Annotated in this window: 86 protein-coding genes and 2 pseudogenes; 57 read left to right on the plus strand and 31 right to left on the minus strand. The window is 58.7% G+C overall.

Annotation, left to right across the window (positions count from 1 at the left end; translation table 11 throughout):
* Window positions 1–3: 3 nt before the first annotated feature.
* Complete coding sequence (locus N5D53_RS14175; RefSeq protein ID WP_010952795.1) at window positions 4–1,398, minus strand: class II fumarate hydratase; 1,395 nt, start codon at window positions 1,396–1,398, stop codon at window positions 4–6.
* 154 nt (window positions 1,399–1,552) lie between these two features.
* Here N5D53_RS14175 and N5D53_RS14180 point away from each other — a divergent pair, with 154 nt between their 5' ends.
* The 7 genes from N5D53_RS14180 to N5D53_RS14210 all read left to right on the plus strand — a co-directional run bounded on the left by N5D53_RS14180 (window position 1,553) and on the right by N5D53_RS14210 (window position 9,464).
* The gene (locus N5D53_RS14180; RefSeq protein ID WP_010952796.1) at window positions 1,553–2,077 is read left to right on the plus strand and encodes a DUF2059 domain-containing protein; all 525 of its coding nucleotides are present in this window, start codon (window positions 1,553–1,555) and stop codon (window positions 2,075–2,077) included.
* A 10-nt stretch (window positions 2,078–2,087) separates the two neighbouring features.
* A complete protein-coding gene (locus N5D53_RS14185) occupies window positions 2,088–2,384 on the plus strand; it encodes a BolA family protein (RefSeq protein WP_010952797.1) in 297 nt (98 codons plus the stop codon).
* Between the two features lie 127 nt (window positions 2,385–2,511).
* Window positions 2,512–3,444 (plus strand): rhodanese-related sulfurtransferase, encoded by a 933-nt coding sequence (locus N5D53_RS14190; protein WP_121162045.1) that lies wholly within the window; start codon window positions 2,512–2,514, stop codon window positions 3,442–3,444.
* A 3-nt stretch (window positions 3,445–3,447) separates the two neighbouring features.
* On the plus strand, window positions 3,448–4,080 hold the full coding sequence (locus N5D53_RS14195; RefSeq protein WP_190870058.1) for a DsbA family protein: 633 nt from the start codon (window positions 3,448–3,450) through the stop codon (window positions 4,078–4,080).
* Window positions 4,073–5,905, plus strand: coding sequence for an ABC transporter ATP-binding protein (locus tag N5D53_RS14200; RefSeq protein WP_010952800.1), 1,833 nt, complete (start codon window positions 4,073–4,075; stop codon window positions 5,903–5,905). The genes N5D53_RS14195 and N5D53_RS14200 overlap by 8 nt, the downstream gene beginning before the upstream one ends.
* Window positions 5,906–6,191: 286 nt before the next feature.
* Window positions 6,192–8,648 carry an EAL domain-containing protein gene (locus N5D53_RS14205; protein ID WP_190870060.1) on the plus strand — a complete coding sequence of 819 codons (2,457 nt, stop codon included), beginning with the start codon at window positions 6,192–6,194 and terminating at the stop codon, window positions 8,646–8,648.
* 30 nt (window positions 8,649–8,678) lie between these two features.
* Entirely contained in the window at window positions 8,679–9,464 is a 786-nt protein-coding gene (locus N5D53_RS14210) for an iron-containing redox enzyme family protein (protein WP_104887175.1), read from the plus strand.
* Window positions 9,465–9,582: 118 nt separating this feature from the next.
* Here the strand turns inward: N5D53_RS14210 and N5D53_RS14215 are convergent, their stop codons facing one another.
* The 3 genes from N5D53_RS14215 to ubiG all read right to left on the minus strand — a co-directional run bounded on the left by N5D53_RS14215 (window position 9,583) and on the right by ubiG (window position 11,853).
* Window positions 9,583–10,323 (minus strand): YciK family oxidoreductase, encoded by a 741-nt coding sequence (locus tag N5D53_RS14215; RefSeq protein ID WP_003252656.1) that lies wholly within the window; start codon window positions 10,321–10,323, stop codon window positions 9,583–9,585.
* 157 nt (window positions 10,324–10,480) lie between these two features.
* A complete protein-coding gene (gene mupP, locus N5D53_RS14220) occupies window positions 10,481–11,152 on the minus strand; it encodes an N-acetylmuramic acid 6-phosphate phosphatase MupP (RefSeq protein ID WP_010952803.1) in 672 nt (223 codons plus the stop codon).
* Between the two features lie 2 nt (window positions 11,153–11,154).
* A complete protein-coding gene (gene ubiG, locus N5D53_RS14225) occupies window positions 11,155–11,853 on the minus strand; it encodes a bifunctional 2-polyprenyl-6-hydroxyphenol methylase/3-demethylubiquinol 3-O-methyltransferase UbiG (protein ID WP_003252662.1) in 699 nt (232 codons plus the stop codon).
* A gap of 110 nt (window positions 11,854–11,963) precedes the next feature.
* On the opposite strand from ubiG, the gene mtnA reads away from it, so the two are divergent.
* The 35 genes from mtnA (at window position 11,964) to N5D53_RS14400 (ending at window position 61,028) form a co-directional block, all read left to right on the plus strand.
* Window positions 11,964–13,040: an S-methyl-5-thioribose-1-phosphate isomerase gene (gene mtnA, locus N5D53_RS14230; RefSeq protein ID WP_104962367.1), complete on the plus strand. Its 1,077-nt coding sequence runs from the start codon at window positions 11,964–11,966 to the stop codon at window positions 13,038–13,040.
* A 365-nt stretch (window positions 13,041–13,405) separates the two neighbouring features.
* Complete coding sequence (gene gyrA, locus N5D53_RS14235; protein ID WP_104962366.1) at window positions 13,406–16,177, plus strand: DNA gyrase subunit A; 2,772 nt, start codon at window positions 13,406–13,408, stop codon at window positions 16,175–16,177.
* Between the two features lie 213 nt (window positions 16,178–16,390).
* Complete coding sequence (gene serC, locus N5D53_RS14240; RefSeq protein WP_010952806.1) at window positions 16,391–17,476, plus strand: 3-phosphoserine/phosphohydroxythreonine transaminase; 1,086 nt, start codon at window positions 16,391–16,393, stop codon at window positions 17,474–17,476.
* Complete coding sequence (pheA, locus tag N5D53_RS14245; RefSeq protein WP_010952807.1) at window positions 17,469–18,572, plus strand: prephenate dehydratase; 1,104 nt, start codon at window positions 17,469–17,471, stop codon at window positions 18,570–18,572. Before serC ends, pheA begins: the two co-directional genes overlap by 8 nt.
* A 197-nt stretch (window positions 18,573–18,769) precedes the next feature.
* A complete protein-coding gene (locus N5D53_RS14250; RefSeq protein WP_231114300.1) occupies window positions 18,770–20,977 on the plus strand; it encodes a bifunctional prephenate dehydrogenase/3-phosphoshikimate 1-carboxyvinyltransferase in 2,208 nt (735 codons plus the stop codon).
* The gene (gene cmk, locus N5D53_RS14255; protein WP_010952809.1) at window positions 20,974–21,660 is read left to right on the plus strand and encodes a (d)CMP kinase; all 687 of its coding nucleotides are present in this window, start codon (window positions 20,974–20,976) and stop codon (window positions 21,658–21,660) included. The genes N5D53_RS14250 and cmk overlap by 4 nt, the downstream gene beginning before the upstream one ends.
* A 124-nt stretch (window positions 21,661–21,784) precedes the next feature.
* On the plus strand, window positions 21,785–23,461 hold the full coding sequence (gene rpsA, locus N5D53_RS14260) for a 30S ribosomal protein S1 (RefSeq protein ID WP_003252673.1): 1,677 nt from the start codon (window positions 21,785–21,787) through the stop codon (window positions 23,459–23,461).
* Between the two features lie 428 nt (window positions 23,462–23,889).
* Window positions 23,890–24,192 carry an integration host factor subunit beta gene (ihfB, locus tag N5D53_RS14265; RefSeq protein WP_010952810.1) on the plus strand — a complete coding sequence of 101 codons (303 nt, stop codon included), beginning with the start codon at window positions 23,890–23,892 and terminating at the stop codon, window positions 24,190–24,192.
* Between the two features lie 19 nt (window positions 24,193–24,211).
* On the plus strand, window positions 24,212–24,475 hold the full coding sequence (locus tag N5D53_RS14270) for a lipopolysaccharide assembly protein LapA domain-containing protein (RefSeq protein ID WP_047595005.1): 264 nt from the start codon (window positions 24,212–24,214) through the stop codon (window positions 24,473–24,475).
* Window positions 24,476–24,577: 102 nt separating this feature from the next.
* The gene (locus tag N5D53_RS14275; RefSeq protein ID WP_190870061.1) at window positions 24,578–26,011 is read left to right on the plus strand and encodes an MBL fold metallo-hydrolase; all 1,434 of its coding nucleotides are present in this window, start codon (window positions 24,578–24,580) and stop codon (window positions 26,009–26,011) included.
* Window positions 26,012–26,267: 256 nt separating this feature from the next.
* Window positions 26,268–27,314 (plus strand): Wzz/FepE/Etk N-terminal domain-containing protein, encoded by a 1,047-nt coding sequence (locus N5D53_RS14280; RefSeq protein WP_104962363.1) that lies wholly within the window; start codon window positions 26,268–26,270, stop codon window positions 27,312–27,314.
* Between the two features lie 320 nt (window positions 27,315–27,634).
* Window positions 27,635–28,948, plus strand: coding sequence for a UDP-N-acetyl-D-glucosamine 6-dehydrogenase (wbpA, locus tag N5D53_RS14285; protein ID WP_104962362.1), 1,314 nt, complete (start codon window positions 27,635–27,637; stop codon window positions 28,946–28,948).
* Between the two features lie 72 nt (window positions 28,949–29,020).
* Window positions 29,021–29,971 (plus strand): UDP-N-acetyl-2-amino-2-deoxy-D-glucuronate oxidase, encoded by a 951-nt coding sequence (gene wbpB / locus N5D53_RS14290; protein WP_104962361.1) that lies wholly within the window; start codon window positions 29,021–29,023, stop codon window positions 29,969–29,971.
* A 72-nt stretch (window positions 29,972–30,043) separates the two neighbouring features.
* The gene (locus N5D53_RS14295; protein ID WP_279840477.1) at window positions 30,044–30,784 is read left to right on the plus strand and encodes an acyltransferase; all 741 of its coding nucleotides are present in this window, start codon (window positions 30,044–30,046) and stop codon (window positions 30,782–30,784) included.
* A 102-nt stretch (window positions 30,785–30,886) separates the two neighbouring features.
* Window positions 30,887–31,462, plus strand: a complete 576-nt coding sequence (gene wbpD / locus N5D53_RS14300) for a UDP-2-acetamido-3-amino-2,3-dideoxy-D-glucuronate N-acetyltransferase (protein WP_104962360.1) — start codon at window positions 30,887–30,889, stop codon at window positions 31,460–31,462.
* A gap of 2 nt (window positions 31,463–31,464) precedes the next feature.
* Window positions 31,465–32,562: a DegT/DnrJ/EryC1/StrS family aminotransferase gene (locus tag N5D53_RS14305; RefSeq protein WP_104962359.1), complete on the plus strand. Its 1,098-nt coding sequence runs from the start codon at window positions 31,465–31,467 to the stop codon at window positions 32,560–32,562.
* Complete coding sequence (locus N5D53_RS14310) at window positions 32,559–33,842, plus strand: oligosaccharide flippase family protein (protein WP_104962358.1); 1,284 nt, start codon at window positions 32,559–32,561, stop codon at window positions 33,840–33,842. The genes N5D53_RS14305 and N5D53_RS14310 overlap by 4 nt, the downstream gene beginning before the upstream one ends.
* 109 nt (window positions 33,843–33,951) lie before the next feature.
* Window positions 33,952–35,334 (plus strand): hypothetical protein, encoded by a 1,383-nt coding sequence (locus N5D53_RS14315; protein ID WP_104962357.1) that lies wholly within the window; start codon window positions 33,952–33,954, stop codon window positions 35,332–35,334.
* Window positions 35,331–35,939 carry a CatB-related O-acetyltransferase gene (locus N5D53_RS14320; protein WP_274140432.1) on the plus strand — a complete coding sequence of 203 codons (609 nt, stop codon included), beginning with the start codon at window positions 35,331–35,333 and terminating at the stop codon, window positions 35,937–35,939. Before N5D53_RS14315 ends, N5D53_RS14320 begins: the two co-directional genes overlap by 4 nt.
* Window positions 35,936–37,078, plus strand: coding sequence for a glycosyltransferase family 4 protein (locus N5D53_RS14325; RefSeq protein WP_104962355.1), 1,143 nt, complete (start codon window positions 35,936–35,938; stop codon window positions 37,076–37,078). Before N5D53_RS14320 ends, N5D53_RS14325 begins: the two co-directional genes overlap by 4 nt.
* 15 nt (window positions 37,079–37,093) lie before the next feature.
* On the plus strand, window positions 37,094–38,230 hold the full coding sequence (locus N5D53_RS14330) for an N-acetyl sugar amidotransferase (RefSeq protein ID WP_279840478.1): 1,137 nt from the start codon (window positions 37,094–37,096) through the stop codon (window positions 38,228–38,230).
* The gene (hisH, locus tag N5D53_RS14335) at window positions 38,227–38,841 is read left to right on the plus strand and encodes an imidazole glycerol phosphate synthase subunit HisH (protein WP_104962353.1); all 615 of its coding nucleotides are present in this window, start codon (window positions 38,227–38,229) and stop codon (window positions 38,839–38,841) included. Before N5D53_RS14330 ends, hisH begins: the two co-directional genes overlap by 4 nt.
* A gap of 14 nt (window positions 38,842–38,855) precedes the next feature.
* Complete coding sequence (locus tag N5D53_RS14340) at window positions 38,856–39,638, plus strand: AglZ/HisF2 family acetamidino modification protein (protein ID WP_104962352.1); 783 nt, start codon at window positions 38,856–38,858, stop codon at window positions 39,636–39,638.
* Between the two features lie 31 nt (window positions 39,639–39,669).
* On the plus strand, window positions 39,670–40,704 hold the full coding sequence (locus tag N5D53_RS14345; protein ID WP_104962351.1) for a polysaccharide biosynthesis protein: 1,035 nt from the start codon (window positions 39,670–39,672) through the stop codon (window positions 40,702–40,704).
* A gap of 3 nt (window positions 40,705–40,707) precedes the next feature.
* On the plus strand, window positions 40,708–41,820 hold the full coding sequence (locus N5D53_RS14350; RefSeq protein WP_104962350.1) for an NAD-dependent epimerase/dehydratase family protein: 1,113 nt from the start codon (window positions 40,708–40,710) through the stop codon (window positions 41,818–41,820).
* A 27-nt stretch (window positions 41,821–41,847) separates the two neighbouring features.
* The gene (gene wecB / locus N5D53_RS14355) at window positions 41,848–42,978 is read left to right on the plus strand and encodes a UDP-N-acetylglucosamine 2-epimerase (non-hydrolyzing) (RefSeq protein ID WP_104962349.1); all 1,131 of its coding nucleotides are present in this window, start codon (window positions 41,848–41,850) and stop codon (window positions 42,976–42,978) included.
* 13 nt (window positions 42,979–42,991) lie between these two features.
* Window positions 42,992–44,245: a glycosyltransferase family 4 protein gene (locus N5D53_RS14360; RefSeq protein WP_104962911.1), complete on the plus strand. Its 1,254-nt coding sequence runs from the start codon at window positions 42,992–42,994 to the stop codon at window positions 44,243–44,245.
* Complete coding sequence (locus N5D53_RS14365; RefSeq protein ID WP_104962348.1) at window positions 44,242–45,207, plus strand: SDR family oxidoreductase; 966 nt, start codon at window positions 44,242–44,244, stop codon at window positions 45,205–45,207. Before N5D53_RS14360 ends, N5D53_RS14365 begins: the two co-directional genes overlap by 4 nt.
* Complete coding sequence (locus tag N5D53_RS14370) at window positions 45,204–46,217, plus strand: glycosyltransferase family 4 protein (RefSeq protein WP_266024509.1); 1,014 nt, start codon at window positions 45,204–45,206, stop codon at window positions 46,215–46,217. The genes N5D53_RS14365 and N5D53_RS14370 overlap by 4 nt, the downstream gene beginning before the upstream one ends.
* Before the next feature lie 59 nt (window positions 46,218–46,276).
* Window positions 46,277–48,274: a nucleoside-diphosphate sugar epimerase/dehydratase gene (locus N5D53_RS14375; protein ID WP_104962346.1), complete on the plus strand. Its 1,998-nt coding sequence runs from the start codon at window positions 46,277–46,279 to the stop codon at window positions 48,272–48,274.
* Window positions 48,275–48,443: 169 nt separating this feature from the next.
* Entirely contained in the window at window positions 48,444–49,514 is a 1,071-nt protein-coding gene (rfbB, locus tag N5D53_RS14380; protein WP_104962345.1) for a dTDP-glucose 4,6-dehydratase, read from the plus strand.
* Entirely contained in the window at window positions 49,511–50,416 is a 906-nt protein-coding gene (gene rfbD / locus N5D53_RS14385) for a dTDP-4-dehydrorhamnose reductase (protein WP_198748386.1), read from the plus strand. The genes rfbB and rfbD overlap by 4 nt, the downstream gene beginning before the upstream one ends.
* Window positions 50,413–51,294 (plus strand): glucose-1-phosphate thymidylyltransferase RfbA, encoded by an 882-nt coding sequence (gene rfbA, locus N5D53_RS14390; RefSeq protein WP_014592009.1) that lies wholly within the window; start codon window positions 50,413–50,415, stop codon window positions 51,292–51,294. Before rfbD ends, rfbA begins: the two co-directional genes overlap by 4 nt.
* 872 nt (window positions 51,295–52,166) lie before the next feature.
* Window positions 52,167–59,666, plus strand: coding sequence for a type I polyketide synthase (locus tag N5D53_RS14395; protein WP_190870062.1), 7,500 nt, complete (start codon window positions 52,167–52,169; stop codon window positions 59,664–59,666).
* A gap of 9 nt (window positions 59,667–59,675) precedes the next feature.
* Window positions 59,676–61,028: an aminotransferase class I/II-fold pyridoxal phosphate-dependent enzyme gene (locus N5D53_RS14400; RefSeq protein ID WP_190870063.1), complete on the plus strand. Its 1,353-nt coding sequence runs from the start codon at window positions 59,676–59,678 to the stop codon at window positions 61,026–61,028.
* A 9-nt stretch (window positions 61,029–61,037) separates the two neighbouring features.
* Here N5D53_RS14400 and N5D53_RS14405 read toward each other — a convergent pair whose 3' ends face one another.
* From N5D53_RS14405 to N5D53_RS14450, 10 genes are all read right to left on the minus strand, one after another.
* Window positions 61,038–61,493, minus strand: a complete 456-nt coding sequence (locus tag N5D53_RS14405; RefSeq protein ID WP_190870064.1) for a transposase — start codon at window positions 61,491–61,493, stop codon at window positions 61,038–61,040.
* Between the two features lie 631 nt (window positions 61,494–62,124).
* The gene (locus N5D53_RS14410; protein WP_004577660.1) at window positions 62,125–63,168 is read right to left on the minus strand and encodes a phytanoyl-CoA dioxygenase family protein; all 1,044 of its coding nucleotides are present in this window, start codon (window positions 63,166–63,168) and stop codon (window positions 62,125–62,127) included.
* Between the two features lie 3 nt (window positions 63,169–63,171).
* Window positions 63,172–65,316 carry a capsular polysaccharide biosynthesis protein gene (locus N5D53_RS14415; protein ID WP_190870065.1) on the minus strand — a complete coding sequence of 715 codons (2,145 nt, stop codon included), beginning with the start codon at window positions 65,314–65,316 and terminating at the stop codon, window positions 63,172–63,174.
* Window positions 65,316–65,882, minus strand: a complete 567-nt coding sequence (locus N5D53_RS14420; RefSeq protein ID WP_121162019.1) for a GNAT family N-acetyltransferase — start codon at window positions 65,880–65,882, stop codon at window positions 65,316–65,318. Before N5D53_RS14420 ends, N5D53_RS14415 begins: the two co-directional genes overlap by 1 nt.
* 4 nt (window positions 65,883–65,886) lie before the next feature.
* Window positions 65,887–67,422: an LTA synthase family protein gene (locus tag N5D53_RS14425; RefSeq protein WP_279840486.1), complete on the minus strand. Its 1,536-nt coding sequence runs from the start codon at window positions 67,420–67,422 to the stop codon at window positions 65,887–65,889.
* Window positions 67,423–67,429: 7 nt separating this feature from the next.
* Window positions 67,430–68,206: an SDR family NAD(P)-dependent oxidoreductase gene (locus N5D53_RS14430; RefSeq protein WP_003252728.1), complete on the minus strand. Its 777-nt coding sequence runs from the start codon at window positions 68,204–68,206 to the stop codon at window positions 67,430–67,432.
* Window positions 68,203–69,522 carry a capsular biosynthesis protein gene (locus N5D53_RS14435; protein WP_064492482.1) on the minus strand — a complete coding sequence of 440 codons (1,320 nt, stop codon included), beginning with the start codon at window positions 69,520–69,522 and terminating at the stop codon, window positions 68,203–68,205. Before N5D53_RS14435 ends, N5D53_RS14430 begins: the two co-directional genes overlap by 4 nt.
* Window positions 69,462–71,483: a capsular polysaccharide biosynthesis protein gene (locus N5D53_RS14440; RefSeq protein ID WP_279840487.1), complete on the minus strand. Its 2,022-nt coding sequence runs from the start codon at window positions 71,481–71,483 to the stop codon at window positions 69,462–69,464. Before N5D53_RS14440 ends, N5D53_RS14435 begins: the two co-directional genes overlap by 61 nt.
* Before the next feature lie 303 nt (window positions 71,484–71,786).
* Window positions 71,787–72,761 carry a phosphotransferase gene (locus tag N5D53_RS14445; RefSeq protein WP_274094641.1) on the minus strand — a complete coding sequence of 325 codons (975 nt, stop codon included), beginning with the start codon at window positions 72,759–72,761 and terminating at the stop codon, window positions 71,787–71,789.
* A gap of 291 nt (window positions 72,762–73,052) precedes the next feature.
* Window positions 73,053–73,352, minus strand: a complete 300-nt coding sequence (locus N5D53_RS14450) for a hypothetical protein (protein ID WP_279840489.1) — start codon at window positions 73,350–73,352, stop codon at window positions 73,053–73,055.
* Window positions 73,353–73,423: 71 nt separating this feature from the next.
* Between N5D53_RS14450 and N5D53_RS14455 the strand changes: the two are divergent.
* The 8 genes and pseudogenes from N5D53_RS14455 to N5D53_RS14490 all read left to right on the plus strand — a co-directional run bounded on the left by N5D53_RS14455 (window position 73,424) and on the right by N5D53_RS14490 (window position 81,247).
* Window positions 73,424–74,407 (plus strand): annotated as a pseudogene (locus tag N5D53_RS14455) (IS5 family transposase).
* 274 nt (window positions 74,408–74,681) lie between these two features.
* Window positions 74,682–75,614, plus strand: a complete 933-nt coding sequence (locus N5D53_RS14460; RefSeq protein WP_279840490.1) for a KpsF/GutQ family sugar-phosphate isomerase — start codon at window positions 74,682–74,684, stop codon at window positions 75,612–75,614.
* 744 nt (window positions 75,615–76,358) lie between these two features.
* The gene (locus N5D53_RS14465; protein WP_279840491.1) at window positions 76,359–76,841 is read left to right on the plus strand and encodes a hypothetical protein; all 483 of its coding nucleotides are present in this window, start codon (window positions 76,359–76,361) and stop codon (window positions 76,839–76,841) included.
* A gap of 1 nt (window position 76,842) precedes the next feature.
* Window positions 76,843–77,958, plus strand: coding sequence for a glycosyltransferase family 61 protein (locus N5D53_RS14470; protein WP_279840492.1), 1,116 nt, complete (start codon window positions 76,843–76,845; stop codon window positions 77,956–77,958).
* Window positions 77,951–78,577: a CatB-related O-acetyltransferase gene (locus N5D53_RS14475; RefSeq protein ID WP_279840493.1), complete on the plus strand. Its 627-nt coding sequence runs from the start codon at window positions 77,951–77,953 to the stop codon at window positions 78,575–78,577. Before N5D53_RS14470 ends, N5D53_RS14475 begins: the two co-directional genes overlap by 8 nt.
* Window positions 78,574–79,308, plus strand: a complete 735-nt coding sequence (locus tag N5D53_RS14480) for a glycosyltransferase family 2 protein (protein ID WP_279840495.1) — start codon at window positions 78,574–78,576, stop codon at window positions 79,306–79,308. Before N5D53_RS14475 ends, N5D53_RS14480 begins: the two co-directional genes overlap by 4 nt.
* Window positions 79,308–79,676, plus strand: coding sequence for a capsular biosynthesis protein (locus N5D53_RS14485; RefSeq protein WP_279840496.1), 369 nt, complete (start codon window positions 79,308–79,310; stop codon window positions 79,674–79,676). The genes N5D53_RS14480 and N5D53_RS14485 overlap by 1 nt, the downstream gene beginning before the upstream one ends.
* 98 nt (window positions 79,677–79,774) lie before the next feature.
* A complete protein-coding gene (locus N5D53_RS14490; RefSeq protein ID WP_279840498.1) occupies window positions 79,775–81,247 on the plus strand; it encodes a hypothetical protein in 1,473 nt (490 codons plus the stop codon).
* A gap of 265 nt (window positions 81,248–81,512) precedes the next feature.
* Here N5D53_RS14490 and kdsB read toward each other — a convergent pair whose 3' ends face one another.
* From kdsB to N5D53_RS14545, 11 genes are all read right to left on the minus strand, one after another.
* Window positions 81,513–82,799 (minus strand): 3-deoxy-manno-octulosonate cytidylyltransferase, encoded by a 1,287-nt coding sequence (gene kdsB / locus N5D53_RS14495; protein ID WP_279840499.1) that lies wholly within the window; start codon window positions 82,797–82,799, stop codon window positions 81,513–81,515.
* A 31-nt stretch (window positions 82,800–82,830) separates the two neighbouring features.
* The gene (kdsA, locus tag N5D53_RS14500; RefSeq protein WP_274094648.1) at window positions 82,831–83,670 is read right to left on the minus strand and encodes a 3-deoxy-8-phosphooctulonate synthase; all 840 of its coding nucleotides are present in this window, start codon (window positions 83,668–83,670) and stop codon (window positions 82,831–82,833) included.
* A gap of 243 nt (window positions 83,671–83,913) precedes the next feature.
* Window positions 83,914–85,092, minus strand: coding sequence for a glycosyltransferase (locus tag N5D53_RS14505; protein WP_279840500.1), 1,179 nt, complete (start codon window positions 85,090–85,092; stop codon window positions 83,914–83,916).
* 53 nt (window positions 85,093–85,145) lie between these two features.
* Window positions 85,146–86,207 (minus strand): CDP-glycerol glycerophosphotransferase family protein, encoded by a 1,062-nt coding sequence (locus tag N5D53_RS14510; RefSeq protein ID WP_274094650.1) that lies wholly within the window; start codon window positions 86,205–86,207, stop codon window positions 85,146–85,148.
* Between the two features lie 28 nt (window positions 86,208–86,235).
* Window positions 86,236–87,666, minus strand: coding sequence for a mannose-1-phosphate guanylyltransferase/mannose-6-phosphate isomerase (locus N5D53_RS14515; protein ID WP_274094651.1), 1,431 nt, complete (start codon window positions 87,664–87,666; stop codon window positions 86,236–86,238).
* A gap of 27 nt (window positions 87,667–87,693) precedes the next feature.
* A complete protein-coding gene (locus N5D53_RS14520; protein WP_274094652.1) occupies window positions 87,694–88,785 on the minus strand; it encodes a polysaccharide biosynthesis/export family protein in 1,092 nt (363 codons plus the stop codon).
* Complete coding sequence (locus tag N5D53_RS14525) at window positions 88,778–89,884, minus strand: ABC transporter permease (RefSeq protein ID WP_279840501.1); 1,107 nt, start codon at window positions 89,882–89,884, stop codon at window positions 88,778–88,780. Before N5D53_RS14525 ends, N5D53_RS14520 begins: the two co-directional genes overlap by 8 nt.
* A 57-nt stretch (window positions 89,885–89,941) precedes the next feature.
* Window positions 89,942–90,595 carry an ABC transporter ATP-binding protein gene (locus N5D53_RS14530; protein WP_274094654.1) on the minus strand — a complete coding sequence of 218 codons (654 nt, stop codon included), beginning with the start codon at window positions 90,593–90,595 and terminating at the stop codon, window positions 89,942–89,944.
* A 13-nt stretch (window positions 90,596–90,608) separates the two neighbouring features.
* Entirely contained in the window at window positions 90,609–91,400 is a 792-nt protein-coding gene (locus tag N5D53_RS14535; protein ID WP_274094655.1) for an ABC transporter permease, read from the minus strand.
* 522 nt (window positions 91,401–91,922) lie between these two features.
* Window positions 91,923–93,284, minus strand: coding sequence for a phosphomannomutase (locus N5D53_RS14540; protein WP_098089204.1), 1,362 nt, complete (start codon window positions 93,282–93,284; stop codon window positions 91,923–91,925).
* Window positions 93,285–93,644: 360 nt separating this feature from the next.
* Window positions 93,645–93,938, minus strand: coding sequence for a hypothetical protein (locus N5D53_RS14545; RefSeq protein WP_274147167.1), 294 nt, complete (start codon window positions 93,936–93,938; stop codon window positions 93,645–93,647).
* Between the two features lie 684 nt (window positions 93,939–94,622).
* Here N5D53_RS14545 and N5D53_RS14550 point away from each other — a divergent pair.
* The gene (locus N5D53_RS14550; protein ID WP_347881666.1) at window positions 94,623–95,453 is read left to right on the plus strand and encodes a hypothetical protein; all 831 of its coding nucleotides are present in this window, start codon (window positions 94,623–94,625) and stop codon (window positions 95,451–95,453) included.
* Between the two features lie 200 nt (window positions 95,454–95,653).
* Here N5D53_RS14550 and N5D53_RS14555 read toward each other — a convergent pair whose 3' ends face one another.
* Window positions 95,654–95,929 carry a DUF3077 domain-containing protein gene (locus N5D53_RS14555; RefSeq protein WP_104962323.1) on the minus strand — a complete coding sequence of 92 codons (276 nt, stop codon included), beginning with the start codon at window positions 95,927–95,929 and terminating at the stop codon, window positions 95,654–95,656.
* A gap of 458 nt (window positions 95,930–96,387) precedes the next feature.
* Entirely contained in the window at window positions 96,388–97,530 is a 1,143-nt protein-coding gene (wecB, locus tag N5D53_RS14560) for a UDP-N-acetylglucosamine 2-epimerase (non-hydrolyzing) (RefSeq protein ID WP_104962322.1), read from the minus strand.
* Window positions 97,531–97,959: 429 nt separating this feature from the next.
* Here wecB (N5D53_RS14560) and N5D53_RS14565 point away from each other — a divergent pair, with 429 nt between their 5' ends.
* Window positions 97,960–98,295 carry a helix-hairpin-helix domain-containing protein gene (locus N5D53_RS14565; protein ID WP_104962321.1) on the plus strand — a complete coding sequence of 112 codons (336 nt, stop codon included), beginning with the start codon at window positions 97,960–97,962 and terminating at the stop codon, window positions 98,293–98,295.
* Between the two features lie 36 nt (window positions 98,296–98,331).
* On the opposite strand, the gene N5D53_RS14570 is transcribed toward N5D53_RS14565, so the two are convergent.
* Entirely contained in the window at window positions 98,332–98,499 is a 168-nt protein-coding gene (locus tag N5D53_RS14570; protein WP_010952850.1) for a DUF2897 family protein, read from the minus strand.
* 183 nt (window positions 98,500–98,682) lie between these two features.
* Here N5D53_RS14570 and pyrF point away from each other — a divergent pair, with 183 nt between their 5' ends.
* Complete coding sequence (pyrF, locus tag N5D53_RS14575; protein ID WP_010952851.1) at window positions 98,683–99,384, plus strand: orotidine-5'-phosphate decarboxylase; 702 nt, start codon at window positions 98,683–98,685, stop codon at window positions 99,382–99,384.
* Window positions 99,385–100,350: 966 nt separating this feature from the next.
* Here pyrF and N5D53_RS14580 read toward each other — a convergent pair.
* Complete coding sequence (locus N5D53_RS14580; RefSeq protein WP_014591984.1) at window positions 100,351–101,352, minus strand: NADP-dependent oxidoreductase; 1,002 nt, start codon at window positions 101,350–101,352, stop codon at window positions 100,351–100,353.
* A gap of 177 nt (window positions 101,353–101,529) precedes the next feature.
* Here N5D53_RS14580 and N5D53_RS14585 point away from each other — a divergent pair, with 177 nt between their 5' ends.
* Entirely contained in the window at window positions 101,530–102,291 is a 762-nt protein-coding gene (locus N5D53_RS14585) for an SDR family oxidoreductase (protein WP_064491201.1), read from the plus strand.
* A gap of 143 nt (window positions 102,292–102,434) precedes the next feature.
* On the opposite strand, the gene N5D53_RS14590 is transcribed toward N5D53_RS14585, so the two are convergent.
* Window positions 102,435–103,178, minus strand: a complete 744-nt coding sequence (locus N5D53_RS14590; protein WP_104962318.1) for an outer membrane beta-barrel protein — start codon at window positions 103,176–103,178, stop codon at window positions 102,435–102,437.
* Between the two features lie 405 nt (window positions 103,179–103,583).
* Here N5D53_RS14590 and N5D53_RS14595 point away from each other — a divergent pair, with 405 nt between their 5' ends.
* Entirely contained in the window at window positions 103,584–105,524 is a 1,941-nt protein-coding gene (locus N5D53_RS14595; RefSeq protein ID WP_010952854.1) for a methyl-accepting chemotaxis protein, read from the plus strand.
* A 96-nt stretch (window positions 105,525–105,620) separates the two neighbouring features.
* Here N5D53_RS14595 and N5D53_RS14600 read toward each other — a convergent pair whose 3' ends face one another.
* Entirely contained in the window at window positions 105,621–106,811 is a 1,191-nt protein-coding gene (locus tag N5D53_RS14600; RefSeq protein WP_104887196.1) for a benzoate/H(+) symporter BenE family transporter, read from the minus strand.
* 144 nt (window positions 106,812–106,955) lie between these two features.
* On the opposite strand from N5D53_RS14600, the gene N5D53_RS14605 reads away from it, so the two are divergent.
* Both N5D53_RS14605 and N5D53_RS14610 read left to right on the plus strand, forming a co-directional pair.
* Window positions 106,956–107,558: a glutathione S-transferase family protein gene (locus tag N5D53_RS14605; RefSeq protein ID WP_104887197.1), complete on the plus strand. Its 603-nt coding sequence runs from the start codon at window positions 106,956–106,958 to the stop codon at window positions 107,556–107,558.
* A 390-nt stretch (window positions 107,559–107,948) separates the two neighbouring features.
* Window positions 107,949–108,014, plus strand: a pseudogene (locus N5D53_RS14610) (glutathione S-transferase family protein); the annotation flags it as partial.
* Window positions 108,015–108,040: the final 26 nt, after the last annotated feature.

A 108,040-nucleotide genomic window follows, 5' to 3' on the forward strand; every position in this document is an offset into this window, starting at 1 on the left:
CAGTCAGCCCTTGCCGCCCGGCGCCAGCATGTTCTCCGGCCGCACCCACTGGTCGAACTGCTCATTGGTCAGGTACTTCAACGCCAAGGCCGCCTCGCGCAAGGTCGTGCCCTCGCTGTAAGCCTTCTTGGCAATTTCTGCCGCCTTGTCATAGCCAATATGCGGGTTCAGCGCCGTCACCAGCATCAACCCGCGCTCCAGGTGCGCGGCCATCTGCTCGGCATCCGGCTCGATACCCGCCACGCAATGCTGCTGGAAGTTGCGGCAACCATCGGCCAGCAACTCGATGGATTGCAGCAGGTTATGGATGATCACCGGCTTGAACACATTCAACTGCAAATGCCCCTGGCTGGCGGCAAAGCCGATGGCTGCGTCGTTGCCCAGTACCTGGCAGGCCAGCATCGACAGCGCCTCGCACTGGGTGGGGTTGACCTTGCCCGGCATGATCGAGCTGCCCGGCTCGTTGGCTGGCAGGCGCACCTCGGCAAGCCCGGCGCGAGGGCCGGACCCCAGCAGGCGCAGGTCGTTGGCGATTTTCATCAGGGCCACGGCCAGGGTCTTCAGGGCCCCCGCCAGGCTGGTCAGCGGTTCGTGGCCGGCGAGGGCGGCGAACTTGTTGGGTGCAGTGATGAACGGCAGGCCGGACAGCGCCGCCAGCTCGGCCGCGATGGCCTCGGCAAAACCCTGCGGGGCGTTGAGCCCGGTACCCACGGCAGTGCCGCCCTGGGCCAGTTCGCACACCGCCGGCAGGGTGGCGCGGATAGCGCGCTGGGCGTAATCGAGCTGGGCGACGAAGGCTGACACTTCCTGGCCGAAGGTAATCGGCGTGGCGTCCATCATGTGCGTGCGGCCGGTTTTTACCAGCTTGTGGTGACGCATCGACAGCTCGGCCAGCCCCGAAGACAGTTCGGTGACGGCCGGCAGCAGCTTTTCATGCACCGCCTGGGCTGCCGCAATGTGCATGGCGGTGGGGAAGCAGTCGTTGGAGCTCTGCGAGCGGTTGACGTGGTCATTGGGGTGTACTGGCGCCTTGCCGCCACGGCCTTTGCCGGCCAGTTCGTTGGCGCGTCCGGCGATCACCTCGTTGACGTTCATGTTGCTCTGGGTGCCACTGCCCGTCTGCCAGACGACGAGCGGGAACTGATCGTCGTGCTGGCCATCCAGCACTTCATCGGCGGCCTGTTCGATCAACCGGGCGATGTCGGCCGGCAGGTCGCCATTGCGGTCGTTGACGCGCGCCGCGGCCTTCTTGATCAGTGCCAGGGCGTGCAATACCGCGAGGGGCATGCGTTCCTTGCCAATGGCGAAGTTGATCAGCGAACGCTGGGTCTGCGCACCCCAGTAGGCGTCCTCCGGAACTTCGACCGGGCCCAGGCTGTCTGTCTCGATACGGCTCATTCTGTACTCACTCCTGTGTAGTTCGAAATCGCAGTTTAGGCCCTGATTCGACCGAGCGGTTCCGTCGCTCGTCGTGCCACTTGAGCACATCGCCACCACGGCGCAGAATGCTCTACTCTGAGGTGCCCGCCTCCCCCTCTTTGAAGGAAATGCAATGACCCGTCTCCGTGTCCTTTGTGCCGCCGTTGCCCTGGTTTGCGCCAGCGGCCAGGTACTCGCTGCCACCGCCAGCCACAACGCTGCTGCCGAGAAATTCCTGACCCTGGCCAACGCCGACAAGCTGGGCACCCCGGTGTACATGCAAGTGCAGCAGATGTTCGCCCAGCGTTTCGCCCAGACCAAGGCCCCGGCCGCCAAGCAGCCCGTGCTGGAAAGCTACCAGGCCAAGGCCAATGCCGCGCTGGACAACGCCATCGGCTGGAACAAGCTGAAGCCGAAGATGGTCGACCTGTACACCCGGACCTTCACCGAGCAGGAGCTGAAGGACCTGGTCAAGTTCTACGAATCGCCGCTGGGCAAGAAAGTGCTGCGTGAAATGCCTAAGGTCACCCAGCAGTCGGCACAGTTGACCCAGCAGAGCCTGGAGCCAGCAGTACCGGTGGTGAACAAGCTGCTGGAAGACATGACCAAAGAGCTGGACCCGAACGCAGGCAAGGCCGCCGCCCCAGCGAAGAAGTGAGTACGCCGCAATGACCATGCAACAACGTATCGAACAGCAACTGGCCGCGCTGGCGCCGCAACACCTGGAAGTGCTCAACGAAAGTCACATGCACAGTCGTGGTCAGGAGACCCACTACAAGGCGGTGATCGTCAGCGAGCAGTTCGCCGGGTTGAACAGCGTCAAGCGCCACCAGAAGGTGTACGCCACCATGGGTGAGCTGATGGGCGAGATCCATGCCCTGGCCATCCACACCTACACCGCCGAAGAGTGGGCCAAGGTCGGCGTTGCACCGGCCTCGCCCGTGTGTGCGGGCGGCGGGCACTGAAACCGTTTTGTTGTTCTGGTAGAATCTGCATCACCCAAAGGGGGCCGCTTAGCGGCCCCCTGCTTTTTATGCAACTGTCAAACCCGGTCCGCCCCTTACGAGGGCAACCACCTGGAGATTCCGTTACATGTCTCAAGCCATCGTCGTCGCGGCGCTGTACAAGTTCGTCACCCTGGAAGACTACGTCGAGCTGCGCGAGCCGCTGCTCAAGACCATGCTCGACAACAACGTCAAAGGCACCCTGCTGCTGGCCCAGGAGGGCATCAACGGCACCGTGTCGGGCACCCGGGAAGGCATTGATGGCCTGCTGGCCTGGTTGCGCAGCGACCCGCGTCTGGTCGATATCGACCACAAAGAATCGTACTGCGACGAACAGCCGTTCTACCGCACCAAGGTCAAGCTCAAGAAAGAGATCGTCACCCTCGGCGTGCCGGGCGTAGACCCCAACCAGGCCGTTGGCACCTATGTCGAGCCCAAGGACTGGAACGCCCTGATCAGCGACCCGGAAGTGCTGTTGATCGACACCCGCAACGACTACGAAGTGGCCATCGGTACCTTCAAGGGCGCCATCGACCCGAAGACCGAAACCTTCCGTGAGTTCCCGGAGTACATCAAGGCCAACTTCGACCCGAGCAAGCACAAGAAGGTCGCCATGTTCTGCACCGGCGGCATCCGTTGCGAAAAAGCCTCCAGCTACATGCTCGGTGAAGGCTTCGAGTCGGTCTATCATCTTAAGGGCGGCATCCTGAAATACTTCGAGGAAGTGCCTCAGGAAGAAAGCCTGTGGGACGGCGACTGCTTCGTCTTCGACAACCGGGTCACGGTGCGTCATGACCTGAGCGAGGGCGAGTACGACCAGTGCCACGCCTGCCGCCATCCGATCAATGCAGAGGAGCGCGCGTCCGAGCACTATTCGCCAGGTGTCAGCTGCCCGCATTGCTGGGACAGCCTGAGCGAGAAGACCCGGCGCAGTGCCATCGACCGGCAGAAGCAGATCGAGCTGGCCAAGGCCCGCAACCTGCCGCACCCGATCGGTTACAACTACAAAGCCGAGGCTTGAAGCATGTCTGCACGCCTGATCTATGTGATGGACCCAATGTGCTCCTGGTGCTGGGGTTTTGCGCCAGTGGCTGCGGCCCTGATCACCCAGGCGCGTGAGGCAGGCGTGCCTGCCCGCTTGGTAACGGGCGGGCTGCGTACCGGCGGCAGCGCCCTGGACAGCTCCACTCGCAAGTACATCCTGGAACACTGGCAGGCGGTGGCTGATGCTACCGGCCAGCCGTTCCGCTTCGAGGGGGCCATGCCGGACGGCTTCGTCTACGACACCGAGCCGGCCTGCCGCGCGCTGGTCACGGCCCGCGAGCTGGATGCCGAGCGCGTCTGGCCGCTGCTGGCGTTGATCCAGCGTTCGTTCTACGAACAGGGCATCGATGTGACCACCGCGCCGCAGCTGGTCGAGCTGGCCTCGCAGTGTGGCTTCGACCGTGCCGCGTTCGCCGAAGCCTTCGCCCGTGCCGATACCCGCGCCGCCACCGCGGCCGACTTCGCCTGGGCCCAGGACCTGGGTATTGCCGGGTTCCCGACCCTGCTGGCCGAGCGCAATGGCCAACTGGCCTTGCTGACCAACGGCTACCAGCCGCTGGAGCGCCTGCAACCCTTGCTCGGCCGCTGGCTGCAGCAGGCCGCCTGTGCTTGATGTACCAGGGTCACCCGACCCGGTACCGGGCAAGCCATACACTGCGGGCGATCGACTGAGCTGGGCGGAAATCCGCCGCCTGGCCCTGCATCACAAGAAAAACCTCTGGTCAGCCAACCTCATTGCGTTACTGGCGGCGTGTTGCAGTGTGCCCATTCCGCTGCTGCTGCCGCTGTTGGTGGACGAAGTTCTGCTCGGCCATGGCGATGCCGCGCTGAAGTGGATGAACCATCTGCTGCCGTCCAGCTGGCAGGTGGCAGCCGGTTACATCGGCCTGATGCTGGCGCTCACCCTGTGCCTGCGCCTGGCTGCACTGGCGTTCAACGTGATCCAGTCCAAGCTGTTCGCCGGGCTGGCCAAGGACATCGTCTACCGCCTGCGCATCCGCCTGATCGAGCGCCTCAAGCGTATTTCGCTGAAAGAGTACGAAAGCCTGGGCAGCGGCACGGTGACCACCCACCTGGTCACCGACCTGGACACCCTGGACAAGTTCGTTGGCGAAACCCTCAGCCGCTTCCTGGTGGCCATGCTGACACTGACCGGCACGGCGGCCATCCTGATCTGGATGCACTGGCAGCTGGCCTTGCTGATCTTGCTGTTCAACCCGCTGGTGATCTACTTCACCGTGCAGTTGGGCAAGCGCGTCAAACACCTGAAAAAGCTCGAAAACGACAGCACCGCGCGCTTTACCCAGGCGCTGGCGGAAACCCTCGATGCCATTCAGGAAATCCGCGCCGGCAACCGCCAGGGCTACTTCCTTGGCCGCCTGGGTCTGCGTGCCCGCGAGGTGCGCGATTACGCCGTGGACTCGCAATGGAAAAGCGATGCCAGTGGCCGTGCCAGTGGCCTGCTGTTCCAGTTCGGCATCGACATCTTCCGCGCGGCGGCCATGCTGACCGTGCTGTTTTCCGACCTGTCGATCGGCCAGATGCTGGCGGTGTTCAGCTACCTGTGGTTCATGATCGGTCCGGTGGAGCAACTGCTTAATCTGCAATATGCCTACTACGCCGCAGGCGGTGCGCTGAGTCGCCTCAACGAGCTGCTGGCGCGTGCCGACGAGCCGCAATACCCGGCCGCCAGCGACCCGTTTGCCGGGCGCGAAACGGTGGGCATTGAAGTGCGCGACCTGCGCTTTGCCTATGCCGACGAGCCGGTGCTCGAGCACCTCGACCTGTCCATCGCTGCGGGTGAGAAGGTGGCGATTGTCGGTGCCAGCGGCGGCGGCAAGAGCACGCTGGTTCAGCTACTGCTGGGCCTTTACAGCGCCCAGGCCGGGACCATCCGCTTTGGCGGGGCCAGCCTCCAGGAAATCGGCCTGGAAACCCTGCGCGAGAACGTCGCGGTGGTGTTGCAGCACCCGTCGCTGTTCAACGACAGCGTGCGTGCCAACCTGACCATGGGCCGCGACTGCAGCGATGATGCGTGCTGGCAGGCGCTGCGCATCGCCCAGCTGGATGCCACCATCGCCGCCTTGCCGCAGGGCCTGGACAGTGTGGTAGGGCGTTCAGGCGTGCGCTTGTCCGGTGGCCAGCGCCAGCGCCTGGCCATTGCCCGCATGGTACTGGCTGAGCCCAAGGTGGTGATCCTCGACGAGGCCACCTCAGCCCTGGATGCCGCCACCGAGTACAACCTGCATCAGGCCTTGGCGTGCTTCCTCAGCGGCCGCACCACGCTGATCATCGCCCACCGCTTGTCGGCGGTGAAACAGGCCGACCGGGTGCTGGTGTTCGATGGCGGGCACGTGGCCGAAGACGGCGACCATCAGCAGCTGATTGCCGAGGGTGGGTTATACGCCAAGCTGTATGGGCATCTGCAGCAGAGCTGATTATCTGGCTGCCTTCACCGGGCTTTTGGGAGCAACTGTCTTGCTCAATTTCTAAAAGCTGGTGTGACCCTGTGGGAGCGGGCTTGCCCGCGAACACGGGCGAAGCCCGTGCCATCCACCGCGGTGTCATCTTCGCGGGTAAACCCGCTCCTGCAATGGCCAGCGCGTACGCTGTAAAAATCCCCGATTCCTTGTCATAAAAATCCCCGCCACAGCGATGGCAAATGGCCTACGCTGTGCTTGTCTGGGTCGATTTACGCCTTATCTGCTCTGTGACAGGGACTCCATGAAGGGACATCGCACACTCGAAGCGCCAAAGTTGCTCGGCATCACCTGGCCTTTCATCGCCGTCGTGGTCCTTCAGGTGGCGTTGGGCAGCCTCAGCCTTTATACGCTCTCGGCCGTGCGTGCCTATGTCGCGGGCGAAAGCCTGTGGTCCAAGGCGCAGAAAGATGCCATCTACTACCTCAGTCTGTACGGCGAGACGCAGGACGACAGCACCTACCAGCGCTATCGCCAGGCCATTACCGTGCCCCAGGGTGACCATCGTCTGCGCGAGGTGCTCGACCACCCCAGCCCTGATCTGGACGCCGCGCGACAGGCGGTTCTGCAAGGTGGCAACCACCCTGACGATGTCGATCGGATCATCTGGTTCTACCGCAACTTTCGCCATGTCAGCTATATGCAGACAGCCATCGATTACTGGGACATCGGTGACGACTATCTGGCCAAGCTGGATGTACTGGCCGGTGAAATGCGCCAGCGTTTTGCCAATGGCCCGGCGGATCCAGACACTGTCAGCGATTGGAAGGCCCGCATTGTCGCCATCAACGAAGGCGTGACCCCGGCGGCCAAGGCCTTCAGTGATGCCTTGGGTGAAGGCTCGCGCATGTTGCTGCGGGTGCTGCTGATCACCAACCTGCTGACCGCAATGTTCCTGATCGCCATTGCCTGGCGCCGCTCCAGCAAGCTGTTGGCCCAGCGCCAGGCCTTCGCCAGCGCCTTGCAGGAAGAAAAAGAGCGTGCGCAGATTACCCTGCAGGCCATCGGGGATGCGGTGATCACCACCGATGTCGAGGGCAATATCGGCTACATGAACCCGGCCGCCGAGCAGTTGACCCACTGGCAATCCGGCCAGGCCCAGGGTCTGCCGCTGTCGGCGCTGTTCAGCCTGGTGGATGAGCACGCCGAGGAGGACGGTCGCAGCTTGGTCGAGCAGGTGCTCAGCGGCAGCCTCAAGGGCGGCTCCGAGCATGCCCGGCTGATCCAGCGCCTGGACGGCAGTACCGTGTCGATCAACCTGGTAGGCTCGCCGATCCTCAATGATGGCCAGGTCAGTGGCATCGTGCTGGTGCTGCACGACATGACCCAGGAACGCCAGTACATCGCCAACCTGTCCTGGCAGGCAACCCACGACGCCCTGACCGGGCTGGCCAACCGCCGCGAGTTCGAATACCGCCTGGAGCAGGCGCTCAACGACCTGGCGCGTCAGGCGGGGCGGCATTCGCTGATGTTCCTCGACCTCGACCAGTTCAAGCTGGTCAACGACACCTGTGGCCACGCTGCCGGCGATGAGTTGCTGCGGCACATCTGCGCGGTGCTGCAATCCGGCCTGCGTGAGGGCGATACGCTGGCGCGGCTGGGCGGCGATGAATTTGGCGTGCTGCTGGAAAACTGCCCGCCCGACCAGGCCGAGCGCATTGGCGAACAATTGCGCCAGATGGTGCAGAGCCTGCACTTCGTATGGAAAGGGCGGCCGTTCGTGACCACGGTCAGTATTGGTCTGGTGCATATGGCCCAGGCCCCCGGTACCTTGGAGGCCTCGCTGCGCGCCGCCGACATGGCCTGCTACATGGCCAAGGAAAAGGGCCGAAACCGTGTGCAGGTGTACCACGCCGACGACAGCGAGCTGTCCATGCGTTTTGGCGAAATGGCCTGGATCCAGCGCTTGCATGTGGCCCTGGAAGAAAACCGCTTTTGCCTCTACGCCCAGGAAATCGCCCCGCTCAAAACCTTCGAGGGCCCGGGCCATATCGAAATTCTGTTGCGCCTGCACGACGAAAGCGGCCGCACCATCCTGCCCAGCAGCTTCATCCCGGCGGCCGAGCGCTACGGCCTGATGACCGCGCTGGACCGCTGGGTGGTGCGCAATGTGTTCATGGTCATACGCCAGTGCCTGGAAGAAGGGCGTGAAGGGCCGTTGTCGACCTGTGCCATCAACCTGTCGGGGTCCAGCATTGGCGACGACAAGTTCCTTGAATACCTCCAGCGGTTGTTCGTCGAATACGACATTCCGCCGCGAATGATCTGCTTTGAAATTACCGAAACCAGCGCCATTGCCAACCTGGGCAGCGCCATTCGCTTCATCAACGAGCTGAAAGGGCTGGGTTGCCGTTTCTCGCTCGATGATTTTTGCGCCGGCATGTCCTCGTTCGCCTATCTCAAGCATTTGCCCGTGGACTACCTGAAGATTGACGGCAGTTTCGTCAAGGACATGCTCGACGACCCGGTCAACCGGGCCATGGTCGAGGTCATCAACCATATCGGCCATGTGATGGGTAAGCGCACAATTGCCGAGTTCGTCGAAACACCCTTGATCGAGCAGGCCTTGCAGGAAATAGGCGTGGATTACGCCCAGGGCTACCTGATCGAACGCCCCCAGGTGTTCACCTGTGACAGTCTGCAGCGCCAACGGATCGCCGCCCGGCCTCTGTTGCAGCGAGCACCTGGCACATTTCGCTAGTTGGAAATCACAAGGATCAAGGAGCTGAAAGTGATTGACGCATTCGTTCGTATCGGGCCTTTGATGGACCCCGCCAGTTACCCCCAATGGGCCCAGCAACTGATTGAAGACTGCCGCGAGAGCAAGCGCCGGGTGGTTGAGCATGAGTTTTATGCACGACTACGCGATGGCCAGCTGAAGCAATCGACCATCCGTCAGTACCTGATCGGGGGCTGGCCGGTGGTGGAGCAGTTTTCGTTGTACATGGCGCATAACCTGACCAAGACCCGCTATGGCCGGCATCAGGGCGAGGACATGGCGCGGCGCTGGCTGATGCGCAACATCCGCGTCGAGCTCAACCATGCCGACTACTGGGTGAACTGGTGCCAGGCGCACGGTGTGCATCTGCACGAGTTGCAGGCGCAAGAAGTGCCGCCCGAGCTGAACGGCCTGAACGACTGGTGCTGGCGGGTGTGCGCTACCGAGAACCTGGCTATTTCCATGGCAGCGACCAACTACGCCATCGAAGGCGCGACCGGTGAATGGTCAGCGGTGGTGTGCTCGACCGACACCTATGCGCAGGGGTTCCCTGAAGAAGGGCGCAAGCGGGCGATGAAGTGGCTGAAGATGCATGCCCAGTATGACGATGCGCACCCGTGGGAGGCGCTGGAAATCATCTGTACCCTGGCCGGTGAGAACCCCACCCTGGGGTTGCGGACCGAGCTGCGCAGGGCGATCTGCAAGAGTTACGACTGCATGTTCCTGTTCCTGGAACGCTGCATGCAGCTGGAAGGGCGCCAGCAAGGCCGTATGCGGCCGGCGTTGGCTGTGGGCTGATCGCTTTCCTGTACCGCCCTCTTCGCGGGCTTGCCCGCTCCCACAGGATCACCGCAACCCTCAAGGACTGCGCCCTACCTGTGGGAGCGGGCAAGCCCGCGAAGAGGCCGATGCAGGTTTATTGGGCGTTGAACGCCTGCCCGTTCACCCCTGTGCTGTCCGGCCCCATCAGGTACAGGTACACCGGCATGATCTCTTCGGGCAGCGGGTTGTTCTGCGGGTTCTCGCCGGGGTAGGCCTGGGCCCGCATCGCCGTGCGCGTGGCGCCCGGGTTGATACTGTTGGCGCGCACCGGCGCCACGCCTTCCAGCTCATCGGCCAAGGTCTGCATCAGGCCTTCGGTGGCGAACTTCGACACGCCATAAGCGCCCCAGTAAGCCCGGCCCTTGCGCCCCACGCTGCTGCTGGTAAACACCACCGAAGCGTCTTCCGACAGCTTCAGCAGCGGCAGCAGGGTGCTGGTGAGCATGAAGGTGGCATTGACGTTGATGTGCATCACGCGCATGAAGTTGTCGCCCGACAGCTGTTCCAGCGGCGTGCGCGGGCCGATGATCGACGCATTGTTGAGCAGGCCATCGAGGCGGCCGAACTGGCCTTCGATCATGGCCGCCAGCTCGTCGTACTGGTGTGGCAGGGCGGTTTCCAGGTTGAACGGGATGACCACCGGCTGCGGGTGGCCGGCGGCTTCGATCTGGTCGTAGACCTCGTTCAGGTTGGCCTCGGTCTTGCCCAGCAGCAGCACGGTGGCACCCAGTGCGGCATAGGCCTTGGCAGCCGCGGCACCAATGCCACGGCCGGCACCGGTAACCAGGATGACCCGGCCTTGCAGCAGGTCGGGGCGGGCGGTGTAGTCGAACATGGTTCTGTCCTTCGAGTTCGTGTGGGCGGCCTGGGCCTATTGTAGGAGCGGGTTCACCCGCGAATGCGCCAGCCCGGACAACACTGGCGCCTGATCGGACGCATTCGCGGGTAAACCCGCTCCTACAAAAGGGCGGTGCCCGGTCATCGGTCTGGGTTCAGCAGCCGCACAGCGCGCTGTCGATCACTTTGCGCAGTTCCAGCGGGTGGTCCACCACCACGTCGGCACCCCAGTTGTTGGGGTTGTCCTCTGGATGAATATAGCCGTAGCGCACTGCTGCCGTGCGGGTACCCGCGTCGCGACCAGACTCGATGTCGCGCAGGTCGTCGCCAACGAACAGCACACTGGCCGGGTCCAGGTTCAGGGTCTTGCAGGCCAGGATCAGCGGCTCGGGGTCGGGTTTGCTGTTTTTCACGTGGTCCGGGCAGATCAGCAACGCCGAACGCTCGGCCAGGCCCAGTTGCTGCATGATCGGTTCGGCGAAGCGCACCGGCTTGTTGGTCACTACGCCCCACAGCAGGTTGCCTTTCTCGATGTCGGCCAGCAGCTCGGCCATGCCCTCGAACAGCTTGCTGTGCACCGCGCAGTCGCGCTGGTAACGCTCGAGGAACTCCAGGCGCAGGGCCTCGAAGCCGTCAGCCTCCGGGTCCATGGCGAACGCAGTGGCAACCATGGCCCGGGCGCCACCCGAGATCACGCCACGGATCAGGTTGTCGTCAACGGCCGGCAGCCCGCGTTCGGCGAGCATGGCCTGGCAAATGGCGATGAAGTCCGGCGCCGTGTCCAGCAAGGTGCCGTCCATGTCGAAGAGTACTGCTCGCAAACGCATGCTTATTCCTCGCGCAGGGTCTGGATCATGTAGTTGACGTCGACGTCGCTGTTGAGCTTGTAGTGCTTGGTCAGCGGGTTGTAGGTGAGGCCGATGATGTCCTTCACCTGCAGGCCGGCATCGCGGCTCCAGGCGCCCAGCTCGGACGGGCGGATGAACTTCTTGAAGTCATGGGTGCCGCGCGGCAGCATCTTCAGGATGTACTCGGCGCCGACGATGGCCAGCAGGTAGGCCTTGGGGTTGCGGTTGATGGTGGAGAAGAACACCTGGCCGCCAGGCTTGACCATGCGGTAGCAGGCGCGAATCACCGAAGACGGGTCGGGCACGTGCTCGAGCATTTCCAGACAGGTGACCACGTCGAACTGTTCAGGCATTTCCTCGGCCAGGGCTTCGGCGGTGATCTGCCGGTATTCCACCTGCACGCCGGACTCCAGCTGGTGCAACTGAGCCACCGCCAGTGGCGCCTCGCCCATGTCGATACCGGTGACCGTGGCGCCGCGCAGGGCCATGGCTTCGCTGAGGATGCCGCCACCGCAACCCACGTCCAGCACTTTCTTGCCGGCCAGGCTGACGCGCTCGTCGATCCAGTTGACGCGCAGCGGGTTGATTTCGTGCAGCGGCTTGAACTCGCTTTCGCGGTCCCACCAGCGGTGGGCCAGCGCTTCGAACTTGGCGATTTCGGCGCGGTCGACGTTGCTCATTGAACAGTCCTCTGAAACTTCGCAAAATTGCGCCGGAGTATACCCGAGCGCTTGGCCGCGAGGGTCGCTATAATCGCCGGTTTTTGATATCCGAATGACGGGGAGAGGCGATGCGCGAGCGACTTTTGGCGGCGGAGAAGGTGACCGCGATCCGCTGGCAGGGCGGCGCCTTGCACCTGCTCGACCAGCGCCTGCTGCCGTCGGAGGAGCGTTGGCTGGCCTGCGACAATGTCGCGCAGGTGGCCGCAGCCATCCGTGACATGGCGGTGCGCGGCGCCTCGGCGATCGGTATTGCCGCAGCTTACGGCCTGGTACTGGCCCTTGAAGAGCGGCTGGCCGAAGGCGGCGATTGGGAAATGGACCTTGAAGACGACTTTCTCACCCTCGCCGAGGCGCGCCCTACCGCCGCCAACTTGTTCTGGGCGCTGAACCGCATGCGCGAGCGCCTGCAGCGCCTGCGGCCGGAAGAAGACGTTCTGGCAGCGCTGGAGGCCGAAGCGGTGGCCATTCACGACAGCGACCGTGAGGCCAACCTGACCATGGCCCAGCAGGGTATCGAGCTGATCCGTCGCCATCAGGGCAATGCCCAGGCCCTGCTCACCTTCGGCAACGCCGGCGCCCTTGCCAGTGGTGGCTTTGGCACCGCACTGGGGGTGATCCGTGCCGGCTACCTGGAAGGCATGGTCGAGCGGGTTTATGCCGGTGAGACTCGCCCTTGGCTGCAGGGCTCGCGCCTGACCGGCTGGGAGCTGGCCAACGAGGGCATCCCGGTGACCCTTTGTGCCGACTCTGCGCTGGCCCACCTCATGAAGACCAAGGGCATCACCTGGGTGGTGGTGGGGGCGGACTGCATCGCTGCCAATGGCGACATGGCCGGCAAGATCGGCACCTATCAGCTGGCCGTCAGTGCCATGCACCATGGCGTGCGCTTCATGGTCGTGGCGCCGAGCACCAGCATCGACCTGAACCTGGCCACGGGTGAGGATATCCCGCTGGAGGAGCGTGACGCCGACGAGTGGCTGGACTTCGGCGGTACCCCGGTGTCGCCGGGTGTCGAGGTGTTCAACCCGGTGTTCGATGTAACGCCGGCCGACCTGATCGATGTGATCGTGACCGAACGCGGCATCGTCGAGCGCCCGGATGCTGCCAAGCTGGCTCAGCTGGTTTGCCGCAAGCGCCTGCACTGATTTTGTATCGCCTCACCGGCCTTTTCGCGGGCTTGCCCGCTCCCACAGGGATATCGCATGGCCTTAGGGCTGTGGTGAACCTGTGGGGGCGGGCGAGCCCGCGAAGAGGCCGGTGCAGGCAATACAAAAACCAGGTTTCAAGCGCGGCTGAGACCAACTGCCACCTCTCCCCACCGCCCCCGCGTTTGTGATAACATCCGGCAGTTTCCAAGACCGCCCATCACGGCGGCCTTCATTGCGCAGATCCATGGCACAACTCATTGATTTGTCGTAAGTCGTCGCACCCTTATGCGCTGCGGCGGCGAGCTTCGTTCGGCCCTTGATGGAGCTGCGAAGTTTCACCAGAAAAAGGAATCAGGCTTCTCATGGGCGAACTGGCCAAAGAAATCCTCCCGGTCAATATCGAAGACGAACTGAGACAGTCCTACCTCGACTACGCGATGAGCGTGATTGTCGGGCGAGCGCTGCCCGATGCGCGTGACGGCTTGAAGCCCGTGCATCGCCGCGTTCTCTATGCGATGAGCGAACTGGGCAACGACTGGAACAAGCCGTACAAGAAATCCGCCCGTGTGGTCGGTGACGTGATCGGTAAGTACCACCCGCACGGCGACACTGCGGTCTACGACACCATCGTGCGTATGGCCCAACCGTTCTCGTTGCGCTACCTGCTGGTCGACGGCCAGGGCAACTTCGGTTCGGTGGACGGCGACAACGCTGCTGCCATGCGATACACCGAAGTGCGCATGACCAAACTGGCCCACGAACTGCTGGCCGACCTGCACAAGGAAACCGTCGACTGGGTGCCCAACTACGACGGCACCGAGCAGATCCCGGCGGTCATGCCGACGCGTATTCCCAACCTGCTGGTCAACGGTTCCAGCGGTATTGCCGTGGGCATGGCGACCAACATTCCGCCGCATAACCTCGGCGAGGTCATCGATGGCTGCCTGGCGCTCATCGACAACCCGGAAGTCACCATCGATGAGCTGATGCAGTTCATCCCTGGCCCGGACTTCCCGACTGCCGGCATCATCAACGGTCGTCAGGGCATCATCGAGGCCTATCGCACCGGCCGTGGCCGCATCTACATGCGCGCCCGCTCCGAGATCGAAGACATCGACAAGGTTGGCGGCCGCCAGCAGATCGTGATCACCGAGCTGCCGTACCAGCTGAACAAGGCGCGTCTGATCGAAAAGATCGCCGAGCTGGTCAAAGAGAAGAAGATCGAAGGCATCACCGAGCTGCGCGACGAGTCCGACAAGGACGGCATGCGCATCGTCATCGAGCTGCGTCGCGGCGAGGTGCCGGAGGTGGTGCTGAACAACCTCTACCAGCAAACCCAGCTGCAGAGCGTATTCGGCATCAACGTGGTGGCCCTGGTCGACGGCCGTCCGCGCCTGCTCAACCTCAAGGACCTGCTCGAAGCGTTCGTCCGCCACCGCCGTGAAGTGGTGACCCGCCGTACCGTATTCGAGCTGCGCAAGGCCCGTGAACGTGGCCATATCCTTGAAGGCCAGGCGGTTGCGCTGTCCAACATCGACCCGGTCATTGCCCTGATCAAGGCCTCGCCGACGCCGTCCGAAGCCAAGGAAGCCCTGGTTTCCACGCCGTGGGAATCCAGTGCTGTGCAGGTCATGGTCGAGCGCGCCGGCGCCGATTCCTGCCGCCCTGAGGACCTGCCGGAGCAGTATGGCCTGCATGACGGCAAGTACTTCCTGTCGCCGGAACAGGCCCAGGCCATTCTCGACCTGCGCCTGCACCGCCTGACCGGCCTGGAGCACGAGAAGCTGCTGGCCGAGTACCAGGAAATCCTCGAGCAGATTGGCGAGTTGATCCGCATCCTCAGCAGCGCCGAGCGCCTGATGGAAGTGATTCGCGAGGAGCTGGAGGCCATCCGTGCCGAGTACGGCGATGTGCGCCGCACCGAAATCCTCAATGCCAGCCACGACCTCAACTACGGCGACATGATCCCGGAAGAAGAGCGCGTGGTCACCATCTCCCATGGTGGTTATGCCAAGACCCAGCCATTGTCCGCCTACCAGGCCCAGCGCCGCGGCGGCAAAGGCAAGTCGGCGACCGGCGTGAAGGACGAGGACTACATCGAGCACCTGCTGGTCGCCAACAGCCATGCCACCCTGTTGCTGTTCTCCAGCAAGGGCAAGGTGTACTGGAAGAAGACCTACGAAATCCCCGAAGCGTCCCGCGCTGCCCGCGGTCGTCCGCTGGTCAACCTGCTGCCGCTGGAGGAGGGTGAGCGCATCACCGCCATGCTGCAGATCGACCTTGAAGCACTGCAGCAGAACGCCGACCTCGACGAAGAACTGGACGAGGCTGAAGACACCGTGCTCGAGGGTGAGCTGGTAGAGGCCGAGGAAGTCGACGAAGAAGACGGCGACACCCCGGAGTGGGTTGCAGAGCCGACCGGCGCGTACATCTTCATGGCGACCGCTTCCGGTACCGTCAAGAAGACCCCGCTGGTGCAGTTCGCCCGTCCGCGCTCCAACGGCCTGATCGCCCTGAAGCTGAAGGAAGGCGACACCCTGATTGCCGCGGCCATCACCGATGGCGCCAAGGAAGTCATGATGTTCTCCGACGCTGGCAAGGTCATCCGCTTTGCCGAGAGCGTCGTGCGTGAAATGGGCCGCAACGCCCGTGGTGTGCGTGGCATGAAGCTGGGCAAAGGCCAACGGATCATTTCGATGCTGATCCCGGAGTCCGGCTCGCAGATCCTCACCGCCTCCGAGCGTGGCTTTGGCAAGCGCACCCCGCTGTCCAAGTTCCCGCGTCGCGGCCGCGGTGGCCAGGGTGTGATCGCCATGGGTACCAAAGGGCGCAACGGCCTGCTGATCGGTGCTATCCAGGTGCAGGAAGGCGAGGAGATCATGCTGATTTCCGACCAGGGCACGCTGGTTCGCACCCGGGTTGGCGAGGTGTCCAGCCTCAGTCGCAACACCCAGGGCGTTACGCTGATCAAGCTGGCGGCCGATGAGACACTGGTGGGCCTGGAGCGTATCCAGGAGCCGTCCGAGGACGAACTCGATGAAGTGATCGAGACGGACGAGGAGGGTGTCGAGGCTGTAGCGCCAGACAATGAAAATGAAGAAGCTGCGGGTGCCGACGAGGCCCCGCAAGAGTAAGCAAGCGTAAACCCGAGCGGGGCGACCAAGGTCGCCCCGTTTGACTGATAACAGCTGGCAAAGCCCGGCCTTGTGGGAGCGGGCATGCCCGCGAAGCAGACACTGCGGTAGATGGCACCGGCTTTGCCGGTGTTCGCGGGCTCGCCCGCTCCCACAGGGTCGCTGCTAACCCATGTGATAGTTTTTGTTCTATTTGGCAGAGCGAGAGTGGATGTGAGCAAACGAGCCTTTAACTTCTGCGCAGGCCCTGCCGCGCTTCCTGACGCTGTCCTGCAGCGCGCACAGGCCGAGATGCTGGACTGGCGTGGCAAGGGGTTGTCGGTGATGGAAATGAGCCATCGCAGCGACGATTACGTGGCCATCGCCGAAAAGGCCGAGCAGGACCTGCGTGACCTGCTGTCCGTCCCCTCCAACTACAAGGTGCTGTTCCTGCAAGGGGGCGCCAGCCAGCAGTTCGCTGAAATCCCGCTGAACCTGCTGCCGGAAAACGGCACGGCCGACTACATCGAAACCGGTATCTGGTCGAAAAAGGCCATCGAGGAAGCGCGCCGTTTCGGCAACGTCAACGTCGCCGCCACTGCCAAGCCTTACGACTACCTGGCCATCCCCGGCCAGAACGAGTGGAACCTGACCAAAAACGCAGCCTACGTGCACTATGCGTCCAACGAGACCATTGGTGGCCTGCAGTTTGACTGGGTGCCGCAAACCGGTGACGTGCCGCTGGTGGTCGATATGTCGTCCGACATCCTCTCGCGCCCGATCGATGTGTCGCAGTTCGGCCTGATCTACGCCGGCGCGCAGAAGAATATCGGCCCAAGCGGCCTGGTGGTGGTGATCGTGCGCGAAGACCTGTTGGGCCATGCCCGCAGCAGCTGCCCGACCATGCTCGACTACAAGGTTTCGGCTGACAACGGCTCGATGTACAACACCCCGGCCACCTACTCCTGGTACCTCTCGGGCCTGGTCTTCGAGTGGCTGAAAGAGCAGGGCGGTGTCGAGGCCATGGAGCAGCGCAACCGTGCCAAGAAAGACCGCCTTTACGGCTTCATCGACCGCAGCGAGTTCTACACCAACCCGATCAGCGTCAACGCCCGTTCGTGGATGAACGTGCCGTTCCGCCTGGCTGACGAGCGCCTGGACAAGGCCTTCCTCGCTGGCGCCGACGCGCGTGGCCTGCTCAACCTCAAGGGCCACCGTTCGGTTGGCGGCATGCGCGCGTCCATCTACAACGCCCTGGGCCTGGAAGCGGTAGAAGCGCTGGTAGGCTACATGGCTGAATTCGAGAAGGAGCATGGCTGACATGTCCGAACAGGAGCTCAAGGCGCTGCGCGTGCGCATCGACAGCCTCGACGAGAAAATCCTCGAGCTGATCAGCGACCGCGCCCGCTGCGCCGAAGAAGTGGCCCGGGTCAAGACGGCCTCGCTGAAAGAAGGCGAGAAGCCGGTGTTCTACCGTCCCGAGCGTGAAGCTGCGGTGCTCAAGCGCGTGATGGAGCGCAACAAGGGCCCGCTGGGCAACGAAGAGATGGCGCGGCTGTTCCGCGAAATCATGTCGTCGTGCCTGGCCCTGGAAGAGCCGCTGAAAATCGCCTACCTCGGCCCAGAGGGCACCTTCACCCAGGCGGCGGCCATGAAGCACTTTGGCCACGCGGTGATCAGTCGGCCGATGGCGGCCATCGACGAAGTGTTCCGTGAAGTGGCGGCCGGTGCCGTCAACTTCGGTGTGGTGCCGGTGGAAAACTCCACTGAAGGTGCGGTCAGCCACACCCTGGACAGCTTCCTCGAGCATGACATGGTGATTTGCGGTGAGGTCGAGCTGCGTATCCACCACCACCTGCTGGTGGGCGAGAACACCAAGACCGACAGCATCACCCGCATCTACTCCCACGCCCAGTCGCTGGCCCAGTGCCGAAAGTGGCTGGACGCTCACTACCCGAACGTGGAGCGCGTGGCCGTATCGAGCAATGCCGAAGCGGCCAAGCGGGTCAAGGGCGAGTGGAACTCGGCGGCGATCGCCGGCGATATGGCGGCCAACCTGTACGGCTTGACCCGTCTGGCCGAGAAGATCGAAGACCGCCCGGACAACTCCACGCGCTTCCTGATGATCGGTAACCAGGAAGTACCGCCGACCGGCGACGACAAGACCTCGATCATCGTTTCGATGAGCAACAAGCCAGGTGCGTTGCATGAGTTGCTGGTGCCGTTCTATCAGAACGGCATCGACCTGACCCGCATCGAGACCCGCCCGTCGCGCAGCGGCAAGTGGACCTACGTGTTCTTCATCGACTTCGTCGGCCACCACCGCGACCCGCTGATCAAGGCGGTGCTCGAGCAGATCAGCCAGGAGGCTGTGGCGCTGAAGGTGCTGGGCTCTTATCCGAAGGCGGTGCTTTGATTCAGGGGCCTTGGGGCTGCCTTGCAGCCCTTCGCGGGCATGCCCGCTCCCACAGTGAGCATGTGATGCCGATCTCTGTGGGAGCGGGCTAGCCCGCGAAGGGCCGCGCCGCGGCCCCAATGGCCCTCACAGGCTACCTAGATTTCTGAACAGGGTTCGCACCAGTGGTAAATGCAGCAAAAACCAAACCCGCGCCCATCATCGACCGCCTGGTCGTGGTCGGTCTAGGCCTGATCGGCGGCTCGTTCGCCAAGGGCCTGCGTGAAAGCGGCCTGTGCCGCGAAGTGGTCGGTGTCGACCTGGATGCCCCCTCGCGCAAGCAGGCCGTGGCCCTGGGCGTGGTCGACCGCTGCGAAGAAGACCTTGCCGCCGCTTGTGTGGGCGCCGATGTCATCCAGCTGGCCGTACCGATCCTGGCCATGGAAAAAGTCCTCGCGCGCCTGGCCCTGCTCGACCTGGGTGATGCGATCATCACCGACGTCGGCAGCGCCAAGGGCAACGTCGTGCGTGAGGCGCGTGCCGTCTTCGGTGCCCGCCTGCCGCGCTTCGTCCCGGGCCACCCCATCGCCGGTTCCGAGCAGAGCGGGGTAGAGGCGTCCAATGCCACCTTGTTCCGTCGGCACAAGGTCATCCTCACGCCGCTGGCCGAAACCGACCCCGCCGCGCTGGCCCTGGTTGACCGCCTGTGGCGTGCGCTGGACGCCGATGTGGAGCACATGTCGGTCGAGCGCCATGACGAAGTACTGGCCGCCACCAGCCATCTGCCACACCTGCTGGCCTTTGGCCTGGTCGACTCACTGGCCAAACGCAATGAAAACCTCGAGATCTTCCGGTACGCTGCGGGTGGGTTCCGCGATTTCACAAGAATCGCCGGCAGCGATCCGACCATGTGGCATGACATCTTCCTCGCCAACCGCGACGCTGTCCTGCGCACGCTTGATACATTTCGCAGTGATCTCGACGCCCTGCGCGACGCGATCGCTGAAGGGGATGGGCACCAGCTGCTGGGTGTATTCACCCGCGCACGGGTTGCCCGCGAGCATTTCAGTAAAATCCTGGCCCGCCGGGCCTATGTGGACGCTATGAACGCCAACGATCTGATTTTCCAGGCCCAACCGGGTGGCCGCCTGAACGGGCGGATCCGTGTACCGGGCGACAAGTCGATTTCCCATCGCTCGATCATGCTCGGCTCGCTGGCCGAAGGTACTACCGAGGTCGAAGGCTTCCTCGAAGGCGAAGATGCGCTGGCGACCCTGCAGGCATTCCGTGACATGGGTGTGGTCATCGAAGGCCCCAACCACGGTCGTGTGACCATTCACGGCGTGGGCCTGCATGGCCTGAAGCCGCCACCAGGGCCGCTGTACGTAGGTAACTCCGGTACTTCGATGCGCCTGCTGTCGGGCCTGTTGGCCGGTCAGCCGTTCGATGTCACCATGACCGGCGACGCCTCGCTGTCCAAGCGCCCGATGAACCGTGTGGCCAACCCGCTGCGCGAAATGGGTGCTGTGGTCGAGACCGGCCCGGACGGCCGTCCGCCGCTGACCATCCGCGGTGGCCACAAGCTCAAAGGGTTGACCTACACGCTGCCGATGGCTAGCGCCCAGGTCAAATCCTGCCTGCTGCTGGCCGGCCTGTACGCCGAAGGCAAGACCACTGTCACCGAGCCTGCGCCTACCCGTGACCACACCGAGCGCATGCTGCGCGGTTTTGGCTATTCGGTCGACAGCAATGGCCCGGTGGCCTCGCTGCAGTCCGGTGGCAAACTGACCGCTACGCGGATCGAAGTGCCGGCTGACATTTCCTCGGCAGCGTTCTTCCTGGTCGCAGCCTCTATCGCTGAAGGCTCCGAGCTGGTGCTGGAGCATGTCGGCATCAACCCGACCCGTACTGGCGTGATCGACATCCTGCGCCTGATGGGCGGCGACATCACCCTGGAAAACCAGCGTGAAGTGGGTGGCGAACCCGTGGCCGACCTGCGTGTGCGCGGTGCCAAGCTGAAGGGTATCGACATTCCTGAAGCGTTGGTGCCACTGGCCATCGACGAATTCCCGGTCTTGTTCGTGGCCGCTGCCTGCGCTGAAGGGCGTACCGTGCTGCGTGGCGCCGAAGAGCTGCGGGTGAAGGAGTCCGATCGTATCCAGGTGATGGCCGATGGCCTCACCACCTTGGGCATCAAGTGCGAGCCGACCCCGGACGGCATCATCATCGACGGCGGCCAGATGGGCGGCGGCGAAGTGCATGGGCATGGTGACCACCGCATCGCCATGGCCTTCAGCGTGGCTTCGCTGCGCGCCAGTGCGCCGATTCGCATTCACGACTGCGCCAACGTCGCCACCTCGTTCCCCAACTTCCTGGCGCTGTGCGCCGAAGTGGGGATTCGCGTGGCAGAAGAGGGCAAGTCGTGAATTCAATGGCACCGGTTATCACCATCGACGGACCAAGCGGCTCGGGCAAGGGCACGGTCGCCGGGCTGATTGCCCGCGAGCTGGGCTGGAAGCTGCTGGACTCCGGCGCGCTGTATCGCTTGCTGGCATTCAATGCCAGCAACCACGGCGTCGACCTGACCAACGAAGAGCTGCTGACCAAGCTTGCCGCCCATCTGGATGTGCAGTTCATCGCTGCCGAGCCCGGTAAGCTACAACAGATCATCCTTGAGGGTGAGGACGTCAGCAACGTCATCCGTACCGAAACCGTCGGTGCCGGTGCATCGATGGTGGCCTCGCTGCCGGCAGTGCGTGATGCGCTGCTGGTCCGTCAGCGTGAGTTCCGCGAAGTGCCGGGGCTGATTGCTGACGGTCGCGACATGGGTACCGTGGTGTTCCCGGATGCGCCATTGAAGGTCTTCCTCACCGCCAGCGCGGAGGAGCGCGCACGTCGCCGCTACCTGCAGTTGAAGGGCAAGGGTGAAGATGTTAGTCTGTCGAGTCTGCTGGATGAGATTCGTGCGCGTGATGAACGTGACACCCAACGTGCAGTGGCCCCGCTGAAGCCAGCGGCCGATGCCATTCAGTTGGACTCTACCGAGTTGTCCATCGAGCAGGTGTTGCAACGTATCAGAAGCGAGATCGCCCAGCGCGACCTTATCTGATAGCCAGGAAAGCAGGCAGGGGCACCAGTCAACGTCCTGCCGGCTTTCCTTTACTTAAAACGAACCCACATTGTCTGGAATGTGGTTATGGGCGTCTGTTTCGCCCGAATCTACAGGAATTAAAATGAGCGAAAGCTTTGCAGAACTCTTTGAAGAAAGCCTGAAAACCCTCAATCTTCAGCCGGGTGCGATCATCACCGGTATCGTTGTCGACATCGACGGCGACTGGGTTACCGTACACGCTGGCCTGAAGTCCGAGGGCGTCATCCCGCTCGAGCAGTTCTACAACGAAGCTGGCGAGCTGACCATCAAGGTCGGTGACGAAGTTCACGTTGCGCTGGACGCGGTCGAAGACGGCTTTGGCGAAACCAAGCTGTCCCGTGAAAAAGCCAAGCGCGCCGAGTGCTGGATTGTTCTGGAAGCAGCTTTCGCCGCCGAAGAAGTGGTCAAGGGCGTTATCAACGGTAAGGTTAAGGGCGGCTTCACTGTCGACGTTAACGGCATCCGTGCGTTCCTGCCGGGCTCCCTGGTTGATGTCCGCCCAGTGCGCGACACCACCCACCTGGAAGGCAAAGAGCTGGAATTCAAGGTCATCAAGCTGGACCAGAAGCGCAACAACGTTGTCGTTTCCCGTCGCAGCGTGCTGGAAGCCGAGAACAGCGCCGAGCGCGAAGCCCTGCTGGAAACCCTGCAGGAAGGCCAGCAAGTCAAAGGTATCGTCAAGAACCTCACCGACTACGGCGCATTCGTGGACCTGGGCGGTATCGACGGCCTGCTGCACATCACCGACATGGCCTGGAAGCGCATCAAGCACCCATCGGAAATCGTTAACGTTGGCGACGAAGTCGACGTACGCGTTCTGAAGTTCGACCGTGAGCGCAACCGCGTTTCGCTGGGTCTGAAGCAGATGGGCGAAGATCCGTGGGTAGCTATCACTGCCCGTTACCCAGAAGGTACTCGCGTACAGGCTCGCGTTACCAACCTGACCGACTACGGCTGCTTCGCTGAGCTGGAAGAAGGCGTTGAAGGTCTGGTACACGTTTCCGAAATGGACTGGACCAACAAGAACATCCACCCGTCGAAAGTCGTTCAGGTTGGCGACGAAGTGGAAGTCATGGTTCTGGACATCGACGAAGAGCGTCGTCGTATCTCCCTGGGCATCAAGCAGTGCAAGTCCAACCCATGGGAAGACTTCTCCGGCCAGTTCAACAAGGGTGACAAGATCACCGGTACCATCAAGTCGATCACCGACTTCGGTATCTTCATTGGTCTGGACGGCGGCATCGACGGTCTGGTTCACCTGTCCGACATCTCCTGGAACGAAACCGGCGAAGAAGCCGTGCGTCGTTTCAAGAAGGGCGACGAGCTGGAAACCGTCATCCTGTCGGTTGACCCAGAGCGCGAGCGCATCTCCCTGGGCATCAAGCAGCTGGAAGACGATCCGTTCTCCAACTTCGTTGCTGTCAATGACAAGGGCGCTATCGTCAAGGGCATCGTGAAAGAAGTTGACGCCAAAGGCGCCATCGTCACCCTGGCCGACGACATCGAAGCCACTCTGAAAGCTTCCGAAATCAGCCGTGACCGCGTTGAAGACGCGCGTAACGTTCTGAAAGAAGGCGAAGAGATCGAAGCCAAGATCATCAGCGTTGACCGCAAGTCCCGCGTTATCAGCCTGTCGATCAAATCGAAAGACGACGCTGAAGAGCGCGAAGCTATCCAGAGCCTGAAAAACGCTCCGGAAGCTGCTGCCGACACCACCATGGCTGCGCTGCTGCGCGAAGCAATGGCCAAGCAGAACTGAGTTCTGTTTGATCGGTAAAAAGGGCGACCCTCGGGTCGCCCTTTTTTTTGCTCCGCAACCAGGTGGCGCGGCGGATGGCACTGCTGGAACACGCCAGCTTCAGGCTGGCGAAGCCCGTTGTAGGAGCGGGTTCACCCGCGAATCAGGCGGCGCGGTGGATGGCACCGGCTTCGCCGGTGTTCGCGGGTAAACCCGCTCCTACACCGATGGCGCTGGATCACACTCGCCTCAGGCCGACACGCCCCGTTGTAGGAGCGGGCTTGCCCGCGAATCAGGCAGCGCTGGCCTGTCTGAGTGGTAGACCATTCTTGAATTACTTCAATCTTGAATTTTTTTATTAAGTCAAGATCCACCCTGTTCAAATCCTTCCCAGCGTGCTACAAACTGGTTAAGCAATGATCTAGCTGCTTGATAACGAAGGGAAAAATATGACGAAGTCGGAGCTGATCGAACGTATTGTCACCCATCAGGGGCTGCTCTCGTCCAAGGATGTTGAGCTGGCCATCAAGACCATGCTTGAGCAGATGTCACAATGCCTGGCTACCGGCGATCGCATCGAGATCCGCGGTTTTGGCAGCTTCTCGCTGCACTATCGCGCCCCTCGCGTAGGCCGTAACCCGAAGACCGGCCAGTCGGTCAGCCTCGAAGGCAAGTTCGTGCCGCACTTCAAGCCCGGCAAAGAGTTGCGTGACCGGGTCAATGAAGACGAGCATGAAGAGGCCCACACCTGATTCCACAAGGAGCAATCTGATGCGTAACCTCAAGCGCGCCCTGGCGGCGGTGTTCGTGCTGCTATTGGCGGCTGTGGTGTTGTTCTTCGTGCTGGAGAACCAGCAAGCCGTGTCATTGGTCCTGTTCGGTTGGGCTGCACCCGCCATGCCGGTTGCTGTCCTGGTGTTGGCTGCCTTGGTCATTGGCCTTGCAGTCGGGCCGTTGCTGGGGGCCTACGGCGTGCAGCGCAGCAAGCGCAAGATCAGGGCTTCTGCTCGTCAGGCGGCATTGAACGGCAACTAAGGAAATTTCCTACACCTACTAAAGAAAGGTTCACCTATGCATGCGTCGGTCGTCATGGAGTAATAGTCCACTTCATTTTCGGTCCAGGCGAGTGTGCGCAGCATGGAATATCCCAGCCTTTCCCATCACGGTGGTACCCGGGGTGTCACCGGGTCCTGTCACCAGTTGCACCTCGGCCCATCCACCAGTTTGCTGGTCGACTGCGGGCTGGAACAGGGAAGTGATGCGCCGCCCGGTGCAGAATCCGCCCCCCTCGGTTTTGACATCCAGGGTATTCAGGCCCTGGTCATCACCCATGTCCATCTCGACCATGTTGGGCGCATCCCTGCGCTGCTGGCAGCGGGTTACCGTGGCCCTATCCTGTGCAGCGAGCCCTCGGCCCGGCTGCTGCCGCTGGTGCTGGAAGACGCCTACAAGCTGAGCATCAGCAGCGAGCCTGCGCAGGTGGCGCGCTATCTCGATTTCATCCGTGACCTTATCGTGCCGCTGCCCTTCGAGCAGTGGCACACGGTGGTTGAGTACCCTGGTCTTGCCTGTCGTATTCGCCTGCAGCGTGCAGGGCATCTGCTGGGTTCCGCTTATGTCGAGTGCGATATGCAGCATGAGCAAACCAACAGCCGGTATGTGTTTTCTGGCGATCTGGGCGCTTGTGGCAACCCGCTGCTGCGCCCGGTGCAGCCCCCGGAGCGTGCTGACGTGCTGGTGCTGGAAAGCACCTACGGCGACCGCCTGCACCCGCAGGCAGACGACCGCCGTCAGGGGCTGGAAGACGCCATCGACCGAGCCCTCGCCGACAAGGGCACCCTCCTGATTCCTGCATTCAGTCTTGGTCGCACGCAGGAGCTGTTGTACGAGCTGGAAGACATTCTGCACCGCAAAGCCCTGCTGAACACTACCGGCCCGGCTCCGGACGGTGAGCCAATCGACTGGTCACAGTTGCCCATCATCCTCGATTCGCCCTTGGCTCAGCGCATCACCAGCGTGTATCGGGAGCTGCACGAATACTGGAATGCAGAAGCCAGGGCGCGTGTTGCAGCTGGGCGCGATCCACTCGGCTTCAGCCAACTGATCTGTGTGGACACCCATGCCCGCCACCAGCAGGTGGTCAATTACCTCAAGAGCACCGGGCGACCGGCGATCGTGATTGCCGGCAATGGCATGTGTTCGGGTGGGCGCATCGTCAATTACCTCAAGGCCATGCTGGGGGATCCGCGGCATGAGGTGATGTTTGTGGGGTACCAGGCTAAGGGGACTCCGGGGGCGGTGATACAGGCGAGTGAGGGGGCTGAAGGTTTCGTGCAGCTAGATCTGGATGGAGAGGCTTGCGAGATTCGGGCTAAGGTGATGACGTTGAGTGGGTATTCTGGGCATGCGGATCAGGCCGGTCTCTTGGTATTCGCGACCGGAATACAGCATGCGCCCACTAAGATAGTGCTAGTGCACGGAGAGAGAGCTTCGAAAAACATGTTGGCATCCGTACTGAAGCAAGCGTTTGCGCGCGGTACATCAAGTACGCGTATTTCAGTTCCTGGTTGACCACTCTGCAGAGATTTTGAGGGCGCACAGCTACCTGGGAACCACTAACATCATAAGAACTCCAATCGTGTTCGTTTCATTCGTCTTGACCGGACGGTCTTGGTAGGGTGCAATTACGTGATGCATGCAGGCAAATTGACGCTACGCGATGCCACGTACCTCTATGGTGAGGCCTGTAGATCAAGTGCTTGGCCCGTACCAAGGATGAGCTCAGTGTTTGAATGATGTTAGACGGCCCCTAGGATAATCAGAATAAATGCGTAACGAACCTCAGTGCCCAAATCGTGATGATGAAATCGACCTTTTCGAATTGATGCAGGGAATATGGCGCCAGAGGTTGTGGGTGGGGGTGGTCGCTACACCAATTGTAGCGGCGGGCGTTGCTTATGCATTGTTGGCCACGCCAGTCTACGAGGCGAGGCTATTTGTAGAGCCGCCCAGCCAGAATGATATTGCGCAGTTGAATCTCGGCCGTGGTGGTGAGTCTGGCTTGAGCTACCTGACCGTGAAGGATGTGTATGACATCCACCTTCAGGCATTGCAGTCAGAGGGCGTGCGCTACGCTTTTTTCCGTGATGTGTATTTGCCAAGCTTGAGTGAAGAAAGGCGTAAGGGTTCGCGCGATTCGTTGTACAGCGAGTTTGCCAATTTGCTGGCTGTGGCGCCTGCAGGCAAAGGTTCCTCTACGCGCTACATGGTCACTGCTTCGGTTGCCGACCCTCAGCAGGCGGCTAAGTGGGTAGTGGCGTACAACGAGCTTGCCGCGGGGAACGCCAAACGTGAAGTGCTCGAAAGCAATCGCAGTGACATGCTAGTCAAGGCGGACAACCTGCAAACTCAGATTGACGCTCGGAAAGCCAGCGCGCGACGGGAGCGTGAAGACAACATTGTACGGTTGAAGGAGGCGCTGCTAGTTGCGAAATCCATTGGTCTGGAAAAACCACCAGTCATTTCGCAATCGCTGACCGATGAAGTGTCTGCGGCAATGGGGGGGGCGCTCACCTACATGCGAGGGAGCAAAGCGTTGGAGTCCGAGATCGCGAACCTTGAAGCGCGTACCTCTGATGAGCCGTTCATTCGTGGCCTACGTCCCTTGCAAGAAAAGGTCACGTTTTACCGTAATCTGAAGATTGACCCATCGGATATAAATGTGTTTGAACAGGATGGTGCTGTGGAGCTGCCGGACCGACCGGTCAAACCGAAAAGGGCGCTTATCGTTGTGCTGAGCGCAGTGCTGGGCCTCGGTGCTGGTGTTCTGTTGGCATTCGGCAGAGACCTCTGGATTCGGCGTCGGTCATTTTGAGTACCCCGCTTGTGAGCGATCGGTTTTAGTTGATATCAAAATACTGTTACGTGAGGGGCGATGACCGTTTTTCATAGGGCAAGGAGCCTGCCTTGATGACGTAAGGTAGTGCAAAGGTGTAGTGTGGATGGTCCGTCTATCACGAGATAGAGCGCGTTGGCGGGCTGTCGTTGCCGAGTTCATGGCGGGTCTGCGCCTCGAATCACGGTCGTACTGTTTTAGCTGGAGTTCATCCCCTCGTAGGATGAAATAGACATCTTAAACACCCCGCCTCCTGTCATATGTGCAGGCGGGTAATAGAGAAGGGTGGTTCACGCGATATGACGGATCTCAAGAAGCAGGCGGTTGAAAAGTTCAAGGGTAGAACAGCTCTGATAGGTATAGTAGGGCTTGGGTATGTTGGCCTGCCCCTCATGCTGCGTTATAACGCTATCGGCTTTAACGTTTTAGGCATAGACATTGACGAAGTAAAAGTTGGGCGCTTGAACGCAGGCCAGAGCTACATTGAGCATCTTTCCAGTGAGCGAATCGCTGCGGCTCGCCAGCAAGGGTTCGAGGCGACCTCAGATTTTAGTCGGGCCAGCGAATGTGACGCCCTCATTCTTTGCGTTCCTACGCCTCTGAATAAATATCGCGAACCTGACATGAGCTTCGTCATCAATACAACCGATGCGATAAAACCCTATTTGCGGGGCGGTCAGGTAGTGTCGCTGGAAAGTACTACCTACCCGGGTACCACCGAGGAGGAGCTGCTGCCGCGCCTGCAAGAAGGTGGTTTGAAGGTAGGGGAGGATATCTTCCTTGTTTATTCTCCAGAGCGGGAAGACCCGGGTAATCCGAACTTCGAAACACGAACGATTCCCAAAGTCATCGGCGGGCATACGCCAAGTTGCCTGGAAGTCGGCATCGCCCTGTATGACCAGGCTATCGAGAAAGTCGTACCGGTGAGTTCGACCAAGGCTGCCGAGATGACCAAGCTGCTAGAGAACATTCATCGTGCCGTCAACATCGGTCTGGTCAACGAAATGAAAATTGTCGCTGACCGCATGGGTATCGATATCTTCGAAGTGGTGGATGCAGCGGCAACCAAGCCATTCGGTTTTACCGCTTACTATCCCGGTCCGGGGCTTGGCGGACACTGCATTCCTATCGATCCTTTCTACCTGACCTGGAAGGCGCGTGAGTACGGTGTCAACACCCGCTTCATCGAGCTCTCGGGTGAGGTCAACCAGGGTATGCCGGAGTATGTTCTCGGTAAGCTGATGGATGGTCTGAATGAGTCAGGCAAGGCTCTGAAAGGGAGTCGAATCTTGGTGCTGGGAATTGCTTATAAGAAGAACGTCGATGACATGCGCGAATCGCCTTCGGTCGAGATTATGGAGTTGATCCAGGCTAAAGGTGGCGTGGTGGCCTACAGTGACCCGCATGTGCCGGTATTCCCGAAAATGCGCGAGCATCATTTCGACCTTCGCAGTGAGCCCTTGACGGCAGAAAACCTGGCTTCGTTCGATGCTGTGCTGTTGGCTACCGACCATGACAAGTTCGACTATGCGCTGATCGAAGCCAAGGCCAGGTTGATCGTAGACAGCCGTGGTAAGTACCGTTCTCCAGCTGCTCATATCATCAAGGCTTGAGCCTCGAGTCGATTCGCCCATCCGCCCGGGTTCTGGCTTCGGGCGGGTTCACCTGTTTGGTAAGGAAAGTTCATGAAGAATTTCGCACTGATCGGCGCCGCTGGTTACATTGCCCCCCGGCATATGCGGGCCATCAAGGACACCGGCAATCGCCTGGTCTCGGCCTACGACATCAATGATTCTGTGGGCATCATCGACAGCATCTCTCCTCAAAGCGAGTTCTTCACCGAGTTTGAATTTTTCCTCGAGCATGCACACAGCCTGAAGCGAGAAGCCGCGAGCGCGCTGGACTATGTCTCGATCTGCTCGCCGAATTACCTGCATTACCCACATATCGCTGCGGGTTTACGCCTGGGTTGCGATGTGATCTGCGAGAAGCCGCTGGTCCCAACGCCAGAAATGCTAGATCAGCTTTCGCTTATCGAAAATGAAACGGGTAAGCGCTTGTATAACATCCTGCAACTTCGTCATCACCAGGCGATTATCAAGCTCAAGGACAAGGTTGCCGCTGAGAACCGTGTACACAAATACGAAGTCGACCTTACCTATATCACTTCACGCGGCAAGTGGTACCTGAAGAGTTGGAAAGGTGACCCTCGCAAGTCGTTTGGGGTTGCTACCAATATTGGTGTCCACTTCTACGACATGCTTCATTTCATCTTCGGCAAGCTGCAGCGCAACGTCGTGCACTATTCATCCGAGCACAAGGCCGCCGGCTACCTTGAGTACGAGAAAGCGCGCGTGCGCTGGTTCCTTTCGGTAGATGCCAACGACCTACCCGAGTCCGTAAAAGGTAAAAAGCCAACTTACCGTTCAATCACTGTGGATGGCGAGGAAATGGAGTTCTCCGAAGGGTTCACCGACCTGCACACCACCAGCTATGAAGAAATTCTGGCAGGGCGTGGCTACGGTATCGAGGACGCCCGCCATTGTGTGGAGACCGTCAACGTAATCCGCAGCGCCGCTATAGCGCAGGCCAAGGACAACGAGGCGCACCCTTTCGTCCTCGGGCTTTCTCGCTGAAAACCCAGGGATAGCGGGCGGCCCGCAGGCCGCCTTTCCACGTGCGATACATTCAGTAAGGTCTTTGCCAGCTTGCCCAATAACAATGAAACTTTGCCGCAGGACTTGAACACGTTACGGTCGCGTAAGGGCATGCGGCTGGACGTTCAGGGGCTGCGCGCGGTAGCGGTTTTGGCTGTTCTTATCTGCCACATGGGCAGCGCATGGCTCCCGGCGGGGTTCGTCGGCGTCGAAGTGTTTTTCGTCATATCGGGTTTTATCATTACGGCGCTACTGACTGAGCCAGGGCAGAAGATCCACCTGGCAGGCTTCTACCTGAACCGTATTAAACGCATTGTTCCCGCGTACGCCGCCATGCTGGCGGCGGCCATTCTGCTAGTGTGGAGCACGATGAGAGTGGAGACGGGCGCGCAGGGCAGCCACTATTTCTCGCTCCTCGCTCGCATACCTGAATTCCTGGTGGGGGGCGTAGCCGCTCTCGGTCTACGGGATCGTGAAATACCCTCGCTTGTTTCGACGCTTCTCGGCTTGCTGGGCCTGGGCTTGCTTGCAGCCAGCTTTGTGCTGATTGATAAAACTCTATTCCCCGGTTTATGGTTGCTCGCACCTTGTTTAGGCACCGCACTGGTGATCGCGGCACGCCGAGGCCATGTCAATAATCTCCTGGCCACCCCAGGCTGGGTATGGGTCGGGGGCATCTCTTACTCTCTATATCTATGGCGAGCAGGGCAGGTGTGCATTTTCTGGACCTCTCCAATTCAGGTTTTTTGCCGACGCCCCTTACGAGCATGGAACGGTTATCTACTTGGATAACCACCATCTGAATGAAGTCGGCGCGCGTCGCTACGGATATTTTGCGCGCGGGCGGCTACAGCAGTTGTACGACCAAACTCAATCCAGCGTGAGTCTCAAGTAATGAATCATTATCAGCATCCTAGTGCAATCGTCGATGAAGGCGCGCAGATTGGCAAAGATTCGCGTGTTTGGCATTTCGTCCATATATGTAGCGGTGCCCGGATCGGTGCAGGCGTTTCCCTTGGACAAAACGTCTTTGTCGGCAACAAGGTCGTGATTGGTGACCGCTGCAAGATTCAGAACAACGTGTCGGTGTACGACAACGTCACATTGGAGGAAGGGGTATTCTGCGGGCCGAGCATGGTCTTCACCAACGTCTACAACCCACGTTCGCTCATCGAGCGCAAGGACCAGTATCGGGACACCCTTGTGAAGAAAGGCGCAACTCTGGGGGCGAACTGCACGATCGTTTGCGGGGTCACAATTGGTGAATTTGCTTTTGTAGGTGCGGGCGCGGTGGTCAATAAGGACGTACCGGCCTATGCGCTGATGGTCGGAGTGCCGGCCAAACAGATCGGCTGGATGAGTGAGTTTGGCGAGCAACTGGATGTAGGCGTAGATGGCCAAGCCATTTGCTCACAAACAGGTGCAACGTACGTAGTACGCGGTAATTCCCTTGAAAAACTGGATGTTTGATCATGATTGAGTTCATCGACCTGAAACAGCAACAAACACGCATAAAGGCGTCTATCGATGCCGGTATTCAGCGCGTATTGAGTCATGGTCAATACATCTTGGGTCCTGAAGTAGCCGAGTTGGAGGACCGACTGGCGGCTTATGTCGGGGCGGCTCACTGCATCACCTGTGCCAATGGCACTGATGCCTTGCAAATTGTTCAAATGGCACTTGGTGTCGGGCCTGGTGACGAAGTTATCACGCCCGGTTTCACCTATATTGCGACGGCTGAAACTGTTGCGTTGCTCGGTGCGAAGCCTGTGTACGTCGATGTTGATGAGCGCACATGCAACCTGGATGTAGCGCAACTGGAGGCCGCCATAACGCCGCGTACGAAAGCGATAGTCCCCGTCTCGCTTTACGGGCAGTGCGCTGATTTTGATGCGATCAACCAGATTGCAGAAAAATATAATCTACCGGTTATTGAGGATGCGGCGCAGAGCTTTGGAGCTACTTACAATGGGCGGCGCTCTTGTGGGTTGACCACGGTGGCATGCACCAGTTTTTTTCCAAGTAAACCCCTCGGCGGTTATGGTGATGGTGGTGCGATATTTACAAACGACCCAGCGCTTGCTCTTATTATTCGTCAGATTGCCCGACACGGCCAGGAAAAGCGTTATCACCATATAAGGGTAGGCGTCAACAGTCGGCTCGATACCCTACAGGCCGCTGTACTTCTGGCGAAGCTCGATATTTTTGATAGTGAAATAGTGCTTCGTCAGCAGGCGGCGAAACGCTACTGTGAGCTTTTGAGTGGGCACGATTCAATCAAGCTCCCTCATATTGCAGCGGGGAATTCCTCGGTCTTTGCCCAATTCACTGTCCAGGTAGAGGATCGGGAGAAAGTCCAGGCTGAGTTGAAAAGTCGTGGGGTGCCGAGTGTGGTTCACTATCCCATTCCTCTTAATAAACAAACCGCAGTCGCTTCTGACGCTTATCTCCCGGTAGGGGATGCACTGGCGACTAAGGTATTGAGCTTGCCGATGCATCCCTATTTGAGTGAGGTCGAAATCAAAGCTGTAGCAGACGCTCTAATTAGTGCGTGCGGTAAGAATAAATGAAAGTTTTTGAGTATGTTTCGTCGTACTGGCGAGATGTTTTTTTGCAAGCCTCAGGAAATACGGTAGCACAAGTCGTTGGGGTGTTGGGTATTCCGTTGCTGTCAAGGTTGTATGCGCCCCAAGAGTTCGCGTTGCAAAGTATTTTCCTGCAGCTCGTCATGTTCTTCGCGGGTGTCATGACTTGGAGGTATGAGTATTTTTTTCAAATGCTTAAAGACGATCAGCAAGCGCGTTGGTTGTTATCTGGGATAATAAAGCTTGGCATTGTTTCTGGGGTTGTACTTACCATTGCGCTGTACGCGTTCTCGGCGGAAATTTCGCAACTGTTGTCCGTTGAACAAGGCGCTAATTTACTACTTATTGCACCTGTCAGTGCATTTCTAGTGTCCCTGGCGTTGGCGTTTCAACACAATGCCCAGCGCTTAGGTGACTACAAGATTTCCGCATTATCGGAAGTGTTTGGTAAATCATCCTATGTTGCGTCGGGCGCGTTGTTGGCGACGGTAAGCACGAGCGGTTTGGTTTTTACGACATTATTTAGTGCGTTGGGCAAAATTGGTGCCCTTCTGCGCTACTCTAAAGACCTTATCTACGGTGCTCGTGTACATGCGCCCAACACCATGAGCCCTTTTAAAAAGCATGCCAGTGGTGCCAATGCCATGGTGATGTCACATGTCTTGGTTACTGTTAGCAGTGCGGCACCCATTTTTTTCATATCGGCCGTATACGGTACGGAAGTACTTGGGCAATTTTCGATGGTCATGGCAACGATCTTCCTTCCCTCTGGACTGATAGGTGCAGCTATAGGCCAGGTTTTCTATCAGCGTGCGGCGTCGCACGCGGAGGAACCGCTGGTTCTTAGAGGGCTCTGGAACATGACCATACGAAAACTGACGCTATTTGGAGTTCCAATCTATTTGTGCGCTGGTATTTTGTCCCCTTGGCTTTATCCGTTTGTTTTGGGAAGCCAATGGGGTGATGCGGGACTGTACGCGCAAGTTTTGATGGTTGCCGCGCTCAGTGCCTTCGTCAGTACGCCCTTGGATCGCGTCTCATTGGTGCTTCGCTACAACTGGTATATGCCTGCATTACATGTGTTCAGGCTGACAGCAACAGGAGTGCTACTTGCGCTCGCTACTCATTTCGCCCTTGATTTCAAAGACTTCTTGCTATTTTATGTCGTGCAGGTATCGGCCGTGTATCTTCTCGATCTTTTGTTTGCTCATTTTTTGATCGTTCACGCGGTCAGGAACGGTGCGGCGGCAATGGGAGAGTCTTGATGTATGGTTGATATAATCAAAGTTTTGCGCATGGGTATGCTGTGATTGGCAAGGTAAGTTGTGTCGGGATAAATGGCATGCGTCGGCTAACCGAGAGCGATAGATCATAATGAGCAATGAAGTGTCGGGTCGTTATAGGGAGCAGGATGCTTTAGTGTTGCCAGGCTCTTTGGTGTTAGTAAGGTTGGCGCGCATAAAACTACTGGTGGCTGTGGTATTTTATGTTTGTGCACTTATTTACGGCCATGATCGATACCTTTCTCTAGTGCAGGGGTTTTGGGGGTTCAATTCGCCTAGCTTTAATCTTGGCAGTATGCTGCTTATCATCGTCCTGGCTGTGGTTCCTGTTTTTGTTATGCCTTTATACCTGACAAGGCCGTCTACTTTATTTATTTATGCTTTGGTATTTTGCGTTTACCTACCAGCGATCGTCATCGGAATGCTTAATCATGAAGACTCCCTTGATCGTTACTTCTGGTTATTCTTTTGTTTTTGCATCGGTCTTGTCGGTTGTTGCTTGGCTGTTCGCTGTGTTCCCTTGCGAAGTAACGCTTCCAGATCGTTGTCGAGGCCTTTGGTGCTTGCCTGCGTGCTGGGTTCGCTAACTTCCTTCTTGGTCTTGTTTCTGACGTATCGGGACATTCTTTCGTTTTCGGGTGCGGATGATATTTATGCGCAAAGGGAGAAGGGGGCGGCTACATCCTTGTTTATAGGCTACTGCCAGGTTTATTTGGCTTATTTTTTATCGCCGGTGCTTTTTGCTACCGGTTTAGTGTCGAGGCGTGTCCTGATCGCGTTGCTCGGCTTTGCTGGTTTTATTTTTGTGTTCATGATCACCGCTGAGCGAACGGTGTTTCTCATGCCTTTCGCAATGTTTTTGTTGGCTTTCATTTTCAAAAGGCGTGGCGGTAATCCTAATAATCCTGCGTATTTGTTTGCGGGCGGCGGGATGATGATCTTTCTGATTGCTGCGCTCTACGATCAGGTAGGTATTTTCAGAGAGTTGGGCTTCTATTTTTATACACGTTTAATCGCTTATCCTGGCTTATTTGTTACCCAGTATTATGATCTCTTCGCAGCGCAAGGTTTTACTTACTGGGCTCACGTGTCTGGCATCGGTCGATTAGTTGATGTCCCTGCAGCGTTTGCAACTGATGAAAAATGGCCTCTTCTTGGCAAAATTCTGGCTGAGCGGGTGCTCGGTGTACAAAGCCAGTCTAATGCCAGTTTTGTGGCTACCGATGGCGTCGCCGCTGCCGGCGCCCCGGGAATACTGGTCATCTTCGTGCTTTACACAGCCTGGCTGATTGCACTTGATTGGGTGTCCCAAGGGTGGAACAAGGTGTTGCTGCTGACGGCACTTTTTCCTCTCGCATTTGTAACCACGAATGGACCTTTTTTTACCATGCTGGCTTCCTTTGGCGGAGGGCTGTGGATTGCCATGCTTTGGGCTGACAAGTTTAGAATAAAACTATGGGGGTATCGACTGTGATTGGATATATCATCTCGCGGATACTAAAAAAATCACGGGGATCTGCGCTGATCGACTCGCATGTTCCTCGTAGTTCGAAGGTAGAGTCTGGCAGTACGTTATTTTCCACACGTTTTGGTGAGCATAGCTTTTGCGGCTATGATTGCACGTTCATAAAAACTACTATTGGGTCATTTTGCTCAGTTGCCAATAATGTTGTGGTGGGTGGCGCGCGACACCCAATCGAGTACGTCTCGACCAGTCCCGTGTTTCTGGCGCATAAAGAGAGTATCAAGAAGAAATTCTCTCGGCATGAGTACCGTTGGGACCCTACCACGACCATAGGGCACGATGTCTGGATCGGGGAGGGCGTTTTGATAAAGGGTGGGATTACGATCGGAACCGGTGCTGTGATAGGCATGGGCAGCGTGGTTACCAAGGATGTCCCTCCTTATGCTATCTATGGCGGCAACCCGGCACGCTTGATCCGTTACAGATTTCCTGAGTCCATTGTTGAGGGACTTCTGAAAAGTCGTTGGTGGGAACTATCGGATGAGCAATTGAGTGTGGCTGCTGCCCATTTCACCGATCCAGAAGCTTTTTTGAAAAATCAGAATTTGCTATGAAAATCATTCATCTGTGTGTTTCATGTTTCTATATCGATGGCTATCGGTATCAAGAAAATGAGCTAGTGCGCGAGCACGTAGATACCGGCCACGATGTATTAGTGGTGGCGTCCACGGAAACCTATCTGGATAATTTGACCCTTGGCTATACCACGCCAGGTGATTATATGGGGACGGATGGAGCTCGCGTTATACGGTTACCTTACAGTGGTTTCGGTCCGTTCTTTTTGAGAAAGAAGCTCAGGATTCACAAACAACTGGGGCGTATTCTTGAGACGTTTGCTCCAGATGTGATCATGTTTCATGGGTTGTGTGGCTGGGAGTTGCGCACTGCGGCGCGGTACAAATGCAAGCACGCGAATGTTAAGCTTTATGTCGATAGTCATGAGGATGCAAATAATAGTGCGGTAAGCAGGTTGTCAAAACTGCTTCACAAATTTTACTACCGTCCAATCATTAGGGCGGCGCTCCCGAGCATAGACAAGGTGCTTTGCATTTCTCGAGAGACTCTCGATTTTTGCCGAAAACAATACGGCATCGACGATGCATCTATGGAGTTTTTCCCGCTGGGCGGAAGGATCGCCGATGACTCAAGCTATACAAAAAATCGGTCTGAAACACGCGCGATGCTGGGTATCGCCCCTGGTCAAACAGTGTTTATTCAGTCTGGGAAGTTTGATGAAAAAAAGAAGCTGGTTCAAAGTCTTCGGGCGTTCTCGCGATTGCAATCTGAAGGTTTCCAGTTTTTGATCGTTGGGCAATTGCATGACTCCATTGCCGAGGAGGCGCGTGAGCTCATTGCCAGAGACCCCCGTATCACTTTCTTGGGCTGGAAAACTGCCGATGAATTATACGATTTGTTGTGCGCGGCTGATGTGTATGTCCAGCCCGGGAGCCAATCAGCGACAATGCAGATGAGCCTCTGCGCTCGCCGGCCTGTTATCGTTGCTGACGTGCCCAGTCATGTTCCGTTTGTGCAGGGAAATGGATGGACCATTCGAGATGAAAGCGATTTGCTCAGCGCCTTTGCAAAGATTGAGGCAGATCCTGGAATATTGGATACTTACTCGAGGCGGTCTTATGAAATTGCTTCGAGTCTTTTGGATTATCGTCGCATGGCAAAGCGCCTGCTGACCTAATTGCTGGAAGCTAATATGAAAAACTACAAGATTTGTACCCATTGTATCATGGATACCAGTGATCCAAATATTCGCTTTGATCAGCATGGTGTTTGCGAGTACTGCGCCAACTTCGAGAGTGAAATCAAGCCCAATTGGGACACTGGCGCGCATGGCGAGTCCCAATTGATGGCGCTGGCAGAAAAAATCAAGAAGCACGGTAGAGGCAAGGATTTCGACTGCATCATCGGTTTGAGCGGCGGCCTGGACAGCTCCTATGCCGCTTACATAGCCAAAAATGTCATGGGGCTGAGACCGTTGCTGTTCCACGTAGATGCGGGATGGAACACTGATCAGGCTGTTGGCAACATCGAGCGCTTGGTCGACGGGCTCGGCCTGGATCTCTACACCGATGTAATCAATTGGGAAGAAATGAAGGACCTTCAAGTGGCCTTCTTGCGCTCGCAGATTTCCGACCAGGATTTACCGCAGGATGCAGCCTTCTTCTCTTCGCTTTACAAGTTTGCACGCAAGCACAAGATAAAATATGTCTTGACCGGCGCAAATTACTCGACGGAGTGCTGCCGTGAGCCCGAAGAGTGGGGCGGCTATCCAGGGATCGATAAGACATTATTCAATGACATTCATGGACAATTCGGAAAGCGATCACTGAAGAGCTTCCCGCTAGTTGATATCCTTACCTACAAGATTTTTTACCAGCGCATTCTCGGCATGCAGATTGTCAAGCCTCTGAATCTCGTGCCCTACGTCAAGGCGGATGCAGAAGCCACGTTGGAGCGCCTGTTCGGCTGGAAGCGATTCAAGCATAAGCACCACGAGTCACGCTTCACGCGTTTTTACGAAGATTACTGGATGCCGCGCAAGTTTGGCTACGAAAAGCGCCGCGCGCATTTCTCCAGCCTGATCATGACAGGCCAGCTGACGCGGGAGGCGGCCCTTGAGCGGATTGCCAAGCCTGAGATGGACGAAAACTTCCTGAAATCGGAGTTCGAGTACGTCGCGCACAAGCTGGACTTGACTGTGCCTGAGCTTCAGGGCATTTTTGAAGGTCAGAACAAGACCTTCCGTGACTACAAAAACAAACGTTTCCTGATCGGCATTGGGGCGAGAGTGCTCAGCGCCATCGGATTGGAAAGAAGGCTGTTCAGATGATTACCATCATTGATTACGGCTTGGGCAACATCCAGGCATTCGTCAACGTCTATAGACGCTTGCACATTCCGGTATCGGTTGCGCAAACCGCAGCGCAGTTGGACGGCGCAACCAAACTGATCCTCCCCGGCGTCGGCGCCTTCGACCACGCGATCGAACGGCTGGATGCCTCTGGCATGCGTCCTGCTCTCGAAGCGCTGGTACAGCAGCACAAGGTGCCTGTGCTTGGTATCTGTGTGGGTATGCAAATTCTCGCCAACAGCAGTGAGGAAGGGCAACTGGCAGGCCTGGGCTGGGTACCTGGGTGCGTTCGGTCCTTCAAGTCCGTCCCGAACCTTGCAGATCTGCCGTTGCCTCACATGGGTTGGAATGATGTGGCTGCACTCAACGACAACTCCTTGTTTAAAGGCTTCGAGGATGAGGCGCGGTTCTATTTCCTGCATTCGTTCTTCTTTGAGTGTGAACAGGAGCAGCACCGGGCAGCGATCTCATCCTACGGGCTTGAGTTCAGCTGCGCCGTTCAGGCCGGGAACGTCTATGGCGTTCAGTTCCATCCTGAGAAGAGTCACCACTTTGGTGTCGGCTTGCTGAAAAACTTCGCGGAACTGTGAGCGGAAACTGACAAATGCTAAGACCACGGATCATTCCATGCCTGCTCATCCAAGACGGTGGGCTGGTGAAGACGGTCAAATTCAAGGACCCGAAATACGTCGGAGATCCCATCAATGCGGTGAAGATCTTCAATGAAAAGGAAGCCGATGAACTGATCGTGATTGATATCGATGCCACTGCCCATGGTGTCGAGCCCAACTATACCCAGATCGCCAAGCTTGCAGCCGAGTGCCGCATGCCACTGTGTTATGGCGGGGGTATCCGCACTGCAGAACAAGCCAAGAAGATCATCCAGTTGGGCGTCGAGAAGGTGGCCATCAGTTCAGCTGCGCTCGATAACCCTCGGCTGGTGACCCAGATTGCCGAGGAAATCGGCACCCAGAGCGTCGTGGTAGTACTGGACCACAAATCGCGCTTGTTGAGCAAGCATCAGGAAGTATGGACGCACAACGGCACGCGCAATACCAAGCGTAACGTCGTTGAAGTTGCACAAGAGCTGGAAAAGCTTGGTGCCGGTGAGATCGTGCTCAACTCCATTGAGAACGATGGGAGGATGAAGGGCTATGACCTCGAGCTGGCCAGCAAGCTGCGGGCCGCGGTGCATATTCCTATCACCATACTGGGTGGGGGAGGGTCACTCGAAGATATGGCCAGCGTGGTCAAGGCGTGCGGTGTGGTAGGCGTGGCAGCAGGCAGTTTCTTCGTATTCAAGGGGACCTATCGAGCTGTGCTGATCAGCTACCCAACTGCCCAGCAGAAAGACGACATCATTTATTCCGCTCTACGAGCCCGCTAACTTCCAACGTGCGTCGCAAGGGTCAGATCATATGTTCAAAGGTAAGAAGCTCCTCATCACCGGTGGCACGGGGTCTTTTGGCAACGCTGTGCTCAAGCGGTTTCTCGATAGCGATATTGCTGAAGTGCGAGTTTTCAGCCGCGACGAAAAGAAGCAGGACGATATGCGCAAGCGCTACGACAGCGCCAAGTTAAAGTTTTACATCGGCGATGTTCGCGATTACCAGAGCGTGCTGAACGCCACGCGAGGGGTCGACTATATCTTCCACGCTGCCGCGTTGAAGCAGGTACCTTCCTGCGAGTTCCACCCGATGGAGGCTGTGAAGACCAACGTCCTCGGCACCGAGAACGTCCTTGAGGCAGCGATCCAGAACGAAGTACAGCGTGTGGTCTGCCTCAGTACCGACAAAGCGGTATATCCGATCAATGCCATGGGTATTTCCAAAGCCATGATGGAAAAGGTCATGGTGGCAAAGTCGCGCAACCTCGACCAGACCAAAACGGTCATTTGCGGTACCCGCTACGGCAATGTCATGGCATCGCGCGGGTCGGTGATTCCGCTATTCGTCGAGCAGGTTCGCGCAGGCAAGTCATTGTCGATCACAGACCCGAACATGACTCGTTTCATGATGACGCTGGCTGACGCTGTGGACCTGGTTCTGTATGCCTTCGAGCACGGTAACAACGGTGACCTGTTCGTACAGAAAGCGCCTGCTGCGACGGTCGAAACCTTGGCCATTGCATTGACCTCGCTGCTTGGCAAGCCCGAGCACCCTGTGCAGGTTATCGGTACCCGTCATGGTGAAAAACTCTACGAGGCCCTGCTCAGTCGTGAGGAGATGGCCTGTGCCGATGACATGGGCAACTACTTCCGGGTACCGCCAGACCTGCGCGATCTAAACTACAGCAAATTCGTTGAGCAAGGTGAAGAGAAGATCTCAAGGACTGAAGATTACAATTCGCACAACACTGAACGCCTAGACGTTATAGGCATGCAAGCATTGCTGCTCAAGCTCGAATTCATTCAGGCCATTCAGCGTGGCGAACATGCTACTCCGGAGGAATGAGTGATGAAGGTTCTGGTTACCGGCGGCAATGGCTTTATCGCGCGCAACCTGCTGGTTCACCTCAAGGAACGTAAGAACATCGAGGTGACTTTGTTTGTCCGCGGCGATGACCTGGGCACCTTGAACCGCAAGGTCGCCGAAGCGGATTGCATCTTCCATCTGGCAGGTGTAAATCGCCCCCAGGACCCCGCGGAGTTCGACAGCGGCAACAGCGAACTGACTCAGCAGCTATGTGATGCAGTCAAGGCTTCCGGGCGCAAGATACCGGTGGTGTACTCGTCATCCATTCAGGCGGAGCGTGACAATCCATATGGTGTCAGCAAGCTCGCGGCTGAGCGGGCTTTGACGACCTTGGGCCAGCAGAGCGAAAGCCCGGTTTACATCTTCCGGTTGCCCAACGTATTCGGGAAATGGGCACGACCGAACTACAACTCGGCCGTTGCGACCTTCTGCCATAACATTTCCCACGACCTACCTATCCAGATTCACGACGAATCTGCAGCATTGAACCTGGTCTATGTAGATGATGTGGTCAGCAAATTTCTCGCCATCATGGATGGAGAGGTGCCGAACAGCGGCCTGGTAGAGGTCGAACCGATCTACAGCACTACCGTAGGCGAGTTAGCGAAGCAGATACGCCGCTTCCGTGACAGCCGTGCCACCCTGGTTACCGAGAACGTGGGCGTGGGTCTGGTCAGAGCGCTGTACTCCACTTATCTGAGCTACCTGCCGCCATCTGCATTCACCTATGAGGTACCCAAGTACGGCGACCCGCGTGGCGTTTTCGTAGAAATGCTGAAAACCCCCGAAGCCGGGCAGTTTTCCTACTTTACGGCACACCCAGGCATTACACGTGGCGGTCACTATCATCACTCGAAAACCGAGAAGTTCCTAGTCATCAAAGGCAAGGCTAACTTCCGCTTCCGTCAGGTAGTGACAGGCGAGTTTTACGAGCTGCAGACCAGCGGTGAGTCGCCGACCATTGTCGAGACGGTACCAGGCTGGACCCATGACATCACCAATATCGGTGATGACGAGATGATCGTCATGCTTTGGGCCAATGAAATCTTTGACCGTGAACACCCAGACACCTATGCACTGCCGGTCTGCCCTTGACCCGGCTGGGCTAGGAATGAGAATTGTATGAAAAAGCTCAAAATCGTCACCGTTGTTGGAACACGTCCAGAAATCATTCGCTTGTCTAGGGTCCTGAGTGCGCTCGATGAACACTGTGAACATGTGCTGGTGCACACCGGGCAGAATTACGACTACGAACTGAACGAGATTTTTTTCCAGGATCTGGGCATTCGTAAGCCGGATCACTTCCTGAACGCAGCAGGTGCTTCCGGCGCCGAAACCATCGGTAATGTGATCATTGCGGTGGATCGTGTGCTGGCTGAGGTTAATCCGGAGGCTTTGCTGGTGCTGGGCGACACCAACAGCTGCATGGCTGTGATCTCGGCCAAGCGGCGTAAGATCCCTACCTTCCACATGGAAGCTGGCAACCGTTGTTTCGACATGCGCGTGCCCGAAGAGATCAACCGCCGCATCGTGGACCATACCGCTGACATCAACCTTACCTACAGCACCATCGCGCGTGACTACCTGTTACGCGAAGGCCTACCAGCCGATCGCGTCATCAAGACCGGTAGCCCGATGTTCGAAGTGCTCAACCATTACCGCGACGGTATTGAGGCGTCCGATGTGCTTGAGCGGCTTGGGCTTGAGGCGGGTAAGTTCTTTGTGGTCAGCGCGCACCGCGAAGAAAACATCGATTCCGACAAAAACTTCCTCAAGTTGGTCGATGCACTCAATACCGTTGCCGAACAATTTGATTTGCCAGTTATTGTTTCTACCCACCCCCGCACCCAAAAGCGCGTCGACGTGATGGGGGTTACGTTCCATGCCAATGTACGCTTGCTGAAGCCCTTGGGTTTCAAGGATTACAACAAGCTGCAACTCACCTCCAAGGCGGTGCTGTCGGACAGCGGCACCATCAACGAAGAGGCGTCGATACTCAACTTCCCAGCCTTGAATATCCGTGAGGCTCATGAGCGCCCTGAAGGCATGGAGGAAGCGGCTGCGATGATGGTCGGACTTGATGCCGAGCGGATTCTGCAGGGGCTGAGCATTCTCGAAAGCCAATTGCGCGGCGAGCAGCGCAGCCTGCGATTGGTGGCCGATTACAGCATGCCGAACGTTTCGGACAAGGTGGTGCGTATCGTTCACAGCTACACCGACTACGTTAACCGCACAGTATGGAAACGGTACTGAACCTGTGGAAGGCATACCCGAGAAGAAACTGAAGGTGCTGGTGGTCAGTCAGTACTTCTGGCCAGAGAACATGCGTATCAATGACATGGTTCGTGACCTCACGGAAAAGGGCCACGAAGTCACGGTGCTGACGGGGTGGCCAAACTACCCCGAGGGCAAAGTTTTCCAGCGATACAAGGATAATCCTGACCAGTTCTATAACTACGAAGGGGCCGAAGTCGTCAGGGTGCCACTGGTACCCCGTGGCAAGCGCAGTATCCAGTTGATACTAAACTACCTTTCATTCGTGCTATCGGCATCTGTGCTGGGGCCACTCAAGCTCAGAGGAAAACAGTTCGATGCCATATTTGTTTATGCGGTGTCGCCGATTCTTGCCGCGATTCCCGCAGTGGTGCTTCGCCGTTTGAAGCGCGCGCCGTTGTTCATCTGGGTGCTCGACTTGTGGCCGGAAACGCTGCGCGCGGTGAATGTCATCCACAATCCCAAAGTGTTGGAACTGGTGGGTTTGGCTGTTTCCTGGATCTACAACCGCACCGATTACCTATTGTTGCAGTCTCACGGCTTTTTCGACAACGTGCGCCGTTATTGCACAAAGCCCATCGATGCAGATCGCCTAGTGTACTTCCCAAGCTGGGCCGAAGATGATTTTTCGGCTCAGGTGCTTGAGACTTCGAAGCTGATTAAACCCGATGATGCGACGTTCACCGTGGTGTTTGCCGGTAACTTGGGGGAAGCACAGGATTTTCCGGCAATTCTCGATGCTGCAGAGGTGTTGCGTAGCCAGGTTTCGGTGCGTTGGGTGATCGTTGGGGATGGTCGTATGAGTAGCTGGCTCGAGGAGCAGGTACGCAGCCGAGGGCTGGACAACATTTTGCTGCTCGGACGACATCCGTTGGAAGAAATGCCGCCGCTGTTTGCACAGGCTGATGCTTTGCTGGTGTCCCTGCGGACCAATGACGTCTTCGAGAAGACTATTCCCGGCAAGGTTCAGGCATACCTGGCATCCGGCCGCCCGATACTCGGCATGATCAACGGGGAAGCCGCGCGCGTGATCGAGTCGTCTGGGGCAGGGTTCGCCTGCGAATCGGGAAATGGCGGCGGGTTGGCCAATATTACCCGGCAGCTGGCGGAGCTAACTGCGGCACAACGCCAGCAGATGGGCACGGCAGGGCGGCAATATTACGAACAGGAGTTCGCTCGGCCTGCGCTGTTGACGCGACTGGAACGCCTTTTTAGCAACGCCACTATGAGAAGGTCAGGACGATGAGCCACAAGGTTTTTCTCACCGGAGCCAGCGGCTTCGTCGGGAGTGCAATTTTGCGCAGGCTCGTGGCTGATGGGACCCCCGTGACTGCTGCTGTCAGGCGGGGGAGTGCAGCGCCGTCTCCGTTGGTACGGAGCGTACTGTTCCAGTCGTTCGAACAAGATAACGATTGGGGGGGGGCACTGACAGAGTGTGATGTTGTGGTCCATAGCGCAGCGCGTGTTCATGTGATGAATGACACCGAGGCCGACCCGTTAGCAGCCTTTAGAAGAGTCAACGTAGAAGGGACATTGGCACTGGCCCGCCAAGCCATTGCGGCAGGGGTTAAACGGTTTGTGTTCATCAGTTCGATCAAAGTGAACGGTGAAGGTACCCTGCCTGGTAGACCTTATTCCGCCAATGACACCCCGCTGCCGCAAGATCCGTATGGCGTTTCAAAGCTGGAGGCTGAAGTGGCCTTGCAGGCGCTCGCAAGGGAATCTGGCCTTGAGGTGGTGATCGTGCGCCCGGTGCTGGTGTACGGGCCAGGTGTAAAGGCCAACTTCCTTAATATGATGCGCTGGCTCGACCGAGGCATCCCTCTGCCGTTTGGGGCCATACACAATCGACGAAGCCTGGTAGCTCTGGAGAATCTGGTGGACTTGGTTGTCACGTGCATTGGTCATGAAGCGGCAGCCAACCAGGTATTTTTGGTCAGTGATGGAGAGGACCTTTCCACTACCGAGTTGCTGCGGCGTATGGCGAAGGCGCTGGGCAGACCGGCGCGATTGCTGCCGGTACCGGCAGGCTTGCTGAGTGCTGGTGCCAAAGCGCTCGGCAAAGGTAGTTTGTCTCAGCGCCTATGTGGATCGTTGCAGGTGGATATCAAGAAAACACGCGATTTGCTCGGCTGGTGCCCCCCGGTAAAGGTGGATACTGCGCTTCAAGCTGCCGCCAGGCACTATCAGGAATACGATAAGAAATGATGCTTTTGTGGTTTCTTCCGGCCATATTGATTATGTCACTCTTGATGACAGCGGGCTTGCGCCGCTATGCGCTGGCGCGCAGTGTCATGGACGTGCCCAATGCACGTAGCTCGCATACAGTCCCCACACCAAGGGGCGGCGGCGTGGCTATTGTTCTGACGTTCCTGCTGGCCATGATTGGCCTCATGCTGTCAGGTACCGAACAGATCAATACGCTGCTGGCGGTGGGGGGAGCAGGGGCATTGATCGCGGTCATTGGTTTCATGGATGACCATGGGCATATTGCTGCTCGCTGGCGACTGCTCGGGCACTTCGTTGCGGCTGCCTGGATGCTTGGTTGGCTGGGTGGGCTGCCACCACTGGTAATGTTTGGCTGGACGCTGGAGCTGGGCTGGTTTGGGGGGCTGCTGGCTGCTTTCTATCTGGTGTGGTTGCTTAACCTGTACAACTTCATGGATGGTATTGACGGCATTGCCAGCGTCGAAGCCATTACTGCGTGCCTTGGCGCGGCGTGGCTTTACTGGCTCGCAGGCCTCGGCGGTACCGCTGTGTTGCCGTTGCTGCTGGCAGCGTCGGTGTCAGGCTTTCTTTACTGGAACTTTCCTCCTGCGAAGATTTTCATGGGGGATGCAGGCAGCGGGTTCATCGGCATTGTGCTGGGCGGGCTTTCGCTACAGGCAGCGTGGGTGTCCCCCCCCATGTTTTGGTGCTGGCTGATTTTGCTGGGGGTATTCATTGTTGATGCAACCTATACCCTTGTGAGGCGTTTGCTGCGCGGCGACAAGGTCTACGAGGCTCACCGCAGCCATGCTTATCAATTTGCCTCGCGCGCTTACGGCAAGCACCTGCCGGTTACTGTCGCGGTAGCTGCCCTCAATGTCTGCTGGTTGCTGCCTATTGCATATTGTGTTGCCCAGTTGGGCCTGGATGGCGCGGTGGGGGTGGTGCTGGCCTATGTGCCATTGATATTGCTGGCGATACGGTACCGTGCGGGCGACCTGGAAAATTGACACTAGAGTAATGGGACAACGGATTGTCGGTTGACAAATGGAAGGCATTTAGAGGGGTTATGGGAATAGTGCGAAAAAAACTGCTTGCTCTGCCTCGTCGGCACAAGCGCATGTTGCAGGTGCTGACCGATATCGTGTTGATATGGGTCGCTCTGTGGATGGCGTTTGTGGTGCGTCTCGGTATCGAAGAGCTGGCCAACCCCATCATCGACCACTCGTGGTTGTTCCTGTGTGCCCCGGTTGTGTCCATCCCGCTGTTCATTCGTTTTGGTCTGTACCGCGCCGTCATGCGCTACTTCGGCAACGACGCTCTGATTGCCATCATCAAGGCCGTTACGCTGTCCGCGCTGCTTCTGGGGTTCATCATTTATTGGGCCAGTAACCACCAGAACGTCGTGCCACGCTCAATCACCTTCAACTACTGGTGGCTCAGCCTGATCATGATCGGCGGGCTGCGTCTGGCCATGCGCCAGTACTTCCTGGGCGACTGGTTTGCCGCAGCCGCGCAACATGTACCGTTCGCCCAACGTGACGATGGCCTGCCCAAAGTCGCCATCTATGGTGCAGGTGCCGCCGGTAACCAGCTGGTGGCTGCCTTGCGCATGGACCGGGCCATGCGCCCTGTGGCGTTCATCGATGACGATCCCAGTATCAGTGATCGCGTGATTGCAGGGCTGCAGGTCTACCGTCCAGAGCAACTTGACCAGATGATCAACGTGACGGGCGCCCAGGAAATTCTGCTGGCCATCCCTTCATCCACGCGCACCCGTCGCAGGGAGATTCTCAACTTCCTGGAAGGCTATCCGCTCCATGTTCGCAGTGTGCCGGGCATCATGGACTTGGCCAGCGGCCGGGTGAAAGTCGATGATATTCAGGAGGTCGACATTGGCGACTTGCTGGGGCGGGATACAGTGCCTGCCCAGGCTGACCTCCTGGAGCGCTGCATTACCGAGCAAACGGTGTTGGTGACCGGGGCTGGTGGTTCCATTGGTTCAGAGCTTTGCCGGCAGATTTTGGGGCAGACGCCCAAGTACTTGCTGCTTTTCGATCACAGTGAATTCAACCTCTACAGCATCCTCTCCGAGTTGGAGCAGCGTGTTGCCCGTGAATCCCTTACGGTCAGCCTGGTACCCATCCTGGGCTCGGTGCGCAACCAGTCCCAGCTTCTGGACATCATGCGCACCTGGCACGTCGACACTGTCTATCACGCAGCCGCCTATAAGCACGTGCCGATGGTGGAGCACAACATCACCGAAGGCCTGATGAATAATGTCATCGGCACACTGCACACTGCCCAGGCCGCGTTGCAGGCCGGAGTTGCCAACTTCGTGCTGATTTCCACCGACAAGGCCGTGCGCCCGACCAATGTGATGGGCAGCACCAAGCGCCTGGCCGAGATGACCCTGCAGGCGCTGAGCCGCGAAGTGGCGCCGGTGCTGTTTGGCGACAGCAGCAACGTTTCGCAGGTGAACAAGACCCGCTTCACCATGGTGCGCTTCGGTAACGTGCTGGGCTCATCGGGGTCGGTGATTCCACTGTTCCACAAGCAGATCAAGGCGGGCGGCCCGCTTACCGTCACCCACCCCAAGATCACCCGCTACTTCATGACCATTCCCGAGGCCGCGCAGCTGGTAATTCAGGCCGGCTCCATGGGCAAGGGTGGCGATGTGTTCGTGCTGGACATGGGCGAGCCGGTGAAAATTGTGGAACTGGCCGAGAAGATGATTCACCTGTCGGGCTTCAGTGTGCGCTCCGAGCGTAACCCGATGGGTGATATTGCCATCGAGTTCACCGGGTTGCGCCCGGGGGAAAAGCTGTATGAAGAGTTGCTGATCGGCGATAACGTCATTGCGACCCGTCACCCGATGATCATGAGTGCCAACGAAGACTTCCTGCCCTGGGATACGCTCAAGGAGTTCCTGCGGCAGCTGATGGCGGCAGCGGCGGTTGATGACTTTGTGCGGGTACGGCAGTTACTGCGCGAAACCGTGAGCGGCTATTCGCCGGAAGGCGAGATTGTCGACTGGATTTACCAGCAGCGGCGCCTGGAGCCTTGACCTTGCTTTGCAGGTAAACCTGCTTCCACAGGGCCGCAGCGCGGCCCCTGTATCTCCGCCATTCCAGCCTGAATGTCACGTTGCCATCGTCTTCGCTCTCGAATCAACCGCCGACAGGCTAGAATCCTGAAAGTGGAAGCGCAGACCCTGACAACGGAAGCAGACAAACATGACCATTCTGGTAACCGGCGGTGCAGGCTTTATCGGGGCGAACTTCGTTTTGGACTGGCTGGCCGGCGATGACGAACCCGTGGTCAACCTGGACAAACTCACCTATGCAGGCAACCTGCAGACCCTGAGCAGCCTGCAGGGCGACAAGCGCCATATCTTCGTGCACGGCGACATTGCCGATAGCCGGCTGGTCGCGGAATTACTGAATGCCCATCAGCCCCGCGCCATCATCAACTTTGCCGCCGAGTCTCACGTCGACCGCTCGATCCATGGCCCGCAAGCCTTCATCGAAACCAACGTCGTCGGCACGTTCCAGTTGCTGGAAGCCGCGCGTGCATACTGGGGCGGCCTTGATGAGCCGGCGCGGCAGGCATTCCGCTTCCTGCATGTGTCTACCGACGAAGTGTATGGCTCTCTGACTGCCGACGAACCGGCTTTCACTGAAACCCACCAGTACCAGCCTAACAGCCCGTACTCGGCCAGCAAGGCTGCCAGCGACCACTTGGTGCGTTCGTACTACCACACCTACGGCCTGCCGGTGCTGACCACCAATTGCTCGAACAATTACGGCCCTTATCACTTCCCGGAAAAGCTCATCCCGCTGATGATCGTCAACGCCCTGGCCGGCAAGCCACTGCCGGTGTATGGCGACGGTCAGCAGATTCGCGACTGGTTGTACGTAAAGGACCACTGCAGCGCCATCCGCCGCGTACTGGAGGCCGGCAAAGCTGGTGAGGTGTACAACGTCGGCGGCTGGAATGAAAAGCCCAACCTGGACATCGTCAACCGCGTATGCGCGCTGCTGGACGAACTGCGCCCACGCGCCGACGGCAAGCCCTACGCCGAACAGATCACCTACGTAAGCGACCGTCCAGGTCACGACCGCCGTTATGCCATCGATGCCCGCAAGCTGGAGCAGGAGCTTGGCTGGAAGCCTGCGGAAACGTTCGAAACCGGCATCCGCAAAACCGTGGCCTGGTACCTCGACAACCAGGACTGGGTGCAGAACGTGCAGTCTGGCAGTTACCGCGACTGGGTAGAAAAAAACTACGCAGGGCGTTCTGCATGAAGGTGCTGCTGCTGGGTAAGGACGGTCAGGTAGGATGGGAACTGCAACGCAGCCTGGCCCCACTGGGGCAGTTGCTGGCGCTGAACGCTCGCAGCCAGGCGTACTGTGGCGACCTGGCCAACTTGCCGGGCCTGGCCGAAACTGTCCGTGTCTATGCCCCCGATGTCATCGTCAATGCGGCGGCCTACACTGCCGTGGACAAGGCCGAGAGTGACCGTGAGCAAGCCTTCAAGGTAAACGCCGACGCCGTCGGCGTGCTGGCCCGCGCTGCCGCCCAATGTGGCGCGCTACTGGTACATTACTCCACCGACTATGTGTTCCCGGGGCAGGGCACCCAGCCTTGGCGCGAAGACGATGCCGTTGACCCATTGAATACCTATGGCGCCAGCAAGCTGGCCGGCGAGCAAGCGATCCAGGCTGCCGGTTGCCAGCACCTGATCTTCCGCACCTGCTGGGTGTATGCCGCACGCGGCAACAATTTCGCCAAAACCATGCTGCGCCTGGCTGCGGAGCGTGACAGCCTGGGCGTGATCGATGACCAGCACGGTGCCCCGACGGGTGCAGAACTGATCGCCGACATCACCGCCCACGCCATTGTCGCCACGCGCCGCAACCCATCCCTGGCTGGCCTGTACCACCTGGCCGCTGAGGGTGAAACCACCTGGTGCGGCTATGCCCGTTACGTACTGGAGCAAGCGGCGGTCCATGGCGTGCCGCTGAAAGCTCATGCCGAGAACGTCACCCCCTTGACCACAGAGGCTTACCCGACGGCGGCCATGCGGCCGGCCAACTCGCGTCTCGATACCCATAAACTGCAGAAGGCCTTTGCCCTGACCCTGCCAGACTGGCGCCTGGGTGTGGCTCGCATGCTGACGGAAATCCACGAGAAAGGACCACTATGAAGCGTAAAGGCATCATTCTGGCGGGTGGGTCGGGTACCCGCCTGCACCCGGCGACCCTGGCAATTTCCAAGCAACTGCTGCCGGTGTACGACAAGCCGATGATCTATTACCCGCTGACCACACTGATGCTGGCGGGCATTCATGACATCCTGATCATCTCCACCCCGCAAGACACCCCGCGCTTCGAGCAGCTGCTGGGCAACGGCCACCGCTGGGGCATCAACATCACCTACGCCGTGCAGCCATCTCCGGACGGCCTGGCCCAGGCGTTTCTAATTGGCGAAGACTTCCTCGGCAACGCCCCCACCGCGCTGGTGCTGGGTGACAACATCTATTACGGCCACGACTTCCAGCAGTTGCTGCGCAACGCGATGGACCGCCAGGGCAGCGCCAGTGTGTTCGCCTATCACGTGCAAGACCCCGAGCGTTATGGCGTGGTCGAATTCGACGGGCAAGGTAATGCCATCAGCCTGGAAGAGAAACCGGCCAAACCCAAGTCCAACTATGCCGTGACCGGGTTGTACTTCTACGACAACGACGTGATCGAGATTGCCAAAAGCATTCGGCCATCCGCGCGTGGTGAGCTGGAGATTACCGACGTGAACCGCGCGTACCTGGAGCAGCACCGTTTGTCGGTAGAGATCATGGGGCGCGGGTATGCCTGGCTGGATACCGGGACGCATGACTCGTTGCTCGAGGCAAGCGGGTATATCGCGACGATCGAGCGGCGGCAAGGGCTGAAAGTGGCCTGCCCCGAAGAGGTGGCATTCCGGCAGGGGTGGATCGATGCCCAACAGTTGGAGACGCTGGCAGCACCGCTGGCCAAGACCGGTTATGGCCAGTACCTGCTGCGTTTGATTCAAGGCACGGTTTATTGAGGTAACAACCTCGGTGGGGCGGGGCCGCCATTCCACGGGCGGTTCAAGCCTCGAAGGGGCCGGGCCTGCTGGCCAATTCCCACCCGCCGTTCACCGTTGCCGGCGCTACCGTATTCGCGGGTAAACCCGCTCCTACGCAGATTGGTGGTGGACACACCTCGGTGGCTGGGCACGGGCCGTCGTGTAGGAGCGGGTTTACCCGCGAAAGGGCCGCCCCTGCTGGCCAATTTCCACCCGCCGTTCACCGTTGCCGGCGCTACCGTATTCGCGGGTAAACCCGCTCCTACACAGATTGGTGGTGGACACACCTCGGTGGTTGGACACAGGCCGCCGTGTAGGAGCGGGTTTACCCGCGAAAGGGCCGGCCCTGCTGGCCAATCTCCACCCGCCATTCACCGTCGCAGCCGCCACCGTATTCGCGGGTAAACCCGCTCCTACGCAGATTGGTGGTGGACACACCTCGGGGGTTGGACACAGGCTGGTGGTGGACACAGGTCGGTGGGTGGGCACAGGCCGTCGTGTAGGAGCGGGTTTACCCGCGAAGGGGCCGGGCCTGCTGGCCAATTTCCACCCGCCGTTCACCGTTGCCGGCGCCACCGTATTCGCGGGTAAACCCGCTCCCACGCTGTGAACCATCCCTCACCCCAGGGTTTTCCCACCCCCACAACCCGCGTATCATCCGCACACACAAATCTGAACATTCCCACGCCAGTTCCAGACCATGAGTCTTGCGCCCCCTGCGTGCATGGCAGTTTCAGGTACCCAGACAATCATCAGTGACATATAACGAATGGCCAGTTTCGTGGCCAGGCCAGGCATGCCGGCTGTCCGACGGATGGGACGGTGCCCGATGAGATTTGAAGGAATAGGTTTTGATCAAGCGTAGAAAGGTTGCAATCGTTGGTTGTGCGTACCGTTTTCCTGGCTCTTCCAATGCAGGCTTCTGGCAAAACCTGATGGAGGGCCGCGACCTGGTGACCCAGGTTGACCCGTCGCGTTGGAACAAACGCGAGTTCCTGCACCCGGACAAGGCCAGCCCTGCATCCAGCTACACCTTCGCCTCAGGCACCCTGGGTGATATCAGCGCTTTCGACGCTGGCTTCTTCAGCATCTCGCCGCGTGAAGCCGCGATGATGGACCCGCAGCAGCGCATGCTGCTGGAAATGTGCTGGGAAACCTTCGAAAACGCCGGGGTCAAGCCGTCCAGCCTGCGTGGCAGCAACTGTGGCGTGTACCTGGGCATCGCCGGTGTCGAGCAGTCCTACCGCCTGCTCGAGGACCTGTCGGCCATCGATGGCGCCACGGCGACCGGCAACACCATGAGTATCGCGGCCAACCGCCTGTCGTTCTTCTACGACCTGCGTGGCCCGAGCATGGCCATCGACACCGCCTGCTCGTCGTCGCTGGTGGCCTTCCACCAGGCGTGCCAGGCCATCCTCAGCGGTGATGTCGACCAAGCCGTAACGGGTGGTATCAGCCTGCACATGCACCCGTTCGGCTTCATGATCTTCGCCAAGGCGACCATGCTGTCGCGCACCGGGCGCTGCCAGTCGTTCGACGAAAACGGCGACGGTTACGCCCGCTCCGAAGGCGGCGGGTTGTTCCTGCTCAAGGACTACGACCAGGCAGTGGCCGATGGAAATACCATTTTGGCGGTGGTGGCGGCCAGTGCGGTGAACACCGACGGGCGCAAGTCCAGCCTGACCCTGCCCAATGCCGAGGCCCAGGCGGCGTTGCTCAAGCGCGCTTACGCCCAGGCCGGCATCGCCCCCGAGCAATTGGACTACCTGGAGGCCCACGGCACCGGTACCGCCGTGGGAGACCCGATCGAAACCCGCGCCATCGGCGAGGCACTGGGCCAGGCGCGCGGCGCCGGCAACCCGCTGCCAATCGGCTCGGTGAAGAGCAACCTCGGGCACCTTGAAGCCGCCTCTGGCGTGGCTGGCCTGATGAAGGCACTGAACTGCCTGGCCGAGCGCACCGTGCCCGCTACCATTGGCGTGCAGGCGCTCAACCCGAACATCGCGTTCGCCGACCTCAACCTGCAGGTGGTCACCGAGCCCCTGCCGCTGAAGGCCGATGGCCAGTTGATCGTAGGGGTGAACTCGTTCGGCTTTGGCGGCGCCAACGCCCATGTCATCCTGCAAAGCCCCGAGCCACAGGCGCCGGCAGCGCAAGCGGGCAGCGCCCGGCGCGTGCCGTTACTGCTCAGTGCCAAGAGCGAACAAGGCTTGCGCGCAACCGCTGAACGCTTTGCCGCCTACCTGGCCGGGCAGCCCCAGGCCGACTATTACGATGTGGCCTACCAGGCGATGTTCCGCCGCGATGCACACAGCCACCGCCTGCTGCTGGTCTGCGACAACGCGGCCGAAGCCGCCCAGGCGCTGGACGACTATGCCCAGGACCCGACCCTCAGCGAACTGAGTGCAGTGCTGGAGGCCGGCCAGGCTCTGGACGGCGCCTCGGCACCGGTATTTGTCTATTCCGGCAACGGCTCGCAATGGCAGGGCATGGGCCGGGCGATGCTCGACCAGCCGCTGTTCGCCGCCGCCGTGGATGAAGTGGACGCGTTGTTCCAGCCCTTGGCGGGCTACTCGCTGCGCGCCGAGCTGCTGGGTGACAACGGCGAAGGCCGTTATGCACGTACCGAAATCGCCCAGCCTGCGCTGTTTGCCCTGCAAGTGGCGGTTACCAAAGTGCTGGCTGCCGAAGGCATCCACCCGGTGGCGGTGATCGGCCACAGTGTGGGTGAAGTGGCGGCGGCCTGGGCCAGCGGCGCGTTGAGCCTGGAGGACGCCACCCAGGTCATCTACCACCGCAGCCGCCTGCAGGGCCTGACCCGTGGTACCGGGAAGATGACGGCGGTCGGCCTCTCGGGTGAGGCCACGGCGCAACTGATTGCCGAACTGAAACTGGATGGCCGCCTGGTGGTGGCGGGCGAGAACAGCGCCCGCGGCGCCACTGTGGCCGGTGAGGTCGACGCCCTGGCACTGCTGGAAGCGGCCCTGGAAGAGCGCCAGGTATTCGCCCGTCGCCTGGACCTGGACTACGCCTTCCACTCGCCGGCCATGGACCCGATCAAGCAAGCGGTTATCGACGACCTCGCGCATATCCGCCCGCAGGCTACGAAGATCCCGTTCTACTCCACTGTCGTCGGTGGCCAGTTGAACGGCGAACGCCTGGACAGCCAGTACTGGTGGCAGAACATTCGCTTCCCGGTGCTGTTCCAGGGCGCGCTGGCTGCCTTGGTGCGCAATGGCCTTAACCTGTTCGTCGAAGTGGGCCCGCATGCGATCCTGCGCAGCTACGTCAACGATGTGCTGGTTGAGTGCGAACAACCGGGGCAGGTGATTGGTACCCTCAAGCGCAACGACCACAGCCCGCTGCTGCTGGAACGTACCGTAGCCCGCCTGCAGATTGCCGCCGTCGAGCCACAGTGGCAGGCACGCTTCCCGGTGACCGGGCGCCCGCTTCGCCTGCCTAACTATGCCTGGCAGCACGACCATTTCAGCTTGCCGGTCACTGCCGAGGCCTATGGCCCGCTGAGCCACGAGCGCGTGCACCCGTTGCTGGGTTACCCGGTAACAGACCAGGCGCTGACCTGGGAAAACCGCCTGGATACCCAGCAGTACCCGACCCTGGCCGACCACAAGGTGGGTGAGTCGGTACTGTTCCCGGGTGCAGGCTTTACCGAGCTGGCCCTGGCCGTGGCGCAACTGCACCAGCCGGGCGAGTTCGTCGATATCGAAGAGCTGGAAATCCACAACCCTCTGCTGCTGAGCAGCGAAGTCATCAAGAAAGTGCGCGTGCAGGTCGAAGAGGCCGACGGCACATTGCGCATCAGCTCGCGCACGTTGATGCAACGCGAAGACTGGGTACAGCACGTGGTTGCACGCTTGCCGGGCGAAGCGCGCGGTGTGCTGCTGGACTCCCGGGCACCGGCGTTGCCAGCCCGCCCGGCAGACTTCACCGGCGAGCAGCACCTGGCAATGACCAGCGCGGTTGGCCTGAACTACGGCCCCGCTTACCAGACGGTGGCCGCAGCCTGGGTGGAAGGGGAGCGCGTGTTGGCTCAGTTGGTCGTGCCTGCTGCCATCGAACACGAACTGGCAAGCCTGCACCTGCACCCGGCGCTGCTGGATGGTGCCTTCCAGCTGATTACCGAGCTGCTGGCCAGCCGCCAGGGGCATGACGATGGCCTGGCGTTCATCCCCGTCAAGCTTGGGCGCATTGCCTTTACCAATGCTGGCGGTGTGCCGGTGCTGGCCGAGGTGCGTCAACGCAAGCGCACCGCGCATTCGCTGCTGGTCGACTTCACCCTGTTCGATGCCAGCGGCGCTGCCGTACTGGCGATCAAGGATGCGCGCATGCGTGCCGTGCGCCTGCAGTACGACCGCAGTGGCGACATCAAGCGTATGGGCCATGTGGGGCAGGCCGCGCCAGGCGCGGTTGTGCCTGTGCAGCGTAACGCCGTGGCCTGCTCGCCGCTGGTCGAGGCCTTGCAGTGCCTGGCCGACGAGCCGGCACAGGTGCGTTACCTGAATGAAGTGGAGCCACTGCTGGATGTGCTGTGCAGCAGCTTTGTCCTCGATGCGGTGGAACAGGCCGGCGGCCGCATCAGTGCCGAGCAGGTCGCGCAGTGGTCGCAGGGCCAGGGCGACTTCCTGGCGATGCTGTTGCGCCATGCCGAGCACGACGGCAGCCTGCTGCGTAGCGCTGACGGTGGCTGGCAATTGGTCGACCAGGGCGAGCGCCCGACCTCGCAGGCTATCTGGCAAGAGCTGTTCAGAAGCTACCCCGAGTACTTCCAGATTATCCATTCCGTGGGCCGTATCGGCCGTCATCTGTCGGCGTTGCTGGATGGCAGCCAGGCCTTCGACACTCTGCAACCGCGCGAAACCAGCGGTGCCAGCCTGGCGCGCCTGGTGCTGGGTGCGGCAGGGCAGCAGCACCTGCTCAGCGGCATTGGCCAGACCTTGGCCGCGCGCCTGGCGCAACTGCCGCGCGGCCAGCGCCTGCGTGTGCTGGAATTCGGCTTCGGTGGCGCTTCGTTTGCCGAGCTGTTGTACGCCGGCCTGGATTTCGATCGCCTCGATTATGCCTACTGCGTCGCCGAGCCTGAGCTTGAGCAGCGTCTGCGTGACGATTGCCCGGCGCTGGAGGTGCTTGGCCTGGAGCAACTGGCCGACGCCGGTACGTTCGACTGGGTACTGGTGCCTACCGACTTTGGCCCCCTTGGTACCGTGGGTGACGCCCTGCGCCTGGCCAGTGGCCGGCTCAACCCGCACGGCCAGTTGGCGCTGCTTGGGCAGTATCCGGCGCGCTGGGCCGATTTCGTCTTCGGTGCCCAGCCAGACTGGTGGCTGGCCGGCCCGCAGCAGGCGTTGTCGCGCCAGCAAGGCCCGGCGTTCTGGAGCCATGAGCTGCAGCGGCATGGCCTGACCGCGTTGCGCACGCTGGAAGCGTTGCCGGGTAACGCCTGTGGTAGCTACCTGTTGCTGGCGGACAAGCCCGCCGGTGCCGACACTGCTGCACCCGTGGCCGTGCAGCGCTGGGCCGTACTCGCCGAAGCCGGGCAGGGCGCTGCCCTGCGCCTGGCAGAGCAACTGCGCGCCCAGGGCCAGCAGGTTGACCTGTTGCAGCCGGGTGACGCCCAGGCGCTGGCGGCTCAGCTTGGCGCCTTTGCCCAGCCCCCTGAGCATGTGCTGCACCTGGCCGGTTTCGACAGCGGCACAGGCCTCGATGGCCAGGCCGAGCGCTGCATGCAAGCGGCCGCGCTGGTGCAGGCCTGTGAGTCGCTGACGATCGCCCCGCAGTGCTGGCTGTTCAGCCGTGGCGCTGCCGAGCACCTGCACAGCGTCGACACCGCCGCTGACGTTGCGGCCATCGGCGACGCGGCGTTGTGGGGCTTTGGCCGTACCCTGGCCAACGAATCCCCGAACTGTCGTATTCGCCTGCTCGATCTGGCCCACGCGGCAGCGGTCGAGCTGGCGGTACCTGCGTTGCTGCACGCCGACAGCGAAACCGAGCTGGCCCTGGACGCCGAAGGCCGTCGCTACGTGCCGCGCCTGCGCGTGCTGGCCGACCAGCCGCGCCGCGCAGTGGGCGATGCGCAGTGGGTGTGCCTGGGCTTCGACCTGCCGGGCCAGCTGCGCAACCTGCGCTGGGAAGTGCGTGAGCCGCGTCAACCGGCGGCGGATGAGCTGGACATTCAGGTGCGCGCGACGGGCCTTAACTTCCGTGACGTGATGTTCGCCCTCGGCCTGCTGTCGGATGAAGCCATCGAAAACGGCTTCTCCGGCCCTACCCTGGGCTTCGAATTTGCCGGTGTGGTGCAGGGCAAAGGCGCCGAGGCAGTGGGCAACTTCGCCCCGGGTGACCGTGTGGTGGGCTTTGGCCCCTGCAGCTTCGCCAACCGCCTGGTCACCAACGCCAACGCCGTTGCACGCATCCCCGAAGGGATGTCGTTCGAGGCGGCGGCGACCATTCCGAGTACCTTCTTCACCGTGTACTACGCGCTGCATCACCTGGCGCGCCTGGAGCCGGGCGAGAAGGTGCTGATCCACGGCGCTGCCGGTGGCGTGGGCATCGCTGCCATCCAGATCGCCAAATGGCTGGGCGCAGAAATCCACGCCACCGCAGGCAGCGACGAGAAGCGCGACTTCCTGCGCCTGCTGGGCGTCAGCCACATCTACGACTCCCGTTCGCTGGCTTATGCCGACCAGGTGCTGGCGGCCACCGGTGGGCGTGGCGTGGACGTGGTGCTCAATTCGCTGGCCGGTGAGGCCATCAACCGCAACCTGCAGGTGCTGAAGCCGTTTGGTCGCTTCCTGGAGCTGGGCAAGCGCGACTTCTACCAGAACACCCGTATCGGCTTGCGCCCGTTCCGCAACAACATCAGCTATTTCGGTATCGACGCTGACCAGCTGATGAGCGAGCGCCCTGCGCTCACCCGCCGCCTGTTCGCCGAAATGATGGAACTGTTCGAGCAGGGCATCCTGCATCCGTTGCCGTTCCGCGAGTTCGACGCCAATCAGGTGGTCGAAGCCTACCGTTACATGCAGCAGGCGCGGCAGATTGGCAAGGTCGTGGTGACGTACGCCAACCCTATCCAGCAAACCGTCGACACCCGCGTGCAGCCGGTGCGGGCATTGCAGCTTGCCGCCGATGCCAGCTACCTGGTCACCGGCGGCCTGGGTGGCTTTGGCCTGCGTACTGCGCAGTGGCTGATCGACAAAGGTGCCCGTCACCTGGTGTTGCTGGGCCGTCGTGGCCCGGCCAGTGAAGAGGCCCAACCGCAGCTGGCGTTGTGGCACGCCCAAGGTATCGATGTGCAGGCCGTGGCGTGCGACATCACCGACCGTGAGCAACTGCGCGGGGTGTTTGATCGCATTGGCGCCAGCCCATGGCCACTGCGTGGCCTGGTGCATGCCGCGACGGTGATTGACGACAGCCTGATCCGCAACCTTGACGGCGACCAGTTGCGTCGCGTGCTGGAACCCAAGGCCAAGGGCGCTCAGTACCTGCACGAGCTGACCCAGGGGCTGGCGCTGGACTTCTTCGTGATGTTCTCCTCGGCCACCACCTTGTTCGGCAACCCCGGCCAGGCCAACTACGTGGCGGCCAACCACTGGCTCGAAGCCCTTGCGCGGCACCGTCGTGCTCAGGGCCAGGCAGCCACCGCCGTGCTGTGGGGCGCCATCGACGATGTCGGTTTCCTGGCGCGCAACAGCCAGATCAAGGACGCCCTGCAGAGCCGCATGGGGGGCTCGGCGCTGCGGGCCGAGGCAGCCTTGGCACAGCTCGAGGCCATGCTGTTGCAGGGTGATAACGGCCATGGCGTGCTGGAGCTGGACTTCAAGGCCCTGGCGCGCTTCCTGCCGAGCGCCACTACACCGCGCTTCAGCGAACTGGCCCGTGCCTACGGCGGCGATCATGAGGATGAAGGTGGCGGTGAAGACATCCAGCGCATGCTGGAGGAGCTTGACGATGGCGAACTGCTCGAACGCTTCGTAGACATGCTCAAGCACGAGGTGTGCGAGATTTTGCGCCTGCCGCCAGCACGCCTGGATGCCCAGCGCCCGCTGCAGGAAATGGGGCTCGATTCGTTGATGAGCGTTGAGTTGGTGGTGGCGCTGGAGGAGCGTTTCGGTATTCGCCTGCCGGTGATGGAGCTGAGTGACAGCTCCAGCATCGACAAGCTTGCCGCACGCTTGCTGGAGCTGCTGCGTGGTGAAGCGGGCAGCGGCGAAGAGCAACTGGCGCAGAATGTGCTTGCCCGCCATGGCAGCGAGCACAGTGCCGAAGAGTTGGCGCAGTTGAACGCAGCCTTGGCCGACAGCAACGCGGCACCCAACCGATTGATTGATTAAGAGTGCCAGATGACAGCCAGAACCCCGACCGGCCTTGGTGGCGATGCCAAGCAACGCCTGATCCAGCAAGCCCTCGCCCGGCGCCGCCATGTGGCTGCCGAGGGCGAGCAGGGCGCCACCCTGGAGCAGGTACAGCAGGCTGCCCTGAAGGTGCCCGAAGCGCACTATCGCTTTGATCAGCACCCGGGGTACCAGCAACTGCGGGTACTCCAGCAAAGCGCCATGCAGTTGGGCGTGAGCAACCCGTTCTTCCGTATGCACCAGGGCACCGCCGGTGCCCAGACGCAGATTGGCGAGCGCGAGTTTCTCAACTTTGCCAGTTACAACTACCTGGGCTACTCCGGCCACCCGACCGTGGCCGAAGCGGCCAAGGCGGCGATCGACCGCTACGGCACCTCGGTGTCGGCCAGCCGCCCGGTTTCTGGCGACCGCCCGCTGCACCGTGAGCTGGAGCGCGAACTGGCGCGCCTGTACGAGGTGGACGATGCGGTGGTGATGGTCAGCGGCCATGCCACCAACGTCACCACCATCGGCTACCTGTTCGGGCCACGCGACCTGGTGGTGCATGACGAGCTGATTCACAACAGCGTGCTGCAGGGTATCCAGCTGTCCGGTGCCCGCCGTCTGAGTTTTGCCCACAACGACTGGCAGGCGCTGGACCGCCTGCTGGGCGAGCAACGCCAGCACTTCGAGCGGGTGCTGGTGGTGGTGGAAGGCATCTACAGCATGGACGGCGACTACCCCGAGCTACCCCGGTTCGTCGAGCTCAAGCATAAGCACAAGGTTTTCCTCATGGTGGATGAAGCTCATTCGCTGGGGGTGATGGGTGCGACGGGCAAAGGTATTCGCGAGCACTATGGGTTGGCTGGCGATGACGTCGACATCTGGATGGGGACCTTGAGCAAGACCCTGGCCAGTTGCGGCGGGTACATTGCGGGCCGCACGGCACTGATCGAGCACCTGAAGTTTCTGGCGCCGGGCTTCTTGTACAGTGTTGGCATGCCGCCGGCGGTCACGGCCTCTGCGTTGGCAGCGTTGAAGCTGCTGGCTGCAGACAGCGAGCGGGTAGCGCAACTGCAGGCGCGAGGGGAGCTGTTCCTGCGCCTGGCGCGTGAAGCTGGGTTGGACACGGCGACCAGTACCGGGTTGGCGGTGATCCCGGTGATTACCGGCAGTTCGTTCAAGGCCGGCCGCTTGTCCAGCGCCCTGTTCGAGCGTGGCATCAATGCCCAGCCGATCCTGTACCCGGCGGTGCCGGAGCATTCGGCGCGGGTGCGGTTTTTTGTGTCTTGCGAGCATACGGAAGAGCAGATCAGGCATACCGTGGCGGTGGTGGCGGAGGAGATGGCGCGGCTGGGGTGATGGCCACGCCTACAGCCAGATGGCATCCCAGTGTGGGTATTCGCCGACATTGGGTGCCAGGCCGGCCCTGACCGGGTTGGCAATGATGTAGCGAGCGGCGTTGAGCAGGTCATCATCCTTGCGCATGGCGCGATCGCAGTAGCCCGCCTGCCAGATGGGGTTGGCTGTTACGCCAGCCTTGTGCAAGGCAAGGCTGGACCTTGATTTGAAGCGGCGCATCAACGTGGCCAGTGTCACCTGTTTCAGTTCTATCAGCCAATGCACATGGTCGGGCATGACCACCCAGGCCAGCGTGACGCAGCTGTTTTCCCGGTCTGCCTGGCGCAGGTGATTGACCACCAGCCTGGCCAGGTTGAAGTTGTGAAACAGCGGGCGACGCTGGTGGGTGACGGTTGTCAGCATGTACAGCCTGCCGGGGTGTGAAACCCGATGGCGGCGCAGATGGTGGGCGTGGGCGTAGTGCATGTGGTCATCCTTGAGGCTTCGATCGTTCGAGCCAGCGTAGACGTCCTCATGACGTCAGCAGCGATTCAACCATTGCAGAATGTGCCCACTGACCAGGGGGGGACGGTGATTGGCCAGGGATATTGGCTAGCAGGCCCGGCCCTTTCGCGGGTAAACCCGCTCCTACGACGGCCTGCGCCCAACCACGGATGCGTTTCCGTGTAGGAGCGGGTTTACCCGCGAATACGGTGGCGGCAGCAACGGTGAACGGCCAGGGATACTGGCCCGCAGGCCCGGCCCATTCGCGGGTAAACCCGCTCCTACGACGGCCTGCGCCCAACCACCGAACTGTGTCCACCCCAGATCAGGTGTAGGAGCGGGTTCACCCGCGAATACGGTGGCGGCAGCAACGGTGAACGGCCAAGGATACTGGCCCGCAGGCCCGGCCCTTTCGCGGGTGAACCCGCTCCTACGACGGCCTGCGCTCAACCACGGATGCGTTTCCGTGTAGGAGCGGGTTTACCCGCGAATACGGTGGCGGCGGCAACGGTGAATGACCAGGGATATTGGCCAGCAGGCCGGGCCCTTTCGCGGGTAAACCCGCTCCTACGATGGTCTGCGTCTCACCACCGGGCCGGGGGCCGGGCGGGGGTCAGATATGCGGTGCCTCATACGCATTCAACTGCTCCACAAACCGCCAATGGCTCTTCTTGCCAAACCCCATCAACCGCTTCAACCGGATATCCCAACGCATGTGGTGGTTGGCAATCCATGGCAATGCAAACAGGTGCGCCCCGCGCCATGGAATGAACGGGTTACGCCGCAGGCTGGCATATATCTCGACGCGGTGGCTGGCCTGATGGCTTGCACAACGGGCATGGAAACCAGACGTGTCGGCCACCACCAGGGTGTTGGCTGGCACCGCAAAGCGACGGGGCGGCGGCAAGCCGAGGGCCGCCAGCTCGGGCTCGTCGATGCGGAATGAACCCTCACGGTGCATCTGCTCGCCGGAGCGCGCCGCCCCCAGGCTTTGACGATACTCCCAGGCCAAACGCTCCGGCGTCAGGCGGTGCGAGCCCGGCACATAACTGAACGGCCCTTGGTCATCCGCCACATCGTCCAGGAACAACCACGCTTTCGCCGTGGGGTGGAAGGTGTCGGCATGCAGGCGGGTCTGCGGGTCCTGGTCGGCATTGGCAGCGTCGATCACGATCGACTGCAACTGGTAGGTAATGCCACCTGTATTGGACGACGCATAGGCAATCAGGTCGCGCACCCCACGGTCCGCCACAAACGCCGCACTGGCCGGGTTTTGCGCCAGCACGTCCTGGTCAAGGCTGACCCGGCGGGTAACCGCGCGGCCCTGGCGCATTTCCCAGCCAGTGCTGCGCAATGCACCCAGCTCGGCGCGCAAGGCCGCAAACTGCTCGGCAGGCAGGGCGTTTTCACGAATGAAAAAACCGTTCTGCTCAAAATGCGCACGCTCACCGGCATCCAGCCGCGAGGCCAGCGCATTGCGACGGTAACCTGCCATGGCCATCGCCAACTGACGACGCTGCACATGCAGGCCCAGGGCATTGAGCCGGGCGCTGCCCAGCACCGGGTTGTTCTCGAACGACTTGGCATGGGTAGCCAACTGCAGGCAATGCCAGGGGAGTGCCGCGTAACGGCCGATGTCCTTGATCGAAACAGGCATGATCTAGTCCTTTGATGGGGCCAATGGCCGGCCACAGCCGAGCATGGTCCGGGTATAGTTGAGCAACGGCGCCACTCGCCGATAGGCCACCGGCGCCGGGTGGGGCGCGCTGAGGCAGGCGAGGGCGTGCCAGGCATCGCAGGGCAGGTCTTGCTGGACGTCGGCATAGCGCGCATAGCGCAACAAGGCGCCGGCTACCAACTGGTCCAGGGTTAAACGCCGGGTGCGGCGGGGCAAGGGCTGATGGTCCTCGGTCAGGCCCCAGCCGGCATAGAACGGCGTGCCATAGGTGACCACCGGCAGCCCGCGCAGCAAGGCTTCGAAACCGGCGGTGGAACTGAGCGTATGCAGCGCATCGACCTGGCCATACAGGCTGGCGATGTCCACACCCGCCAGTACCTGATCGGCCAGCCCCACCAGCTGTGCCGGGGCGATGTGCCCGCGGCGCTTGCCGGCCTCCACGTCGGGGTGCGGCTTGTACAGAATCCAGGCATCCGGCAACCGCGCACGCACCTGTTGCAGCAGCCGCAGGTTGCACCCGGCACCGCCACCGCTGCACAGCGCCGAGGCGTCATCCTCGACCTGGCCCACCACCAGTACCCTCAGCTGCCCCGGCTGCCCTAGCAGCACCGGGCGCACATTGCTGCGCAGGTTGAACTTGCTGGTGCCGCTGGCAACGATCTGCGCCCGCAAGCGCGCCGCTTCGGCCAGGCATGGGGCGTCGAATTCGCCACGCTGCAACAGCTGCTCCAGGTCGCTGGCAGACTGCGCATCGTAATGAATGCCACCCCGGTCCAGCACCAGTGACAGCGCCGGGCTGTTGGTCGCCCCCAACCCCGTGGAGCGCAAGAAACCATCCTCGACCCGCCACACTGGCACCCCCGCCTGGCGCGCACGTTCGGCCAGGCCGGCCGGCTCGCGCGCAGCCCATACCAGCAGCCGGCCCTGTTCGGCCGCTACCTGGCTTATCAGTTGCGGGCTGTCCACGCTGAAGCGCAACTGCCCCCAACGGCTTGCGAAAAAGCGCCGGATGTTGTGCTGCTTGTGCCGCTTCACGCCCAGTACCGTGGTGGGGCCGGCAAACGCAGCATCGCGGGCTTTCTTGCTGGCCAACTGGCGGGCAACGGTCAAGGCATCGGTCAATTGGCCGCTCAATGGGTCGACATAACGGCAGTAACGCACGTAGGCCGCCGCCACCAGTTGCACAAGGTCTGGCCGTGCCTGCCGGCGAGCAATGGCCATGCGGTCATCGGTCAGCCCCCAGCCCGCATAGAACGGCAGCCCGAAGCAGGTGACCGGCACACCCTGGATCAACGCCTCCAGCCCGGCCTGGCTGGTGCCCACGTACACGCGCCGGGCACGCCGGGCCAGTGACGCCCAGGCTACCGGCCGCGCCTCCAGAGTTACCCCACGGGCCCGCGCGGCATCCAGCAGGCAACTGGGCTTCTGCCCGCCCAGGCAGTCCGGGTGAATGCGCACGCGCACGTCGGCATCCGGGTTTTCTGCCAGGGCCTCATCCAGCATTCGCACGTAATCGGCTTCGCATAGCCCGCCGCCCGGGATCGAATAATCCCCGGCAGTCTGGTCCACCACCAGCACCAGCGGTCGATCACGGCCCAGCGGGTCGTCGTCGGGCAGGTCCTGGGCGTTGTTGTACTTGCCGATGCCGCTGCTGCGCATCAAGGCAATCAGTTCGCGGGCGCAATTCAGTTCATATGCGCTGAGCGCCTCGGGCTGCTGCAGGATGTTTTCCAGCAGCGAAGGGCGGTCAGCCAGGTAGTGGATGCCCACCGGGTCGACCACCATGGACATCGGCGTATCGCCCTCGATGCCAAGCGAGGACGAGCGCAAAAAACCGTCTTCCAGCGCAATGTAGGGCAGCCCCCAGCGCTGGCACAGCACCCGGGCATGGGCCGACGACTGCTTGTAGCCGATACCGGCAATGGCCTTGAGCCCCTTGGGCGCCTTGCGGCCACGGCGCCACAGCCAGAAGGGCGGGCCTTCCGGGCCGAGGAACTGCGGCAGGTGCAGGACCTTCCAGGCCACCCATTGCGACATGATGCCGACCCAGCCGCTGCCGTCTACCAGGGCATCGGGTGGCGAGTAACCTTCGGGCGAGTGGGGTGCAAAGGGCGGTGTGTTGTGCATTACACGGCCCGCCACATGTTGCGCACCGGCGGGAACGGCACCCAGCGCTTGCGGCGCAGGGCAAAGCCATTATGCAGGTACAGGTGCTGCGCCCGATGATTGCTCAGCGGCACCTCCAGCTCTACCTGGGTAAAGCCCTGGCCGGCGGCGTGCGCGCAGCACGCCTGCACCAGCGCCGAGCCCACGCCTTGCTGGCGTGCGGCCTTGCTGACCCGCAGCCCGTACAGCAAGAACGGGTAGCGCCATTCGCGCAGCTCGCTCAGGCAGAACCCGATAAACCGCACCCAGCCACTCAACACGCCGAACTCACGCACGAACGGCCGCCAGTGCAAGGCAAATGGCCCGCGCCGGCCATGCTTGAGCGCGGCAAAGCCCAGTGCCTGCTCGCCGTCGAAGGCCAGCAGCACACGGTCCCAGTGGATAGCCGCCCCCAGCAGGCGATAGCGGCAGGCCGTATTGCCAATCAGAAACGCCAGCGACCCCCGGCCCTCGGTCAGCAAACGGGCCAAGGCAGGGTCTGCGGCACGCTCCGGCGACAGGTCCGATCCCAAAACGATACGCACCACGTTGTCAGGCTACCCCGGCACTGGCCATGGGCGTGTCCTGGCGGGTTGCCGGCGCCAAGGCATGGGCCAGCAATGTGCTGGAAAGCTGCTGCACCGGCATTGGCCTGGCCCCGCAGCCAGGCTGGCGGCGGTTGGACCACACCAGGTAGTCGGTATCACCCGCGGGCGCACCAACAGCCTGGTATACCTCGGGCAGGATCGGCACATGGTCGCCAAAGAAGCACAGCAGCGCCTCGTTCGGCTGGGCCAGCAAGGTTTCGCGCAGCATGCCCAGCATGCGGTCGGCATTGCCGATGTGCCGCAGGTAGGGCGCCAGGTCTTTCATGCCCGGTTGCAGCGGGCGGTCGAACCAGGTGGGCAGCTCGTGCGCGGCTACGCTTTCCAGGTGCAACGGGCCATGGTTTTCCATGGTGACCGCATGGATGAACAGCGGCTGGGTGCGGCCTGGCGCCTGCAGCAGTGCGCGGATTTTGTCTGCCACGGCGCAATCACCAATGAACGGCCCGGCCTTTTGCGAAGCGTTGAACGCCTTCACATCGATGAATTCATCAAAGCCCAATGCCGGCAGCACCTTGTTGCGGCCATAGAAACCACCATCGTACGGGTGGATGCAAATGGTCCGGTACCCCTGCGCCTTGAGCCTGGAGGCGATACTGGGCAGGCCCTGGCGGGCCAGCACCCGGTACGGGTTGAAGCGGTGCACGCCCAGCCGGTCGGCAGGGATGCCGGTAAGGTAGGCGAACTCGGTCCGCACCGTATTGGCGCCCCAGGCCGCCACCTGCAGTTTGCCCCGGGCCAGCGCCTGGCTGGCCAGCAGGTCGTACTGGTCGAGCACTTGCGGGCGCACGCCAGGCCACAGCCCACGCACATCGAAGAACGACTCGCTCTGCACCGAGACCAAGTCCGGCAGCGCCCCGGCCTGGGCCACTGTCGGCTGCGAAGAGGCCGGCGCAGCCCCACCCGCAAACGGCGAGCCCAGCCCGTCCCGGTCCACCGGCGCCCGCGCCGCCCAGAAGTACCGCCACAAGCTGGCCGCCAACCCCCAGCCACGCACATCCTGCTCGGCATCAAAACTCGGCTTCACAGGCCGATGCCCCAGGCGCAGCAAGCCCAGGCCCAGCGCCAACGGTAGCAACGCCTCAAGCCGCGCGCCCGCCACCTCGAAGCTCAACCCCGCCCACAGGTAAACCAGAAACCCCACCGCCAGCAGCGCGGCTTTGCCAAAGCCAAAGAACGGCAAGTACAACCGCGGAAACTTCACTGCATCGCTGAAATACTCGAAATCTGCACACACAAACGGCTCGCGCAGCGAGTGATACTTGGCGTTGCTTACCAGCACGATCAGCAGCCACAGCAGCAACACATTCACGCCACTGAATAACGGCCGCGCCGTCAGCGCATACAACAGCCCGAAGGCCACACACCACAGCCCCGCGTGCAGCAGCCAGCAATCGGCCGGGCGACGCAGGGCAGGGCGGGGAACCAGCAGGCGCTCGACCGCGACGGTCAAGCCCAGGCCAATCAAAGCGACCGGCAACATGGAAACATCAATCACTGTACTTCAACCCACGCAGGATCATCGAAGAAAGCCACTGCGGGATAAGCCCCAGCAGCCAGGTGCCCAGGTTGAGCGGGAACGGAAAGCTGATACGCGCCTGGTTCGCCGCCAGCCCGCGCTTGATACGCCTGGCCGCTTTGTCGGCGGTCCACAGAAAAGGTTTAGGCCCGGGCATTTCGAAGCACATCTTCGACTCCACATACCCCGGCACAATCACATTCACTTTTACCCCTTCCGGCGCCAGCCAGTCGCGGATGGCCTCGCCGTACACACGGATGGCGGCCTTGCTGGCGCTGTAGGTCGGTGTGACCGGCAAACCACGCCAGCCCGCCAGTGAGCTGAACAGGGCGATCTGCCCGTCGCCACGGCTGCGCATGGCGGGCAGGGCGGCTTCGACGGTGGCCAGGGCGGCCATCACGTTCACTTCCATCAGGGCGCGGCTGTCGTCCCAGTCTTCCGCTTCGCCATTGGCGCCCACGGCGGTGTTAAGCCCTGCGCCCACCAGCACCAGGTCGGGCTGATGCTGCTCGCTCACCCGGCGCACCATGGCCCGCAGGGCGTCCAGGTCGCGCACGTCGAGGGCTTCCAGCAGCACCTGGGCACCCAGGGCGCGGCATTGTTCGGCCATTTCGGCCAGGCGGTCCTGGCGCCGGCCTTGCAGGATCAGCGTCACCCCCGGTGCGGCGTAGGCAGGCGCCAACGCGCCACCGATACCGCCTGTGGCGCCGGTGATGAGGATGCAGCGGGGTGAGGCATGCGAACTCATAGGTATTTTTCGATTCTTGAGGTTTTCGCCATCAGCACTTCCAGGCAGTTGGCCACGGCCATGTCCATGCCGCAGGCGGTGTAGAAGCCGCCGTTGACCTGGGTGGTGTGGATGACGGTGTTGCGGAAGCGTTGAAACAGCGTGTTGTCGGGCGCTTCGGGCTGCTGCCAGAAATCATCCAGCCCGCCCTGGTGGGTTAGCCCCGGCATCGCGTAGATCGGCTCGGCCAGCGTGCAGGTAGGGCGGTGGTGCAGCAATGCAGAAGCCCCCGCGGTACTGTTGACGGTGATCATGCCGGTGATGTGCGAGAGCAGCGTAGGCATGTGCCCGCTTTCCATGAAATCGACACGCTCGGCCACGTCGTACTTGCGCGCCAACTGCTCGGTGACCTTGCGGTAGTTGACCAGCCCGGGCGTCAACGGGTGGTTTTTCACCAGCAGGCGCGCATCGAAGGGGGCGTTGAGCGAGAACGAGTCGATCACATGCTCGATCACCTGGGTCATGTTCTGGAACGGCGAGTGGTCGCGGATTTGCGCATCGCTGTCCAGCTGCAAGGGCAGCAAAAACGTGGGGTGCCGCTCGCGGGCCACTTCGGCCACCAGCGCGTCGTCATGCACACGGGCGCGCAGCAGGCGCATGCCCTGGCGGATGAACCCGGCGTACTCCATGGCGGCGTTGAACGGGGCATGGGTGCGGTAGCGCGGGAAGCACAGCCGGTTCAGCGCGCCGCCGGCATGGTACAGCACATCGTGCGTGGCACGTGCGGCGAACGACAGCTTGAACGGGTTGCCATTCTGATAGCGCGGAATGTACTTGCCCACATCGCGGTACCACTGCGGGTCACGTGGCAAACGCGAGTTGTTGTTGACCCCGTCGCGCTCCAGCGTCACCCAATAGGGCCGAAAGTAGCCTTCCTCGAACACGTGCACGCGAATACCCGACAGCCGCGCCAGGGTCACGGCCGGGCGGTGTACCGGGCGGCAGTCGCCGAACAGCACCAGGTCGGTGATATCCAGTTGGCGGAACACCTGTGAATACCAGGCCTCCATGTCTTCCGGGGCGTGCGGGCAGGTCAGCTGCGCGCCGCCGGGGCCGTACAGGGCGTCACCGACGTTGAAGCGCACACTGTGCACTCGCTGGCCGATATCCCGCAGCCCCTTGGCAAGGCGGCTGAAGAAGGGCGAACTGACACCCTGAAGCAGCAGAAAATTGTGTGACGGGATACGCAGCAGCGGACCACGCGTCGCCCTTGCATTCAGTTGGTCGGGCGCTTCATGCCCAACAAACTGCTCAAGCGTCGTTTCAAGTCCTGCCATCGGGAGGGAGCTCCAGGCTGCGGTAAGGCGTGCCAATTTTGTAGTTCGTATAAGGTTCGTTCGGCGGTGGTGAAGCGGTTGGTCACCAGGCTTACGTAAGTGGGGTAGAGCAGCAGCGTGCCCGCTACCAGCTGGTCCAGCGTCAGTTGTCGGCTGCGCCGTGCCTGCACCGGTGCTTGAAGGTCCATGTCGCGGGTCAGCCCCCAGCCGGCGTAGAACGGCTGGCCATAGGTCGTCACCGGCACACCGCGCAGCAGGGCCTCGAAGCCCGACTGCGAGGTCAGTACATGCAATTCATCGACCACTTCCAGCAATTGCTGCAGTGGCGTATCGCCGATCACTTCATCGCACCAGTGCACGGTTTGCGCTTCGTCGTCACCGCGGGCGCGCGTGCCGGCCAATACCTCTGGGTGGGGTTTGTACAACACCCACGCATCAGGGTTTTGCTCGCGCACGGCGCGCAGCAGTTGCAGGTTGCTGCGGATACGGTTGCCGCCAAAGCGGATGGAGGCATCGCCCTCCACCTGGCCAGGCACCAGGATCACCCGTTGCGCATGCGCGGGGCGCTGCCAGCTGGCGCCGGGCAAGTTGTACTTGGTCAGCCCCGCCGCGCAGATGGCCAAGCGCAAAGCATGCGCGCGGGCTAGCAACTGCGGGTCGAACGGCTCTTCAGCCAGGATGCGCTCCAGGCGCGAAGGCCGGGTGGCGTCGTAGTAAATACCCAGGTCATCGACCACCCACGACAACGGTCGCGCCTTGCCGGCGCCCAGGCCGACCGAGCGCAGGAAGCCGTCTTCCACCCGGTTGACGGGTAGAGGGTGGGCGCTAAGGTGGGTGTCGTGCTTGCAGCCCCAGGACACCACGGGCAAGTCTTGCGCCAGCGGTTGCTCGGGCTTGACGAAGCGAATGGCCGCGCCATTGAAAAACAGGTTTGCCAGCGGTTCTTTCCAGCGGCTGAAACCCAGCATCTGTACGGTGCCTGGCAACACGCTGCGGTGCCGCCGTTGCAGGCCCAGCCAGTTGATCAGCACCTCTGGCGTACACGGCTGACCTCGTTCTGGGCAGACATAGCGCGGGTAGGCCACCAGGCTGGCATGAATCAGTTGCGCCAACGGCACAGGCTTGCGGCGTGAAGGTGCCGGCAAGCGGTCGTCGGTCAGCCCCCAGCCGGCATAGAACGGCATGCCCCAGGTGTGCACCGGTACGTCCCAAAGCAAGGCATCGAAGCCCAGTTGCGACGTCATCACGAACACTGCACGCATGCGGGGCAGCAAATCGGCCGGGTGAACATTGTGGGCCAGTACCTGCACCCGCGGGTTGCCGGCCAGCGCTGCCAGGTCGAAGTGCCCGGCCTTGCGCCCGGCCACCACGTCGGGGTGCACCTTGAGCACGATGGTGCTATGCGGGTAGCGGGCCAATGCCGCCTCCAGCATGGCCCGGAAGTCGCCGGCCCCTGCACCTTGCAACGAGGCATCGCCACAGGTCTGGTCGGCCACCAGCACGCAGTCGGCCGGCAACGCTGGCAGTTCGATGCGTGCGTCGTTGTACTTCGACACCCGTTGCTGCTGCCACAGGTCACGTAGCGCCAGGGCACGTTGGGTTTGCTCGGCGTCGAGGGGCGTGGCGATCAACTGTTCGAGGCGGGACGGCTGGGAAGCGTCGTAGTACACGCCCACGTCATCGACGATCAGCGACAGGGGCGGCTCGTCGGCGCCCAGGCCCACGGAACGGATGAAGCCGTCTTCCAGCGTGAGAACGGGCTTGCCAGCCTTGCGCGCCTCGGCCATTGCCTTGATGGCGCTTGGCTTGCGGCCCCAGGCCATTACCCAATCAGCGAGCTCGACATCGCGCACAGCACCGCTTTGCAGCGCGAATTCGGGCAGCAAGGCAGGCAACGTACTGATGCGCTGGGCTCCTTTTGACAGGATCAGCAGGCGAGGGCGGGGCGAAGCGTCGTCCATATACGTGGAGCGGCATCCATTCAGCAAAGGGGCGGCATGGGCTTATAGCCCTGCGGGTCCGGTGGAAACAAACGAGGGCGAATCTTAATACAAATTCACATTTGTAGGCGCGCCGCTGAGCAAAAAACGCGAAAAGAAATTAGACGATATGTGCAGATGATGACCTATGGCATCAAAATGACATCTGATCCCGGCAAACTCCTCGAAACCGCGGCGCACCACACCGCAGGGGGAACGTAACGCACGCCTGTAGGAGCGGGTTTACCCGCGAAGCTTTTTCCCCCCATGGGTACAAAAGCTCATCTACTCCTGCTCCAGCATCCCTAGCAAATAGTGGTATTTCTCCAGCAATAACCCCATCCGGTCGCGCTCCTTGTACTCAGCGACCGTTTCTGGGCGCAAGCAATGGAACAGCGCCGTGAGGAGAAACACGTAGCGCAAGTTCCCTAGCGCCTGTTCCACATCGAAGCGCTCCGGCAGGGCTGCTCGGTACGTCTCAATGAACTCGGCCTGCGCTGCCAGGAATACCTTCATGTCCTTGCGCCGGAACAGGCTGCCCAGGTAGGCGCCGCCGTCAAAGCCTATGCGCCCAACCTTTACCTCGCTCCAGTCGATCAGGTGCAGTTGGCCATTGTCTACGAATAGGTTTTTGCGCAGGTAATCCATATGGCTGATGCAGCGTGGGCTGCTCTTTGCTCTGGTTGCCATCTTGCGCGTCAGTGGCAAAAAGGCCTTGAAGCGCTCCGCTAGGCCAGCAAACCGATCGTCTTCTAGCCCGAGCTTCTGTAGGGATGGGAGGCAGCGAGCAAAGTTAAAGCGTGGTCGCAGCAGAAACCAAGGTCTGTAGAAATCCATGCTCCACAGCAAAGGTGTCTTGACCAACGGTTGTGAGTGAAGATAGCTATGGCTGAGGATTTCCAGTTCGGCAATACCCCATGCCAACTGTTCGGCAATGGCGTGCATGTGGGGCGGTTTGCCATGCACAAATTCGGTGAAGATCAGGCTCTCCCAAGGTGTTTCGATAACCCCTAGGCAGCAGGGATAACGGAAGTGGGTACTACCTGTGAGCATGCCCTCGGAGCGATGAAAGCGCGCCTCCTGGCTGCCGATGAATGCCACCTTACGAATTGACTTTTCCACCACCTCTACCGCAAACCCAGTAGACGGGTCCAGAAAGCGATGATGACGAACATAATTCACGAATGAGGCATTCGCCCCCAACACTTCAGTCCTGATATCCAGAGCCTTCCCACGCCATTGAGGAACCAGCGCGCTCAAGTGGTCCTCGAGAGGTCCGCGGGACCAGCGGTAAAGCGTTCTGCTGGGCATTCGCTGGCTGGTTGGAGGGGCGTTTACATCCATGTTGGCAGTGTCACACGTCAATTTAAAGCTGGTGAGGAGGGGTATGCTGCTTTATGAGCGTGCTTCACACAACGAAAAGTTACCTCAAAGGTTTGATTTACAAGTGCGTAAGGACTGATTCTCGATCATGTCCCGGGAAGTGGTGTAACTGAACCAGCCGAAGGTTTCGCCTTGCCTGACCTTCGTCTCAAGGCTTTCATACAGACCCTAAGGTTGAGTTTGCGAAGACCAAACACTCACCGGAGAAACCACAATGGCCAAGCCCACCATCGCATTGACCGAGTAGGTTGAGAAAGGGGGAGATGCAGATCTGCTAAAACAAATGATCCAGTTCGTAGCCCAGCGCAGGATGGGATTGGACATCGAAGCCTGTGCGGCACTGGCTTCGATGTCAAAAACCCAGACCGGAAAAACAGCCGCACCGGCTACCGTGATTGCCTCTGGTAGACCCGCGCCGGCGATGTCGACCTGAAGATCCCCAAGCTGTGCTAGGGATTCTCCGATCAAGTCAGCTCAGGCCATCTGACCTGTGCTGAAATAGCCCTCCGTCCAACTGCCCTCTATAAGCCCGTCATCCAATGAGTCAGATGAGCTTTTCCGATTTCGAGTACGCCGGTAAGCGCAAGCAAAACCGTCGCGAGCGTTTCCTGGCCGAGATGGAACAGGTGGTACCGTGGAGCGGTTTGTTGGCATTGATCGAGCCGCATTGCCCAAAGGCCAGCGGTGGTCGCCAGCCGTACCCACTGGAAACCATGCTGCGTATTCACCTGCTGCAGAAGTAATTCTCGTTGAGCGATCCAGCCATGGAGGAGGCGCTGTACGAGATCACTTCGAGGCGCCAGTTTGCTCGTATGACACTCAGCGCTCCGATCCCTGAAGACACGACAATCATGAATTTCCGGCAGCTGCTGGAGAAGCATCAGTTGGCGGCGGGCATTCTGGAAACCATCAACAATTGCCTGCGAGACAAGGGCCTGTCGTTGCGCCAGAGCACCATTGTCGACGCCACCATCATCCACGCACCCAGTTCTACCAAGAACAAGGAAGGCAAACGCGATCCTGAGATGCATCAGACGAAGAAAGGTAACCAATATTTCTTTGGCATGAAGGCGCATATCGGTGCAGATGCCGAGTCGGGGCTGGTGCACCGCGTCCACGGCACAGCGGCGAATGTGGCCGATGTAACGGAGGTCGCTCAGCTGTTGCATGGCGATGAAAATGTTATCTGTGCCGACGCGGGTTATACCGGCGTGGAGAAGCGGCCGGAGCATGAAGGAAGGCCGGTGATCTGGCAGGTTGCGGCTCGTCGTAGCACCTACAAGCACTTGAGCAAACGCAGCGTGCTCTACAAAGCCAGACGCAAGATCGAGAAGGTCAAAGCGCAGGCACGAGCGAAGGGCGAACATCCATTCCGTGTGATCAAGCGCCAATTCGGCTATGTGAAAACCCGCTTCCGTGGCTTGGCCAAGAACACGGCGCAACTGACCACGCCATTTGCCCTGTCGAATCTGTGGATGGTGCGCCGGCAATTATTACCTGCTGCGGGAGAGGCGCGCCCGTGAGGGCAGAAAACCAAGGCCGTGCCTTGGTTATCCAATAATCAGCGGCTGAAAATCGGGCTTTTCGGCATCCCCAAGCCGTCCATTTCCGGCTGATGGGCAACTTGTTCGGAGCTTCCCTAGGGGGAGGGCTTGCCTGCGATAAGCATGACAAAGCGTGGGCTGTAGCAGCAAAGCGATCAGAACGTCTGCCAGGAGCCCATCGGGCTATGCTTCTCGCTGAAAAAATCTTACCATTCGCCCCTTCGCAACTCTTCAGCTGTCGTCAGGGACGAAAATGAATCACCTCAGTATTGCCAAAGAAGCCCTCATTGCCCAGGCTCAAGCCGTCAAACAATTGGCTGACCGTATCGACGGAGAATTTCAAAGCGCCATCGAATTGATTCTCGCTTGCAAGGGGCGCACCGTAGTTTGCGGGATGGGCAAATCTGGCCTTATAGGTCAGAAAATGGTCGCTACCTTTGCCTCCACTGGCACCCCTAGCTTCTTCCTGCACCCTGCTGAAGCCTTCCATGGCGACTTGGGTATGCTCAAGCCAATCGACGTGCTAATCCTAATCAGCTACAGCGGTGAAACCGAAGAGCTGATCAAGCTAATTCCGAGCCTGAAATCATTTGGTAACAAGTTTATCGCTATGACTGGCAACGGTAAGTCCACATTGGCCAAGCATGCTGATATCTGGCTTGACATCTCAGTAGAGCGCGAAGTTTGCCCCAATAACTTGGCTCCTACGACTTCGACCCTGGCGACCATGGCCATGGGGGACGCGTTGGCAGTCGCCCTGATTGACGCTATCCAGTTCAAAGCTATGGACTTCGCACGCTATCATCCCGGCGGTAGCCTTGGGCGAAAGTTACTGACTCGTGTACGCGACGTGATGCACTCGCCTGCTCCCGTAGTAGCGCCAGATACCAGTTTTCATGATTGTCTGTTGGTCATGACGCGTAGCCGTCTGGGTATGACTACCGTCATGTATGGGGATAAGCTCGTCGGTATTGTTACGGACGGTGACCTTCGTCGTGCGCTAGTGGAAGATGAAGGCATTGTCCATGCCAACGTAGAACAGTTTATGACGGCTAACCCTCACACCATAGAAGAGGATGCTCAGCTATCGGAGGCTGAAGCCTATATGCTGGAAAATAAAATTCGAGCCCTGGCTGTAGTTAACGAGGCAGGTGCCGTCGTAGGCGTAGTCGAGATCTTTGACTGATAGAACTGCATGCGCCCGTTGCATTAGGGGTTATGCCAGTTTTCAGCAGAAAATCGCATAGAGTGCTGAAGTTCTTGCTTTTTTGGCTAGTTGTTTTTTGTGATAGGAATCTGCTGATTTGGAGAATCGCTCGGTAAGTGAGTCAAGGCGACCAAAGGATGGCTTTTTTTTGCTGAATTTCTGGGTGCATTTAGAAGTTTTTATTCTAGTCTTGCTCAATTCGAGAGAGGAAAAATGCTAGAGCTAGTACTCAGCGCGCAGCGTTGCATCGATAAGAATTTTGATGCATCACTACTACTCCTACAACCTTCGATCCGTCACATTGCATTATGGCCTAGATTGCGAAATGTACAGTAAGCATCGCAAGGTGGACGGCGTATCACGCCTGATTGGTCGTTATCCGCTGGCTCGCATTTTTTCGCCTCTGGCTTGAAATAAGGCTTTCATATAGGCGTTTTTTGCTATTCGAAACCACGGTCTAATATGAAAGTAATGGGTTTTATGGATTAAGTTAAGAGGTAGTGGTTGCTGTGCTGTGCCAGGGGGGCGCTCATTGTTTTTTGTGATCAAGCTAAATGAGTTGTAGTAGAATCTTTTTTGTAGTGGGGCGCAGAGATTTTTTGTGGCCTCGCTCATTAATGGGGGGGGCGCAGTTATGCCAAGAGAGCTTGATTATACCTCGTAAGGTATTTTATGTTCGGCCTATTTTTTAAATCCTAGCCTAGAGAATTAAAGCGAATTCGTATGAATGTTTTCAAGTTTCTAGAAAGCCCGCCAGATGAGTACTTAGAGTTTCTTCCTGAATGTAGCGGCAAATGGTCGAATATAAAAGAGCTAGCCTTTATGTTTGATATGTTGTCTAGGAATATTGGTGGGGTTCAGGTTCCTAATGAGCTAATTCCATGTGTTCAAAGTGCTATTGAGAGATCCCCTTACTTGGTGGGGCGTAACGCAGTAGGCTCAAACGTTTCGCTTCATCCAGCTTCGCAGATTTTTGATGCGGGCGAGATCAAATCATCTGATGCTTTTTACAAAACTTTGATTGGATTGAGAGATTTACAGCAGGACTGCTTGTTTATTTGCAGTGGCCGAATTGCACTAGAGTTTATATTGCGATGGAAGCACGCTCTCGCTAATAAGTTCTTTATTGCTGATGCGTCGAGTGAGTTGCCAATTGTATTTGTATCGTCTAAGCAAATTGTGAAAGCGCTAGGATTGGAGAAATAAATTGGCAGTATTTGAAAGTGTAAACAAATTTACCGGCGCGAGAGCTGACAATTTTTTGCCGAAGCTCGAGTATATCTATAAATCACCTGCTAGTATTCTCGGTGAGGTAGCGAATACTCCTAGGGTTACCCTTGATAAGCTGGCGCGTGAGAAGATCGTACTTCCAGAAGTAAATATAAATTATGTTGAAGGGGCTACGATTGTAGGTGATCGTTTAGTGGTTTCAGGGGAAGAGGCGTTAAATGCTTCTTTTTTGAATAAGCGAGTTGCCCACGAGGCAGCTGTAAAGCGTGCAAAAGATCAAACAGTCGATATTGATGATAAGTATCTAAGGAAGGAGTTTCCTGTAGAGGAGGTCGGTGAAGCGCTGTGGCTTTGTGGTCAGTATGGTAGCTACCAGCACTGGTTCACCGAAACGTTGCCAGTCATTTGGGCCTACAAGGCGAATAACATTGATCTGGGGGCTGTCAAGGTAATTGTAGGGAATGATATAAAGAATTACCAGCAAGCAATCTTGTTACAGCTTGGAATTGCTGAAGAAAATATAATAAAAAAGAATAAGCTTTGTAATCTGCGTGTAAAGTCTCTGGCAGTGTCGGACAACCTCTCCCTCAACTCGTTTTGGGTTCGCCCGGAAATCAAAGATGCATATAAATTCATTTTTTCTAGCTATATCGAGCAGCCTAGCGTTAAGAAATTCTCAGAAAAAATTGTGCTTGGGCGTAAGCAGTTAGGGAATGTTAGGCAGGTTTTCAATTTCGACCTGTTAGAGAGGCGATTGCTTGATCGCGGTTATGAGGTAGTCTATCCAGAAGATATGTCTTTTGGTGATAAAGTTAATTGTTTTAGAAGTGCGAGAGAAATTGTGTCCTTGTCTGGTGGAGGGCTCTGCAATCTAATTTTCTGTGAGCCAGGCGCTAAGGTAATGGCGATATCACCAGACTCGTTCCCCATAAATACATTCCGAGATTTTTCTGACATATACGACCTTAATATAACCTATTGTTTGGCACGATCTTTCTTGCGGTACGATGATATAAATCTAAATGCTAATTCATTCCTTACCAATGAACTAGTTAATGATATTGCTCTCGGGCGGTGGCAGAAAAATGATTGATAAAAACTCGATTGTCCATCCAGCAGCCGATATTGAGATGCCTATAGTGGCATCTTCGTTTACAGAAATTCATAACAATACAAAAGTGGGTAAGTACACTGCTATTGGTCGGAACAGCATTGTTTATACCAATTCGAAGATTGGAAAATTCTGTTCTATAGGTCGATTCGTTGAAATTGGACTTGCACGACATCCAGTTGATTGGCTTTCCACTCATGTTTTTCAATTTAATTCTTCAAGCTTCAAAGGTGACCCTGAGTTAGATCAGATTACAAGGCAAAGAAGAAACGAGATGATGCATCCACATACCACGGTGGGGAATGACGTCTGGATCGGAACAAAGGCGAGCATAGCCAGTGGCGTAAACGTAGCTTGTGGAGCTATTGTATTTGCGAATGCTGCAGTTTCGAAAGACGTGGGGCCTTATGAAAAATATGCGGGTATACCTGCGCGGAAAGTAGGGCAGCGTTTCTCGGACGAAATAATCGCCGACCTTATGGACCTACAATGGTGGGATCTGCCAGCTAAACACCTAAAGGCTATAAAATTTGACTTGATTGAGGTTGCAGTGGAGCAGCTGAAAGATATACGTCGAATTATCAAAGAGAGCGAAAAATGATTATTATACCGATGGCTGGTCTTAGTAGCCGATTTACGAAGGCTGGCTATGCAAAGCCCAAATACCAATTGAAGATTGGTGGACGCAGTGTGTTCGACCTGGCAGTATCTTCGTTTAAGAATTATTTTAATGATGAAAAGATCGTCTTTGTCATAAGAGATGTTTGCGATACAAAAGATTTCATTCAGGCTGAGCTGGTAGCTATGGATGTGCATGATTACGATATTATCGAACTCGAGAATGAGACCAGAGGTCAGGCGGAAACAGTTTACCTAGCTTGCAAAGAGTTCGATGAAGAAAGCTCTATCACAATTTTCAACATCGATACTTTTCGTTATGGTTTCGAATATCCGCCATTTGTTCAAGACTGTGCAGGGTATTTGGAGGTTTTTCGAGGGGAGGGAGAGCACTGGTCATTTGTTGGTCCCATTGATGAGGTGAATGTTGCGAAAACTACAGAGAAGGAAAGAATTTCAGACCTCTGTAGTAATGGGCTGTATTACTTTCAAAGTAAAAAAGAATTTGAGCGGTTATTTGAAAAGGCGGAGGCCAATAACTGCACTGTGAAGGGTGAGTTTTATATTGCTCCTCTCTATAATCTAATGATAAAAGAGGGTGGTGTTGTTAAATACTCGATTGTAGAACCTGATCAGTTAGATTTTTGTGGTACCCCCGCGGAATATGAAGATATCTTGCTAAGATTAAAATCTGCTGAATGGAGTTTTCGTTAATGAAACGGATTATCATGGATCTAGATGACACTATTTGCTCCACGGTAGATGGGGATTATCGAAGCTCGGCTCCTAATGTGGAGGTTATTAATAAGATTAAAGAGTATAAGTCTTTGGGTTTTGATATTGTGATAAGTACGAGTCGCAATATGAGAACATATAATGGTAACGTAGGAAAGATTGCTGCTAATACACTGCCGATAATAATGGAGTGGCTAAAAGAGCACTCAGTGCCGTATGATGAAATATATGTAGGAAAACCCTGGTGCGGGCATGAAGGGTTCTACGTTGATGACAAAGCTGTTCGACCGAGTGAGTTCGCAAAATTGTCATACGCAGAAATTAGATCTTTAACGGATTCTAAGTGATGATAATTATAAATTCTGCGGCATACGTGATACCGGAATTCAGGTCGGAGTTTGGGAAAATCCCTCCCTGCTTGCTCCCCATCGGGAATCGAAAACTGGTGGAGTACCAAGTTCCACTTCTCAGAAAAGCCTATGCAGAGCGTATAATCGTCTCATTGCCTCATGGCTATGAACTATCAATTGATGAGGTGGAAATATTTTCAGATTTGGCGGTTGAGATAGCTTATGTTCCCGATCACTTCTCACTTTCAGAGGCTCTCCTGTTCGTATTGAACACTGTAGGCCTACAAAATGAGAACCATGAGCCGTTGAGGCTAATGCATGGTGATACCTTGATGGATGATTTACCTCAGGGTGTTGATTTGATTGCCGTTTCTGTTACCGAAGATGACTATAATTGGGAGTCTGAAGGAGTAAATTCTAACCATCCATTAGTGTGGTGTGGTTATTTTTCATTTTCATCCCAGTCGGAGTTTGTCCGTTCCTTAGCACTTGCTCAGGGTAGTTTTGTTCAAGCCGTCAGGATTTACTCTGAAAGAATAAAGCTAAATTTCAAAGAGTTATCAGGTTGGCATGATCTAGGGCATGTTAATACCTACTTTGTCTCACGCTCGCAGATCACTACGCAGCGGGTCTTTAACTCACTACGCATTCAGAATGGCGCAGTTTGGAAGTCTGGTACTCAGCAGAAAAAGATACAGGCAGAAAGTGAGTGGTTTGGTAACCTGCCCGCTAAATTGAAGCGCTACACTCCCCAGTTGATTGATGCGGGTACCGATGCTAGTACCAACGCTCCGTTTTACGTCATCGAATACTTGCCATTTTCACCACTAAATGAGGTTTTCGTCCATGGGCGAAACCCTGACTTCTACTGGAGTCGAATCTTTAAGTTGATGGTGAACTTCCTAGGTGATGCTAGATCCTGTGTTGCGACGGATTCCACGACTCTGGAGGCAATCAAGAGCGACGCATTTGATTTGTATGAAAATAAAACTTATACAAGGCTTGAGGAGTATTCTTCAATAGCTAGCGTTAACATGTCTGAATCTAATAGGTACGGTGGAGTGGTGCTTCCAAGCCTATTCGAGATAGCAGAAGACTGTATTCGAAGAACTCTCCTCTTACCTATTGTTCCTTCGGTGTTACATGGTGATCTCTGCTTCAGTAATATGCTTTTTGATTCACGTTCGGTATCTATTAAAGTAATTGATCCAAGAGGGATCAATCAGCAGCAGGAGCTTACCATATTTGGCGATCAAAAATACGATCTTGCAAAGGCATGTCATTCGGTTGTTGGTTTATATGACTTTATTATCTCAGGTCGCTATCAAATTGAGCGTGATGAGTCCGGTGAGAAAAGCATCCGTTTCCGTGCTGATGATCGACTGCTGAATATTCAAAAGCTCTTTATGGAGGTGGACTTCATTCCTGGAGTCAAAGTCAGCGAGATTATGCCTCTGACTGTTTTGCTTTTCCTTTCCATGCTTCCACTTCACTCTGATCGACCAGACCGCCAAGAGGCTATGCTAGTAAATGCTTTGCGTTTATATGCTGAATATGTGGTTGTTTAAAATAAATGAAGTTCTTCGGTGGTAGGTGGGCGCTTGGCAGTATAACTGCCAAGCGAAGCCCGGTATAGGCAGAGTTTAGTCTCGCAGATTATTTTAATGTATTTTAGAGGGGCGTTAGTTTTTTGATAATGCTTGTAAAGTGGTCGTTCAAATTTTGTCGCAGAATAAGTGTGCGTTTATTGCGTTGCGACGCAATGGCCAGGCTTTATATTGTCTGGCCGTGTGTGTTTGTAATATAAGTGTAATTGGTTGTTATTTGAATCAGTTACTGTGCCATCTTTGCCATGACGAGTGCGTAACCAGCCGAAGTGCTGAGCACCTCCTCTTTACCTTGTGCAAAGAGGATGGCATCAGCGACCTCGCGAAAAGCACCAGAGCCGCCAGTTGAGTGGAGTGTAAAATTCGCGGCTCTTCTAACATAGGAAGGTGCATCAGCAACAGCAAATGATAACCCACATGCGGCAAAGGCTGGCAAATCGATGCAGTCGTCTCCAATACATACAGTCTCAGCTTTTTCAACGCCTGCTTCAGCCATCAATTGCCTGCAGGCAGTTAGCTTGTCTTTAACCCCGAACTGACACAAAGTAATGCCCAGATCATCGACGCGTTTTCTTAAAGTAGGAGAATCGCGTCCAGACAGTACTGCTACACGTACGCCGTTTTCCTCTAGTAGGCGCATGCCCATGCCGTCCCTTACATGAAAGCGTTTAACGCATTCCCCGTTAGCGTCATAGAAAATACCGCCATCAGTCAAAACACCATCTACATCGGTTATCACTAACCGTACGTTTGACAATCTAGGCGTTGGGGTGAATTCTTGACCGCTGATAATCGCTCGGACGTGCTCGAGATTTTTTAGGGTATCCACTCCTGGTCCGGTCGGATCTACTTCAAAAGCGCGAATGCAATATCCGGCAGCGAGAAGGCGTAGTTGCTCCAACTTCTCGGCGTTTTCTATCATAGGTTGTGGCAAGAGTGCATAATCGGCCAAAACTTTTTTGCGATAGGCATACACACCGACATGCTTGAAGTAGGTCGCTAAACCACTTTCACGAGGGTGTGGGATGAGGGAACGGCTGAAATATAATGCGTTGCCTGTATTTGATAGGACAACTTTCACTGTATTGGGGTCGGCGGCCTCATCGGCACCTATAGAATGGTAAAGGGTGCCTATGTTGGCACTGGTGTCGGCGAGCATACCTACCGCCAATTTTTCGATATCTTCGGGACGAACTAGCGGTTCGTCTCCTTGCAAATTAATGTAAATATCAGCATCGATTGATTGCATCACCTCCGAAAGCCGGTCTGTTCCGGAAGGATGATCCGGTGATGTCATCACGTATTCGCCGCCAAAATCGCGTACTGCCTTAGCAACGCGCTCATCATCTGTAGCAACGACCACAACATGCGCATTGGCAACTTGCCCAGCACGCTCATAGACGTGCTGAATCATTGGTTTGCCAGCGATATCAGCCAGCGGCTTGCCTGGTAGGCGCGTTGAGCCGTAGCGGGCCGGAATGACGATCGCGACCCTGTGTTCATAACTTGCCATGTTCACAATCCTTGATTCAACTGGCTTGGCTTCAGGCAATAGTTAATGGCGAGAGCGACTTAATCAAGTCATCCAGAGCTTTAATCTGTGCTAGGAATGGTTCCAGTTTGTCCAACGGCAAGGCGCTGGGGCCATCGCATTTCGCTTGATCTGGATTTGGGTGAGCTTCGAGGAACAACCCAGCTAAACCTACAGCCATTCCCGCGCGGGCCAAGTCCACCACCTGCTCGCGACGGCCGCCCGATGCTGCGCCCGATGGGTCACGGTTTTGGAGAGCATGAGTAACATCGAAGATGATCGGCAGGTCTTCGCAAGTACGTTTCATGACGCCGAAGCCCAGCATGTCTACCACTAGGTTGTCATAGCCCATGCAAGTACCACGGTCACACAGTATGAGTTGTTCGTTGCCCGCTTCCTTGAACTTGTGAACGATATTCTGCACCTGCGATGGACTCAGGAACTGAGGTTTTTTGATGTTGACTGGTTTCCCAGTTTTGGCGAGCGCCACCACGAGGTCGGTTTGGCGCGCAAGGAAGGCAGGAAGTTGCAATACGTCAACTACCTCAGCGACCGGCGCTGCTTGGTAAATTTCATGGACGTCAGTGATGATAGGTACGCCGAACTCCGCTTTCACCTTTTCGAAAATACGCAGGCCTTCTTCCATTCCCGGGCCGCGGTAGGAGTGAATAGAAGATCGGTTTGCCTTATCGAAGCTAGCCTTAAATACATAGGGAATCCCCAGTTTCTGGGTGACTCGAACATATTCAGCACAGGCTTTCAGGGCTAGGTCTTCCGACTCAAGGACGTTGATGCCTCCGAAGAGAACGAACGGGCTTGCGTTGGAGCATTCGATTTGTGGGGAAATTTTCATTTTAGATTCTCTCTGATTGTGTTTGAGATTGCCGTGTCAAGCCCGCGTTGTGCCGCAAAAAGTTTGTAGCATTGCAAAAATTTGTCCGCATTCTCTACGAGACAACGTGCAGCAGAGGTGCTGGGGCGGAGTCGTTCTCCTGCTCATGCAATTTATGCTTTGCGAAACCACTGGCTAAGATTCTAGCTTGTTCTGCTGTGCATGGATGCTGGCTTGTTGTGTTAACTACCTTGGTTGATGGCTTTAAGAAACTTCTGCAGCATCCAGCACGTCATTGCGGATGCTTTCAATAAGTGATTTATAAGAATGCTGATTGGCGAAGGTCAGTGCCGCAGCTTTTTCTGCAGACCTGCGAGCATCTTCATCTTTAATCAGGTTGATTACGCTTGCTGCGAAGCTATCTGCATCATCGTGGCAAGCCAGACCTTCTGAAATATCAATTCCCTCGAAAGCAATGCTAGTGCCGACGATTGCCTTGCCATAAGCCATAGCCTCAACCACTTTAATTTTCATCCCTGTGCCATAGCGAATCGGGCACACCATGACTTTCGATTCACCATAGACCGATGCCAAGGACTCGACGAAGCCTTGTTGCTTAATCATGTATCTATAAGAGGAGTTTGCGATAGCGCCCTTGACAATCTTACCGCGCGTCACATTGCCTTGAATGAGGAACCGGGCTCGAGGTAGCGCCTCTGCGACAATAGGGAGTACCTGCTCAATAAACCACACCAGTCCGTCGACGTTAGGTGCCGAGTTGGAGCCGATAAAGCTAATATCATGTACGCGCTTACGACTGTATCCAAATCTTGGATCATCAGTCGCCTTCAGGGTGACGATCTTAGATTTCGGTTTGTAAGTCTCTTCGATTGCTTTTGTTTCAACAGGAGAGATAGAAATAGCTAGGTCGCATTTGTTGAGTAATTTAATTTCGCTGTTAGTGAAAACCTTAAGGTACTTTGATCTGCGCAATTTTGGCAGAGTTGGAAGAACGTCTGCTTTGATGCGGGCGGACTGCATGTCGTGCATGTCAACAATGATGCGGGTACGGTTTTTCGGGAGGCTGCTTGGCATCATTTTCATATAGTTGAACCATGCAAAGTCATAGTTGCCAGATGCCAATTGCTCTTTGATCAGTTTTTCAAATTTTTCAGGCAGTGCTTGTTTGTTATTGATAAGTGCGTCTCGGTAGCGCAGTTTCTCCAGTCGGTTTTGGATCTTTTCGAGAAGCTTGTCGATTCTGGTCTTCTTCTTGCCTTTATCAGAATAGTTGGGGTGCCGGCGAACCTCTACCGTAAGGTTGATCGAGTTGTAATGGGTTTCCAGGCGCTCTTTCAACTCTACGGATGAGGTTTTTTCTTCGCTCTGGTTTAGAATCAAGAGTTTGATTCGGACGTTTAGGTCCAGGAGCGCTCGGATCATTTGATCGGTGCGGTGAGCGCTCCCCCGGTTAATCGGAATCGGAATGACCGGGCTTACAAAGAGAAGGTTCTTTTTTTTTTAAATTCGTCGGGCAGGTTTACTTTATCGAAGTGAATCTTGCGCGTGATGTTTCTATACGAGCCATCTTTCTGCGCCACGAGTTCTGTTTCGAATGTGCCGAACGAGTAAACGGAGTTAACCAGGTGGTGGATGAAACGGTTGCGCGTTTCCTTGTCAAAGCGGAAGCCATTTTGAAGTAGGTAGATTACATCCTGCGGTTTCTGCACTGAACGGTTAAAGTTAGGGTGGGCGTAGAAAGCGTCACCTGCATACAGCACTGGTTTGTCGAATAGAGCGGCCAAAACCCCTACGCCGCTGTTTACAAGGAGAACAGCTTCAGACATCTCGATCAGGTCGTGAACGTGAGTGTCATCATCGACAAAGATAACGTCGGCAACAGGGCGGGTTTGCTCAAGTGGGTGCTTTTTGGCTACTACGACCCATTCATTAGATAGTTGCTGAAGTTGCGTTTTAGTGTCGGCTACGAGTTTGACGAAGTTCTGATAGTTGCCTACGGGGCCGCTGAAAAACTTGATGGTAGTGTCGGAAGGGCGCTGGAATGGAACAAAGAGTACTTTTTTTCCTTCCAGGCCGAGTTCTTTTTTAAGCGCTTCGCCCCCGATAGCTGGGCTTTGAGCTTCAAGTGGTGCGTGGGACTTAGCTTCCGCAATGTACGCTTCAACGGCGGCAGTTTCATCTGCGTTAAGTGGTTTGTCCCAGCGAATGGGGTGATAGGTTGCACTATCTGCGTTGAAGCCGATATCAAAGAACCAAGAGCCTGGGAGTGCACCACGGTCAAACACCAAAACCGGGAATCCAAAGTTTCTCAAATGAGTATAAACCCAGCGGCGGCGCTCATTGCCGTAAGGGTTTGGCATAATAACCATGTCGAATGACGAGTTGCGGAGAAAAGAAATTACGTCATCGGCCTTTTCGAAAGACCCTTCTTCCCTGAAAGTAAGTTGGCCGAAATAGCGAATGGTTTCCTCAATGCTTCTGTAGGCCGCCGAAAAGCGATCGCCCAAGGCCAATATTTCAAATACACCGTTCTTCATCTTCGCAAACTCGAGTGTTAAAAGTTAATTAAATGGTTTCAGCGGGCGCAACTGGGGCGCGGCCATATCTGTCTTCAAAGCGAACAATGTCATCTTCGCCAAGGTAGGTCCCAGATTGCACCTCAATCATCTCCAGAGGGATCTTTCCTGGGTTTTCCAATGCATGAACTACACCAACTGGGATGTATGTCGATTGGTTTTCGGTCAGTAAAATTTGCTTATCATCGATCGTCACCTTCGCTGTGCCTGTTACTACAATCCAGTGCTCGGCACGATGGTGATGCATCTGTACTGACAGCTTCTGGCCTGGCGCTACAGTGATGCGTTTGACTTGATAGCGAGAACCGTTGTCGATAGAGTCGTAAGCTCCCCAGGGACGATAAACCTTACGATGGTTCGATGCTTCAGGGCGCTTGCTCTCCTTGATGCGGTCTACCAGTATTTTTACATCCTGCGCTTTAGCTTTGGACGCGACCATTACGGCGTCCGCAGTTTCTACGACTACCACGTCATCAAGACCAAGAACCGATACCAAACGGTGCTCTGCATGGACATAGGTATTGGAAGCTGTCTCCAAGAGTACATCGCCGCGAGTCGCATTGCCGTCTGCGTCTTTGGCCGAGATCTCCCACACTGCGGACCAAGAGCCTACATCATTCCAGCCTGCGTCCAAGGGCACGACCATTACTTGGTCAGAGCGTTCCATGACTGCGTAGTCAATGGAGATGTCTTCTGCCAGGCTAAAGGCTTCAGAATCAAGACGAATGAAGTCAAGATCTGAAGTAGCCAGTGTTACTGCAGCTTCAACTGCCAGAACAAGTTTTGGTGCGAACTTACGAAGTTCTTCAAGCATAGTGGAGGCTTTGAACAGGAACATACCGCTGTTCCAGTAATAGCGACCATCTGCAAGATAGGTTTCCGCAGTAGGAAAATCAGGTTTCTCAACAAACGATTCTACTGGCTGTGCCCCAGAACTTTTCTCTGGAACGCGAATGTAGCCGTAACCCGTTTCCGGTTTGGTGGGTACAATGCCGAATGTAACAATCTTGCCGTCCAAGGCGGCTTCTGCGCCCGCAGCAAAAGCGGCGCTCAAACTCTTCAGGTCGTCGATAGCGTGGTCTGCTGGCAGAACCAAGAGCAGTTCGTCTTGCCCAGCGCGCATCGATTGAATCACTGCAGCAGCGATCGCTGGAGCAGTGTTTCGCCCGATAGGCTCAAGCAGGATGCTGTTCGGAACAATTCCAAGAGCGCGGCATTGCTCCGCTACCAGAAAGCGATGATTTTCGTTACTGACGACTATCGGCTTCAAAGGTTCACTCTGAATGTCCGCCAAGCGCGTCAGGGTGTTCTGAAATAGTGTCTGCTCACCGCTGATGGCGAGGAACTGCTTGGGGTGCATAGCTCGGGATAGAGGCCATAGCCTTGATCCAGAGCCTCCGGAAAGTATGACGGGGATCATTTAATATCCTTATCCTTGATCAGATAATTAATTGTAAGCGCCAGTGGCGCGGCCGAGCAGCATCGTCTGGACAACTGGTGCGATAATTTTTTGCCACTCGTAAACCGCAGCATTGGTGACATAAATAGTGTCGTCAGGTTTGATTGCAATCTGGCGAGCGTAGAAAATGGCTGCTGGATCACGCATATTCAGGCGCAAAACAGTAGGTTTTGCTTGTTTTCCATTGCCCATCCGGAAAACAAAAACCCCTTCCGGGTTGGCATTTGCTTCGCGCAAACCGCCAACACTGCCCAGTGCGTCTAGCAAACTTGTGTTTTGGCTCGGAAGATCTTTCAAACCCGGTTCGGCTACTGCACCCATCGCGACAAAACGCTGACGTGCACGGTCCAAGACTACCTCTGAGTTCGGGCGAAGCACCATGTTGTTGCCAGCGAGGACATCTTCATAGTTGAACTGCTGTACTTGGCTACCATTGCGTACGGTAACGTTGACCAGATGTGGCTCCAGAACAGGACCGCCCGCCTGGTTGACTGCATCGAGTAAAGTGAGTGGGCCTTGCAAGGTGCTGAAGCGGCCAGGGGTCTTGACGGCGCCAGCAACAAGTACTGAGCCCGACAGGTCGCCGACGAGTTCGACATGAGTCTGTACGTCGGTAGTGATGCCCTTCAATTGACGGCGAATCATTGTCTCAACCTGATTCAGCGTCATGCCCGCGACAAATTGGCGGCCAACATAAGGCAACGACAGCATGCCTTGAGCATCGATACGCGATTTCAGTTGAGTGCCGCCGGTTGCGAGTGGGGCGAACACTGCAGAGCCTTCAGGCGCGGTGTCAGCGATCAATACGTTCAGCACATCACCTGAAGCCAAGCGCACTTCGGGTGACTGAGGCTTGGTGACGTTAGCTTGGGCTGGGCGAGGTGCACCTGCCATGTATGGAGCAATGGTGCTCGCATTGATATCGACGAGGTTATATGCCTCGGTTTTGCTCTCAATCGTGCCCTTGTAGGGTCCAGCGCCTGATAGGGTGCCACCGCAGCCGGATAGCCCAATGGTTGCCAGCGCGAGAGCTGCCAGCTTCAGATTGATTGACTTGGAGGCAGGCAGGGATTTAATCACGATGATCCTCGATCGAAGCCAGAATGAAGCGAGTAATGCCGTAGAGCATCAGGAGACCAAGCAAGATCGTTGCCAGGTTGTACAAACGCTCCGGGTACAGGGCGAGTTGTGGAGTGTTGGGGCTGACTACAGTAACCAGCGTGCGAATCTTCTTGCTTGCTTCGATCCGCGCATTGTCGAGCGCAGCAACAGCAGTCTTGTAGGTTTCTTCGGCGATACCGGCGTCGAGGGTCAGCTGCTGGAAGCGCGAAGCGACTACGTTGAGCTGTGAACCCTGCGGGGACGAAACCAGCAAGCGTTTCTCTTTGGTTAATTGCCGGGTGATGGCTTCAACCTTCTGCTTCTGCTGGCGGACTTGCGGCGCATCAGCGCGCAGTTTGAACGACATCTCGGTCAGAACGGCCTGTTCCTTGGTGTACTGGCCTTCCAGGTCGGCAATGATGGTGGCGCGGCTTTGTGCGGAGTTACCGCCGTCCAGCACCTTGTTTTCATTCTGGAAGTTCAGCAACTCGGTCTTGCGCTCGGCGTAGTTGACGCGCGCGGTTTCCAGCTCGCCTTGGGCAAATTTCATCTGCTCACGGGCAATGTTGTGGCTGACTTCGTTGACGAAGTGTTCGCTGGCCTGAAGGATGACGCGCAGTATTTTCTCGGAAAGTTCAGGGGTGAATGCCTGAACCTCTACACGCAGCAGGCCGGTGGTTTCGTCGTAGTGGGCCGAAACCATGCGCTGGTAGTACTTCAGCAGGTCTTCGCGCGGTGCGTCCTTGTCCAGCCAGAAGAATACGTCGCTGCGCTGAGCTGCGAATTGCTCGATCCAGTGCACTTTGTCTTCGAGCAGCAGCATCATGTCCATCGACGTGATGTATTCGCGCAGGTAAAGAGTCTCTTCCCGCGAAGCCGGGTTGGTGCCTGTCAGCAAGGTAGCAAGGCCAGGCATCTGCGCACCTTGATTGTTGCCATCCTGGCGTACTACCACCTGGGCGGAGCTGACAAAGCGGTCAGCGGCAAATAGGCCGTAGTAAACCCCTGCCAGGATCATTGGCAAAACCACCATGGCGATCGCCAGGCGCCAGCCCTTCTTTTTACCCGTACTGCTCATAATTGGATGCATCCTTGAAGTCGAACGGTGCTGCTTAAAATTAGGAATGTGGTTTATTTAGCTGCTGTAGGCCTTGATGCCTTCGGATACGTCGTCGTACACCTGGATTTCGCCATTGCGCACCAGCAGGACCACGTCGCAGAGTTTTTCGACTTCGGACATGGTATGGGTCACCAGCACAACGTTGGACTTCTGCAGTTTTTCCTGGAAAACCTCGTTGCACTTGCGCTTGAACTGCGCATCGCCAACCGACATCACTTCGTCGATCAGGTAGTAATCGAAGTCGAATGCCATGCTTAGGCCGAAAGCCACGCGTGAACGCATGCCGGAGGAGTAGGTCTTGATTGGCTCGTCGATCCAGTCGCCGATTTCGGCAAATTCCTGGACGTAGCGAATCTTTTCGCGCATGGCGTCGCCAGTTGCACCATAAACGCGGCAGACAAACTTTATGTTGTCGCGCCCTGTCATGCTGCCCTGGAAGCCGCCCGTCAAACCAACCGGCCAGGAAATACTGCGGTCGGTAACGATGGTGCCGGAGTCGGGCACGTCAGCACCGCCAAGCAGACGCATAAGCGTGGACTTGCCGGCGCCGTTGCGGCCGATAAGCCCAATGTTCTTGCCCGGCGGGATGGCAAGCGACAGGTTGCGGAAGACATACCGCCGACCATGGGGCGTGAGGTACGACTTGGTTACGTTTCTGAGCTCGAACACGTTTGGCCTGTACTTAACCGTTCTTGGTGGAAATCAGGTGCATCCTGCGGGCGCGGTAGGCACCCAGAGATAGGAACAGCAATACCAGGGTGAAGCTGATTACATAGGTCTCGGACACGCCATCGACCGGGGTGTAATGCGGCAGTACCTCGGCGCGAATCAGTTCGAGGATGTGCAAGAACGGGTTGAGCAGCAGCACCGGCATCATGGCCTGAGGCAAGTAGGATGCGGGAATCAGCACCCCAGAGATAAAGTACAGGGGGAAGAAGGCCATGCGGATGACGATCTTGACGCTGGGAAGGGCGTGAGTGACCAAGGCCAGCATCATGCCCAGGCCAAAGGCGAACAGCAGACCCAGCAACAGTGTGGCGACCCATTGCAGTGGACTGTGGATCGACATGTCGAAGCCTGCCCAGGCAAAGCCGAACACCAGGATGGCGTACACCGTAACCGCAATGCAGGTTTCTACGATGACGCGGGCTATGTAGGTGTCCAGTGGCTTGATCTGTTTGTAACCGAACAGCGAGCGGTTTTCGCGCAGGCTGTCCATCAGGCGCAGCGCGGTATTGCGGTAGAGCAGGAAGGGCGCCATGCCGACGAGGATGAACACTGGGTATTCAACGCCGGATACTGTGCGGCCACGCAGCATTGCAAACAGCAGCGAGAAGAGGAGTAGGTGAACCAGCGGCTCCAGCAGCATCCACAAGGCACCCAGGCGGGTATCGCCAACGCGTGCACGCGCTTCGCGCAGGACTAAAGCGAAGATGACCGATTTCTGTATCTGTAGAGACGAACGAGCTTTCAAGATGGCGACCGCAAAGCAATGCAGCGCGCCTAAGCACGCCGAAATTCATCTTCAGGAAAGGCTCGCCCGGAGGCGATTTCAGATGGTTATTCCGGAAACTTCCCTGTTCTAAGGGGTGGAAGGGTAAGCGTCAGAGGGTATAAGCGTCAAGCGAGGTACCGCAAATGTGGTCGAAAGTTCTAATACATTAGCCATATTCGAGACGGATGGCAGCTGACTGGATGATGGCGCAATGATTTCATTTTGAGAAGTGGTGCGCCAGCAGGTTTTCACTGTTTGGGTGCTTTGCAGCTTACGGTGGAGGGGTAATTGTGTAGTTGAACGGGTTCACGTTGTGTAACAGAAAATGCAGGTACTTGCTGGTCAGCCGCTGACTAGACGGTCTGCCTCCTAAAGCAGTGGTTAGACCGTTGCGCCTGGGGAGGGAGCGAGACAAGGGGCTGCGAGGCAGCCCCATAATGCCGAGTTGTGTATGGCACGTGCTTGCGCACGCCCAGATCACCAGCAATTCCCTCGTCCGGATTATTCCCGGATCAGGCGGGCGATTTCGGCGACGCGCTGAGCGACCAGCGCTTCGTCGCCCCGGCTCTCGACGTTCAGGCGCAGCAGGGGTTCGGTATTCGAACCACGCAGACTGAAGCGCCAGTCGGCAAACTCGACGCTGATCCCATCGGTGCGGTCGACGCTGGGGTTGTGTGGCAAGTAGAACGCCAGAATCTTCTCGATGGTGCCCTTCACATCGGCCACTTCGTAGTTGATCTCGCCACTGCACGGGAATGCCGCAATACGCTCGTCTACCAGTTGGGCCAGGCTCTTGCCGGTGTGGCTCATCAGCGCGGCGACCAGCAGCCACGGGATGTTGCCGCTGTCGCAGTAGGCAAAATCGCGGAAGTAGTGGTGGGCGCTCATTTCACCGCCGTACACAGCGTCTTCGGCGCGCATGCGCTCTTTGATGAAGGCGTGGCCGGTCTTGCTCTGAATGGCCTGGCCACCGGCGGCACTGACTTGCTCGATGGTGTTCCAGGTCAGGCGTGGGTCATGGATGATCTTGCTGCCCGGGTGCTTGGCCAGAAGCATTTCGGCCAGCAGGCCGACCACGTAGTAGCCTTCGATGAAGCGCCCCTGATTGTCGAAGAAGAAGCAACGGTCAAAGTCGCCGTCGAAGGCGATACCCATGTCTGCGCCGGTTTCCAGCACTGCTTGGCGGGTAAGGTCACGGTTTTCTGGCAGCAGCGGGTTGGGGATGCCGTTGGGGAAGTTGCCATCTGGCTCGCCGTTGATGATGGTGATATCCAGCGGCAGGCGGGCCTTGAGCAGCTCCAATACCGGGCCAACCGCGCCATTACCAGGATCGGCCAGTACTTTCAGGGGCTTGAGTGCGCCCAGGTCGATGTAGGTCAGCAGGTGCTCGATGTAGGCAGATTTGTCGAACGCTTCGCGTACGCTACCCGGCGTGGCCGCTTGAGTGCCCAGTTCGCCTGTTTCGACGCGCTGGCGGATATCGTTCAGGCCCGTGTCGCCGCTGATCGGGCGCGACTGCTCACGCACCAGCTTCATGCCGTTGTAACCCTTTGGGTTGTGGCTGGCGGTGACCATGATGCCACCATCTGCCTTGTAATGGCTGGTGGCGAAGTAAACTTCCTCGGTGCCGCACAGGCCGATGTCGATCACATCGGCACCGCCTTCGGTCAGGCCCTGCATCAAGGCACGCGACAGGCCCGGGCTTTCAAGGCGCATGTCACGGCCGACCACGTAACTGCGTCCGCCCAATTGGGCCACCAGGGCGCGACCAATGCGGTAGGCGATGTCGTCGTTGAGATCGGTCGGCACTTGACCGCGGATGTCATAGGCTTTGAAGCAACGAGTTTGAATAGGTGCGTACATACATCTCTCATATGCGGTGCCGACTGCAGGCACCGTCTAGAAGGGGATGGTGGGCAAAATGATTAGCCGCATGAATTTTGCTGCGCTACCTCGTTGAGGCAGGTGTAGCCAGGTTGTAATAGCCAAGGCTTGGGTGTTGCCACGAACGGTCAGGCCCATGATGCAGGCGACGGGACTACTCACGCTGAATGAGCCGTCGCTCTGCACATCGATCAGGGCCGAGGGCATCATAGCTGGACTTTCCAGAGGATGCTCGGGGCGCCGCCAGGTAAGCGCTGCAATTTCTGCCGCCTGCACTTTCGGAAGGCGAGTGTAGGCGGCGTTCGGCCCTGCGTTAGGGGCTATGACGAACGTCACGTTTTAGTGAGCGATGTCCATGGGGCCTGACGAGGTGGGTCGGATAATCGCGATGTCGACATGGTAATTGGCAAACTCGGTGGACCGGGCATCCGTACGCAATGTGGCACTCAATACGACCTCTTGCTGACGGTTGATATCGGTCAAGTAATTCTGGAATTGGTGCTCTTTCACAATGATCAGGACCACGCAGTTTGCACCTTGTGAAAGATGGTCTTTCATTTCGGCTGCGCTGAACGCTACTGCTACGTTACGCTCGTAACTCTCCACCAGATCGCGAGTCGATGGGGTGTCCATAGTCAAAGCCCCAGTGAGTCCGCGGCGATTTGCCATCTTGGACTGGGTTAGAACATGACTACACATTTGCAAAAAAAGCGACTCGTACCACTCCACAGCCTTCTCCCTGGGTCGAAAGGGCGTCATAGATACAGCAGATCGCATCAGGTTGCCAGCCTTACGGGATAGCTGGCGTTGTGCTGCTACGCGCAGGCGGTTGCGGCTGGTTGAGGGCATGCTGAAGCAGTATAGGGAAGGCTGAGGGGCTATTTGTCTAGTTCATGATTCCTTGTTATGAGGTTAAGCAGGGTGTGAATATTTAAGTGAGGCCACTCATGCAGGTAACCGATGAGATCAAAAAGCAGCGCTGCTGAGTGCAAAAAGTTCATTTGTTCCCGTGAGCGGCATTGTACGGTTCTCCTTTGGTGCGTAAGAGGATGTATCGCTTTTCAGGTCATGTCTGTAACCCCACGCAATAGTGTTCACCCCATACCAGCCTTAAGTTTTCTGAGGCTATTAAGCGTGATCAACTGATTAAACTGCGTGATGGCTGATAGGGCTGCCAGGCAGGTCCGCTACCGACGGGGTGCAGCGCGAATGCGAGTGGGCAACAACCGACATTGTCTTTGCGCGGCCGCTGGGTTTATTCACTGGAGGGAGCGTAGCGGGCGCAGTGTGGGATGCAACATTGGTCGCGGAGTCTTTGTGTTTTCCAGCAAAACCCGCAAAATTATGGCACTCTGCCAGGCCTCGCTAGCCTTCTGGCTCGACTTGTACCCGTACCGTGGCATCTGCCCGGCACGCCTGCCTGACCGTGAAACGATGAACATCCCTAACTTCAAGAAGTTGTTTATGCCTGATATTTCAGCAGACGCAGCCAGCCTTATCCATGCCATAGCCTCTGCCACTGCGGTAATCGCTGCGCTGATCGCCGCCAGTGCGATGATCATTGCCCATATGACCTCGGATGTAAAAAACCAGCAAGCCGAAGTGCCCGTTTCCCGTGGGGCGCAGGCGGTTACTGTCGTCCACGAGTCGGACGTGCAGGCCAGGCTGGAGATCGAGCAACTCATTGAGCAGAACGATGCGCTCAGGGCCGAACTGGAGCGCGAGAGGGCCGAGCGGTTGAAGCTGGAAGCCAGCCTGAAGCCCAGAGCGCTGACGCCGCAGGCGCATGATGCGTTCAAGGCATTGGCGGGCGAGCTGAAGGCTAAGACGCTGGCGCCGGTGGTGTTGCTGAATATCCACAAAGATGACAAGGAAGCTGTGCGCTTTGCCAAGGAAATTGCCGTTGCGCTGACCAAGGCGGGTGTGCAGGTTCAGATCAAGCAGCTGCCCCTGCAAAAGCACAATACCGGTACCCAGGTGGTCGTTTATGCCGGGGTGGGCGGTGACGAGCTTGAGCGGGCATTCAAGACCGCTGATTTTGCCTCGGATATCAAACGCTCGGGGCAGAGCCCGCGGGTGAAGGTGGATGATGGGGATGCAATTGCCATTTCGGCGTTTATCAGTGTTTATCCGCGCAGTGAGATTTGAGCGGCGGGTGGGGGCTGTGATCTTGTAGGCATGGGGTGGATGGCACCGGCGGTGCCGGTGTTCGCGGGCGCGCCCGCTCCCACAGTGTGGGGGGGGCTTGGCCAATGCAGTGGTTTGCCCTCGCCACGTCTGGCCTGATGAAGCCCATTTCTTCTGACGGCAAGCGAGGCATAGCCTCGCCTGGTCTCGCGTCATTCCCTTCAGTGGTGCCTGTTTTTCGCAATCTCGATGTCGTTCATCAGGGCTTTTGCGGTGGCCAGCAGGTAATCCGCTGCGCCCAGCATCTTGTGGTCGTCTTCCATGTCACCTTCGCGTACCAAGTGCTTGCAGTAGCCCAGCAGGACGGAGACGTGTTCATAGGCGTCATCGACGGGGATGCCGGGTTGGACGCGCAGCAGGTCCAGGGTGGGGTTGCCGGCTTCGAGGAAGGTTTCGATGCCTGCGGTGAGGAGGGGGGATTGGTTGTGGTTTTTCATGGTGAGAACCCAGTGCGTTGACAGAACCCACCACCTCGATCTTTCTCACGGACAAAGGTGGCAGCCATTGCGCGGGGTGAGAAACCGATGCACTGAAAACGGCCAAGCCGAAGCTTGCCCGCGAATGGCTGCCATTGAACAGTAGAGCAGCAGTGCACAACGGGTTCTCACGCCCGGTCACCAACATGGCGACCCGGTGACGTTATCCCTGAGGCATTTCCCCGACAATTCAGCTGCTTCTGACTGGCGCGTAGGATAGTTCGCTTGGTTGTCCGAGCTGAAGAGGTGGGGCGGGGTTTCAGGAAAGTCTGACGTGAGGAATGTGCATTCCAAGGCAAATATCTTCGCGGTGATTGTTGACTGTTGTTGGGGGGGCACGCGGAAGGGGGGCTGCTGGCCAGTTTTTACTGGGGGTTCAGGGGAGGGCGCGGCTGTCGTATTCGCGGGTGAACCCGCTCCTACATTGAGCGGTGGGGGGTGTTCCAGGTGGCCAGGGCTTCGCGGATGCGCGCGCAGGCTTTGCCATCGCCATAGGGGTTATGGGCGAAGCTCATTTCGCGATACGCCGCCTCATCGGTCAGCAAGGTACTCAACGCCCGCACAATCGATGCCACTTCGGTGCCCACCAGCTTGACCGTACCTGCCGCCACGGCTTCTGGGCGCTCGGTGGTGTCGCGCATCACCAGCACCGGTTTGCCCAGGGCCGGTGCTTCCTCCTGAATGCCACCCGAGTCGGTCAGAATCACATAGGCTCGGGTCATGAGGTAAACGAACGGCAGGTAATCCAGCGGTTCGACAAGGTGGATGTTGCTTACATCCCCCAACAGCCGGTTGACCGGCTCGCGCACGTTGGGGTTGAGGTGGACCGGGTACACCACGTCCAACTCGGGGAATTGCCGCGCAGTCTGCACCAGGGCCTGGCAGATGCGCTCGAAGCCGCCACCAAAGTTCTCGCGCCGGTGGCCGGTGACCAGCAACAGTCGGCGTTCGGCTGCCAGGTAGCTGAAGTGGCTGGCGAAACGGGCCTTCAGCGCGGGGCTTTGCAGCTTTTGCTCCACCTCCAGCAAGGCGTCGATCACGGTGTTGCCGGTGGTGAAGATGTGCGCCGGGTCGGTGCCTTCGCGCAACAGGTTGTCGCGCGAGGTGGCGGTGGGCGCGAAGTGCAGCGCGGCAAGGGCCCCGGTCAGGCGCCGGTTGCCTTCTTCGGGCCAGGGTGAATACAGGTTGTTGGTGCGCAGGCCGGCTTCTACATGGGCAATGGGGATTTGCTGGTAGTAGGCCGCCAGGCTGGTGGCAAAGGTGGTGGCGGTGTCGCCGTGCACCAGCACCACGTCGGGCTTGAACGCAGTTAGCACCGGTCGGATGCCTTGCAAGATGGCGGTGGTCACACCGGTCAGGTCCTGGCCGGCTTTCATGATGTTCAAGTCGTAATCGGGGCTGATGCCGAACAGCTCCAGCACCTGGTCGAGCATTTGCCGGTGCTGGCCGGTGACGCACACGCGGGCTTCGAAGCGGCTGTCCTGGGCCAGTTGCAGGGCTAGCGGGGCCATCTTGATGGCTTCTGGGCGGGTACCGAAAACAGTCAGGGTCTTGAGGGGCACGGCAGTGATCCTCTTGCTCGGGTCCTTGAAGCAGGCCGGTTTCCATTGCTCAAAAATCTAGCAGGCGGGCAATGGCGTGCCAGTTTGTCGGGGGGAGGCTTACCGACTGGGGGGAGGGCGGTTTACCGGGCGGGCCTTGTTCGGCGGGCGTTGTAGGAGAATGGCCGGGCAGTGGTGGGCAGCGGGTATCGGACAAACGGGGATTTGGCTACAGGCACTAGGCCAGGGTCTTGTGCGTTCAGGGCCGGGCCGAGCGGGGCGGAAACGGCCACGGTTTGTGGGTGGGCGAAGTTGAGCGTTTTGCTGACCGATTCGGTAACCATTCGCCGGGGTAGTTGGGTATTGTGCGGCCGGGTTACCCGCTAGGGTTGGTTGCGCAGCCGAAGGAAAGCGGTTGCTGGAAAATGACCAACCCAAGGAGTGTTGACCATGCGCAATAACGTTCTGTCGTACCTGCTGCTGCCGCTGTTCGCCAGTCTGTCGTTCTCCCTGAGCGCCGCCCCGGCCAGCACCATGGCTATGCCCGAACCGGTGCCGGTGGTGGCCCAGGCCCAGGCCCAGCAGGCGCCAAGGCTGGACTTGAACACGGCGGATGCACTCACCCTGCAAAAGGAGCTGAACGGCATTGGCAAGGCCAAGGCGGAGGCTATCGTGGCCTACCGTGAGGCCAATGGGCCGTTTGCTTCGGTGGATGAGCTGCTGGAGATAAAGGGGATAGGCAATGCGTTGCTGGAGCGCAACCGGGACAAGGTGATGGTGGAGTAAGCGGGCAGGGGCCGGGGTGATGCCCTGGCCCGGCCTTTAGCGGTCCTGCGCGTCCTTGGCATCCGCTTCGGCATTACGCTCATGGACCTTGCGCAGTTGTTCTTCGGTCAGCGGCAGTTTCTTGGCCGTGTCGCGCAGCAGCATCAACCCGCCGACAATCGAGCCGAGGGCTATGATGAGTATCAGCCAGGCATACCAGGGCATTGTCGTTCTCCTTAGATCGGGCCGTGGGCAACGGTTACATGAATTTTGAGCAATTGCCCGTTCCGTTGGTTCAATTATAGGTGCCAGGCCTTGTTGGGCCAATTCCGTGACCTGCGGGCCCCAAAGCCTGCGCCACTTCGTTTACAATGCGCGCCGTTTTCGACTTGCCAAGAGACCCTGCCCATGTCCGCCTGCCAGACGCCCCTGATCGTCGCCCTGGATTTCCCTACCCGTGAGGCCGCCCTGAAGCTGGCTGACCAGCTTGACCCTGCGCTGTGCCGGGTGAAGGTTGGCAAGGAGCTGTTCACCAGCAGCGCTTCGGGCATTGTCGAAACCCTGTGTGACAAGGGCTTCGAAGTGTTCCTGGACCTCAAGTTCCACGACATTCCCAATACCACCGCCATGGCGGTAAAGGCTGCCGCCGAGATGGGCGTGTGGATGGTCAACGTGCATTGCTCCGGTGGCCTGCGCATGATGGCGGCCTGCCGTGAAGAACTGGCCAAGCGCAGCGGCCCGCAGCCGTTGCTGATTGGCGTGACCGTGCTGACCAGCATGGAGCGTGAAGACCTGGCCGGCATTGGCCTGGATGTCGACCCCCAGGAGCAAGTGCTGCGTTTGGCGGCGCTGGCGGAAAAAGCGGGTATGGACGGTTTGGTGTGCTCGGCGCTCGAGGCCCCGGCACTGAAGGCGGCGCACCCCTCGTTGCAATTGGTGACCCCGGGCATTCGCCCGGCGGGCAGCGCGCAGGATGACCAGCGCCGTATCCTCACCCCGCGTCAGGCACTGGATGCTGGTTCGGACTACCTGGTGATCGGCCGGCCGATCAGCCAGGCTGCAGACCCTGCGCAAGCGTTGGCAGCGGTGGTAGCGGAGATCCGTGGGTAATTAACCTGCGGCTGTCCAGCAAGGGCCTGTGCCGAACCACCGATGCCTGTGTCGAACCCCTGATGTGGCTGCACCCCCGATCCGTGTGTAGGAGCGGGTTTACCCGCGAATACGGTAGCGGCGGCAACGGTGAACGGCCGGTGGAAATTGGCCAGCAGACCCGGCCCTTTCGCGGGTGAACCCGCTCCTACGACGGGCTGTGCTGGGCCATCGAGGTGTGTCACCGCGAATACGGTGGCGGCGGCAACGGTGAACGGCCGGTGGAAATTGGCCGGCAGGCCCGGCCCTTTCGCGGGTGAACCCGCTCCTACGACGGGCTGTGCCGAGCTATCGATGTGTGTCCCCCGTGAATACGGGGGCGGCGGCAACGGTGGACGGCTAGTGGAAATTGGCCGGCAGGCCTGGCCCTTTCGCGGGTGAACCCGCTCCTACGACGGGCTGTGCCGAGCCATCGATGTGTGTCCCCCGCGAATACGGGGGCGGGGGCAACGGTGGACGGCGGGTGGAGATTGGTCGGCAGGGCTGGCCCTTTCGCGGGTGAACCCGCTCCTACGACGGGCTGTGCCCAGCCACCGATGTGTGTCACCGCGAACACGGTGGCGGCGGCAACGGTGGATGGCCGGTGGAAATTGGCCGGCAGGCCTGGCCCTTTCGCGGGTGAACCCGCTCCTACGACGGGCTGTGCCGAGCCATCGATGTGTGTCACCGCGAATACGGTGGTGCCGGCAACGGTGGACGGCGGGTGGAGATTGGCCGGTAGGCCTGGCCCTTTCGGGCCACCGATGCCTGTGTCGAACCATTGATGTGGCTGCGCCCCCGATCCGTGTAGGAGCGGGTTTACCCGCGAATACGGTGGCGGCGGCAACGGTGGACGGCCGGTGGAAATTGGCCGGCAGGCCCGGCCCTTTCGCGGGTGAACCCGATTACAAGGGCCTGTGCCGGGCCATCGGTGGCGTGCAGGGGCGTTTAAACCTTCAACACCAACTTGCCAAAATTCTCCCCACTGAACAGCTTCAACAAGGTCTCCGGGAAGGTTTCCAGCCCTTCCACCACATCCTCTTTGCTCTTCACCTGACCACTGGCCAACCAGCCGGCAATCTCCTGCGCGGCCTTGCCGTAGTCCTTGGTGTAATCCATCACCACAAAACCTTCCATGCGCGCGCGGTTCACCAGCAGCGACAGGTAGTTGGCCGGGCCTTTCACCGCTTCTTTGTTGTTGTACTGGCTGATCGCGCCGCAAATCACGATGCGTGCCTTGAAGTTGATGCGCGTCAGCACGGCATCGAGGATGTCGCCGCCCACGTTGTCGAAGTACACGTCCACGCCTTTGGGGCATTCGCGCTTCAGGCCGGCCAGCACGTCTTCGGCCTTGTAGTCGATCACGCCGTCAAAGCCCAGTTCGTCCTTCAGGTACTGGCACTTTTCGGCACCGCCGGCAATGCCGACCACGCGGCAGCCTTTGATCTTGGCAATCTGCCCGACAATGCTGCCCACCGCACCGGCCGCGCCGGAAATGACCACGGTGTCGCCAGCTTTGGGTTGGCCGACCTCCAGCAGGGCGAAGTAGGCGGTCATGCCGGTCATGCCCAAGGCTGACAGGTAACGGGGCAGGGGGGCCAGCTTGGGGTCGATCTTGTGCAGGCCCTGGGGCTCGCCGGTGAAGTAGTCTTGCACACCGAGGGCGCCGCTCACGTGGTCGCCGGGCTGGTAGCCGGGGTGATTGGAGGCAACCACCTCACCCACACCCAGCGCACGCATTACCTGGCCCAGGGCCACGGGCGGGATGTAGGACTTGCCTTCGTTCATCCAGCCGCGCATGGCCGGGTCCAGCGACAGGTACAGGTTGCGCACCAGTACCTGGCCTTCGCCGGGTTGTTCGGCGGGTACGGTCTCGAAGCTGAAGTCGTCACGGCGCACGGCGCCGACCGGGCGTTTGGCAAGCAGGAAGCGGCGGTTGGTCTGGGTCATGGCGGGTCCTTGTGGGCGGTGGAGGGCGTAAGGCGTTCAATCTACCTTGTTGATGAAGACGGTTCCTTAAAATCACTGACAAGCATGGTAGCCCAACCGTTGCTGTGATGATGCTGCCCGGCCGAGCGGTGGCTGACTATGCTCTGAACCCCACCCAACCCCTCACAGGAGCACGCGATGAGCATGACCTTTTCTGGCCAGGTAGCCCTGGTGACCGGCGCGGCTGCCGGCATCGGCCGGGCAACCGCCCTGGCGTTCGCCCACGAGGGCATGAAAGTGGTGGTGGCCGACCTCGACCCGGTCGGCGGCGAGGCCACCGTGGCGCAGATCCACGCGGCGGGCGGCGAAGCGCTGTTCATTGCCTGCGACGTGACCCGCGACGCCGAGGTGCGCCAGTTGCATGAGCGCCTGATTGCCGCATACGGCCGGCTGGACTACGCCTTCAACAACGCCGGGATCGAGATCGAGCAACACCGCCTGGCCGAAGGCAGCGAAGCGGAGTTCGATGCCATCATGGGCGTGAACGTGAAGGGCGTGTGGTTGTGCATGAAATATCAGTTGCCCTTGTTGCTGGCCCAAGGCGGTGGGGCCATCGTCAATACCGCGTCGGTGGCGGGGCTTGGGGCGGCGCCAAAGATGAGCATCTACAGCGCCAGCAAGCATGCGGTCATCGGCCTGACCAAGTCGGCGGCCATCGAGTACGCCAAGAAGGGCATCCGCGTGAACGCCGTGTGCCCGGCCGTGATCGACACCGACATGTTCCGCCGCGCCTACCAGGCCGACCCGCGCAAGGCCGAGTTCGCCGCAGCCATGCACCCGGTGGGGCGCATTGGCAAGGTCGAGGAAATCGCCAGCGCCGTGCTGTACCTGTGCAGTGATGGCGCGGCGTTTACCACCGGGCATTGCCTGACGGTGGATGGTGGGGCTACGGCGATCTGAGTGGATGCCGTGCGGGCTGCTTTGTGGGCAAGCCCGCCCCTGACAAATGCGATCACCAGGCCAAAGCCTACGATGTCGCGTATGGACAGGAGGGGCGTGCCCAGGCCGTTCTGAGCAAGCCGGGCAGCCAGCCGGCCACTCGGCTAAAAGCTGACGCCTATTTTCAGGCCGTACTCGTCACGGGTTTGTTCGTCCGAGTCGGTCATCAGGAACTGCCCGTCCAGTTCATAGTTGTAGCGGCTGAAGTAAAGCGAAGCGTATACCGGCACAGTACCGTGTTGGTTGAACAGCACGCTAAGTTCGGCAAAGGGGTTGGTGGTATCTTTCAAATCAACCTCTTCGTTGCTGACGCCATGTATTTTCAATTGCGAATCGCCATTGATAACCTGGCGTATGCCCGCTTCGAAACGCAAGGTGGCATTATTGAAGCGGTAATTGTACCCCGCCGCCAGTTTGGCGAACGGCGTGCGGTTGGTAAGGTCGACATCATGGCGACTGGTATTGGGTTCCAACCGGTTCCACTTGTAGCCGGCGCCCAGCAGCAGGTCGACTGAATGCCGTTCGGCCAGTGCCAAGCGCCAGCCCAGGTCCAGGTCGGCCTGGCCGTCCTTGAGCTTCTGGTCATGCTGTTTCGAGTACATGCCGCTGGCTTCGGCCTGGTAAACAAGGCCTTGCCTGGCCGTCATCTTGTTGCCGTAGTTAATGAATAAGCCACCTTCGGGCATATCTTCGGTTTCATTATTACGGCCGTTGAGTTCCAGTTGGGTGTAGCTCCCTTGTAGGCCAAGGGTGAACAACGGGGCGGTGGAAGTTTCGGCATAGCCAACGGTTGGCACAGTAAACAGCAGCAACGGGGTGACCACAGCAGTAAACATGGCTGTTTTCATTGCAAACTCCAGGGTGCACTGCAGGTCCGGAGAACGGGCCAGTTACCGATCACGATAGCGACGTTTTTATTGTGTGCAGGGGTGTTTAAAAAAATTTCAATACCCCACTTTTGGCGCAAATTTAATGGCGTCAATAGTGTTCGATAAAGTGTGGATTGGAATAAATGAATGTTTTACTTGCGTCGATTTAATATGGGCAGGTACCGTCGCAGGTTGAGGGACGGGCTATCATTGATGGCCTAGTGATATCTTTTACAGCTGGCACTGAAAGCGACCCTTTTGCAGCCAAAAACGACAAGACATAGCTATTTGACACTATTCTGACGCCAGGCCCTTGTTCATTGGCAGATAACGTTGCCACCCTTAGCCTTCGGGATAACCTCACTGGCTGAAAGGGGATCGGCGATGGGCACGAGCAAGCACGGTGTGCTGGCCAACCTGGGCATGGCCCGCAAACTTGGCCTGGGCTTTGCCTTGGTGCTGCTGCTGACGCTGGCGGTGGCGGCTATCGGCGTCGTGGCGTTGCAAAGCGTTGGCCAGCGCTTCGACAGCTTGCGTCAGCTGGCCCAGTTCAATACCGACTTGCTGCGCTTGCGCGAGCATGAGCAGGCGTTTGCCCTGCGCTCCGACATGCAGCAGGCCGACGCTTTGCGTGGCGGCCTGCAGGGTTTGGTTGAACGCGCCCGAGGCCTGCCGGCGCTGGCGGCGGCGCAAACCGATCTCGCCGCCTACGGCCAGGCATTCGAAGCCTTTGTCGAGGCCGTGCAAGCCAAGGAGCTGGCGCTGGACATGGCCAGCTGGTCGGTGTCCAACGTGTCCAACAACCTTGATGTGCTGCAGGCCGGCCTGGCCGATGACGGCGTGTACACCCTCAAGCAGTCCCAGGGCCAGCAGGGTGGCGAGTTTCTTGAGCAAGCCGCGCAGGTGGCCCAGGTGTCGCGGCTGATGCTGCAGGCCATGGACGAAGCACGGGTACGCCTGGAAAAAAGCCGCAAGGGCGAGGAGGGTGTGAGCCAGGAGCGTATTGCCCAGACGGTGGAGGCCGCTGGCCTGGTCAGCCAGTTGCAAGGCGCGGTTGGCGATGCCGGTTACCAGAGTGTGTTGGGCGAAGTGGCGGGGCACATTGGCAGTTTCTCGGAAAAACTCAACGAATACACCGATCAGCTGGCCCGCGAGCAGGGGCTGAAGGCGCAGTTGCAAGCCAGCGCCGAGCGGGTTACCGGGCGTGTCGACCAAGCCTATCTTGGGCAGGAGCAGGCCCTGCAAGGCGAGCTGCAGCGCAATGCCATCGCCATCGGCCTGGCCACGGCGCTGGCGTTGCTTGTCGGCGTGTTGGCGGCCTGGCTGATTACCCGCGCTGTGGTCGGCCCGTTGAAGCATGTGATCGCCCGCGCCCAGCGCATTGCGGCGGGTGAACTGGGCTTCGACGCCCAGGCGCCGCGCCGGGATGAGGTGGGGCAACTGATGCAGGCCATGCAGCAGATGGCGGCGGGGCTCTCGGGCATTGTCAGCGGCTTGCAGCAGGGTATCGAACAATTGGCCGGCAGCGCCCAGGCGTTGTCAACGGTGACCGAGCAGACCAACCGTGAGGTGGGCAGCCAGAAGGAGGAAACCGAACAGGTGGCGACCGCCATGCAGCAGATGACTGCCACCGTGCACGATGTGGCGCGCAATGCCGAGGAGGCGGCGCAGGCAGCCCAGGCCGCGGACGAGAAGGTGGACACCGGCCAGCAGGTGGTGCGCCAGAGCATGCAGCGCATCGAGCAGCTGGCGTCGGCGGCAGAAGCTGCCAGCGCCGGCATCGACAGCCTCAGTGCCGAAATCCACACCATTGGTGACGTGCTGGAAGTGATCAAGAGCGTGGCCGAGCAAACCAACCTGCTGGCGCTGAATGCCGCCATCGAGGCTGCCCGCGCCGGCGAGCAGGGGCGCGGCTTTGCCGTGGTGGCCGATGAAGTGCGCGCGCTGGCGCGGCGTACCCGGCAATCCACCGAACAGATCGAAACCTTGGTGGCCAGCCTGCGCGGCAATGCCCAGCAGTCGGTGGCGCAGATTCGTGGCAGTACCGAGCTGGTGCGGCTGGCCGTGGCCGATGCACTGCAGACCGAAAGTGCGCTGGGCAGCATTGCCGCAGCGGTGTCATTGATTCAGCAGATGAACCAGCAGATTGCCGCAGCCGCCGAGCAGCAGAGTTCGGTGGCGGAAGAGATCAGCCGCAGTGTCACGCAGATTCGCGGCAGTGCGGACCAGGCGGCATTGGCGATGCAGGACAATGCCCGGTCCAGTGTCGAGCTGGCGCAGCTGGGCACCGATTTGAAGGGCATGGTGGGGCATTTCAGGTTGTAATCTCGTTGTCTGTGCCGGCCCATTCGCGGGTTTTGTGATTTCCCGTCGTAGGAGCGGGTTTACCCGCGAAGAGGCCACCACAGGCAACAACAACCCTCACCCCCTGCGCGGGTTAAGAATCACCAAAGCCAACACCCCCGCCACAATCCCCCAGAACGCCGAACCAATCGAGAACAAGGTCAGCCCCGAAGCGGTCACCATAAAGGTGATCACCGCTGCCTCCCGCTCACGCGCCTCGTTCATGGCCACGGTCAAACCGTTCATGATCGAACCAAACAGCGCCAGTGCCGCAATCGACAGCACCAGTTCTTTCGGCAATGCCGCGAACAGTGCCGCCAAGGTGGCCCCGAATACCCCGGCAATGCCGTAGAAAATCCCGCACCACACCGCCGCGGTGTAGCGTTTGCCCGGGTCTTCATGGGCATGCGGCCCGGTGCAGATCGCCGCGCTGATCGCCGCCAGGTTGACCCCGTGCGAGCCGAACGGCGCCAGCAGCAGCGAGGCAAAGCCAGTGGCCGAAATCAGCGGCGAGGCCGGTACCTGGTAGCCGTCGGCACGCAGGACGGCCACGCCGGGCATGTTCTGTGAGGTCATGGCCACCACGAACAGCGGAATGCCGATGCTGATGGTTGCCGCCAGCGAGAAGCTTGGGGTGGTCCACACCGGCTTGGCCACTTCCAGGTGGAAGCCGCTGAAGTCCAGCAGGCCCAACGCGCCGGACAATGCCGTGCCCACCAGCAGCGCGGCCAGCACGCAATAGCGCGGCGACAGGCGCTTGACCAGCAGATAGCTGAAGAACATGCCCAGCACCAGCAACGTGCGGTGCTGCGCGGCCACGAAGATTTCGCTGCCGATCTTGAACAGGATGCCCGCCAGCAGCGCCGAGGCCAGCGAGGCCGGGATGCGTTTGACCAGGCGCTCGAAGCTGCCGGTCAGGCCGCACACCAGCACCAGCAAGGCGCAGGTGATGTAGGCGCCAATGGCTTCGCCATAGCTGACCCCACCCAGGCTGGTGATCAGCAGCGCCGCGCCGGGGGTGGACCAGGCGACGGTGATCGGTGTGCGGTAGCGTAGCGACAGGCCGATGCTGCATACCGCCATGCCGATCGACAGCGCCCAGATCCAGGACGAGATCTGCGCGGTGGTCAGCCCGGCAGCCTGGCCGGCCTGGAACATCAGCACCAGCGAACTGGTATAGCCGGTGAGCATGGCAATGAAGCCGGCGACCACCGCCGAGGGGGAGGTGTCTGCCAGGGGCCGCAGGCGTGCGGAAGTGGCATCGGTCATGAATAAAATCCTTGTAAAGGTGTAAGCAGTTTTTTCAGACTACAGCGAGCAAGGTTGATCCTTGCCATACAGCGGCCATTGCTTTTAGCCGTACAGTCGCCAAATATTGGGCGCAATTGCGAAACTGCTTTGCAGGGAGGGTCGATGTACAAGGTTTATGGCGACTACCAGTCGGGTAACTGTTACAAGGTCAAGCTCATGTTGAGCCTGCTGGGCCGGCCGTATGAATGGCACCCGGTGGACATTCTCAAGGGTGAGACCGAAACGCCCGAGTTTCTGGCGATGAACCCTAACGGCAAGGTACCGGTGCTGGAACTGGAAGACGGTAGCTACCTGTGGGAGTCCAACGCCATTCTCAACTACCTGGCCGATGGCAGCGAGTTCCTGCCCAGCGAGCCGCGCCTGCGTACCCAGGTGCTGCAGTGGCAGTTTTTCGAGCAGTACAGCCATGAGCCGTACATTGCCGTGGCGCGGTTCATCCAGTTCTACCTGGGGCTGCCGGACGAGCGCCTGGACGAGTACCGCAAGTTGCACAAGGGCGGCTACAAGGCGCTGAAGGTGATGGAGCGACAGTTGCAGATGACGCCTTACCTGGTGGGTGAGCAGTACTCGATTGCCGATGTGGCGCTGTATGCCTACACCCATGTGGCGCAGCAGGGCGGGTTCGACCTGGCAGAGTACCCGGCGGTAAGGGCCTGGCTGGAGCGGGTCAGCAGCCACCCGCGGCATGTACCGATGGTGGGTTGAAAACCGACCTATTTTCCAGGCGCTTGCGCAATCGTTGTGGGAGCGGGCGTGCCCGCGAACACGGGCGCAGCCCGTGCCAACCACCGCAGTGCCTGCTTCGCGGGCTCGCCCGCTCCCACAAGGGATCTGCAGCGTCAGTCAGATGGCGGCAAACCGCTTATTCCGGCGGTTAGGGTCTGGCTTGAGCGGGTCATCAGCCACCCGCGGCATGTGCCGATGGTGGGCTGAAAACCGACCTGTTTTCCAGGCGCTTGCGCAATCCTTGTGGGAGCGGGCGTGCCCGCGAACACGGGCGCAGCCCGTGCCAACCACCGCGGTGCCTGCTTCGCGGGCTCGCCCGCTCCCACAAGGGATCTGCAGCGTCAGTCAGATGGCAGCAAACCGCTTATTCCGGCGGTTAGGGCCTGGCTTGAGCGGGTCAGCAGCCACCCGCGGCATGTGCCGATGGTGGGTTGAAAACCGACCTGTTTTCCAGGCGCTTG

Origin of the sequence: Pseudomonas sp. GD03862 (genome assembly GCF_029840855.1) — a bacterium.
GTDB lineage: Bacteria > Pseudomonadota > Gammaproteobacteria > Pseudomonadales > Pseudomonadaceae > Aquipseudomonas > Aquipseudomonas alloputida.

What these genes read in the sequence shown, in the direction of transcription:
- N5D53_RS14175 (WP_010952795.1), bottom strand. Translation starts at nt 1,398, where the DNA reads ATGAGCCGTATCGAGACAGACAGCCTGGGCCCGGTCGAAGTTCCGGAG.
- N5D53_RS14180 (WP_010952796.1), top strand. Translation starts at nt 1,553, where the DNA reads ATGACCCGTCTCCGTGTCCTTTGTGCCGCCGTTGCCCTGGTTTGCGCC.
- N5D53_RS14185 (WP_010952797.1), top strand. Translation starts at nt 2,088, where the DNA reads ATGACCATGCAACAACGTATCGAACAGCAACTGGCCGCGCTGGCGCCG.
- N5D53_RS14190 (WP_121162045.1), top strand. Translation starts at nt 2,512, where the DNA reads ATGTCTCAAGCCATCGTCGTCGCGGCGCTGTACAAGTTCGTCACCCTG.
- N5D53_RS14195 (WP_190870058.1), top strand. Translation starts at nt 3,448, where the DNA reads ATGTCTGCACGCCTGATCTATGTGATGGACCCAATGTGCTCCTGGTGC.
- N5D53_RS14205 (WP_190870060.1), top strand. Translation starts at nt 6,192, where the DNA reads ATGAAGGGACATCGCACACTCGAAGCGCCAAAGTTGCTCGGCATCACC.
- N5D53_RS14215 (WP_003252656.1), bottom strand. Translation starts at nt 10,323, where the DNA reads ATGTTCGACTACACCGCCCGCCCCGACCTGCTGCAAGGCCGGGTCATC.
- mupP (WP_010952803.1), bottom strand. Translation starts at nt 11,152, where the DNA reads ATGCGTTTGCGAGCAGTACTCTTCGACATGGACGGCACCTTGCTGGAC.
- ubiG (WP_003252662.1), bottom strand. Translation starts at nt 11,853, where the DNA reads ATGAGCAACGTCGACCGCGCCGAAATCGCCAAGTTCGAAGCGCTGGCC.
- mtnA (WP_104962367.1), top strand. Translation starts at nt 11,964, where the DNA reads ATGCGCGAGCGACTTTTGGCGGCGGAGAAGGTGACCGCGATCCGCTGG.
- gyrA (WP_104962366.1), top strand. Translation starts at nt 13,406, where the DNA reads ATGGGCGAACTGGCCAAAGAAATCCTCCCGGTCAATATCGAAGACGAA.
- pheA (WP_010952807.1), top strand. Translation starts at nt 17,469, where the DNA reads ATGGCTGACATGTCCGAACAGGAGCTCAAGGCGCTGCGCGTGCGCATC.
- rpsA (WP_003252673.1), top strand. Translation starts at nt 21,785, where the DNA reads ATGAGCGAAAGCTTTGCAGAACTCTTTGAAGAAAGCCTGAAAACCCTC.
- ihfB (WP_010952810.1), top strand. Translation starts at nt 23,890, where the DNA reads ATGACGAAGTCGGAGCTGATCGAACGTATTGTCACCCATCAGGGGCTG.
- N5D53_RS14270 (WP_047595005.1), top strand. Translation starts at nt 24,212, where the DNA reads ATGCGTAACCTCAAGCGCGCCCTGGCGGCGGTGTTCGTGCTGCTATTG.
- N5D53_RS14275 (WP_190870061.1), top strand. Translation starts at nt 24,578, where the DNA reads ATGGAATATCCCAGCCTTTCCCATCACGGTGGTACCCGGGGTGTCACC.
- N5D53_RS14280 (WP_104962363.1), top strand. Translation starts at nt 26,268, where the DNA reads ATGCGTAACGAACCTCAGTGCCCAAATCGTGATGATGAAATCGACCTT.
- wbpA (WP_104962362.1), top strand. Translation starts at nt 27,635, where the DNA reads ATGACGGATCTCAAGAAGCAGGCGGTTGAAAAGTTCAAGGGTAGAACA.
- wbpB (WP_104962361.1), top strand. Translation starts at nt 29,021, where the DNA reads ATGAAGAATTTCGCACTGATCGGCGCCGCTGGTTACATTGCCCCCCGG.
- wbpD (WP_104962360.1), top strand. Translation starts at nt 30,887, where the DNA reads ATGAATCATTATCAGCATCCTAGTGCAATCGTCGATGAAGGCGCGCAG.
- N5D53_RS14305 (WP_104962359.1), top strand. Translation starts at nt 31,465, where the DNA reads ATGATTGAGTTCATCGACCTGAAACAGCAACAAACACGCATAAAGGCG.
- N5D53_RS14310 (WP_104962358.1), top strand. Translation starts at nt 32,559, where the DNA reads ATGAAAGTTTTTGAGTATGTTTCGTCGTACTGGCGAGATGTTTTTTTG.
- N5D53_RS14315 (WP_104962357.1), top strand. Translation starts at nt 33,952, where the DNA reads ATGAGCAATGAAGTGTCGGGTCGTTATAGGGAGCAGGATGCTTTAGTG.
- N5D53_RS14325 (WP_104962355.1), top strand. Translation starts at nt 35,936, where the DNA reads ATGAAAATCATTCATCTGTGTGTTTCATGTTTCTATATCGATGGCTAT.
- N5D53_RS14330 (WP_279840478.1), top strand. Translation starts at nt 37,094, where the DNA reads ATGAAAAACTACAAGATTTGTACCCATTGTATCATGGATACCAGTGAT.
- hisH (WP_104962353.1), top strand. Translation starts at nt 38,227, where the DNA reads ATGATTACCATCATTGATTACGGCTTGGGCAACATCCAGGCATTCGTC.
- N5D53_RS14340 (WP_104962352.1), top strand. Translation starts at nt 38,856, where the DNA reads ATGCTAAGACCACGGATCATTCCATGCCTGCTCATCCAAGACGGTGGG.
- N5D53_RS14345 (WP_104962351.1), top strand. Translation starts at nt 39,670, where the DNA reads ATGTTCAAAGGTAAGAAGCTCCTCATCACCGGTGGCACGGGGTCTTTT.
- N5D53_RS14350 (WP_104962350.1), top strand. Translation starts at nt 40,708, where the DNA reads ATGAAGGTTCTGGTTACCGGCGGCAATGGCTTTATCGCGCGCAACCTG.
- wecB (WP_104962349.1), top strand. Translation starts at nt 41,848, where the DNA reads ATGAAAAAGCTCAAAATCGTCACCGTTGTTGGAACACGTCCAGAAATC.
- N5D53_RS14365 (WP_104962348.1), top strand. Translation starts at nt 44,242, where the DNA reads ATGAGCCACAAGGTTTTTCTCACCGGAGCCAGCGGCTTCGTCGGGAGT.
- N5D53_RS14370 (WP_266024509.1), top strand. Translation starts at nt 45,204, where the DNA reads ATGATGCTTTTGTGGTTTCTTCCGGCCATATTGATTATGTCACTCTTG.
- N5D53_RS14375 (WP_104962346.1), top strand. Translation starts at nt 46,277, where the DNA reads ATGGGAATAGTGCGAAAAAAACTGCTTGCTCTGCCTCGTCGGCACAAG.
- rfbB (WP_104962345.1), top strand. Translation starts at nt 48,444, where the DNA reads ATGACCATTCTGGTAACCGGCGGTGCAGGCTTTATCGGGGCGAACTTC.
- rfbD (WP_198748386.1), top strand. Translation starts at nt 49,511, where the DNA reads ATGAAGGTGCTGCTGCTGGGTAAGGACGGTCAGGTAGGATGGGAACTG.
- rfbA (WP_014592009.1), top strand. Translation starts at nt 50,413, where the DNA reads ATGAAGCGTAAAGGCATCATTCTGGCGGGTGGGTCGGGTACCCGCCTG.
- N5D53_RS14400 (WP_190870063.1), top strand. Translation starts at nt 59,676, where the DNA reads ATGACAGCCAGAACCCCGACCGGCCTTGGTGGCGATGCCAAGCAACGC.
- N5D53_RS14405 (WP_190870064.1), bottom strand. Translation starts at nt 61,493, where the DNA reads ATGCACTACGCCCACGCCCACCATCTGCGCCGCCATCGGGTTTCACAC.
- N5D53_RS14410 (WP_004577660.1), bottom strand. Translation starts at nt 63,168, where the DNA reads ATGCCTGTTTCGATCAAGGACATCGGCCGTTACGCGGCACTCCCCTGG.
- N5D53_RS14415 (WP_190870065.1), bottom strand. Translation starts at nt 65,316, where the DNA reads ATGCACAACACACCGCCCTTTGCACCCCACTCGCCCGAAGGTTACTCG.
- N5D53_RS14425 (WP_279840486.1), bottom strand. Translation starts at nt 67,422, where the DNA reads ATGTTGCCGGTCGCTTTGATTGGCCTGGGCTTGACCGTCGCGGTCGAG.
- N5D53_RS14430 (WP_003252728.1), bottom strand. Translation starts at nt 68,206, where the DNA reads ATGAGTTCGCATGCCTCACCCCGCTGCATCCTCATCACCGGCGCCACA.
- N5D53_RS14435 (WP_064492482.1), bottom strand. Translation starts at nt 69,522, where the DNA reads ATGGCAGGACTTGAAACGACGCTTGAGCAGTTTGTTGGGCATGAAGCG.
- N5D53_RS14440 (WP_279840487.1), bottom strand. Translation starts at nt 71,483, where the DNA reads ATGGACGACGCTTCGCCCCGCCCTCGCCTGCTGATCCTGTCAAAAGGA.
- N5D53_RS14460 (WP_279840490.1), top strand. Translation starts at nt 74,682, where the DNA reads ATGAATCACCTCAGTATTGCCAAAGAAGCCCTCATTGCCCAGGCTCAA.
- N5D53_RS14465 (WP_279840491.1), top strand. Translation starts at nt 76,359, where the DNA reads ATGAATGTTTTCAAGTTTCTAGAAAGCCCGCCAGATGAGTACTTAGAG.
- N5D53_RS14475 (WP_279840493.1), top strand. Translation starts at nt 77,951, where the DNA reads ATGATTGATAAAAACTCGATTGTCCATCCAGCAGCCGATATTGAGATG.
- N5D53_RS14480 (WP_279840495.1), top strand. Translation starts at nt 78,574, where the DNA reads ATGATTATTATACCGATGGCTGGTCTTAGTAGCCGATTTACGAAGGCT.
- N5D53_RS14485 (WP_279840496.1), top strand. Translation starts at nt 79,308, where the DNA reads ATGAAACGGATTATCATGGATCTAGATGACACTATTTGCTCCACGGTA.
- kdsB (WP_279840499.1), bottom strand. Translation starts at nt 82,799, where the DNA reads ATGGCAAGTTATGAACACAGGGTCGCGATCGTCATTCCGGCCCGCTAC.
- kdsA (WP_274094648.1), bottom strand. Translation starts at nt 83,670, where the DNA reads ATGAAAATTTCCCCACAAATCGAATGCTCCAACGCAAGCCCGTTCGTT.
- N5D53_RS14505 (WP_279840500.1), bottom strand. Translation starts at nt 85,092, where the DNA reads ATGATCCGAGCGCTCCTGGACCTAAACGTCCGAATCAAACTCTTGATT.
- N5D53_RS14510 (WP_274094650.1), bottom strand. Translation starts at nt 86,207, where the DNA reads ATGAAGAACGGTGTATTTGAAATATTGGCCTTGGGCGATCGCTTTTCG.
- N5D53_RS14515 (WP_274094651.1), bottom strand. Translation starts at nt 87,666, where the DNA reads ATGATCCCCGTCATACTTTCCGGAGGCTCTGGATCAAGGCTATGGCCT.
- N5D53_RS14525 (WP_279840501.1), bottom strand. Translation starts at nt 89,884, where the DNA reads ATGAGCAGTACGGGTAAAAAGAAGGGCTGGCGCCTGGCGATCGCCATG.
- N5D53_RS14540 (WP_098089204.1), bottom strand. Translation starts at nt 93,284, where the DNA reads ATGTACGCACCTATTCAAACTCGTTGCTTCAAAGCCTATGACATCCGC.
- N5D53_RS14545 (WP_274147167.1), bottom strand. Translation starts at nt 93,938, where the DNA reads ATGGACACCCCATCGACTCGCGATCTGGTGGAGAGTTACGAGCGTAAC.
- N5D53_RS14555 (WP_104962323.1), bottom strand. Translation starts at nt 95,929, where the DNA reads ATGAAAAACCACAACCAATCCCCCCTCCTCACCGCAGGCATCGAAACC.
- N5D53_RS14565 (WP_104962321.1), top strand. Translation starts at nt 97,960, where the DNA reads ATGCGCAATAACGTTCTGTCGTACCTGCTGCTGCCGCTGTTCGCCAGT.
- N5D53_RS14570 (WP_010952850.1), bottom strand. Translation starts at nt 98,499, where the DNA reads ATGCCCTGGTATGCCTGGCTGATACTCATCATAGCCCTCGGCTCGATT.
- pyrF (WP_010952851.1), top strand. Translation starts at nt 98,683, where the DNA reads ATGTCCGCCTGCCAGACGCCCCTGATCGTCGCCCTGGATTTCCCTACC.
- N5D53_RS14580 (WP_014591984.1), bottom strand. Translation starts at nt 101,352, where the DNA reads ATGACCCAGACCAACCGCCGCTTCCTGCTTGCCAAACGCCCGGTCGGC.
- N5D53_RS14585 (WP_064491201.1), top strand. Translation starts at nt 101,530, where the DNA reads ATGAGCATGACCTTTTCTGGCCAGGTAGCCCTGGTGACCGGCGCGGCT.
- N5D53_RS14590 (WP_104962318.1), bottom strand. Translation starts at nt 103,178, where the DNA reads ATGAAAACAGCCATGTTTACTGCTGTGGTCACCCCGTTGCTGCTGTTT.
- N5D53_RS14595 (WP_010952854.1), top strand. Translation starts at nt 103,584, where the DNA reads ATGGGCACGAGCAAGCACGGTGTGCTGGCCAACCTGGGCATGGCCCGC.
- N5D53_RS14600 (WP_104887196.1), bottom strand. Translation starts at nt 106,811, where the DNA reads ATGACCGATGCCACTTCCGCACGCCTGCGGCCCCTGGCAGACACCTCC.
- N5D53_RS14605 (WP_104887197.1), top strand. Translation starts at nt 106,956, where the DNA reads ATGTACAAGGTTTATGGCGACTACCAGTCGGGTAACTGTTACAAGGTC.